Source organism: Metapseudomonas boanensis (assembly GCF_042232855.1).
GTDB classification, from domain to species: domain Bacteria; phylum Pseudomonadota; class Gammaproteobacteria; order Pseudomonadales; family Pseudomonadaceae; genus Metapseudomonas; species Metapseudomonas boanensis.
On the sequence record NZ_CP113889.1, the window covers coordinates 3,919,266 to 4,033,178 of the forward strand.

Below are 113,913 nucleotides of genomic sequence, written 5' to 3' on the forward strand. Positions count from 1 at the left end.
ACCTGCTCGGTCGGGCCTTCGGGATTGCTCGTCTGCGCGGGATAGGTAGCCATCAGGGGAATGAGCACGAACTGCTGGGGCAAAGCCGACCGCTACGCGATCTGCGCAAACAACTCGGACGTCTTGGCCCGGTTGACAAGCCTGTGTTGATCGTAGGCGAGAGCGGCACCGGCAAGGAGTTGGTGGCGCGCACCCTGCATCGGATGTCTCGACGGGTCGCAGGCCCCTTCATTGGCTTCAACTGCGGTGTGTTTGCTGAGCCTGAAACCTGCGCTGTGCTGTTCGGGTATCAAGGCAAGCTCGAGTCTGCCAATGGGGGCTCGCTCTTTCTCGAAGCCATCCATGAGCTGCCGCTAGAGCTGCAGAAGCGCCTCCTGGAGTGCCTGCGCAACAAAGTGCTGTACCACGCCGATGGTGGCGTGCTGCCCTTGGATATACGGTTACTGGCCTCGACCAGCGAGGATCTGATGAGTTGTGAGCAGCGGGGGACCTTCGACCCAGGACTGCGACAATGGCTGGAGTCCAGTCGGCTGCTGGTGACCCCGCTGCGCAAACGGCAGGGGGACATTGCCCTGCTTGCGACCTATTTTGTGGAGCTCTATAGCGTCGAGGCGGGGCGTCGAGCCAGTCATTTCAGTGAAGAAGCCCTGGCGGCGATGGCGCGGCACCGTTGGCCGGGCAATGTGCGCGAACTGGCCAGCCGGGTGCGGCGTGGCTATGCGCTGGCAGAGAGCGGCACCATCGAGCCGGAGGACCTCGGTCTGCAGCACTCGGCCGGCGATGGCGTCCACCTCAGCACCTTGGAAGACTACAAGCGGCGAGCAGAGTACCAGGCCCTGTGTGATGCCCTGGCGCATTACAGCAACAACCTCAGCCATGCGGCACGGGCGTTGGGGGTGTCGCGTCCGACCTTTTATCGACTGTTGCACAAGCATCAGTTGTTGTAAGGGAGGGAGAGGCGGCACACCTCGCCCCCGGAGGCTCACATCCCGTTGGTGAACGCGGGGATGCTCATGTCGATCGCCTCACGCACAGGTTTGAGCGCGACGGCGTAGCGGGCCAGAATGTCCAGGCCGTAGTCCAGGCGGGCGCGGATGCGTTGGTCGTCTTCGCTGATCGCGTCGGCACCGTTCAGTACCTTCTCTACGCCGCGAACGATCAGGTGCTCCGGCAGGTAGCAGAGGCGGCAGTTCTTGTAGCTGGAGGCCCGCAGTTCGGCAATCGGGTAGCTGCCGCCGATTCCGGAGGAAACACCCACCAGCAGACCCGGTTTGTGACCCAACTCGGCCTTGCTCGCATAGATGAAGAAATTCTTGATGGCCGGGCAGGCCATGCCGTTCCATTCGGGGGCGATGATGACGACGGCATCAGCCGCTTGCAGCAGCTGCTTGTACTCGGCCCAGGGGCCCGTGTCGTCGGCCGGCCACAAGGGCAGTGGTCCCTGGCCAAGGTCGATGACAGTGCAGGAGCTGGGACTAGCCAGGTCGAGATCGAGCAGACGTTCGCGGGTGAAACGGGCAACCTTGCCCGACTGGCTGTTGTCGCGGCTGGAGCCAGCGACCAGGACAATATTCAGCATCTTGGAGTTTCCTTGCTAAGACGGTGGGCAGGCTAGCTGGGGCGGGGCGGTGGGGCAAGTATGTTGATCCCACGGCGCCGACCTTCCCTCGCCCCTGACCCCTCTCCCAGGGGTAGAGGGGGCGGGGGCGAGGGAGCTGGTCATTGGCTCGGCTTTCCAGGCGTCGCGAATGATTTCGCTCCCGCCGGGATTACACCCGGAACTGATCCATCAGCCCCTGCTGGTGGTTGGCCAGGCGGTTCAGCGCCTGGCTCACCTGTGCCGATTCCTCGGCCTGGCCGGAGAGCGATTCGGTGACGTCGCGGATCGCCGCCACGTTGCGATTGATCTCCTCGGCCACGGCGCTCTGCTCTTCGGCGGCGCTGGCGATCTGCAGGTTCATGTCGGTGATCACAGTCACCGCCTCGCCGATGCGCTGCAGCGCGGCCACCGCCTGTTCCACCTGCTCGACGCTGCCCTGGGCCTGGCGGTGGCTGCTGTGCATCGAACCCACGACTTCGCGGGTGCCGTGCTGCAGGCCTTCGATTACCTGGCGGATCTCCTCCACTGAGTCCTGGGTGCGCTTGGCCAGGTTGCGCACCTCATCGGCCACCACCGCGAAGCCGCGTCCGGCCTCGCCAGCGCGGGCGGCTTCGATGGCGGCGTTGAGCGCTAGCAGGTTGGTCTGCTCGGCGATGGCTCGGATCACTTCCAGCACCGAGCCGATCTGCTCGCTGCTGGTTGCCAGATTCTGCACCTCGTCCATCGCCGCGCTCATTTCGCTGGCCAGTTGCTCGATGGCGCTGGTGGTCCTGCCGATCACGCCGAGGCCCTCGCGGGTGGCGTGGTCGGCACCTCGGGCGGCTTCCGCGGCTTGGGCGGCGCTGCGGGCAACGTCCTGGGCGGTGGCACTCATCTCGTTGGACGCGGTGGCCACCTGGTCCACTTCGCGGTATTGCTGCTGCATCCCGGAGCTGGTCTGACTGGCAATGGCGGCGGATTGGTCGGCGGTACCGCGGGCGTCCTGCACCGTGCGTTTCACATCTGCGATCACCGGTTGCAGCTTGTCGAGGAAGCGGTTGAACCAGCCAGCCAGTTCGCCCAATTCGTCCTGGCGGACATAGTCGAGGCGGCGGGTCAGGTCGCCTTCGCCGGTGGCGATGTCTTTTAACATGGCAGCGACCTTGAGGATAGGCCGGGTCACGCCGCGCGCGGTCAGCCCGATCAGCAGCAGGCCAGCGATGGCAGCCACCAGGCCAAGCAGCAGGCTGACCAGGTTTCCAGCGTGGTTCTGCTGGTTGAGTTGGCTCTTCAACTCCAGGGCAGGCCCGAGCAGCACTTGCTCCGGTACTTCGAGCAGGACGCTCCAGGGCACGGCTGTGGGGATGGGTTTGAAGGGGTGCATCACGCGCAGCATGCCAGCGTCATGGAGTTCGGCACTCTTGCCCGCGGAGAGGTGCGTGCCCAGTTCGCTGGCGTGCTGGCCAAAGGCTTTGTCCAGCTTGGCGCTGAGCAGGCTGGCATCGCGGCTGTGACCGGCGAGCAGGCCCGCTGGGCTGATGATGCTGACATGACCGCTGCCATCGAATAGCTCCTTGTTACCGGCAAGGCTGAGCTGTTGCAGGCTGGTGAGGCTGATATCCAGTCCCATGACGCCGACCACCTTGCCGTTCAAGTGGAGCGGGAAGGCAATACTGGTCATTAGCGTCTGCTGGCCGCTGACGTTGTCGAAATAGGGGTCGAGCACGCAGGCGTCGCCGGTCTTGAGCGGGCAGGTGTACCAGGTGTTGTAGGGGGATCCGCTGGCGCCGATGCTGGTGTCGGCCAGCATCTCTTCGGTGATCGCCTCCGATTCCAGCTTGCCGGGGCTGGGTTGGGCCCAGTACAGGGCGAAGCGGCCCTTGTCGTTACTGCCCAGCTCGGCTTGGTCGACGAAGAGTTCGTCCTTACCGTCGAGGGCGTTGGGTTCGAACACCAGATATAGGCCAAGGATATCCGGGTTGGCTTCCAGGCTGGTGCGAACCTGACGGCTAAGGTCTTCGCGCAGGTCGAAGGCGTCGAGAAAGCGCTTTTCTGCCTGCTCCTTCAGGAACAGCACCTGCCTTGAGAACCCCTTGCCGTATTGATAGTTGTCCATGAAGTAGCGCTGGACGCGCATGGCCTGCAACTCGGCGCGGGCCTGCAAGCGGAGACGGGCGCTGTTGTCGAGCATCTGGCTGCTGGCAGCGTTGACCAGATCGGCACTGCGCTTGGACTGGAATATCGAGACACCGACCAGCAGCGTCACGATAGCGAGCAGGCAAAGACCGGCAAGCAGAGTGATCTTCCACTGGATGGACAGGCGACTGAACGGCATGGGGGTTCCTTATTGTTCGTCGGACTTCTAGCCCGCTATCGGCGAGCCCCCGGGTTTCTTGACCCGATCAGGGGCGTTTCCGACAACAGGCTCCGCACGGAATGCACGGAGGCGCAATTTGCAGGCAAGAATTATGCACAGTCCGCTCAATATTCCGCACGGATTTTGACAGGCCCTGTCTCTTTCGGCAGAGTACGCCCCCTTTTTTTGCAGCAAGGCCACGGCTGGTGTGGCGTACAGCCTCAGGAGGCGGAATGAACGCGGTAGTTGCGGCGGTGGGGATCATGCTGATTCTCAGCTTGTGCCGAGTGCATGTGGTGGTGGCGCTGATCGTCGGCGCATTGACGGGGGGGCTGGTGGGAGGGCTCGGTATCGAGGGTTCACTGGCAGCCTTCAACAAAGGACTTGGCGGCGGCGCTACCGTGGCGCTTTCGTACGCGTTGCTGGGGGCTTTTGCAGTCGCCATCGCCCGCTCCGGTCTGGCGCATGCGCTTGCCGATAAGGCTTTGGCACTGGTCGGACGGCAGGAGGTCAATGGCAGTGGCGCCCTGAAATGGGTGTTGGTTGCGCTGTTGCTGTGCGTGGCGGTGTCGTCGCAGAACATCCTGCCGATCCACATTGCCTTCATCCCGCTGCTGGTCCCGCCGTTGCTCTATGTGCTTACCCGGCTGCAGATCGATCGCAGGCTGATCGCCTGCGTGATCACCTTCGGCCTGATCACGCCTTATATGTTCCTGCCGGTGGGTTTCGGCAACATTTTCCTCAACGAGATCCTGCTGGGCAATGTGACGAAAAGTGGCGCAGACGTTACCGGTGTGAATGTCACCGAGGCCATGTTGATACCGGCTGCCGGGATGGTCGTCGGCCTGCTGATTGCGGTGTTCGTCAGCTACCGCAAGAAGCGCGTTTATGACTTGGAGAAGATCGCCCAGGCCGAACAAGTGCGCGTCAGCTACAACGCGTTGAGTCTGGTAGTAGCTGGTGTGGCGATCCTGGCTGCGTTCGTCGTGCAGTTGTGGCTGGACTCGATGATCATCGGTGCGCTACTCGGCTTCGTGATCTTCTCGGTGTCTGGCGTGGTGCGCTGGAGGGAGGCCGATGACCTGTTCACCGAGGGCATGAAGATGATGGCCATGATTGGTTTCATCATGATCGCCGCAGCCGGCTTTGCCGAGGTGATGCGCGAGACCGGACAGGTCCGGACACTAGTGGAAGCTTCTGCAGGGTGGATCGGTCACAGCAAGGCGATTGGAGCGCTGCTGATGTTGCTGGTGGGCCTGCTGGTGACCATGGGCATCGGCTCCTCCTTTTCCACAGTGCCGATCATCGCCGCGATTTTTGTACCGCTATGTCTTCAGCTGGGTTTCAGCCCGTTGGCCATCGTCAGCATTGTTGGCACCGCCGGCGCCCTGGGCGATGCAGGTTCGCCAGCCTCTGACTCGACCCTGGGGCCAACCTCGGGCCTGAACGTTGACGGTCAACACAACCATATCTGGGACACCGTGGTACCCACCTTTCTGCATTACAACCTGCCGCTGCTGGCCTTCGGCTGGGGGGCTGCCATGGTTCTCTAAGCCCCGGAACTCGTGGAGTTCACTTGAGTAACGCGACCTTCGCACTGCGTAAGCTTCGAGCGGGGTTGTCGATAGATCGGTAACCCGCTCTGCAGCATATGCATCGCTACATGCATATCGCACGGGGTGCGGTGCAAGCGAGATATTACGCTTGCGCCCAAGGGGGTCTGGCCAGCCGTGATCAGGTCATTGCCGACCAGGCCAACCGGTTGGCACTCAACGCCGCCAGCGAAGCTGGTCTGCCACGGTGCTGAGACGGCTGCCAGTCTTTCGCGGCCGGCGGCGGGCCGGATGGTGCGACGGTTCAGGGCCTGAGGTCCGGCATTTTCGCTTACTCCCCTGGGCGCTCTCTCTTTCATGGATAGGGCGGGGGAAGGTAGGGGAGTCTTTCTACCGCAATAACCCCTTTCAACTCCCACAAAAAACCCGGCACAAGGCCGGGTTCTTTGGTTCTGGCAGTTGGCTCAGTTAGCCAGGGCCACCAGGCCGGAGTGCTGCACCAGATCCAGCAGAGGCTGCGGGTAGACGCCGAGGAAGAAGGCCAGCAGAGCCACGAACAGCAGCATGATGCCGCCGGCGCGCTGGGCCCAGTGCATGTCGGCATCGTGACGGCGCAGGTTCGGCTCGACCAGGAACAACGTGACCATGACGCGCAGGTAGTAGAACACGCCGATCGCGCTGCCCAGGACCATGGCGCCGAGCAGCCACCAGAGACCGGACTCGACGCCCGCGGCGATCACGAAGAACTTGCCGATGAAGCCAGCAGTCAGCGGAATACCGGCCAGCGACAACATCATCACGGTCATTACGGCGGTCAGGTACGGGCGGCGCCAGAACAGGCCGCGGTACTCGTACAGCGCATCGCAATCACGACCGCTGTAAGGCGTGGACATCAGGGTCACCACGCCGAAGGCGCCGAGGCTGGTCAGGACGTAGGTGGCCAGGTAAACGCCGATGGCTTCCACGGCCAGGCCCTTGCTCGCGATCAGCGCCACCAGCAGGTAGCCGAAGTGGGCGATCGAGGAGTAGCCGAGCAGACGCTTGATGTTGTTCTGCACCAGGGCCAGCAGGTTACCGAACAGGATCGATGCGATAGCAATGACGGTCAGCAGTTCGTTCAGCCAGCCGCCGGCGGTAGCCGGGGAAAGCTGGTACAGGCGCAGCAGTACGGCGAACACTGCAACCTTGCTGGCGGTGGCGAGGAAGGCCGCAACAGGTGCCGGGGCACCTTCGTACACATCCGGAGTCCAGAGATGGAAGGGCACCAGGGACAGTTTGAAGGCGAGGCCGACCAGCATCATGCCGATGCCCAGTTGCGACAGCACGCTCGGCGCGCTGGTGGCCGCCAGGTGGGTGCCGATGCCGCTGAAGCTCATGCTGCCGGCATCCGCGTACAGCAGCGCCATGCCGAACAACAGGAAGGCAGAGCCTGCAGCCGAGAGCACCATGTACTTGATGCCGGCTTCCAGCGAGCGCCGATTGAAGAAGGCATACGCCACCAGACCGTAGACCGGCACCGAGAGAAGTTCCAGGCCGATGAACAGGCCGACCAGGTTCTGCGCGGTGACCAGTACCAGGCCGCCGGCGGCGGCCAGTAGGATCAGCAGGTACATTTCCTCGCGGTTGCCCGGATAACCCTTGCCCGACTCACCGCCCAGATAGGCGTGGGTCAGCGTGACGCAGGCGAGGGTAGCCGCCAGCACCAGGGCCATGTAGTAGCAGCCGAAGGTGTCGACCATCAGCAGCGGGGTGACTTCCATCGGGACGACCTTGAGGGTCGGCAGGATGGACAGCAGGGCCAGGTTGAGACCGATGACCGAGAGGCCGAAGGTCCAGGAGTGGTGGCGCTTCCAGGCGATGGCCAGCATGACCACGACGATCGTGGCGCAGGTGACCAGCAGCGGCAGCAGGGCGATGAAGTGTTGAGTCGTGAATTCCATAACCTGGTTACCGGGCAACGAGTTGATTGACGGCGGAATCCAACCACTGATGCACGCCATGCATGCTCGCAGCGGAGGTATCCAGCACCGGTTGCGGGTAAACGCCGAGCAGGATCAGCAGACCGGCAAGACCCAGGACCATGATCAGCTCGCGGGAACGCAGACCTTCGTAGACGGCCTCGCTCTTTGCCGGGCCGAAGTAGGCGCGGTGGATCATGATCAGCGAATAGACCGAGCCGAATACCAGGCCGGTGGCGGCCAGGACGCTGATCCAGGGAATGTTCTTGAAGGCGCCGACCAGGATCAGGAACTCACCGACGAAGTTGCCGGTGCCGGGCAGGCCCAGCGCGGCGGCGGCGAAGAACAGGCTGACGCCGGGCAGATACGGCATACGGGCCCAGATGCCACCCATCTCACGCATGTCGCGAGTGTGCAGGCGCTCGTAGAGCTGGCCGCACAGGATAAAGAGTGCAGCAGCAGAAAGGCCGTGGGCGATCATCTGCACCACCGCGCCCTGCATGGCAATCTGGCTGCCAGAGTAGATGGCGATCAGAACAAAGCCCATGTGCGAGACGCTGGAGTAGGCCACCAAGCGCTTGATGTCGGTCTGGGCGAAGGACAGCAGCGCACCGTAGACGATGGCGAACACGCCGAGCCAGTGGGCAATCGGTGCGAATTCGGCCGAAGCATTGGGGAACAGCGGCAGGGCGAAGCGGATCATGCCGTAGGCCGCCGTCTTCAGCAGAATGCCTGCCAGGTCAACGGAACCGGCGGTCGGTGCCTGGGCGTGTGCGTCCGGCAGCCAGGAGTGCACCGGCACTACCGGGAACTTCACCGCGAAGGCGGCGAAGAAGCCGAGCATCAGCAGGTATTCGGTACCGGGCGCCAGCTCGGCCTTCAGCAGGTCGGCGTAGTTGAACGTCAGTACGCCGGTGTTGCTGTAGTTCACGAGCACCAGGGCGAGGATCGCCACCAGCATGATCAGGCCGCTGGCCTGGGTGAAGATGAAGAACTTGGTGGCGGCGGTGATGCGGGTCTTGCCCTTGCTGCCGCTGTGACCCCAGAGCGCGATGAGGAAGTACATCGGCACCAGCATCATTTCCCAGAAGAAGAAGAACAGGAACAGGTCGATGGCGAGGAACACGCCGACCACACCGCCAAGGATCCACATCAGGTTGAGGTGGAAGAAGCCCACACGGTTCTGGATCTCGCGCCAGGAGCAAAGCACGGACAGCACGCCGAGCAGGCCGGTGAGGACGATCATCAGGATCGACAGGCCGTCCAGGGCCAGGTGGATGGTGACGCCGAAACGCTCGATCCACTGCACCTTGAACTCCTCCGCCCACACCGGATCAGTGCCGGGGGCCGGGGCCAGGGTGAAGTCGCCGGTCGCCCACAGCCAGAGGCCGAGGCCGAACAGCAGGGACATGGTCAGCAGCGCGATCCAGCGGGGCAGGGTGGAGCTGAAACGCTCGCCTTGCCAGCAGAGCAGGCCGCCGATGAAGGGAATCAGGATTAGCCAGGGCAGAATCATGACGGGCTCAATTCCTTAAGAAGATTCAGGTCAGCAGCACGGCGCCGAGCACGAGCACGGCCCCGCCGACTATGGATACGGCGTACCAGCGCAGCTGGCCGGTCTGGCTACGGCTGAGCGCGCTGTTACCACTACGCACCACACGCGGGATCAGCCCGATGCTGCCGTCGATTGGGTCGCGGCCGAGCAGGCGGCAAACCAGCAGGTACGGTTTGACGAACAGCAGGTCATAGAGCCAGTCGAAGCCCCAGGCGGCGAACCACCAGGCACCGAGGAAGCGGCCCGGCGCGCTCTGGGCGACGGCGCTGACGAAGCGGCGCTTGCCGAGGAAGAGCAGGGCCGCCAGCAGGATACCCGCCAGGGCGATGGCGCCCGAAGCAATCTCCAGGCTGTGCTTCGCTTCGCCCCCGGCATGGCCGACGCTTTCCGGCAGCACACCGGCGAGCGGCGGGGTGATCAGAGCACCGATGAAGGTGGAGAGCACCAGCAGCACCACCAGCGGCAGGCTATGGGCGATGCCGTGGCCGGCATGGGCTTCGGTCTTGGCCTCGCCATGGAAGGCGATGAAGATCAGGCGGAAGGTGTAGATCGAAGTCAGGAAGGCACCGGCCAGACCCGCGTACAGCAGCCACTGATGGCCGCTGGCGAAGGCTTCCCAGAGAATCTCGTCCTTGGAGTAGAAACCGGCGGTCACCAGCGGCAGGGCGGCCAGAGCGGCACCACCGACGATGAAGCAGGCGTAGGCCAGCGGCAGTTTCTTCCACAGGCCGCCCATCTTGAAGATGTTCTGCTCGTGGTGGCAGGCGTTGATCACCGCACCGGAAGCGAGGAACAGCAGGGCCTTGAAAAAGGCGTGGGTCATCAGGTGGAAGATCGCTGCGTCCCATGCGCCCACGCCGAGGGCGAGGAACATGTAGCCGATCTGGCTCATGGTGGAGTAGGCGAGGATGCGCTTGATGTCGGTCTGCACCAGAGCAGCGAAGCCAGCCAGGACCAAGGTCACGCCGCCGACGATGCCGACCAGTTCGAGGATCTCCGGGGTCAGCAGGAACAGGCCGTGGGTACGGGCGATCAGGTAGACGCCCGCGGTCACCATGGTGGCCGCGTGGATCAGCGCGGAAACCGGAGTCGGACCGGCCATGGCGTCGGCCAGCCAGGTCTGCAGCGGCAGCTGGGCGGACTTGCCCACGGCGCCGCCAAGCAGCATCAGGGTGGCGACCCAGAGCCAGGTGTCCCCGGCAGCGTACTTCTGCGGGGCCAGCACCATCAGCTCCTGGATGTTCAGGGTGCCGAGGTTGGCGAACAGGATGAACAGGCCGATGGCCATGAACACGTCGCCGACGCGGGTGACGATGAAGGCCTTCAGAGCGGCGTTGCCATTGGGTACGTGCTTGAAGTAGAAGCCGATCAGCAGGTACGAGCACAGCCCCACGCCTTCCCAACCGAAGTAGAGGAACAGCAGGTTATCGCCCAGCACCAGGAACAGCATGCTGGCGATGAACAGGTTGGTGTAGGCGAAAAAGCGCGAATAGCCCTCTTCCCCACGCATGTACCAGGAGGCGAACAGGTGGATCAGGAAGCCGACACCGGTCACCACGCCGAGCATGGTCAGGGACAGACCGTCCAGATAGAGGGTGAAGCTGGGCGCGAAGCCCGCCACGCTCATCCACTGCCACAACGTCTGGGTGTAGACGCCGCCTTCCGGCGGAGCAACGTTGAACTGCCAGATGATCCAGGCGGCAACCAGGGCGGAGAGCCCGACCGAGCCGACACCGATGATGGCGGAGGTGTTTTCGGAGAAACGCCCGCGGGAGAAGGCCAGGATGAACCAGCCGAGCAGCGGGAACAGGCAAGTGAGGAATAGAAGGTTCATCCGCGCATCTCGCTGGCAGCGTCGATATCGAGGGTATGGAAGCGGCGGTACAGCTGCAGCAGGATCGCCAGGCCGATACTGGCCTCGGCGGCTGCCAGGCTGATCACCAGCACGAACATGATCTGGCCGTCCGGCTGAGCCCAGCGGGCGCCTGCGACCACGAAGGCCAGGGCGGCCGAGTTCATCATGACTTCCAGGCTCATGAGCACGAACAGGATGTTGCGGCGCACCATCAGGCCCGTGAGGCCCAGGCAGAAGAGAATGCCGGCCACCGCCAGGCCATGTTCCAGGGGGATTGCGTTCATGGCGTTATTCCTTAGCTTCGTGGCGGCCGAGGTGGAAGGCGGCGACCAGGGCTGCCAGGAGCAGCATGGAGGCCAGTTCCACGGCCAGCAGGTACGGGCCGAAGAGGCTGATGCCGACTGCCTTGGCGTCCACGGTGGTGTGGCCGATGGCGGCGCCGCTGGCATTGCCGAACAGCACATAGAGCAGTTCGGCCAGCAGGATCAGGGAGAGCAGGGCAGGGCCGGTCCAGATGCCAGGCTTGAGCCATTTCTTCTCCTGTTCGGCAATCGCCGGCCCAAGGTTCAGCATCATCACCACGAAGACGAACAGCACCATGATGGCGCCGGCGTAGACGATGATTTCCAGGGCACCCGCGAACGGCGCGCCAAGGGCGAAGAAGCACATCGACACTGCCAGCAGCGAGACGATGAGGTAGAGCAGTGCATGCACAGGGTTGGTGTTGGTGATCACCCGCAGGGTGGAGACCACCGCCGCGCCGGCAGCGAAATAGAAAGCGAATTCCACGCGCGTCTCCTTAGGGCAGCAGGCTCTTCACGTTGATCGGCTCGGCTTCGTTTTGCGCGGCGCCTTTCGGCTTGCCGGCAATGGCCATGCCTGCCACGCGATAGAAGTTGTAGTCAGGGTATTTGCCAGGGCCGGAGATCAGCAGGTCTTCCTTCTCGTACACCAGGTCCTGGCGCTTGAACTCGCCCATCTCGAAATCCGGGGTCAGCTGGATTGCGGTGGTAGGGCAGGCCTCTTCACACAGGCCGCAGAAGATGCAGCGTGAGAAGTTGATGCGGAAGAACTCGGGGTACCAGCGGCCATCTTCAGTTTCGGCCTTCTGCAGCGAGATGCAGCCAACCGGGCAGGCTACCGCACAGAGGTTGCAGGCAACGCAGCGCTCCTCGCCATCGGGATCACGGGTGAGGACGATGCGGCCGCGATAACGCGGCGGCAGGTACACCGGCTCTTCCGGGTACTGCAGCGTGTCACGCTTGCGGAAGGCATGGCCGAAGATCATCACCAGGCTTCGCAGCTGGGTGTAGGTGCCATGCAGGACGTGGATGATTTCTTTGATCATGGTGTTTCTCCTTACTGGGCCGAGGCCAGCACGAGCGCGCCGGTCACCAGCAGGTTGATCAGGGTCAGCGGCAGGCAGACCTTCCAGCTGAAAGCCATCACCTGGTCATAGCGTGGGCGCGGGATGGAGGCGCGCAGCAGGATGAACAGCATGATGAAGAAGGCGGTCTTGAGTGCGAACCAGATGAAGGGGATCTGCGGCAGGATGCCGAACGGGCCATGCCAGCCACCGAAGAACAGGGTCACAAGCAGCGCGGAGATCAGCACGATGCCGATGTACTCGCCGACGAAGAACATGCCCCATTTCATACCGGCGTATTCGATGTGGTAGCCGTCGGCCAGTTCCTGTTCCGCTTCTGGCTGGTCGAACGGGTGACGGTGCGTCACGGCCACGCCGGCGATGAAGAAGGTACAGAAGCCGAAGAACTGCGGAATGATGAACCACAGGTGCTGTGCCTGGTACTCAACGATATCGCGCATGTTGAAGGAGCCGACCTGGGCCACGATGCCCATCAGCGACAGGGCCAGGAACACCTCGTAGGAGATGGTCTGGGCCGAGGCGCGTAGGCTGCCGAGCAGGGCGAACTTGTTGTTGCTCGCCCAGCCGGCGAAGAGCACCGCATATACAGTGATACCGGCCATGGCGAAGAAGAACAGGATGCCGATGTTCAGGTCGGCCACACCCCAGGTGGGGGTGACCGGGATCACTGCGAACGCGACCAGCAGGGCGCTCATGGCGATGATGGGCGCCAGAGTGAAGATCAGCTTGTCGGCGAATGGCGGGGTCCAGTCTTCCTTGAAGAACATCTTGATCATGTCCGCGCCCAGTTGGAAGGCACCGAAAGGGCCTACCCGGTTCGGACCGTAGCGATCCTGCCAGAGCCCCAGCAGGCGACGTTCCACCCAGGAGAGCAGGGCACCGCTAACCACCACGGCCAGCAGGATGACGATGGCCTTGACGACGGCGATGACGATATCGATCAGTTCGGGCGTCAGCCAGCTCATTGCGCGACCTCCTGTACGGCAGTGACGACAGCTCCGGCGATGGTGGCCGGGATGCCCGGCAGACCGGCCGGCAGACCGATCAGGCCAATACCTAACTCTTCCTTGACCTGCAGCGGCAGGCGCAGGGCCTGGCCGTTGATGGTCAGGCTGAGCAGGGCACCGTCATTGACGCCAAGGCGATCGGCCTCGTCTTTCGCCAGGGCCACGTAAGGCTGCGGAATGCGCTCCTGCACCGGGGCGGCGCGGGAACTGGTCTCCTCGCTGCCGAACAGGTGGTGCAGCGGCACGGCCTGCCAAGTGCCCTGAGCCGGATTGAAGGCGGCGTTGACGCTGAACCACGGCAGGGGCTGACCTTTCGCTTCGATCAGGCGCACGCCCGGGTCACCGGCGCGCAGGTGGCCGCCGACTTCGTCCTGAAACTTGTTCCAGGCCTGCGGCGAGTTCCAGCCCGGTGACCAGGCGAAGGGGATCTGCTGACGGGGCTCGACACTGCCGGCGTAGCCTTCCATGGAGAAGGCGAAAGCCGAGTCCTTGTCCTGCGGCTGACGCGGCTCGTGCACGCTGATATTGGCGCGCATGGCAGTGCGGCCACTATAGCGGTGCGGTTCACGGGCTAGCTTCATGCCCTTGATGCGGAACGAGGCGCTCGGCGCGGCATCGCGGATGGCAGCCAGCAGCGGGCTGCTGTCGGCACAGGCGGCGGTGACGTGGTCGAGCTGCGTCCAGTCCACGGCCTTGCCCAGCAGGTCGCTGTGCAGCGCGTGCAGCCAGCGCCACCCTTCGCGGACGAGGATGTTGGCATCGTAGTAGACCGGATCGAAGACCTGGAAGAAGCGCTGGGCGCGGCCTTCCATGCTGACCAGGGTGCCGTCGCCTTCGGCGAAGCTGGCAGCCGGCAGGACCAGATGAGCACGCTCGGTGGTGGCGGTCTGCTGGTGGTCGGCAACGATGACGACCTTGGCGGCGGCCAGGGCGGCGTCCACCTTGGCTGCGTCGGCGCGGCGGTAGAGATCGTTCTCCAGAACGACAACGGCGTCGGCCTTGCCGGACGTCAGGGCTTCCAGCGCGGCGTCAACGGATTCGCCGCCGAACAGGGCCAGGCCCATGCTGTTGGCTTCCGGTACCACCAGGCTCAGGGAGCCATTCTTCTCGCGGTTCTTCAGCGCACTGGCAATGTTTGCGGCGGCTTCGATCAGCGCCTTGCTACCCAGGGAAGCACCGGAAATGACCAGCGGACGCTTGGCCGCGAGCAGGGCCTCGGCGATTCGTTTGACCAGTTCGGCGGCCTCGCTTTCCAGGCCGTCCACGGCCGGCGCGCTCGGGTCGATGGCGTGGGCCACGGCGAAACCGATACGGGCCAGATCGGCTGGCGCGGCGTGGACGCTCTCGGCAGCCACGTCATCCAGGCGGGTGCTGGCGACGCTGGCAATGAACAGCGGGTTCAGCGCGTCCTGGGCGACGTTCTGCACGGCGGCCATGTGCCAATCCTGGATCTTCATCGAGGCGGCGATGTCAGTGGCCTTGCCCTTGACGGCTTGGCGCAGCGCGAGGGCCATGCGGGCAGCAGTCTGGGTCAGGTCTTCGCCGAGGACGAAGATTGCGTCATGCTTCTCGACGTCACGCAGGGTGGGGACCGGCAGCGGGCCGTCCTGCAGGATGCCGCGGATCAGGCGCAGGTTTTCCAGCTCATGGGCAGCGATGCCGGAGTAATAATTCTCGGCGCCGACCAGTTCACGCAGGGCGAAGTTGCTTTCCAGGCTGGCGCGCGGCGAACCGATGCCGATCACGCGCTTGCCCTTGAGCAGTTCGGCGGCCTTGTCGAGCGCGCCGTCGAGCGAGAGCTTCTGGCTGCCCAGCAGCGGATGGCGTGGGCGGTCTTCGCGGTTGACGTAGCCATAGCCGAAACGGCCACGGTCACAGAGGAAGTACTGGTTTACCGAGCCATTGAAGCGGTTCTCGATGCGACGGATCTCGCCATAGCGCTCGCCGGGGCTGACGTTGCAGCCGCTGGAGCATCCGTGGCAGATGCTCGGGGAGAACTGCATGTCCCACTTGCGGTTGTAGCGCTCGGAGTGGGTCTTGTCGGTAAACACACCGGTCGGGCAGACCTCGACCAGGTTGCCGGAGAATTCGCTCTCCAGCACACCATCTTCGACGCGGCCGAAGTAGACGTTGTCGTGGGCGCCGTAGACGCCGAGGTCGGTGCCGCCCGCGTAGTCCTTGTAGTAGCGCACGCAGCGGTAACAGGCGATACAGCGGTTCATCTCGTGGGCGATGAACGGGCCGAGTTCCTGGTTCTGGTGGGTACGCTTGGTGAAGCGGTAGCGACGGGCATTGTGGCCGGTCATCACCGTCATGTCCTGCAGGTGGCAGTGGCCGCCTTCCTCGCACACCGGGCAGTCGTGCGGGTGGTTGGTCATCAGCCATTCGACGACGCTGGCGCGGAACTGCTTGGCCTCTTCGTCGTCAATGGAAATCCAGGTGTTATCGGTGGCAGGGGTCATGCAGGACATGACGAGGCGGCCGCGTTTGTCGTTCTCGTCGGTGTACTGCTTGACCGCGCATTGGCGGCAGGCGCCGACGCTACCGAGCGCCGGGTGCCAGCAGAAGTAGGGGATGTCGAGTCCGAGGGAGAGACAGGCCTGCAGGAGGTTGTCTGCACCATCGACTTCGAGCGTCTTGCCGTCTACGTGGATAGTGGCCATGGTTCAGTCTTCATCTGCCCGTTTGACCGGGCTTGGCTAATGGAATCAGCGTGCGCACGGGGCCGGGTAGCGGCCGCCGCTGCGCGAATTCTTCTTGGAGCCTGCTCACGATCTGCTGCGAGTCGGCTAAAGGGTGTTGAAAACGGCCTCGGATGCTCATTTACCAGTCGTAAACTCCGCTTCCTCGACCATCTGCGCCACCCTTGATCTCTAGCTCGCGAAATCGTGAGCAGACTCTTAGGCGCCGACGGGGATCGGTCGCGCTGCTGGGATCTGGCGGGTGATACCTGCTTCGAACTCCGGACGGAAATACTTCATCGCACTGCCCAGTGGCTCTACGGCGCCCGGTGCGTGCGCGCAGAAGGTTTTGCCTGGGCCGAGGAAGCTGACGAGCTGTTCGAGTGTCTCCAGGTCTCCGGGCTGACCTTCGCCGCGCTCCAGGGCACGCAGGAGCTTGACGCTCCACGGCAGGCCGTCACGGCATGGGGTACACCAGCCGCAGGACTCGCGGGCGAAGAACTCTTCCATGTTGCGCAGCAGGGAAACCATGTTGATGCTGTCGTCCACGGCCAGGGCCAGGCCGGTACCCATACGGGTGCCGACCTTGGCAATACCGGCGGCATACATGGGGGCATCCAGGTGCTCGGGGAGCAGGAAGCCGGTGCCGGCACCGCCCGGCTGCCATGCTTTGAGTTTGAAGCCGTCGCGCATGCCGCCGGCATAGTCCTCGAAGAGTTCGCGAGCCGGTATGCCGAAGGGCAGTTCCCAGAGGCCGGGATTCTTCACCTTGCCGGAGAAACCCATGAGCTTGGTGCCCATGTCTTCGCTGCCCGGGAGCGCCAGGGACTTGTACCACTCGACGCCGTTAGCGACGATTGCCGGCACGTTGCACAGGGTCTCGACGTTGTTGACACAGGTGGGCTTGCCCCAGACGCCGACAGCAGCGGGGAAGGGGGGCTTGGAGCGTGGATTGGCGCGGCGGCCTTCTAGCGAGTTGATCAGTGCGGTCTCTTCGCCGCAGATGTAGCGGCCGGCGCCAGTGTGCACGAACAACTCGAAGTCGAAGCCCGAGCCCAGGATGTTCTTGCCGAGCAGGCCGGCGGCCTTGGCTTCGTCGATGGCGCGGTTGAGGTTGCGCGCCGCGTCGACGTACTCGCCGCGCAGGAAGATGTAACCGCGATAGGCCTTGAGGGCGCGGGCGCTGATCAGCATGCCTTCCACCAGCAGGTGGGGCAACTGCTCCATCAGCATGCGGTCCTTCCAGGTGTTGGGTTCCATTTCATCCGCGTTGCACAGCAGGTAGCGGATGTTCATGGATTCGTCGGCCGGCATCAGGCCCCACTTCACGCCAGTGGGGAAGCCCGCACCGCCGCGGCCCTTGAGCCCGGAGTCCTTGACCTGCTGCACGATATCGGCTTGGGCCATTTCGGTCAGGGCCTTGCGTGCAGCGGCGTAGCCGTTCTTCTGCTGGTATTCGTCAAGCCATACCGGTTGCGCGTCTTCGCGCAGGCGCCAGGTCAGCGGATGGGTTTGTTCACTGCGCGCGATGCGGTTGGCCGGGCCGATGGAGGTCAGGGTCTTCATTTATAGGCCTCCAGCAGCTGGGCAACGCCGTTGGGTTGGACGTCGCCGAAGGTGTCGTCGTCGATCATCACCGCCGGGGCCTTGTCGCAGTTGCCCAGGCAGCAGACCGGCAGCAGGGTGAAACGGTTGTCGGCGGTGGTCTGGCCGAGGCCGATGCCAAGTTGCTTCTGCATTTCGGCAACCACGGATTCATGGCCGCCGACGTAGCAGGTCATGCTGTCGCAGACGCGGATCACATGCCGGCCGACCGGCTGACGGAATATCTGACTATAGAAGGTGGCCACACCTTCGACGTCGCTGGCGGGGATGCCGAGGATCTCGCCGATGGCATCGGCGGCGCCGTCAGGGACCCAGCCGCGCTCTTTCTGGACGATCTTCAGGGCTTCGATGGACGCCGCGCGCGGGTCCTCGTAGTGGTGCATTTCATGCTCGATGGCCGAGCGCTCGGTTTCGCTGAGGACGAAACGGTCGGTCTTGATAAGGGTGTTCATGTCAGCGGTCCACGTCAGCCATAACGAAGTCGATACTGCCCAGGTAGGCGATCAGGTCTGCCACCATGCTGCCGCGGATCACTGAAGGGATCTGCTGCAGATGGGGGAAGCTGGGCGTCCGGATCCGGGTGCGGTAGCTCATGGTGCTGCCGTCGCTGGTCAGGTAGTAGCTATTGATACCCTTGGTCGCTTCGATCATCTGGAAGGCTTCGTTGGCCGGCATGACCGGACCCCAGGAAACCTGCAGGAAGTGGGTGATCAGGGTTTCGATATGCTGCAGCGTGCGCTCTTTCGGTGGCGGCGTGGTCAGCGGGTGGTCCGCCTTGTACGGGCCTTCCGGCATGTTCTTCAGGCACTGGTCGATGATGCGGATACTCTGGCGCATCTCTTCCACACGAACCATGCAACGGTCGTAGGCGTCGCCGTTATGGGCCAGCGGTACTTCGAACTCGAAGTTCTCGTAGCCGGAATAGGGGCGTGCCTTGCGTAGGTCGAAGTCGCAGCCAGTGGAGCGCAGGCCAGCACCGGTAACGCCCCATTCCAGGGCTTCCTTGGTGTTGTACTGGGCAACACCAACTGTGCGGCCACGCAGGATGCTGTTTTTCAGGGCGGCCTTTTCATATTCGTCGAGACGCTTGGGCAGCCACTCTACGAACTCTTTGACCAGACCATCCCAGCCGCGTGGCAGGTCGTGGGCGACGCCGCCGATGCGGTACCAGGCCGGGTGCAGGCGGAAGCCGGTAACGGCTTCGATCACCTTGTAGGCGCGCTGGCGGTCGGTGAAGGTGAAGAACACCGGGGTCATTGCGCCGACGTCCTGGATGTAGGTGCCCAGGAACAGCAGGTGACTGGTGATCCGGAAAAACTCGGCCATCATCACGCGGATGAAGTCGACGCGTTGCGGCACCTTGATGCCCGCGAGCTTCTCCACGGCCAGCACGTAGGGGAGGTTGTTCATCACCCCGCCCAGGTAGTCGATGCGGTCGGTGTAGGGGATGAAGCTGTGCCAGGACTGGCGCTCGGCCATCTTCTCGGCACCACGGTGGTGGTAGCCGACTTCCGGTACGCAGTCGACGATCTCTTCACCATCGAGTTGCAGGATGATGCGGAAAGCCCCGTGGGCAGACGGGTGGTTCGGGCCGAGGTTGAGGAACATGTAGTCCTCGTTCTCGCCGTGGCGCTTCATGCCCCAGTCTTCTGGGCGGAAACGCGCGGCCTCTTCTTCCAGTTGGTGTTTGGCCAGGGTCAGGCTGAACGGATCGAATTCGGTGGCGCGCGCCGGGTAGTCCTTGCGCAGCGGATGACCTTCCCAGGTGTTGGGCATCATGATCCGGGAGAGGTGCGGATGCCCGGTGAAGGTGATGCCGTACATGTCCCAGACTTCCCGCTCGTACCAGTTGGCGTTGGGCCAGATACCAGTGGCGGTGGGCAGGTTGAGGTCGCCCTCGGACAAGGCAACCTTGATCATCACGTCACTATTACGCTCCAGCGACATCAGGTGGTAGAACACCGTGAAGTCGGCGTCCGGCAGGCCGCGACGCTGGGTGCGCAGGCGCTCGTCAACGCCATGCAGGTCGTACAGCATGACGAAGGGGCGCGGCAGGTTGCGCAGGAACTTGAGGACGTCGATCAGCTTGTCACGGCCGACCCAGATAACCGGCATGCCGGTACGGGTGCTCTGCACGGTGAAGTTTTCGGCGCCAAAGCGGGAGTTGAGCTCTACGACGACTTCTTGGTCGTCAGCCTTGTAAGGCGGAATAGACAGAACGGTGTCTGCGGTCATGGTCTCGGTCGCTATCAGTCAACGTAAAGAATGAGCCTGGGGTCTTCGGGTAGAAAACCAGGCTCAGACTTCGTCGGGGCTGCGCAGGTTGGTAACCTGAATACGTTGTTCGCGGCGCTGTTCCCGCTGCGAGGGCATGTCGGCACGATAGATGCCTTGGTCCCCCACGACCCAGGATAGCGGGCGACGCTCCTGGCCGATGGATTCCTGGAGCAGCATCAAGCCTTGCAGGAATGCCTCGGGGCGGGGCGGGCAGCCGGGAATATAGACGTCCACGGGGAGGAACTTGTCCACGCCCTGAACGACCGAATAGATGTCGTACATGCCACCAGAGTTCGCGCACGATCCCATGGATATGACCCACTTGGGCTCCAGCATCTGCTCATAAAGGCGCTGGATGACGGGCGCCATCTTGATGAAGCAGGTGCCGGCAATGACCATGAAGTCCGCCTGGCGCGGCGATGCACGAATGACTTCCGCGCCGAAGCGAGCGATGTCGTGCGGCGCAGTGAAAGCGGTGGTCATCTCCACGTAGCAGCAGGAGAGGCCGAAGTTATAGGGCCACAGGGAGTTCTTGCGACCCCAGTTGACTGCGCCGTTGAGAACATCCTCGAGCTTGCCGAGGAAGATGTTCTTGTGAACCTGATCTTCTAGCAGCGGGTCGGAAACGGTCTCCCGTTGGCCGATCGGATACTCCTCGTAGGTTGCATCCGGATCGATCCGAGTAAGTTTGTATTGCATCGCCAAAGCCTCATTGTTTTAGCTTCGCCTGCCGCTTGCGACGACCTTCGGGAGCCCAATCGAGCGCCCCGATGCGCCAAAGGTAGACAAGACCCGCCAACAGAATTGCTATGAAAATGGTTGCTTCGATGAAGCCGGCCCAGCCGCTTTCGCGCACTGAAACAGCCCAAGCAAAGAGGAAGAGGGCTTCGACGTCGAAGATCACGAAGAGCATCGCGACCAGATAGAATTTGGCGGAGAGCCGCAGGCGGGCTGTGCCGGTTGGGAGCATGCCGGACTCAAACGGGTCATTCTTGCTGCGCCCAACGGCCTTGCTGCCCAGCAGGCTGGACACTCCGATCATGAAAGCGCAGAGGCCGACGACCCCAAGCAGGAAAATTGCAAAACCCCAGTTGTGGGACATGATGGCAGCAGCTTCCGACATGCCGGAACTCCCTGGACAAGGAACGGCGTTCACTCGTGTTGAAAGGGTTAATGCCGAGATCTGATCATGCCCCGGCAATCTATTCCGGCAATTTTATGCCTGACCGGGTGTGCAAGTAAATTTTTCAGGCCAAAAATTTCCCAGGCGAGCCTGTTTTGGGGGCTTCTACTAGCCTGTAGCCCTTGAGTGGTGCGGGTTTCAGCTTTTCATTAGGCCTTTGTCGGATTGCGTCCTTATGTCGCATCCTGAGGTGTCGCTGCTGGGCAAATGATAAGCAGTCGCAGTGGCTTGGTGCTTAAATAATCACATTGTCGAAAGTACGACAGTTAAGTACGAAATCTCCGGCTTTAATTAGTCAGCGCCAGGAAAGTTGGTGCCGGGCGAGACTTTCATATTTGCGACAGTTTCTAATGTTTCCTTGGCATTTGGGCCAATGAGCACACAAAGGGGCCGGCCCTGAAAGGCCGGCCCGGGGTGATCAGAGGAGTCGTCGACCGTCGTCGCGTGTGATGATCACAGTGGAGGAGCGAGGGCGTTTGCCTGGGCCGTCGGGCCAGGTGCTGAGGAGGTTGGTCGCCGTCGATCCCTCACCCGGGTGCTGGATATTGATGAACAGAGTCTTGAAGTCCGGGGTTGCCGTGATGCCGGTCACTTCGGCACCAAGGGGGCCGACCAGGAAGCGTTTGACCTCGCCGCTGCGCGGGTCAGCGACGAGCATCTGGTTGTTGCCGAAGGGGCCGCTGCTGAGCTGGCTGCCGCTCATGTCGGTCTGGATCCACAGGCGTCCTTCGTCGTCGAACCAGAGGCCGTCTGGGCTGGCGAGGATATTCTGCTCGCTTAGTGGCTGACCCTTGGGGCCGCGGCTGTCGCCGTCGGGGCCGGCGAGCAGGAAAATGTTCCAGTCGAAGCGAAGGCCAGCGTGGTCGCGACTGTTTTCGCGCCAGCGGATGATGTGGCCGTAGGCGTTGGCGATGCGTGGGTTGGCAGCGTCCGCCGTGGTGCGCGCAGTGTTGTTGGTGAGGGTGAAATAGACCTCGCCGTTATCAGGGTTCACCGCGCCCCATTCCGGGCGGTCCATGCGCGTAGCTCCGACGATGTCGGCGGCCAGGCGGGTGTTGATCAGCACTTCGCCCTGGTTGGCGAAGGTGACTCCAGCGGTCGCGCAGGCGCTGCGGAAGCGGCGGTCGTTAATGTCCAGGGGCAGCCAGTCGCCGCTGCCATCGGCATTGAAGCGCGCGACGTAGAGGGTGCCTTCGTCGAGCAGTCGGCCATCGCTGTTGCCGGGACGGTACTTGTCGCGGCTAACGTACTTGTAGATGTACTCGTTCTGCGAATCGTCGCCGGAGTAGCAGACCACCGGGCGGCCACCTTGGACCGGGGCGAATATCAGACCTTCGTGGGCGAAGCGGCCAAGGGCCGTGCGTTTTACCGGGGTCGAGCTTGGGTCGAACGGGTCGATCTCGACGATCCAGCCGAAATGGTTGGGTTCATTGCGGTAGTCACCTTGGGCATCTGTGGTTTTGCGGGTCGCGTCGAAGCGCTCGAACTCGTCGCCCGGTAATGTTTCCCAGCCGAAGCGGCTACTGGTGCGCAGGCCGTAGCGTTTGAGTTCGCGGGGCAGGTCCGAATCGCGGCTGGCGAAGTAGCCGGCCCAGTTCTCCTCGCAGGTGAGGTAGGTGCCCCAGGGCGTGAAACCGTTGGAGCAGTTGTTCTGGGTGCCACGGGTGGCGGTGCCGTTCGGGCTGTAGCGGGTCTGCAGGAGCGGGTTGCCTCGCGCCGGACCGCGGATTTCCATCGGCGTGGCTGCGGTGATGCGGCGATTGCGCGGGCTCGGCACTATTTCCCATTCACCGCGTACGTTGCGTCGGATTTCGACGACCGAAACGCCATGGCCATTTATTTCCTTCCGGACTTCTTCGGCACTGGCACGCTTGCCGTTCACCAGGGTTGGACCGTTGGGGTGAATCAGAGGCGCGTCGATGTACTCGTGGTTGAGAACCAGTAGGCCATGGTCCGAGCTCTTCCCTGAGCCACGACGTGCGTCGATGGGGAAATAGTGCATGCCATCGTGGTGCATGCCAATCTGCTCGGCCTGGTCCTGGGCGCTGTTGCTGGCGTCATCGAGGAACGCCGGATAACGGCCGGTTATCGGGGTGCCCCATGGGATGAAGGGCGTGGCCTTGTAGCCCGGAGGGACACTTATGACATCTGTGCGGCTGGTCGGAATGGCGTCGAACGGCAGGCGCGAACGCAGTTTGAAGGGCTGCCCCTTCGCCTGGGGCTCTGCCGCGAGGGCCTCGCCGGGAATGGCGGCGCCAAGGAAGGCGAGGGTGCCGAGAGCGGCGCCGCCGGCTAGCAGTTGTCGGCGGTTGAGGCCGCCGATCAGATCGCTGATGTGAGGGTTGTTCGAGTTGTTGCTCGGAACTTCATCGCCGCTGCCAAAAAGCACGGCGTTGTCATTGTGCTGGTTCAAGGCGGAGTCTCCATACAGGCGAATCGACGGAGCCCTGACGCTATAGGGGCAATGCGACGAGAAAATTACAGGGAGATCGGGATTTCGCTGCGGTAACGGGGTAGTTCAGTTGCTGGCCAGTGCGGCTGGATCCTGGCGGATGGCGAAGATCATGGCGCCGCCGGAAAGTTGCTCGATGACCTGGTCGCGATCCTGGCGGGCGAGCACCAGGCAGCCGTGGCTGCGTCCGGGCAGGCCGTGGCGGCGAATGAAAGTTTCTTCCATGTAGGTGTTCGCGTGGATCACGATGGCGCGCTCTTCGGCCTGGCTATTGCTTGGGCTCAGGCCGACGAGTCGCATAGAGCGGCCGTGCCCGGGTTCGTCGCTGTCGAACACCTGGGCTGTGCGATACAGGCCGAGTGACGAGGCGCGGCTGCCCGAGTCATTCGAGAAGTGGTCGGCCAGGCCGTCGTGGTCGGGGTCCGAGCCCTTGCCGTGGGCAACCCGGTAACTACCCAGCAGGGCATGAGTACGACGATCAAAAAGGTAGAAGCGCGGGAGTATGGAAGGGCGGCCGTAGTCGACGACGGCGAAGTGGTCATGCCGGCTTCCCTTCAGTTGCTCCAGGATGCCACTGAGTTCGGGGCGGGCGATCAGCAGTTCCAGGTCTGCCGCGTGTAAGGCGGGTGCGGCCAGGATCAGCAGAAGGAGAAAGATTCTCGGCACGGCGATCTCGCTCAGGATTTTTCAGCGAGATTTAAAGCATTGGCAGCGGCTGCGCAAGCAGCGGCAAGTGCAGGTAGGTGCAGGATCGTAGGATGGGTTGGCCGATTCCCTGCGTGAGGTGCAGAGGGGTATCGCTGCGCTTGATCCATCTGCAGTCTCAAAATAGAAAACCCCAGTGCGAGCACTGGGGTTCCTTGATTCACCATGTCCGACTGGTTCGTGGTCAGTCGGCGGCAGCTCCTTAGTGGAACTGGTTCATGGTGTTGTCTTTACCGCTGGCCTTCAGAGCAGCTTCGCCAGCGAAGTACTCTTTGTGGTTGTCGCCGATGTCGGAGCCAGCCATGTTCTGGTGCTTGACGCAGGCGATGCCCTGGCGCAGTTCCTGACGCTGAACGCCTTTCACGTAGGCCAGCATGCCTTGGTCGGCGAAGTAGCCCTTGGCCAGGTTGTCGGTGGACAGCGCGGCAGTGTGATAGGTCGGCAGAGTGATCAGGTGGTGGAAGATGCCGGCGTGGGCCGAACCGTCGCGCTGGAAGGTGCGAATCTTCTCGTCGGCGATCTGGGCCAGTTCGGTCTCGTCGTATTCTACGCTCATCAGCTTGGTGCGATCGTAGGCCGACACATCCTTGCCTTCGGCAACCATGGCGTCGAACACCTGCTGGCGGAAGTTCAGGGTCCAGTTGAAGGATGGGCTGTTGTTGTACACCAGCTTGGCGTTCGGAATGACCTGGCGGATGCGGTCAACCATGCCTTTGATCTGGCCAACGTGCGGCTTCTCGGTCTCGATCCACAGCAGGTCGGCACCATTCTGCAGCGAGGTGATGCAGTCCAGGACGCAGCGGTCTTCGCCGGTGCCCTTGCGGAACTGGAACAGGTTGGAAGCCAGGCGCTTGGGACGCAGCAGCTTGCCGCCGCGGTTGATCACCACGTCGCCATTGTTCAGGTCGGCAGCGGAGACTTCTTCGCAGTCCAGGAAGGAGTTGTACTGGTCGCCCAGGTCGCCCGGTTGCTTGGTGACGGCGATCTGCTTGGTCAGGCCGGCGCCCAGGGAGTCGGTACGGGCAACGATCACGCCGTCGTCAACACCCAGCTCGAGGAAGGCGTAGCGAACCGCGTTGATCTTGGCCAGGAAGTCTTCGTGCGGGACGGTTACTTTGCCGTCTTGGTGGCCGCACTGCTTCTCGTCGGAAACCTGGTTCTCGATCTGGATGCAGCAGGCACCGGCTTCGATCATTTTCTTGGCCAGCAGGTAGGTCGCTTCCGGGTTACCGAAGCCGGCGTCGATGTCGGCGATGATCGGTACTACATGGGTTTCGTAATTGTCGATCTGGGCCTGGATCTCATCCTGCTTGGCTTTGTCGCCTTCAGCGCGGGCAGTGTCCAGGGCGGTGAAGAGCAGGTCCAGTTCGCGGGCATCGGCTTGGCGCAGGAAGGTGTACAGCTCTTCGATCAGGCCGGAAACGGCGGTTTTTTCGTGCATCGACTGGTCCGGCAGCGGGCCGAACTCGGAGCGCAGGGCGGCGACCATCCAGCCGGACAGGTAGAGGTAGCGCTTGTTGGTGGTCTTCAGGTGCTTCTTGATGGAGATCAGCTTCTGCTGACCGATGAAGCCGTGCCAGCAGCCCAGGGACTGGGTGTAGACGGAGGAGTCGGCGTCGTATTCGGCCATGTCTTTGCGCATGATGGCAGCCGTGTACTTGGCGATATCCAGACCGGTCTTGAAGCGGTTCTGGGCGCGCATGCGAGCGACGGATTCCGGGTTGATAGCGCTCCAGCTGTTGCCGTTCACTTCTTTCAGTGCGGCAATGGCCTTGATGTCGTTTTGATAAGCGGACATGGTCAATCCTTCAAAGTGTATATGTGGTTGAGCACCGACTTACCCACTCAAAAACCTGCGTTCTGAAGGTTATTGCGGGTTGCTCACCGCAGCGCGTCGAAGGATCGGCTGATACGAGGATGTGTCTGAGGAGGGGTGACGAATTGAACAGTCTGCTCGATCGATGGGTGGTTTTGCGCTCGCTTCGCCATTTGCCGGCTCGTGGTTGCCTGCAGACGATTGTCGGGCACTGCCTTCGATCTTGCGGATGTTACTGACGCTTCCCCGTCCCTCAGGACAACTTCGTTCCAGTCGCAACCTCGTCGCACTGCCTTATGGGCTGTTACAACACGGATCGGCTCGGCTGGTTGGCTGGGAGCGCGATCCGGAGGCCCTATTCAGGGCCCCTGGCTAGCGGGAGCGAGGCCATCATGCTATGCAAAAAAGTGTTCGTCAAACGTTTTGTAGTGTTTTTTTATGGCTACTACATAAGACTTTCGGATGAGACTGGGCGGTCGAAAAGCGCTTGCCTGGTCAGGCCGCATCAGCTCGACCTCAAGGCCTTTGTGGGGGAGAAACAGGCAGCAGGTCGTCACGATCGGGGCGGCCTGCTGATGGCGCGAGCTGGATCAGGTTGAGCGGTCACTCGACGACATCGACCTTAACTCGCATCGTCATGTCCTCGCGGCCCTGGGTACTGTTGCGGCGCAGGAAGCCTTGCTGATCGACCTGGCTGTCTTCGCTGACGGCGCCAATGGTGATCCACTCGCCCAGCCGGCCGCTGACTCGGCTGTCTGTACTGTGTACGTCGATGACGCCAGGCTGGCTGCTGTTCAGGCGATCGCGGTTGCTGCTGATGCTGATGTGCACCAGTTCGCCGCTGAGGCTGGCGGTGACGTAGAAGCCGCGGGTGACGTTACGGTACTCGGTGTTGCTGTAGACCTCGCCGTAAGGTCCGGAGCTGGTCGTGGTAATGGGGACGCTTTGGCCGACCTGGATAAGCGCAGGGTAGCCCTCGGTAGTTTGCACCTGCTGTAGGCCGGCTCCCCGGCTGTTGGTGCTACGTCGGATGATACGGACCTGGTCGCCGCCATGGACTTCGCCCTGGCCGGAATGGACCTCGACACTGCCGGCGCTGATGGAGCCATTCACCGCATAGCCCCGATCGTTCTGGGAGCTGCTGTCGTTGGTGTCGACGCTGATCAGAAGGCGCTTGGGCTGGGTGTCGAGTTGGTCGAGGAGGGTGCGCAGTTCGGCAATCTTGGCCGGGGAAGCATTGACGATCAACTGGTTGCCATAGGCGTTTGCGCGCCCTTCGTTGCCAAGCACGGATTGCGCCATGGGCAACAGCTCATCCGCGCTGCGGTACTTCAGTGCAATCAGCTCGGTTGCGGCCTGTACGGACAGGCAAAGCAGCACGAGCACGGCAGCTAGTATGGCGCGAGGCGTCATAGGAGAAAACTCTGCAAGTTCGGATCGCTGATGCTGAGGTCCCAGGCCTGGTCGAATCGTATCTGCTGCAGGCGAGTCCGTCCGGGGTCGTTATACAGGGTGTAACCGGCGAACTGGCCGGGCTCGGGCCGTAGGAGCAGTCCGCGGTCGTCGGCCAGCAGGTAGGCCCGTTCTTCGGAAGGATGGTTGGGATTCAGCCGGCGGATATGAAGGTTGCTCGAGAGTCGGCGGCTCAGATGGAGCAGCCTGTGTCCTTCCTTCGTGGCGCGGCTGGGGTCGCGTACGAGGATGCGCATCTGGTTCTTCGGATCGGCCAGCAGGAATCGCGTGCAGGCGTCTTGGATGCTGCTGTTGTGGTACAGCCAGGGCTCGAGATCGGGGGTATACAGGCATAGGCTCCGGCGGGCTTGCTGCAGCAGCGCCAGGGCGTGGGCGCGAGCTTGTTCAGGGCTGCTGAATCGCTCCATTGCCTGGTGTTCGCCGAGGACGTGGGGGGCCGGTTCCCAGCCCTGGGAGTCAGGCTGGCTCGGGGAGGGGTTGTAGACAGTGAAGCGCCCCGACGACTGGAATTCGATGGACGCTGATTCGACGTCGTTTTCTGCAGTTTCCGGGGCGTTCTTCTTCATTTCGACCTCTAGTCGCTTTCCCGCAGCATGTCTACGTGGGGGATGCCGGCTTCCAGGAATTCGCTGCTGACGATCTTGAAGCCGTGGCGTTCGTAGAATGCCGTTGCGTGGACCTGTGCCGTGAGCATCTGGCGCTTCAGTCCTCGGCGTTCCGCTTCGGCAATTGCCGCTTGCAGCAGCCTGTCGCCCACTCTCAATCCGCGCCAGTCCTTGAGCACCGACACCCGGCCGATATGACCATCCGTCAGCAGGCGCGCAGTGCCGATAGCATAGTCTCGCTCGAAGGCGAGGAAGTGGACGGCATCAGCATCTTCGCCATCCCATTCCAGTTCGGGGGCTACGGACTGCTCGGCAATGAATACAGCTTCGCGGATACGTCGCAGATCTGCATTGTCCTTCTGCCAGTCGGCAATGCGGACATGTATTTCACTCATCGGCAAACTCCAGACTTCCTTGCTTGATCAGTTCCCACAAAAGCTTACGCCCCTCGTCATCCGCCAGCCATTGGCCGAGATTCTCAAGATGCAGGGCTTCTGCGGCACAGATCAGCTTGAGCAGCTCGCGCAAGCTGCCCGGCAGCAGACGGCTCTGGCCGCTGGCGAACAGCACCAGGTCTTCATCCACTTCGGACCATGCCAGGCGCGCGCTCGGGTTGCGAACCAATACGGCCCCGCCCTCGATGGCGTCGAGGAAGTCCTCCTCTGCCACTTCGGCTCCAGCGACCAGCTCGGGATAGCGGGGCTCGGTCATGAACTGGCCGAACCAGGTCAGCAGCAGTCGTTCGTCACCCATATGCTCCTGGAGTAGAGCTTTGAGGCGATCCAGGGCGTCATGCTGAATCTGGTGGGGGTCGCTGGCCGGCAGGGTCCCGGCATCGCTGTAGCGCTCTTCGTCCGGCAGGAACTGGGCGAGGAAGTCGGTGAAGTGGGTCAGTACCTCTGCTGCACTGGGGGCGCGGAAACCGACCGAGTAGGTCATGCAGTCGTCTTCGGCAATGCCGTAGTGAGCCAAACGTGGCGGCAGGTAGAGCATGTCGCCGGGCTCGAGGACCCACTCGTCGGTCTCCTGGAAGTCAGCGAGGATGCGTAGGTCTGCATGGGGCAGTAGGGGGCTTTCGGCGTCGCACATCTGACCGAGCTTCCAACGCCGGCGACCATGTCCCTGGAGCAGGAAAACGTCGTAGTTGTCGAAGTGCGGGCCCACACCGCCGCCTGGTGTGGCGAAGCTGATCATGACATCGTCGATGCGCCAGCTTGACAGGAAGCGAAAGTGCTCGAGCAGGTTGGCGACGTCCGGGACGAATTGGTCAACTGCCTGGACCAGCAGGGTCCAGTCGCGCTCCGGCAGGTTTTGGTAGGTGTCTTCTGCGAAAGGGCCGCGGCGCAGCTCCCAGGGGCGCTCGCCGTGTTCGAGGACCAGGCGGGACTCCACTTCTTCTTCCAGGGAAAGGCCAGCCAGTTCGTCCGGCGAGATCGGGCTTTCGAAATCGGGCAGCGCCTGGCGGATCAGCAGCGGTTTGCGCTGCCAGTAATCGCGCAGGAATTCGCGCGCGGTCAGGCCGCCCAGGAGTTGAAGAGGAATATCAGGATTCATATCTAAGCCCTTGAAATAAAAACGCCCGGCGCAGCCGGGCGTGCACGGGTGCAAATTCGATCAGATGCGCTTGGCCTGGGCTACGGCATTGCCGATGTAGCCTGCTGGGGTCAGTTTGCGCAGCTCGGCCTTCGCCTCGGCCGGAATGGCCAGATCGTCGATGAAAGTCTGCAGGGCTTCGGGACTGATGCCCTTGCCACGGGTCAGTTCCTTGAGCTTCTCATAGGGGTTTTCGACCCCGTAGCGACGCATGACGGTTTGCACCGGCTCGGCCAGAACTTCCCAGCAGGCGTCCAGGTCTTCCGCAATACGTTGAGCATTTAGCTCCAGCTTGCTGATGCCTTTGAGGGAAGCTTCGTACGCGATGACGCTGTGGGCGAAGCCGACGCCCAGGTTGCGCAGTACGGTGGAATCGGTCAGGTCGCGCTGCCAGCGGGAGATCGGCAGTTTGCTGGCCAGGTGCTGGAACAGTGCATTGGCGATGCCCAGGTTGCCTTCGGAGTTCTCGAAGTCGATCGGGTTGACCTTGTGCGGCATGGTCGAGGAGCCGATCTCGCCGGCAATGGTCTTCTGCTTGAAGTAGCCGAGGGAGATATAGCCCCAGACGTCGCGGTCGAAGTCGATGAGGATCGTGTTGAAGCGGGCGATGGCGTCGAACAGCTCGGCGATGTAGTCGTGCGGCTCGATCTGGGTGGTGTAGGGGTTGAACGCCAGACCCAGGTCGCCTTCGATGAATTCGCGGGCATTGGCTTCCCAGTCCACCTTCGGGTAGGCCGAGAGATGCGCGTTGTAGTTGCCGACGGCGCCGTTGATCTTGCCCAGCAGCGGCACGGCCGCCACTTGGGCGATCTGGCGCTCCAGGCGGTAGACGACGTTGGCCATTTCCTTGCCGAGGGTGGTCGGCGAGGCCGGCTGGCCGTGGGTGCGGGAGAGCATGGGGACGTCGGCGAAGCGCACGGCCAGGTCGCGGATAGCGTCGGCAACCTGACGCATGAGTGGCAGGATCACCTGGTCACGGCCTTCGCGCAGCATCAGGGCGTGGGACAGGTTGTTGATGTCCTCGCTGGTGCAGGCGAAGTGAATGAACTCGCTGACTTTGGCCAGTTCCGGCAGCTTGGCAGCCTGTTCCTTGAGCAGGTATTCGACTGCTTTGACGTCGTGGTTGGTGGTGCGCTCGATTTCCTTGATGCGCTCGGCATGCTCCAGTTGAAAGTCTTCTGCCAGCTGATTCAGCAGAGCATTGGCTTCGGCGGAGAAGGGCGCGACTTCCGGAATGCCAGCGTGGGCGGCGAGGCGTTGCAGCCAGCGAACCTCCACCTGGACACGGCAACGGATCAGACCGTATTCACTGAAGATCGGGCGCAGGGCGCTGGTTTTGCCGGCGTAGCGGCCGTCTACGGGGGAAACCGCGGTGAGCGACGAAAGCTGCATGAGGGCGTTCTCGGACATCGGTCAACGAAAAGGGGCGCACATCATACATGGATTTGATCCTGCCCGCCGCTACCGCGCGATGGCCGTTCGGCGCGAAGTTGGTCGGGCGGCCCGGCCAGTGCTGCCGGACTACGGTTCAGCTGCGCAGCAGGGGGTAGAGTTCGCGGAGTAGCTTCCGGCGACTGAAGAGCAATTGCCAGCGGTTGCCACCGAGCTGACGCCAAAGGCGCGCGGCACGTATGCCAGTCAGCAGCAGGGCGCGAATTTTCGCTGCATTGCTGGGTTGTTGCAGGTGACGCATGTCGCCATGCACCTGAATCCGCTGCCGGAAGGTGCTCAAGGTATCTTGATAGAGGCCGGCGCATGAGGCGATGACGTTGTCGTGGATCAGGCCGAAGTGCTGCACTTGCTGCTGGATCTGGTCCAGGCGGGTGCCGATGGTGTCCAGCATGTCGTCGCGCTTGGCCAGTTGGCGTTCCAGGGTGAGTAGGGCAAGGGCATAGCGGAGTGGTTCGCGCTGCAGGCTGGCGGGTTCGCGCTCGAGAGCGCTTGCCAGGGCCTTGTAGCCGTCGCGCAGGTTGAGGTCGTCGCCGCCGTAGACTTCAAGGGTCGACTTGGGGTCGCGTACCAGCAAGCTACCGAGCATACAGCCCAGTGGTGGCTCGCTGATCTGGCCTGTCTTGGCAATTCGGTCGACCAGGGACGCGGCTTCGAAAACCGCACCCAGCGCTATCAGTTGTTCCTGCGTCTGGTTCATGGGCGCTGGACTCCGTCGTCCCAGGGGTCGGCAGCTTCGATCACGCCGCCGCCGAGACAGACTTCACCATCGTAGAACACCACGGATTGGCCCGGTGTTACGGCACGTTGCGGCTTGTCGAATGTGGCGCGATAGCCGTTAGCGGTTTTCTCCAGGGTGCAAGGTTGGTCGCTCTGGCGATAGCGCACCTTGGCCTTGAGGGCGCGGGGCTGGTCGAGGTCGATCGAGTTGACCCAGTAGATCTCGGAGGCGTGCAGCGAACGCGAGAACAGCCAGGGATGTTCGTTACCTTGGCCAACGACCAGGACGTTGCGCTTGAGGTCTTTGGCGAGCACATACCAGGGGTCATCACTGGCGTCCTTCATTCCGCCGATGCCCAGGCCCTGGCGCTGGCCGATGGTGTGGTACATCAGGCCGTGGTGGCGGCCGATGACATCGCCCTCGACGGTCTCGATGTTGCCCGGCTGCGCCGGCAAGTACTGCTTGAGGAAGTCGGTGAAGCGCCGCTCGCCGATGAAGCAAATACCAGTGGAGTCTTTCTTCTTGGCCGTGGCCAGGCCGTACCTCTCGGCGATTGCACGCACTTGCGGCTTTTCCAGTTCTCCCACCGGGAACAGGGTGCGGGCAATCTGTTCACCGCCCACCGCATGCAGGAAGTAGCTCTGGTCCTTGTTCGGGTCCAGGCCCTTGAGCAGTTCGGTGTGGCCGTCGAGGTCGCGGCGGCGGACGTAGTGGCCGGTCGCGATCAGGTCGGCGCCCAGGGACAGTGCATAATCGAGGAAGGCTTTGAACTTGATCTCTCGGTTGCAGAGGATGTCCGGATTTGGGGTGCGTCCGGCCTTGTATTCGGCGAGGAAGTGCTCGAACACGTTGTCCCAGTATTCGGCTGCGAAGTTCGCGGTGTGCAGCTTGATACCAATGCGGTCGCAGACGGCCTGGGCATCAGCCAGGTCCACCTTTGCGGTGCAGTATTCAGTGCCGTCGTCCTCGTCCCAGTTCTTCATGAACAGGCCTTCCACCTGGTAGCCCTGCTCGAGGAGCAGGAGGGCGGAAACCGAGGAATCGACGCCGCCGGACATGCCGACTATGACGCGGGTATTGGCTGGATCACGCATGGGAATCTGCATTGGCTGGTGAGCAAAAGCGGAATTCTAACAGCGCAAGGGGTGGTCAGGCGACGCGGATCAGGCTGAGGGGGAAACGTTCGCTTTTCAGGTAGTCGTCGATACAGCGCGCTACCAGGTGACTGCGCCAGTGCGCCGACTGGGCCTCCAGTTCTTCGCGCGTCAGCCAGCGTGCGCCGATGATGCCGTCGTCCAGTGCGCGCGTGGGGTGATGGCGGAGGGGGCGGGCGGCGAAGCAGACGCGCTGGTAAGTCACGCCGTTGCTGGGGGCGGTATAGAGGTAGATACCGGTTACGCCAGTGAGCTCGACTTCCCAGCCGGTTTCTTCAAGGGTTTCGCGCAGGGCGGCTTCGAGCAGAGTCTCGTCGGGCTCGAGATGGCCGGCGGGCTGATTGAGGACGTTGCGGCCGTCGGCACGCTCTTCCACCAGCAGGAAGCGGCCTTGGTCTTCGACGATGGTTGCGACGGTGATGTGGGGTTGCCAGCTCATCAGGGGGCTCCTGCAAAAATCGACATGATATGGCGTTGTCGACTCCAAAAAGAAACCCCGGGCCTTGGCCCGGGGTTTCCTGCTACGACGTGTGGCGATCAGGCCAGGCTGTCGACTGCGGTGTTGAAAGTGGTGCTGGGACGCATCACCTGGCTGGTCAGCTCCGGATTCGAGCGGTAGTAGCCGCCGATGTCCACTGGCTTGCCTTGGGCACCGTTCAGCTCGGCGACAATCACCGCTTCCCGCTCGGTCAGGGTCTTGGCCAGCGGAGCGAAGTGGGCCTTCAGCTCGGCATCTTCGTCCTGAGCGGCCAGGGCCTGGGCCCAGTACAGCGCCAAGTAGAAGTGGCTACCGCGGTTGTCCAGCTCACCAACCTTGCGCGACGGCGACTTGTTGTTGTCGAGCAGTTTGCCGGTGGCTTCGTCCAGGGTTTTGCCCAGCAGCTTGGCCTTGGCGTTGCCGGTCTTGATGCCGGTCTCTTCCAGGGATACCGCCAGAGCCAGGAATTCGCCGAGGGAGTCCCAGCGCAGGTAGTTCTCTTCCACCAGCTGCTGCACGTGTTTCGGTGCCGAACCGCCGGCGCCGGTTTCGTACATGCCGCCGCCTGCCATCAATGGAACGATGGAGAGCATCTTGGCCGACGTGCCCAGCTCCATGATCGGGAACAGGTCAGTCAGGTAGTCACGCAGCACGTTGCCGGTCACCGAGATGGTGTCCAGGCCACGGATCTGGCGCTCCATGCTGGTGCGGATGGCTTCGTTGTAACCTTTGATGCTGATGTCCAGGCCGGTCAGGTCGTGGTCCTGCAGGTAGGTCTCGACCTTCTTCTGCAGTTCACGGTCGTGGGCGCGTTCCGGGTCCAGCCAGAAGATCGCCGGCGTGTTGGACTGGCGGGCGCGGGTGACGGCCAGCTTGACCCAGTCGCGGATCGGCGCGTCCTTGGTCTGGCAGGCGCGCCAGATATCGCCGGCTTCCACTTCGTGTTGCATCAGCACGGTGCCATCGGCCAGGACCACACGCATGCTGCCGTCGGCAGTCATTTCGAAGGTCTTGTCGTGGGAACCGTATTCTTCGGCCTTCTGCGCCATCAGGCCAACGTTCGGCACGGTGCCCATGGTGGTCGGGTCAAAGGCGCCGTTGGTCTTGCAGAAGTTGATCATCTCCTGGTAGATGCGGGCATAGGTGCTTTCCGGCATCACTGCCTTGGTGTCTTTCTGCTTGCCGTCCTTGCCCCACATCTGGCCGGAGTTGCGGATCATGGCGGGCATCGAGGCGTCGACGATTACGTCGCTCGGGATGTGCAGGTTGGTGATGCCCTTTACGGAATCGACCATGGCCATTTCCGGACGGTGGCTGTACACCTCGTGGATATCGTGGAGGATTTCTTCCTGCTGGGAAGCCGGCAGGGTCTTGATCTTGTCGTAGACGCTGCTGATACCGTTGTTCGGGTTGACGCCCAGTTCCTTGAACAGCTCGCCGTATTTGTCGAACACGTCCTTGTAATAGACGCTGACGGCGTGGCCGAAGACGATCGGGTGGGACACCTTCATCATGGTCGCCTTGACGTGCAGGGACCACATCACACCGCTTTCCTTGCAGTCCTGCAGGGTCTTCTCGAAGAAGTCGCGCAGTTTGCGGCAGCTCATGAACATGCTGTCGAAGACTTCGCCCTCTTGCAGGCTCAGCTGCTTCTTCACCTCGACCTTGCCGTCCTTGCCGACGAACTCGATGCGGACGTCACCGGCCTTGTCCATGGTGATGGACTGCTCGCTGGAGAAGAAGTCGCCGCCGCGCATGTAGTCGGCGTGAGAGCGCGAGGACATGCTCCACTTGCCCATGGAGTGCGGGTGCTTGCGGGCGTAGGCCTTGACCGCGGCCGGGGCGCGGCGATCGGAGTTGCCTTCGCGCAGGACCGGGTTGACAGCGCTGCCCAGGATCTTGGCGTAGCGTGCGCGGACGTCCTTTTCTTCGTCGGTCTGCGGATCTTCCGGGAAATCAGGCACGCCATAGCCTTTGGCCTGCAGCTCGGCGATGGCGCCTTTGAGTTGCGGAACGGAGGCGCTGATGTTCGGGAGCTTGATGATATTGGCATCTGGCGAAGTTGCCAGATCCGCCAGGTAGGCCAGATCGTCTTCGATGCGCTTTTCGGTTTCAAGCTTGTCAGCGAAGGTGGCGAGGATGCGTCCTGCAAGAGAAATGTCGCGGGTTTCGACGTCGATGCCCGCCGAGGCGGCGAAGGCTTTGACGATGGGGAGGAGCGAGTAGGTGGCGAGCGCTGGGGCTTCGTCGGTGAAGGTGTAGGTAATCTTCGGACGATTAGACATTAACGTTTAACTCTCTTCTTTTCTGGGCGCGCACAGAGTCTCGAAGCGTGTTGGTAGACGCATCCGCTCAACGTCGACTTTGAGCTGAACTCGAGAATTGCCGCGGGGGTATTGGAGCGCCAGTAGAGCGTTGCACGACCGCGCCCTGGTGGTGGCTTGGCCGCTGCGAGGGGAGTCAGTCTGGTCCCAGGCTGCTCGAACCTCGATGACTGTTAAGTCACGTCGCGTAGTATATCACCCCATTCGATAGGGTGACGCTAGCGCTCGATTTCGACTAAGGAACATGTAGTTTCGGGCGGCCCAACTGGGGTACGCTTTCGAGCTGCAAGAGGGTTCAACCACAACACGGAGCTCAGCATGGGATACCAAAAGATCCAGGTGCCGGCAGTCGGTGACAAAATCACCGTCAATGCGGACATGTCCTTGAACGTACCGAACAACCCGATCATCCCCTTCATTGAAGGCGACGGCATTGGCGTCGACATCAGCCCGGTCATGATCAAAGTGGTGGATGCTGCCGTTGCCAAGGCATACGCCGGGGCTCGCAAGATTTCCTGGATGGAAGTCTATGCCGGTGAAAAGGCCACTCAGGTCTACGACCAGGACACCTGGCTGCCGAAAGAGACCCTGGAAGCTGTCCGTGATTACGTCGTGTCCATCAAAGGCCCGCTGACCACTCCGGTCGGTGGTGGCATTCGCTCCCTGAACGTTGCCCTGCGCCAGGAGCTGGATCTGTACGTTTGCCTGCGCCCTGTGCGTTGGTTCGAAGGCGTTCCGAGCCCGGTGAAGAAGCCAGGCGACGTCGACATGGTGATCTTCCGCGAGAACTCCGAAGACATCTATGCAGGCGTGGAGTGGAAAGCCGGCACCCCTGAGGCAGAGAAAGTCATCAAGTTCCTCACCGAGGAAATGGGCGTCAAGAAAATCCGCTTTACCGAGAACTGCGGCATCGGCATCAAGCCGGTTTCCCTGGAAGGCACCAAGCGCCTGGTTCGCAAGGCCCTGCAATACGCCGTGGACAACGATCGCAGCTCCGTGACCATCGTCCACAAAGGCAACATCATGAAGTTCACCGAAGGTGCCTTCAAAGAGTGGGGCTACGAAGTAGCGCGTGACGAGTTTGGCGCCGAACTGCTGGACGGTGGCCCGTGGATGCAGTTCAAGAACCCGAGCACCGGCAAGAGCATCGTGGTCAAGGATGCTATCGCCGACGCCATGCTGCAGCAGATCCTGCTACGTCCGGCCGAATACGACGTTATCGCGACCCTGAACCTGAATGGTGACTACCTGTCCGACGCTCTGGCGGCTGAAGTAGGTGGTATTGGTATCGCTCCCGGCGCCAACCTTTCCGACACCGTTGCCATGTTCGAAGCCACTCACGGCACTGCGCCGAAGTACGCTGGCCAGGACAAGGTCAACCCGGGTTCGGTAATCCTCTCTGCTGAGATGATGCTGCGCCACATGGGGTGGGGCGAAGCTGCCGACCTGATCATCAAGGGCACCAACGGAGCCATCGCTGCGAAGACCGTGACCTACGACTTCGAGCGTCTGATGGAGGGTGCCAAGCTGCTGTCCTGCTCGCAGTTCGGCGACGCCATCATCGCTCACATGTGAGTCCGGGGCGAAAACAAAAAGGCCGGTCATCTGACCGGCCTTTTTTATGCCTAAATATTACTGGGCTCAAACTTCAATCGTGCTGCCCTGTGGGAGGCTGGCAGTTGCGGGGGCTTCGGAGTCTGTCGTGACCGGCCGGATATTTACGGCGTGCAGCCCTTTCGGGCCCTGGATGATATCGAAGCTTACCGGCTGGCCAGCTTTCAACGTTTTGTAACCATCCATCTGGATGGCCGAATAATGGGCGAACAGGTCCTCATCTCGGCCTTCGGCGAGGATGAATCCGTAGCCTTTGGCGTTGTTGAACCACTTGACCTTACCGCTAAGCATGCTGACATCCCTCTGCAAAGGACTCCATCACTGGAGTATCATCCACTTCGACCCCGCACCAATGGCACGTAAAGCTGCAAGGCGCGGAACCCCTCATACCCGAAAGCGGGTATTTAGTGGTTGTAACACCGTTTTGCCGTTAGTCAAGCTATTGCCGATACCCGCTGAGAGGCGGATCAAAGTCTTTCCAACGGCCTCTTTCATTCAATCAATGACCTTTATTTCCAGCATGCATGCAAGCAGCCAGATTCGACTAACATTCAATCAGGACGGTCCGCAGCATCATGAGGACGACTCCACCGGCCTGGCGGTGCAGGAGGCCAAGCCGGCCCTGCAGGCACCACCCATGTATAAGGTGGTGATGTTTAACGATGACTACACCCCTATGGATTTCGTGGTCGAGGTGCTCGAAGTGTTCTTCGGTCTGAACCGGGAGCTGGCCACCAAGATCATGCTGACTGTGCATACGGAGGGACGGGCAGTTTGTGGTGTGTTCACGCGCGACATCGCCGAAACCAAGGCCATGCAAGTCAATCAATATGCGAGAGAGAGCCAGCATCCGCTGCTCTGTGAGATCGAGAAGGACGGTTAACGCCGACCGCTTGGGTATGAGGTGAAGCCATGTTAAACCGCGAGCTCGAAGTCACCCTCAATCTGGCCTTCAAGGAGGCACGCGCCAAGCGTCACGAATTCATGACGGTCGAGCACTTGCTGCTCGCCCTGCTGGATAATGAAGCGGCCGCTGCAGTGTTGCGCGCCTGCGGCGCTAATATGGACAAGTTGCGGCATGACCTGCAGGAATTCATCGACTCCACCACACCGCTGATACCGCAGCACGATGAAGATCGCGAAACGCAGCCGACGCTGGGCTTTCAGCGGGTGCTTCAGCGCGCGGTGTTCCATGTGCAGAGTTCCGGAAAGCGTGAAGTGACTGGCGCCAACGTGCTTGTTGCGATCTTCAGTGAGCAGGAAAGCCAGGCGGTTTTCCTGTTGAAGCAACAAAGCGTTGCGCGTATCGATGTCGTGAACTACATCGCTCATGGCATTTCCAAGGTGCCAGGCCATGGTGAGCAGCACGACAATGAGCAGGAAATGCAGGACGATGAGGGGGGCGAATCCTCTGCTTCCGGCCATCCTCTGGATGCGTACGCCAGCAATCTGAACGATTTGGCGCGCCTGGGGCGTATCGATCCGCTGGTGGGGCGTGAGCCGGAGGTGGAGCGCGTGGCGCAGATCCTGGCGCGGCGTCGCAAGAACAATCCCTTGCTGGTTGGCGAGGCGGGCGTCGGAAAGACCGCCATCGCCGAAGGCCTTGCCAAGCGCATCGTCGACAACCAGGTGCCTGATCTGCTGGCCGACAGTGTGGTGTATTCCCTGGACCTCGGCGCTCTGCTGGCAGGCACCAAGTACCGTGGTGATTTCGAGAAGCGCTTCAAGGCACTGCTCAATGAGCTGCGCAAGCGTCCTCATGCCATTCTCTTTATCGACGAGATCCATACCATCATCGGTGCCGGTGCCGCCTCTGGCGGAGTGATGGATGCGTCCAACCTGCTCAAACCGTTGCTGTCGTCCGGCGAGATTCGCTGCATTGGCTCGACCACCTTCCAGGAGTTCCGCGGGATCTTCGAGAAGGATCGTGCTCTGGCGCGGCGTTTCCAGAAGGTGGACGTGACGGAGCCTTCGGTCGAGGACACCGTAGGAATCCTCAAGGGCCTCAAGGCGCGTTTCGAACAGCATCACCATATCGAATACAGTGATGAGGCTCTGCGTGCTGCGGCTGAATTGGCGGCCCGCTATATCAACGATCGCCACATGCCGGACAAGGCCATTGATGTGATCGATGAGGCGGGGGCGTATCAGCGCCTGCAGCCTGAAGAGAAGCGCGCGAAGCGGATCGAGGTTGCCCAGGTAGAAGACATCGTCGCGAAAATCGCGCGAATTCCACCTAAGCACGTCACCAGCTCTGATAAGGAGCTGCTGCGTAATTTGGAGCGTGACCTCAAGTTGACGGTTTTCGGTCAGGATGCGGCAATCGACTCGCTCTCCACTGCCATCAAGCTATCTCGGGCAGGGCTGAAGGCTCCCGACAAGCCGGTAGGTTCCTTCTTGTTCGCTGGGCCGACGGGTGTCGGCAAGACCGAGGTGGCGCGTCAGCTGGCCAAGGCGATGGGTATCGAGTTGGTGCGCTTCGACATGTCGGAATACATGGAGCGTCACACCGTGTCGAGGTTGATCGGTGCACCTCCTGGCTACGTGGGCTTCGATCAGGGTGGCTTGCTCACCGAAGCCATTACCAAAACACCGCACTGCGTGTTGCTGCTCGATGAGATCGAAAAGGCGCATCCCGAGGTTTTCAACCTGCTCTTGCAGGTCATGGACCATGGCACCCTGACCGATAACAACGGCCGCAAGGCGGACTTCCGCAATGTGATCCTGATCATGACCACTAATGCGGGGGCTGAGACCGCCGCGCGTGCGTCAATTGGCTTCACCATGCAGGATCATTCGTCCGATGCCATGGAAGTCATCCGCAAGAGCTTCACGCCGGAGTTCCGCAACCGCCTGGACACTATCATCCAGTTTGGTCGTCTGAGCCATGAAGTGATCAAGAGCGTGGTGGACAAGTTCCTCACCGAGCTCCAGGCCCAGTTGGAAGACAAGCGTGTGCAACTGGTTGTCAGCGATGAGGCGCGTGGCTGGCTGGCTGAGCGTGGTTACGATGCGCAGATGGGCGCTCGCCCCATGGCTCGACTGATCCAGGACAAGATCAAGCGACCGTTGGCGGAGGAGATTCTTTTCGGCGAGTTGGCCGAGCATGGTGGAGTGGTGCACGTCGACGTCAAGGATAACGAGTTGTTCTTCGAGTTCGAGACGACGGTGGAGATGGCCTGAGACCAGGCCACAAAAAAAGCCCGGTTTGGCCGGGCTTTTTTATGACTGAGCGATCAGCGGGCGCGGTAGGTAATGCGGCCTTTGCTCAGGTCGTAGGGCGTCAGCTCGACACGAACCTTGTCGCCAGTCAGGATGCGGATGTAGTTCTTGCGCATCTTGCCGGAGATGTGCGCGGTGACGACGTGCCCATTTTCCAACTCCACACGGAACATGGTGTTGGGCAGGGTGTCGATGACAGTGCCTTCCATTTCGAAGCTGTCTTCTTTCGACATGCAGTAAAGCCCTCGGTATTCAATGATGGGCCCTGCCACGATTGGCGGCGGGCAAAAACGGCGTGCATTGTGCCCGAAAACAGCACTGCTCGCCAAGGGGCTCAGGTAAGGGCGACCCACCGCTGGTTAACGAAGAGCTCGATGGGGCGGTACTGGGTCTTGTAACTCATCTTACGGCAGTTTTTGATCCAGTAGCCGAGATAGACCGCCTGCAGTCCCAGTCGGGCGGTTTCGCCGATCTGCCAGAGGATGGCGTAGCGGCCCAGGCTTCGACGCTCTTCGTCCGGGTCATAGAAGGTGTAGACGGCGGAAAGGCCGTTGGGCAGAAGATCGGTGACAGCCAGGGCCATCAGTTGGTTGTTCAGTCGGAACTCATAAAAGCGCGAAAACGGCAGGTCGCGCACCAGGAAGGTGGAAAACTGGTCGCGGCTCGGTGGATACATGTCTCCATCGGCATGGCGTTGCTCGATGTAACGGACATAGAGCGCGTAATACTCCTCGCTGAAGACAGGTCTGGCGGCGGTGACGGTCAGGTCGCTGTTGCGCTTGAGGATGCGTTTTTGTTGGCGGTTAGGGATGAACTGATCAGCGGGAATGCGTGCGGGTACGCATGCATTGCAGCGCTGGCAGTGGGGGCGGTAGAGATGGTCGCCACTGCGGCGAAAGCCCATCTCCGAGAGCTCGGCATAGACATCTACATCCATGGGCTGGCTGGGGTCGAGGAACAGCGTAGTCGCCTGCTCCTCGGGCAGATAGCTGCAAGGATGCGGTTGAGTGGCATAAAACTTCAGGCGAGCCAGCTCGGTCATGATCAATCCCCGGGAAAACCCTTCAGCAAGTGTAAGCCAGCCTGCTGGGCTCGCCTAGGCAATCCAGTCCGCGCTATTGGGTTGGTCGAGGTAAAGCTGCAAGTTGCGGGAGAATGCTGCCCGACTGATGGTTCTGGCGCCGAAACTTTGTAGGTGCTGGGTCGGCATCTGGCAGTCGATCAGCGCAAAACCCCACTTGCCAAGGTGCTGGGCCAGCGTGGCGAAACCTACCTTCGACGCATTATCGATGCGGCTGAACATGGACTCGCCAAAGAACAGCTTGCCCATGGCAAGGCCGTAAAGGCCACCGACCAATTCGCCTTCGAGCCAGACTTCTACCGAGTGGGCGACCCCGATGCGATGCAATTCGATGTATGCGGCCTGCATCGCCGGCGTGATCCAGGTTCCATCGGCATAGCTGCGCGGGCCGGCGCAGCCGCGTATCACTCCGGCGAAGTCATGGTCGAAGGTGACCTGAAATCGTTGCTGGCGCATCAGTTTGGCGAGGCTGTGGGAGATGTGGATTTCGTTCGGTGGTAGCACGGTACGTGGGTCCGGCGACCACCATAGGATGGGCTGCCCCTCTTGATACCATGGAAAGCAACCATGGCGATAAGCTTGGATCAGGCGCTCGGAAGTGAGGTCGCCGCCAGCGGCAAGCAGCCCGTTGGGCTCGCGCAGGGCGCGTTCCAAGGGGGGGAATTCGAGAGATTCGCGTTGCAGCCAGGTGAGCATGGGGGAGGGCAGGGCGGGTCGGTGGCCCGCCACTGCGGAGCCTGTCAGTTGTCGTCGAGGAACTTTTCGGCGTCCAGGGCGGCCATGCAGCCCGAACCTGCCGAGGTGATGGCTTGGCGGTAGATGTGATCTGCTACGTCACCGGCAGCAAACACGCCCGGGATGCTCGTTGCCGTGGCGTTGCCTTCGGAGCCGCCCTTGACCAGCAAGTAACCGTCGCGCATTTCCAGTTGGCCGTGGAACAGGTCGGTGTTCGGCTTGTGGCCAATGGCGATGAACACGCCGGCCAGCGCCAATTCCTTGGTTGTACCGTCTACGGTGCTCTTCAGTCGGACGCCGGTCACGCCGCTGGCATCGCCCAGCACCTCGTCGAGGGTGTGGTTCCAATGCAGGCGGATGTTACCGTTTTCAGCCTTTTCGAACAGTTTGTCCTGAAGGATCTTCTCGGAGCGCAGCTTGTCGCGACGATGGATTAGATGGACTTCCTTGGCGATGTTTGCCAGGTAGAGTGCCTCCTCGACCGCGGTGTTGCCGCCGCCGATCACGCAGACCACCTGGTTGCGATAGAAGAAACCATCGCAGGTCGCGCAGGCGGAAACGCCTTTACCGGCAAAAGCCTCTTCGGATGGCAGGCCGAGGTATTGCGCTGATGCGCCAGTAGCGAGGATCAGGGCGTCGCAGCTATAGGTGCCGCTGTCGCCCTTCAGGACGAACGGGCGGGTCTGCAACTCTGCCGTATGGATGTGGTCGTAGACAATCTCTGTGTCGAAGCGCTCGGCATGCTTTTGCATACGCTCCATGAGTGCTGGACCTGTGAGTCCTTCGACGTCACCGGGCCAGTTGTCCACTTCAGTAGTGGTGGTCAATTGGCCGCCGGGCTGGATACCAGTAATCACGACAGGCTTGAGGTTGGCGCGCGCAGCATAGACGGCAGCGCTGTATCCAGCCGGGCCGGAGCCCAGAATGATCAATCGGGAATGCTTGACTTCGCTCATAAAAAGGCCTCATAAGTCTTTGTCACGAAAGAGAATGCATGCTCCAATTGAGCATCACACAAATCGTTGCCGGCTATGCTACACCGAAGCATGAGACAGCGGCAAAACGCTGCGGCCACTGCCCGGCGTGCGTGGCATCGCGCGGCCAAACCCGTACAATGGGCGGCAGTTGCGGCCGGCATGATGCCCTCACCGACTCTTGAACGCGCCCAGGGCGCAGGAAAAGACGCGTTTTGAAGAACTCCACGACCAGAGCCCAGACGCCCGTCTGGCGCCAGCAATTGCATTATCGCCTCAAGGAAGGTGCGTTGATCGCGCTGGGCGCACTGTGCCTCTACCTCTGGATGGCACTGCTGACCTACGACTCTTCCGACCCGGGCTGGACGCACACCAGCAACGTCGAGCAAGTGCAAAACGCGGCTGGACGCCTCGGGGCCTGGTTCGCAGACATCCTGTTCATGGCTCTGGGCTATTTCGCCTATGTGTTTCCGCTGCTCCTGGCCGTCAAGACGCTCCAGGTGTTCCAGCATCGCCACGAGCCGATCGACTGGAGCGGCTGGTTGTTCTCCTGGCGGCTCATAGGACTGGTTTTCCTGGTGCTTTCCGGGGCGGCGCTCGCGGATATCCATTTCCAGGATCATGCAGGGTTGCCAGCCTCGGCAGGTGGTGCGTTAGGCGAAAGCCTCAGCCACCTTGCGGTCGCGGCGCTCAATGTGCAGGGCAGCACATTGCTGTTTTTTGCCTTGTTCCTTTTTGGCCTGACCGTATTCACCGACTTGTCGTGGTTCAAGGTGATGGACCTCACGGGCAAGATTACCCTCGACCTCTTCGAGTTGATCCAGAGCGCGGTGAACCGCTGGTGGAGTGCCCGTGCCGAACGCAAGCAGCTGGTGGCGAAGTTGCGTGAGGTGGAAGATCGGGTTAGTGAGGTCGCAGCTCCGGTCATCGCGGACCGCCGCGAGCAGGCCAAGGTCAAGGAACGCTTGATCGAGCGAGAGGAGGCGCTGACCAAGCACATGACCGAGCGCGAGAAACGCCCGGCTCCTGTGATCGCTGCGCCGCCGCCGCCCAAGCCCACCGAGCCAAGCAAGCGGGTGCAGAAAGAAAAGCAGGCACCGCTGTTCATCGACTCGGCCGTGGAAGGCACTCTTCCGCCGATTTCCCTGCTGGATGTGGCTGAGAAAAAGCAGAAGAGCTACTCGCCCGAGTCCCTGGAGGCGATGTCCCGCCTGCTTGAAATCAAGCTGAAGGAGTTCGGCGTTGAGGTTCTGGTGGAGTCGGTCCATCCGGGACCGGTGATTACCCGCTTCGAGATCCAGCCGGCGGCCGGGGTCAAGGTCAGTCGCATTTCCAACCTGGCCAAGGACCTTGCGCGCTCACTGGCAGTTATCAGCGTGCGCGTGGTGGAAGTGATTCCTGGCAAGACCACAGTGGGGATCGAGATCCCCAATGAGGACCGCCAGATCGTGCGCTTCTCCGAAGTGCTGTCTTCGACCGAGTACGACGATGCCAAGTCCCCCGTCACTCTGGCCCTTGGTCATGATATTGGTGGTAAACCGATCATCACCGACCTGGCGAGAATGCCTCACCTGCTGGTGGCTGGTACGACCGGTTCTGGTAAGTCGGTTGGGGTCAACGCCATGATCCTGTCGATCCTGTTCAAGTCCACGCCCGAGCAGGCGCGGATGATCATGATCGACCCGAAGATGTTGGAACTCTCCATCTACGAAGGCATTCCGCACCTGCTTTGTCCGGTGGTCACTGACATGAAGGAGGCCGCCAACGCGCTGCGTTGGAGCGTGGCCGAGATGGAGCGGCGCTACAAGCTGATGGCCGCCATGGGGGTGCGAAACCTCGCCGGCTTCAACCGCAAGGTCAAGGATGCCGAAGAGGCGGGCACACCGCTCACCGATCCCCTTTACCGTCGCGAAAGCATGGACGACGAGGCGCCGTTGCTGAAGACGCTGCCGACCATCGTCGTTGTAGTCGACGAGTTCGCCGACATGATGATGATCGTCGGCAAGAAGGTTGAGGAGCTGATCGCGCGTATCGCCCAGAAGGCTCGTGCAGCCGGCATCCACTTGATCCTGGCGACCCAGCGCCCCTCCGTTGATGTGATCACGGGCCTGATCAAGGCCAACATCCCGACCCGGATGGCCTTCCAGGTTTCGAGCAAGATCGACTCGCGCACCATCCTTGACCAGGGTGGTGCCGAGCAGCTGTTGGGCCACGGCGACATGCTCTACCTGCCGCCGGGGACCGGCCTGCCGATTCGCGTGCATGGAGCCTTCGTGTCCGATGATGAGGTGCACCGCGTGGTTGAGGCCTGGAAGCTGCGCGGCGCTCCAGACTACATCGAGGATATTCTGGCTGGCGTGGAGGAGGGCGGTAGCGGCTTCTCCGGCAGCGGAGAAGGTGGCGAAGGCGGTAGTGAAGGCAGCGAGGACGACCCGCTGTATGACGAAGCTGTGCGCTTCGTGGTCGAAAGCCGTCGCGCTTCGATTTCTGCCGTGCAGCGCAAGCTGAAGATCGGCTACAACCGGGCCGCACGCATGATCGAGGCGATGGAGATGGCCGGCGTCGTGAGCGCCATGAACGGCAACGGTTCGCGCGAAGTTATCGCGCCAACTCCGATGCGCGATTGATTCGAAACCGATTTCTTGACGAGGATTTCCATGCGACTGATCCGCATGCTGCTGATAGCTGTACTGGGTCTTGGCGCCCTGCAGGTGCAGGCCGATGACAAGGTGGCCATCAGCCGCCTGACCGAAATGCTGAACAATGCACAGACCATTACCGGGCGTTTCTCCCAGCTGACTCTGGACGGCTCCGGGACCCAGCTTCAGGAAACTTCCGGCGAACTCTCACTCAAGCGTCCGGGCCTGTTCCGCTGGCACACCGACGCGCCGATGGAGCAGTTACTGGTTTCCAATGGTGAGAAGGTCTGGCTCTACGATCCTGATCTGGAACAGGTCACCATACAGGCCCTCGACCAGCGTTTGACCCACACTCCGGCGTTGCTGCTTTCTGGTGATGTCTCGAAGATCAGCGAGAACTTCGACATCACTCACAAAGAGGGCGGCGACGTGGTGGACTTCATCCTCAAGCCCAAGGCCAAGGACACACTGTTCGACACCCTTCGCCTTTCGTTCCGCAGCGGTGTGATCAATGACATGCAGCTGATCGACAGTGTCGGCCAGCGCACCAACATTCTGTTCCTCGGGATCAAGATGAATCAGGCGATCGACACTGCCCAGTTCAACTTCAAGGTCCCTGAGGGCGCCGACGTCATTCAGGAATAAGCTGCTTTGCCCATGGACCTGTTCCGCTCCGAACCTATCGCTCAGCCGCTGGCCGCGCGTTTGCGCGCGACCAGTCTGGACGAGTACGTCGGGCAGGAGCACCTGTTGGCTCCCGGTAAGCCGCTGCGCGAGGCGCTGGAACAGGGGGCGCTTCACTCGATGATTTTCTGGGGGCCTCCAGGTGTCGGCAAAACCACCCTGGCCAAGCTCCTGGCGCAGGTTACCGATGCGCATTTCGAGACCATTTCCGCAGTGCTCTCCGGCGTCAAGGAAATACGCCAATCGGTGGAGATGGCCAAGCAGCAGGCAGCTCAGTACGGCCGCCGCACCATTCTCTTCGTTGACGAAGTCCATCGATTCAACAAGTCGCAGCAGGATGCGTTCCTGCCGTACGTCGAAGATGGCACGCTTATCTTCATCGGCGCCACGACCGAGAATCCTTCGTTCGAGCTGAACAACGCATTGTTGTCCCGGGCCCGCGTCTATGTGCTCAAAAGCCTGGATGAGCCTGCCCTGCGTAAGCTGGTGGCGCGCGCGCTCAGCGAGGACAAGGGGCTCGGCAAGCGGCGCCTCAGATTGCCTGAAGAGAGCTTTGGCATCCTCATGGCGGCTGCTGATGGTGATGGTCGTCGACTGCTCAACCTGTTGGAGAATGCCGCGGACCTGGCCGAGGACGGCGGCGAGATGGGTGTCGAGCTGCTCCAGAACCTTCTGGGTGACAGCCGGCGTCGATTCGACAAGGGCGGTGAAGCGTTTTACGACCAGATTTCGGCTCTGCACAAATCGGTTCGGGGCTCTGACCCAGATGCGGCGCTCTACTGGTTTGCGCGAATGCTCGATGGTGGATGCGACCCACTGTATATCGCCCGCCGGGTGGTGCGCATGGCCAGTGAGGATATCGGTAACGCTGACCCACGGGCCCTGAGCCTGTGCCTGTCTGCCTGGGATGTCCAGGAACGCCTGGGTAGTCCCGAGGGAGAGCTTGCAGTGGCCCAAGCCATCGTTTACTTGGCCTGCGCACCCAAAAGCAATGCCGTATACATGGCTTTCAAGGCTGCAATGCGCGACGCTGCAGAGAACGGTTCGCAGGAAGTCCCGCTGCACCTGCGCAATGCGCCGACCCGGTTGATGAAGGAGCTTGGCTATGGCGAAGAGTATCGCTATGCCCACGATGAGCCCGAGGCCTATGCAGCCGGTGAGGATTACTTCCCCGAACACCTGGAACCACGTCGTTACTATCAGCCCGTGCCGCGAGGCCTGGAGCTGAAAATTCGTGACAAGTTGCAACACCTGGATGCGCTGGATCGGGCCAGCCCGTGGCAAAGGAGAAAGCCTTGACCGGGCTCATCCTCGCAGTTGCTGCCGGTGGCGTAGCCGGAACCCTGTTGCGTTTTGCCGCCGGCAATCTCATCGCAGCCTACTGGCCACGCTACTTCTACGCCGGTACCCTTGCCGTCAATATCGTCGGCTGCTTTCTGATCGGTTACCTCTATGGGTTGTTCCTGGTGCGCCCGGACGTGCCTGTGGAGGTCCGCTCCGGGCTCATGGTCGGATTCCTGGGTGGCCTGACGACTTTTTCATCCTTTTCCCTCGATACGCTGCGTTTGCTGGAAAGCAGCCAGATGCCGTTGGCACTGAGCTACGTGACGCTGAGCGTATTGGGCGGCCTGCTCGCCACCTGGGCGGGCTTGATACTGACGAAACTCTGATAGACGAGAACCTGACATGCTCGATGCCAAACTGGTCCGTACCCAGACTCGGGAAATCGCGGAACGCCTCGCCACCCGTGGCTTTGAACTGGATGTAACGCGCCTGGAAACGTTGGAGAACCAGCGCAAGGCCGTGCAGACTCGCACTGAACAGCTGCAGGCTGAGCGCAATGCCCGTTCCAAGTCCATCGGTCAGGCCAAGCAGCGCGGCGAAGACATTGCACCGCTGCTGGCCGACGTGGATCGCATGGGCACCGAGTTGGACGAGGGCAAGCGTGAGCTGGAGAACATCCAGGCCGAGCTGGACAACTTGCTGCTGAACATCCCGAACCTGCCGCACGAGTCGGTGCCGGTTGGCGAAGATGAAGGCGCGAACGTCGAGGTTCGTCGCTGGGGCACTCCGCGCAGTTTCGACTTCGAAATCAAAGACCATGTGAGCCTGGGCGAGCAGCACGGCTGGCTGGACTTCGAGACCGCTGCCAAGCTCTCTGGCGCTCGCTTTGCCTTGTTGCGCGGCCCTATCGCCCGCCTGCATCGTGCCCTGGCGCAGTTCATGATCAACCTGCACACCGCCGAGCATGGCTACGAAGAGGCTTACACCCCCTACCTGGTGCAGGCGCCTGCGTTGCAGGGTACAGGCCAGCTGCCGAAGTTCGAGGAGGACCTTTTCAAGATCTCCCGCGAAAACGAAGCCGATTTCTACCTGATTCCCACGGCGGAAGTCTCGCTTACCAACATCGTGGCCGGTGAAATCCTTGAGGCCAAGCAACTGCCGCTGAAGTTCGTTGCGCATACCCCGTGCTTCCGCAGCGAAGCTGGTGCGTCTGGCCGTGATACTCGCGGAATGATCCGCCAACACCAGTTCGACAAGGTCGAGATGGTGCAGATCGTCGAGCCGTCGAAGTCCTATGAAGCGCTGGAAAGCCTGACCGGTAACGCCGAGCGCGTACTGCAGTTGCTTGAGCTGCCTTACCGCGTGCTGGCCTTGTGCACGGGTGACATGGGCTTCGGTGCTACCAAGACCTATGACCTGGAGGTCTGGGTGCCGAGCCAGGACAAGTACCGCGAGATTTCGTCTTGCTCCAACTGCGGTGACTTCCAGGCGCGCCGCATGCAGGCGCGCTACCGCAATCCGGAAACCGGCAAGCCGGAGCTGGTGCATACCCTGAATGGCTCGGGCTTGGCAGTTGGCCGGACCCTGGTGGCGGTGCTGGAAAACTATCAGCAAGCAGACGGCAGCATCCGTGTGCCGGAAGCGCTTAAACCCTACATGGGCGGCATCGAAGTCATCGGCTGAGTGCCAAGTCCCCACATTGTGTGGGGCTGATGGAAAGGATCTCTGCCCGCGTTGCGACCTGGTTGCCCGCGGGCGGTCATCGTTGAACTCGCCCTAAACCTGTTAACGCAAGAAGGCCTGTCTATGGATTTCCTACCGCTGTTCCACAATCTTCAGGGGCGCCAGGTGCTTGTGGTCGGTGGTGGCGAGGTCGCGCTTCGCAAAGCGCGGCTGTTGGTTGATGCGGGAGCCCGATTGCAAGTGGTGGCGCCTGAACTTGACGAGCAGCTCGTGGAGATGGCCGTTGCAAGTGGCGGTCAATGTCACCAGCGTGGCTACGATGTAGTAGACCTCGATGGCTGCGGCCTGGCTATAGCGGCAAGCGATGACGAGGCCTTGAATGCACAGGTCTCGGTCCACGCCCAGGCGCGTGGTATTCCAGTCAACGTGGTGGATGCGCCGAGGCTCTGCAGCGTGATTTTCCCGGCCATCGTCGACCGCTCCCCACTGATCGTGGCGGTATCCAGCGCGGGCGACGCGCCGGTGCTCGCCCGACTGATCCGGGCCAAGATCGAGACCTGGATTCCCGCCACTTATGGTCAGCTCGCCGGGTTGGCAAAGAAGTTCCGGGACCAGGTAAAGGCATTGCTCCCGAATGTGCAGCAGCGCCGGGTGTTCTGGGAGGAGGTGTTCCAGGGGCCCATTGCGGATCGGATGCTATCTGGCCAGGCGACAGAGGCCGAACGCTTGCTCGCCGAGAAAGTAGCCGGCGGAGCGCCAAAAGCGCTAGGCGAGGTCTATCTGGTTGGCGCTGGCCCAGGGGATCCCGATCTGCTCACGTTCCGCGCACTGCGTCTGATGCAGCAAGCTGACGTGGTGCTCTATGACCGCTTGGTCGCGGCGCCAATAATCGAGCTCTGCCGGCGTGATGCGGAGCGGATCTACGTCGGCAAGCGCCGCGCTGATCATGCAGTCCCTCAGGACGAGATCAACCGGCTTTTGATTGAACAGGCGAAGCTCGGCAAGCGCGTGCTTCGCCTTAAGGGCGGTGACCCGTTCATTTTCGGCCGTGGCGGCGAAGAAATCGAAGAGCTGGCGGCCAATGGCATTCCTTTCCAGGTGGTCCCGGGGATTACGGCGGCGTCTGGTTGCTCGGCCTATGCTGGGATACCACTGACCCATCGAGACTATGCCCAGTCCGTTCGCTTTGTCACCGGACACCTGAAGGATGGCAGTTGCGATCTGCCATGGGCCGATCTCACTGCCCCGGGCCAGACGCTGGTGTTCTACATGGGGCTGGTCGGGTTGCCGATGATCTGTGAGCAGCTGGTCAAGCATGGACGCTCGGTGGATACGCCCGCCGCACTCGTCCAGCAGGGCACCACCAGCAAACAGCGAGTCTTCACCGGCACCTTGGCCAACCTGCCGAAGCTGGTGGCTGAGCATGAGGTCCACGCCCCGACCCTGGTGATTGTCGGCGAAGTGGTGAGATTACGCGACAAGCTGGCCTGGTTCGAGGGCGCTCAGGGCAATGCCCGAGCTTGACTCAGCGCCGGTTGCACTCTGCGCCCTGGCGGCAGATGATCGCGATCATGCGGAGCCTCGAAAGTCTGTGCAGGCCCCAAAGGGATCACGCCGGTTGGGTTGATGGTGCGATGGCTCGCGTAGTAGTGGCCTTTGATATGGGTGAAATCCACCGTCTCTGCCACGCCTGGCCATTGGTACAGCTCTCGCAGCCAACCTGATAGGTTGCGATAGTCAGCGATCCGCTTCAGGTTGCACTTGAAGTGGCCGTGATATACAGCGTCGAAGCGGATCAGGGTAGTGAACAGTCGCCAGTCTGCTTCAGTGAGGCGCTCGCCTGCCAAGTAGCGTCGACGTTCCAATAGGGCGTCCAAATAGTCGAGCTCCTCGAACAGTGTCTGGAATGCCTCGGCATAGGCCGTTTGTGTCGTGGCGAAGCCAGCGCGGTAGACACCGTTGTTCACTGCCGGGTAGATCCGCTCGTTCAGGGCATCGATCTCGCCCCGAATTGACTCGGGGTAGAAATCCAACCGGTTGCCAGTGAGGTGGTCGAAGGCACCGTTGAACATGCGGATGATTTCAGATGACTCGTTGCTGACGATACGACCCGACTGTTTGTCCCAAAGCAAAGGCACCGTGACACGGCCGCTGTACTCGGGGCTATCCAGGGTGTAGCGCTGGTGGAGGAAATCAAGTCCGTCCAGCTTGTCGCCCGTTGAGCCGAAGGCCTGGTCGAAGGTCCAGCCATTTTCCAGCATCAGCCAGCTGACGACTGAGACATCAATGAGTGACTCCAGGCCTTTGAGTTTGCGGAATATCAGGGTTCGATGGGCCCAGGGGCAGGCCAGTGATACATAGAGGTGGTAACGACCAGCTTCGGCCGGAAATCCGCCAACACCCGAAGGTCCAGGTTCACCGTGAGGGGTTATCCAGTTACGCCGCCGGGCGCTTTCTCGCTGGAAGCGTCCATCCTTGGCGGTGTCGTACCACTTGTCATGCCATTTACCGTCAACGAGCAGGCCCATGAGCTGTCTCCGAAATTGTGTTCGGTCTCAGTCTATCGGGCGCTGCTCGATAAAAAAGCGCAAATAACCGGGCTTAACTATCGATCAGACTGATCTCTTGCGGATATCCCAGCGACGCTGGGCTTCCTCGAAGGCCTGTTCGCGTTCGTAGCCTAGGCCGCGCAGGGCAAGCGCCATGGTGGAGATGACAGCAAGGCGGCCGTAATGGTCTTCGGCCTCACCATTCCATACGGTTACTAATTGCGCGGCGTCCAAGCGCTCTGGTTTGACGTGACGTTGGGGGGAGAGTGCCGGCCATTCCTCATCCCAGGCCTTGCCAGTGGTGGTGCCGTAAAGGTGGCACGTACCGTCGGGATTGACCTCGATCTCGCCGCCTTCGCCCTTGATGACAATGGCGTGGTCACCTAGCAGTTGGCTAGCTTCGCGATGGACCGCCTGGTAGCCAGGGTGGAAGATGCTCTGCAGCCCGCAGCGAGCCTGGAGCGGATTGAGGATGCGCGCCAATGAGTGAATCGGTGAGCGTAGCCCGAGGGTGTTGCGCAGGTCGATCATCCGCTGAAACTGGGGCGCCCAGGCGCTGAGTGGTATGAAGGCCAGTCGACGTTCGTCCAGGGCTTCGGCGACCTCCGTCCAGTCCATGCACAGTGGTATATCCAGCAAGTCCAGCAACTGCTCGCTGTAGAGGCGCCCTGCGGTGTGGGCTCCGCCGCCGTGGAGCAGGATGCGAACTCCGGAATCAGCCAAAGCCCTCGCGGCGAGCAGGTACCAGGGCAGGTGGCGTTTCTTGCCGGCGTAGGTGGGCCAATCGAGGTCCACGGCAATTTCGGGTGCTGGGTTGCGTTGGCGGAAGGCTTCAGTGAAGCCGGCCAGTTCCTCCGCATTTTCTTCCTTGTGCCGCAACAACATCAGGAAGGCGCCGAGCTGCGTATCTTCGACCGCGCCATCGAGCAGCATGCCCATGGATTCGCGGGCTTCTTCGCGGGTCATGTTGCGGGCGCCGCGCTTGCCCTTGCCGAGGATGCGCACGAATTGGGCGAAGGGATGTTCTGGAGGAGTGACGAGGTTCATAGGCAATTGGTCGGTTTCGGCAGGCCGGCGAGCTTGGCGGCAAGCTTGGCCGGGGCGCCCTTGAAGAGGCGGTTTAGGTGGAGGCTGTTGCCCTTTTCCGGGCCGAGCTTTTGCGCGACGTACTTCACCAGCGGGCGGTTGGCCGGCGAGAGCTGGAACTCCGCATAGAACCTGCGCAATAGCTCGATGATCTCCCAATGCTCCGGCTGCAGCTCCAGCTCTTCTCGTTCAGCCAAAGCTCTGGCGACAGCTGGGTTCCAGTCCCCGAGTTCCTGCAGGTAACCGTCCTTGTCCAGCGCGATGCTGTGGCCGTCGATCAATAGTTCGTTCATAGCCAGCTGTTGACCTTGTCGTAGTGGCAGCAGAGGTCGACGAAGGCGGGGTAATCCAGAACTTGCAGGCGTGTCGGCAGGTCCCGGATGGCGCGTGCTTCGAGGTCTTCAGCCAATGCATACAAGGCAATCAGGTCGGGCATCAGCTCCAGGGCCTGGCGGGGGGGGCTGCCAGGCTGCAGGGCATAGACGGCATCGCCGGTAAGCAGCAGAGCATCCTGTGGCCCCAGCAGGCGCAGGCAGCTGCCTAGTCGACCGTCAGTGAACGGGGAGTGAGAAAGTATGTGCAGGGTGGCCATCAGAGTGTGATCACCTGGTCGTAGCGGTCGATAAGGGCGGTGAGTGCACTGTCGTCCAGCACCTCCACCGCAAGGTTCAAGGTGGCCGCGTCGAGTCCACGCTCTTGCAGGCTCTGTGCCGATACGTAGAGCGACTCTACACCGAAAAGCGGCAGCGCCTGGAGGTTGGCGGTAAGGTCTTTCTGCTGCAGGGAGCCCGGCTTTTGGCTCGCCACCAGCTGGAAGACGCCATCATCGAGGAACAGCATGCCCAGCGGCAGGTCGAAGGCGCCGCCGGCCAGGGCGATGTCCAGGGTCTCGCGAGCGCCAGGCCCGGTCCAGGGGGCCTGGCGGGTAATGATCAGCATCGACTTCATTTCAATTGCCCCCGAAACAGACCAGGCGGTCCGCCAGTTGCGCTGCCTCGTGCAACTGGCCGAGGCCGGACAACTCCCAGCCCTCGGCCAGATTGGCGGCGGGTCTGTCGTAGCGTTGCGCCTCTTCGGAGTTGAGCACGCCCCGACGGAGCGCTGCGGCAATGCAGACGATGCCATCGAGTCGGTGCTCGCGGACGAAACGGCTCCACTCCGAGGAAAAGTCCAGCTCGTCCTGTGATGAAACCACGTTCGCCGACGCGCTGTGCACGCCATCCTGGTAGAAGAACAGGCGCACGATTTCGTGACCTCCCTCCAGCGCTGCCTGGGCAAAGCGCAGGGCGCGCCGGGAGGAGGGCGCGTGGGGTGGAGCGAAGAGGGCAATGGCGAATTTCATGGACGCTTCGAAACTAGGATTGGGAACGAATGGAATGATACGGCAGACGTTGCCATTTGCCGTTGCAGAGACAGAAAAAAGCCCGCCGAGGCGGGCTTTTCTGCTTGCGCTGTCGATCAGTCGTCGCTGCTGAACACACCGATCAGCTGCAACAGACTGATGAACAGGTTGTAGATCGACACATACAGACTGATGGTGGCCATGATGTAGTTGCGCTCGCCACCGTGGATGATCGCGCTGGTCTGGAACAGGATGCAGACCGAGGAGAAGACCACGAAGCCTGCGCTGATCGCCAGCTGTAAGCCGCTGATGTTGAAGAACAGGCTCACCAGCGTTGCACCAATCAGGACGAAGAAGCCCGCGGTTATGAATCCACCCAGGAAACTCATGTCCTTGCGGGTGGTCAGCACATAGGCGGACAGGCCGAAGAACACCAGCGCTGTCATGGCAAATGCGGAGCTGACGACCTCGCCACCATTGGGCATGCCCAGGTACATGTTGAGGATTGGGCCAAGGGTGTAACCCATGAAACCGGTCAGGGCGAAGGTCGAAACCAGACCCCAGGCGGAATCACGCAGCTTAACCGTCAGGAAGAACAGGCCGTAGAAACCGATCAGCACCACGAAGATGCTTGGGTACGGTACGCGCATCTGTTGAGCGACGTAGGCAACCAGACCGCTGAACGCGAGCGTCAGGGCCAGAAGGCCGTAGGTATTGCGCAGGACGCGGCTGACCTCCAGCTGTTCGGCCTGGGCCTGGTTGAGGGCGTAGTTCTGTTGATTCATCGCGACACTCCCGAAATTGGATTTCCGTGACCTCAGTCAGGGAATGAGCATAACAGAGAGCCTTGCATGTTGAATTGCAAGAGTTTGACAGCGTGTTGCGTTCCGGTACTATGGCGGCCCGCGCAAGCGGAGGTTTCAAGGCAGCGATGTTGAGAACCTCTGTACGACGCATTTGGAAGCGTGGCCGAGTGGTTTAAGGCAGCGGTCTTGAAAACCGCCGACGGGCAACTGTCCTAGAGTTCGAATCTCTACGCTTCCGCCATATTTTAGCGTCAAAAGCCCCGTAAATCGGGGCTTTTGCGTTTCTGGGCTGCTGGTAGCCATCTCGCTCCTCTGTCTGGCTCCTGATCATGTCGAAGCCTAACCACTTAACCGCTAGTTCGCTCAGTTCGCTCAGTACGCCAGTGCGGCGCATCGCTTCGACCACCTCCTTCAGTCGGCCGGCAAATTCCGCTCGCCGGGTTCGATTACCGCTGCCTGGGGTGCCCCGTACAACGGTTTGCCGACAACTTTGACCGCCGCCCCCTGTTTGGCAGATCCATGATCATCTGCAGGTAATTGATAACAGCGTTCATCTCCTCGCCACGCCACCTGACAGCTTGAGATACGTCTACTTAACGGATTTCAGGTCAGCCGACAGGCGAGCCAAAACGCCGACGACTGATGATTTACATTTTGATACAAATGCATTTAAGTCGTGTTATTGACGTTTTGCGGCGCTAATCCAACGAGCAAACGCTCAATTGGCCGAAATTATCACTGGTGCAGCTGTTCCCAGAAGCGCCGAATACGGTGCCATCTCCAGTGCTGAGCGGCAGCTAGTGGAGATAGTCATGAAACGCCTTGAGAGCGAGCACGCGACGAATCGCCTGGAGGATTCGAACGGGAGGGAGGACAGAAGGACATTCTTGAAACTGACGGCAGCGACGATGGCGGCGCCGCTACTCTTGAATGGTCGACAGGCTCGCGCGGTGACCGTGCCCATCATTCCGCCCAGTCCGCCCACGGTGCCTTGGGCTCATGAGCTGCCCAAACAGGTGAGTCCTGCCCCACACGTTGCAGCACTCAATCCGGCACCAACTGAGACGGCAAATATTGCAGCCGGCGAGGCGGGGCGTAATCCGCATCAACGTTGGGCTCAGTTCGCCCCCTATGCGGAGTATTACGAGATCAACGCAACTGAGCGGACCGATTGGGTGTACAGCCCTTCCTATCCGCCACAGCGGATCTGGGGTTATCAGTCGACAATCCCGGATACGACCATGCCCAGTGCGACCTTTCACGGTCACTACGGGCTCCCCATCCTGTGCCGCATCTACAACAAGTTGCCGCAGAATCACGTGGGTTTCGGCACTCCTGAGATCTCTACGCACTTGCACAACTTGCATACCGGATCAGAGAGCGATGGCTTTCCCGGCGACTATTACAGCCCCAACAAGGCTGGACCGACGCTGACTGCCAAAGGAAAGTTCAAGGATCATCTGTATTCGAATGTGTGTGCGGGCTTCGAGGCGCGGCAGGACCTGAAGGGGGACTACAGGGAGGCCTTGGGCACGCTCTTTTATCATGACCATACCCTGGACTTCACAGCGCCCAATTTGTATCTCGGGTTGGCGGGGTTCTACCTCCTGTTCGACGATTTGGATTCTGGTAACGAGGCTGATCCGAGCCCTACTGCGCTTCGCTTGCCGAGTCATCCCTACGACTATCCCTTGAACTTCAATGATCGGCGCTTCGATGCATCCGGCAAGCTGTACTACGACCAGGTAAATCCCGAGGGCGTGCTCGGAGACAAGGTGCTGGTCAATGGTCGCATCGAGCCCGTGCTACGAGTGGCTGCCAGGCGCTATCGTTTCCGCTTGCTGAATACCGGACCGAGTCGCTTCTATGAGCTCTTCCTGGTTTCGCCGAGTGACGTGGTTCAGAAGTTCACCCATATCGGTAACGACGGCAACCTCTTCCCAGCACCGCTGTTAAACCAAACCAGCATCCGCCTGGGCGTTGCCGAGCGTGCCGACATCGTGGTCGACTTCTCCCGCTATCTGATCGGGACCCAGCTCTACCTGGTCAATCGGCTGCGCCAAGAGGAGACCAGGGGGCCGAAGGATGTGAAGGAACCCGGCGTCCGTGTTCTGAAAATCATCGTCGACCGTTACCCGCCGTCCCAGGATCTCAGTCGGGTCCCGAGCGTGTTGCGCCCGTTGCCGCCTATTTCCCAGGCCGAAATCGACTCTGCCCATGTCAGGCGGTGGATCTTTGAAAGAACAAATGGGATGTGGGCGATCAATGGCAAGTTCGTCGACGTAACCAACCCACGAGCACAGATCCCCAAGGGGGCCAACGAGATCTGGGAGCTGGTCAATCCCGAGGATGGCTGGTCGCATCCGATTCACATTCACTTCGAAGAGGGTCGAATCCTCAGCAAGACGATCAAGGGTGTAAACGTGCCGTTAACGCCCCATGACCAGGGGCGCAAGGACGTTTACGTCCTTGAGCCTTTCGCGACGCTACGGGTGTTCCTCCGGTTCCGTGACTACAAGGGCAAGTACGTCATGCACTGCCACAACCTGATCCACGAAGACCACGCCATGATGCTGCGGTGGGACATCGTCTAGAGCGTATCGCGGAGCTTTCCCATTAAGCGGGAGGAAACATCATGAATACGCGGAGAAATCTATTGGTAGGACTGGGGAGTTCAGCCGCCGTTCTTGCGGGTTGGGCAGCGATGCAGGGCGGTACGGAGGAGAGCGGGAGCGATTCGGTTGTCATGCGAGGTGGTGAGGTGTTTCCGAACGTCATACTGGTCACCCATGAAGGGCGAAAGGTGAGGTTTTACGACGACCTGATTCGCGGCAAGGTGGTCGCCTTCAACATGATGTACACGGAGTGTTCGGGCAAATGTCCGACCATGACGGCCAATCTGCTCCGGCTTCAGCAACTGTTGGGCGATCGTGCTGGGCGCAGTGTCTTTATGTACTCCATTACCTTGCAGCCGCTGATGGACACCGCTGAGGTACTTCGGGCTTACGTTGAGAAGCACCGTATCGGTGTAGGTTGGCAGTTCCTGACCGGTGAGCCGGAAGCTGTTGAGGCGGTGCGTTTCAGCCTGGGCTTCTATGACATCAATCCGGAAGTGGATCGCAACTTGAGCAGTCATACCGGGTTGGTCAGGGTGGGAAATGACAACCTTGAGCGATGGACCATGGCGCCGGCTCTGACTGAGCCCATGCACATACTGTCGACGCTCAATCACGTTGATCCGTCTGAAATACTGACAGTTTGATCCGACGGGGAGATCGGCCCGTTCTGTGCTGTGACGGGCCGGTCGTTGTTATGGCTGGTTTGTCGGGGCGGCGTCTGGCGGGGTTGCTCGCGCTTATGATGAAAAAATGCTCTTATAATCGTCGATAATTCGGCATCAGGAACAATTTTTCAGGAATGATGCAGGGTGCCTTGTTCGATATTTTGACGCTTGTGGATTGACGGGCAAGCAATGGGCTCTAGGTGTAACTCGTGTCATTTGCTAATGTGGCGAACATTCAAACAAGCTTGCTGCCACTGCGGCGCGCGATGCACTGAAGAGGTGTCGCTTGATAAGGGTACTGGTGGTCGATGACCACGATCTGGTGAGAACGGGGATAACTCGCATGCTGGCCGATGTAGACGGCTTGCAGGTGGTGGGCCAGGCCGAAAGCGGCGAAGAAGCGATCAAGAAGGCGCGTGAACTCAAGCCGGATGTAGTGCTGATGGACGTCAAGATGCCTGGGATTGGCGGTCTGGAAGCCACCCGAAAACTCCTGCGTAGCCACACAGACCTGAAAGTCGTGGCGGTGACGGCCTGTGAAGAAGATCCCTTCCCGACGCGTCTCCTTCAGGCCGGCGCCGCGGGCTACCTGACAAAGGGTGCCGGGCTGGACGAAATGATCCAGGCGATCCGCCAGGTATTCGCCGGTCAACGCTTCATCAGCCCGCAAATCGCCCAGCAGCTCGCCCTGAAGTCGTTCCAGCCGCAAGCCGGGAGCTCGCCTTTTGATCTGCTCTCGGAGCGAGAAATCCAGATTGCCCTGATGATTGCCAACTGCCAGAAGGTCCAGAGCATCTCCGACAAACTTTGCTTGTCGCCCAAGACGGTGAATACCTACCGCTATCGCATCTTCGACAAGCTGTCGATTTCAAGCGATGTGGAGCTGGCCTTGTTGGCGGTGCGGCACGGCATGGTTGATGCCGTCAGTTAAGATGTCCGAATCATTTGATGCCAGCGCATTTCTTGCCGCATGCAGCGGTCGTCCGGGGGTTTACCGGATGCTCGATGCAAGCGGCAAGTTGCTTTATGTAGGCAAGGCAAAAAACCTCAAGAAGCGCCTCTCCAGCTATTTCCGCAAGTCCGGGCTCGCGCCGAAGACAGCTGCACTGGTGGCTCGGATCGAACAAGTCGAAACGACCATCACCGCCAACGAAACCGAGGCGCTGCTGCTGGAGCAGACGCTGATCAAGGAATGGCGGCCGCCCTACAACATCCTGCTACGGGACGATAAGTCCTATCCCTATGTGTTTCTGAGCGATGGCGAATTTCCGCGACTGAGCATTCATCGTGGCGCCAAGAAGTCGAAGGGGCGCTATTTCGGGCCGTATCCTAGCGCTGGCGCCATACGGGAAAGCCTGGGCTTGCTACAGAAAGCATTTCTGGTTCGCCAGTGTGAGGACAGCTACTACAAGAACCGCACCCGGCCTTGTCTGCAGTATCAGATCAAACGTTGCAAGGCCCCCTGTGTCGGTCTGGTCGAGCCAAATGAGTATGCAGAAGATGTTCGACACTCAGTGATGTTCCTCGAGGGGCGCAGCAATGCCCTGGCCCAGGAGCTGTCCAGTGGAATGGAGCAGGCAGCTCAGCGACTGGACTTCGAGCGGGCAGCCGAGCTGCGTGACCAGGTAGCCCTGCTGCGACGGGTCCAGGATCAGCAGAGCATGGAGGGCGGCAATGGCGATATTGATGTCGTGGCAGCGATCGCCACGGCGGGGGGGGCTTGCGTCCATCTGATCAGTGTTCGAGGCGGCCGGGTTCTGGGCAGCAAGAATTTCTTCCCCCAGGTAGCCATCGAAGAAGAGGCGGGCGATGTGCTTGTCGCCTTCTTGGCCCAGTACTACCTGAGCAACCATGAGCGCGACTTGCCTGGCGAGTTGATCGTCAATGCCGTTCATGAAGACGTTCCGACGCTGATTGCTGCCCTCGCCGAGCTGAAGGGGCGGGAGGTCGTGATCAGCCATCGCGTAAGAGGCACCCGTGCACGTTGGCAGCAACTTGCGGTTACCAATGCCGAACAGGCATTGACTGCTCGTCTGGCCAATCGCCAGCACCTGGCTGCGCGTTTCGATGGCCTGGCCGAGGCACTGAGCCTGGACGAGACGCCTCAGCGCCTGGAGTGTTACGACATCAGCCACTCCAGCGGTGAAGCCACAGTTGCCTCCTGCGTGGTATTCGGCCCGGAAGGGCCGCTCAAGTCGGACTACCGGCGTTACAACATCGAGGGCGTAACTGCTGGCGACGACTACGCAGCCATGCACCAGGCCTTGTCCCGCCGCTTCAGCAAGTTGAAGGAAGGGGAGGGCAAGCTGCCCGACATTCTGCTGGTGGATGGCGGCAAGGGCCAGATGGCCATGGCGCGTGAAGTGCTTCAGGAGTTGGCCGTCCCCGAGCTGATTTTGCTGGGCGTGGCAAAGGGCGTTACCCGCAAGCCAGGCTTCGAGACGCTTTACCTCAATGATGCTACCCATGAGTTCACCTTGCCGGCTGACTCGCCCGCGCTGCATTTGATCCAGCAGATCCGTGACGAGGCGCATCGATTTGCCATCACCGGCCACCGCGCGCGGCGTGGAAAGGCCAGGCGTACTTCGAGTCTGGAGGAGGTGGCGGGGGTCGGGCCGAAGCGGCGTCGAGAGCTTCTCAAGCATTTTGGCGGGCTGCAGGAGCTGACTCGTGCGAGCGTCGAGGAAATCGCTAAAGCGCCGGGTATCAGCAAAAAGCTGGCCGAGTCGATTTATGCGGCCTTGCACAGCGAGTAGAATGCGGCCTTCCTTCGGAATCAGCCGTAACGATGAATATTCCTAATCTGCTCACCGTTCTACGCGTCCTGCTCATACCTGTCTTCATCCTGCTGTTCTATCTGCCGTTCTCTTGGAGCTACCTGGCAGCTAGTGCGGTATTCGCAATCGCCGCCGTGACGGATTGGTTCGACGGTTACTTGGCTCGTCGTTGGCAGCAGAGCACCCCCTTTGGTGCTTTCCTCGATCCGGTCGCGGACAAGTTGATGGTGGCGGTGGCCCTTGTGCTACTGGTGGAAGAGCACCACACGCTGTGGCTGACTCTGCCTGCAGCGATCATCATCGGTCGGGAAATCGTGGTTTCGGCCCTGCGTGAGTGGATGGCCGAACTTGGCGCGCGGGCACATGTAGCGGTTTCCAACTTGGGTAAATGGAAGACCGCGGCACAGATGGCAGCCCTCGTGATTTTGCTAGGCAACCCACCGCAGTTCACCATGTGGGTCCTGGGTGGTTACTTGCTGCTTATCCTGGCGGCCGCTCTGACCCTCTGGTCCATGCTGCAGTATCTCCTGGCTGCCTGGCCGCACCTCAGTACTGACCCGGAGGGAAAATAAAACTTTTTTGAATCAAGGGGTTGACGGGCAGGTACGATCCTATAGAATGGCGCCCGTCACCAAGACAAAGCGGGAATAGCTCAGTTGGTAGAGCACGACCTTGCCAAGGTCGGGGTCGCGAGTTCGAGTCTCGTTTCCCGCTCCAGATTGTAAAGTTGACGCCGCCAAAAGCGGCGTCTTCGTTTAAGGCCGGATGGCAGAGTGGTCATGCAGCGGATTGCAAATCCGTGTACGCCGGTTCGATTCCGACTTCGGCCTCCATCTAAAAAGCCCTGTAGATCAAACATCTACGGGGCTTTTTTCTGCCTGCGAAAAATGTGGTTTCCGCAACTTTCGCAGGCCATTTCCGCAACTCCCCGTCATTTCGTGGGTTCGACGATCTCGCCCACGCGCCGGTAGACCGTCTTCGTGATCTGCTCCTTGGAGTGCCGAAGCAGGCGACTGGCTCGACCCAGGTCGTCAATCTCGCTGGCAGCTTTCGGGCGGATGTCGCGGAACTGGAATTGCCTGATCCGTTCGGCCAGGCCTAGGTCGCAATCTGCCTCTGCCTTCTTGGCGGCTTCGGTGCGTGCCTCATCCCAGCGGTTCCTCAGCATCGGGTAGCTCATGCGCAGGCCGTTTCCATTGGTGATCAGGTAGGAGCCACGAATGCCGTTCAAGGCCCGGCGCTCCAAGAGTTCATCAATGAACGTGCCGAGCCCCCCTTGCGCCCAACCCCCCCTCATATACCCCCGCTCACAAAGCATTCATTTCAGCAATATCACGCACCACCTGATCTGCAGAACGGTCGAACATCGCCTGCTCCTGTGCATCCAGAGACAACTCGATCACCCGCACAACCCCCTCCGCTGCCAGCACACAGGGGACACCCATGGCAATACCTGTTCGCCCGTACTCGCCCTCGAGAATCGCGACCGCCGGCAAAATGCGGTTCCGTCCATTGGCGATAGCATCCACCATCTGTGCAATTGCTACGCCCGGAGCATCGCAGGCGCTCCCCAGCTTCTTCAAACCCAGAATCTCGCCGCCACCCTGACGTGTGCGCTCCACAATCCGCTCTATCTGCTGACTGGACAGGAAGTGAGACAGCGGCACCGAACCGACCGCACAGTATCGCATCAGCGGCACCATGCTATCGCCATGCCCTCCCAGCACCAGCGCCGTGATATCCCGAGCAGAAAACCCTGTCTCCTCGGCAATGAAACACTTCATGCGCGCTGTATCCAAAACCCCCGCCTGCCCGAACACCCTGTCGCGTCCCAGCCCGCTGAGACACCAAGCCCGATAGGTCAGCACGTCGACCGGGTTCGACACCACCAACACCGTCGCCGCCGGAGCATGACGATTAATATCCAGCATGATGCTATCGAGAATTGGTAGATTGATACTCAATACGTCCTGGCGCGACTGACCAGGCTTGCGGGGCACACCCGCCGTAATCACCACCAGGTCAGAATCCTGAAGCAACTCGGCATTGGACCCGCCGTAAACCCTGGTATCAGAACCTGACTCAACTGCCGCCTGCCAGACGTCCAGCGCCTTGCCCTGTGCCAACTCACCCTGCACATCAATCAACATCAACTCACGACAGAACTCTTCCCGGGCGATGATCTGAGCCGCCGCCTCACCCACCATGCCGACACCCACAATTGATAGCTTGTTCACCTCACACCTCCCCGCGGCGCGCGCCGCCAGCAACACGCCCACCTTTGCAGAAAAGTATTACCCGCTAATGCAAAAAGACCACTCGAAGGTGGCCGAAGCCGTCGCTGATGGGCAGTCCTGGCCCCAGGACATCTCTCCTGCCGACGTTTGCTGGGCAAGTCAGAGTTCGAAAATGGCCTGGCGTAAAGCCGGTCGAAAAAGGGACAGATCTATTTTTCCTACTCCAATGTTCCCTATCGGCCGCTTTCTGCCAGTCGCTTTCTCGGCGGTCCCTGGCCATGTAAGCAGTGCTTAGTGGGAACGAAAATGGGGGGGCACGCGGGACGCAATCTCGCAAACTATTCCCAGTCGTCTGGTCGCTTGTCTTTGCTGGGGGCATTGTTGCTCATGCGCTTCACGTCCGGAGCCGGCACCGTTTCTGGTGGTTTGCTGGGGCCCCTGGGGTTTCGGTTCGGGCGTGCGGACATTCGGGTCTGTGCTCATGGCGTGATCCTCCAGTTGATCGGCTCGATCAAGTTGGGCCGGTCGTTGCGCACATTGCCGACGTCCTTACTGACGGGGAACCACTCGAAGACCTCCGACAGCTCACCTTGCTGCAGGATCATTTCCTCGGCGCGCTCCTTGGGCGTGGCCGGATCCAGCCATTCCTGGGCGAGATCCGGAGCGAACACCACCGGCCGGCGGTCGTGGATGTCGACCATGCCACCCTGGCTGTCCGCAGTGATGATTACGAAGCCGTCATGCTCGCTGGGCTCATGGCCGCCACCCGGGTACTGACCGATGCTCGCGCAGAAGCTCGGCGCGCCATCCTGTCTGCGGATGAAGTAGGGCTGTTTCTTCGGCCCGCCCTCGTTCACCCATTCGAACCAGCCATCGATAGGGCAGAGCGCACGGTGCGGCCAGATGGTACGGAAGAAGGGGCCATGCGCGACCTTCTCAGCGCGGGCATTGGTCGGTGCCGGCTTGTCGGTCGCCCAGTGCGGGCGCCAACCCCAGCGCACCCGCTGGGCTACCAGGTCATCACCCTCGACATTCAGCAGCCGCGCTTGCGCTGTCGGCGGCAGGTTGTACCGGGGCGGGGCTTCCTCCGCCTCTGGATATGGGCTCGGCCAGCCGGTCAGCAGATCGACGATCTCACGGAAGGGGCCGAATTGGGCGATGCGGCCGCACATGACCCTTTCCTCTCCAGGGTTGGAGGGGAAAGGGTAGCCCAGAAACGACGAAGCCCGCACAGGGCGGGCTTTGTCGATGGGGCTGATCCTTCAGCTGGCGGTCATTCTAGATTCGGCTGATGACGGTTTTGTGATGATGACACACTAGCCCTTGGCCTGATCGAATTCGCCTGCGGCCCACTTCTGCGCTCGCCCGTGGGGAGGAGCTCAGTCACGCCAGGCGTGAGAAGCTATTCAGGCCGATAGCTCCAGAGAGAGCCGACGACTCCGCAGTTCCTTTCGATGGAGCCGAGCGCTTCCAGCGCATCGAAATCCTTCGAGCGCCATCCATCAATGTTGGCGTGGATGAGCGCGCGACAGTTTGCTGGGAGTCCGAGGCTCCCGTAACGCGGCGATCCGTTCGGATCCCGGTCGAGGTGCAGTTTCCATCCTGCTGTAAACGAGACCGCGGCGACGATGGCCGTCCATACCAATAGGCCTAGTTTCTTCTTCACGATGTTCCTTTGAGTCCGCGGTTGGGGTGGGAAGGGCAGATGCGGAAAGCCCCGCTCGGAGGCGGGGCCTCTGTATCAGGAGTCTCTAATCAGCCCCCGGTTCAATGTCGATCACGTCGATGAGGCGACTGATTGTGTAGAGCGCTATGCGCCCGCCGTGGGCAGTCTGAGTAAATAGATCCACCAGGTAGGCCTTGCGGAAGGGATTCTCGTGGTCGAGCGCCATCTGCTGCTTCAGGCTCTCATCGGCAAAGCGTACGTTAACCGCATGGTCGGCAAGGTCGTCAACGCGCTCCTTGTCACCGGATTTCGCATTCAGCTTTCTGTTCGCTTGGTCCCAGTAGAAAAGTACTCCTTTGTGCGGGACGCCCTGAGCCACTTCGCTGATGGTATCCAGCCGACTCTTGGCCAAGCCAAGGATGGTTCTGGCCTGAGGCTCGCTAAGCGAGACATTGATGTTGAATGTTCCGCCGCTGATCGTCCCTATGTTCATCTGCGCCCCGTTGTCGTGAATGGTGGGTTTCACGATGTTGGAAATATTCTTGAGCGTTTTCCTCTCGTCGGCAATTTCAGGTCGATCGCCTTTGGAAAGCATCCAGTCGAACAGAGCTTTCAAGTAGGTCGCGTAGTCGCCGACACTCTTCAGTACGTCAAGTAGTGGCGGGGTTCCGGCTAGAAATGGGGCAATGTCTGAAATAAGGCTGCCATTGCTCACGGACGCCATGTTCATCCTGAACGCGGCTTTTTCGTTTTTCGCGACGTGCAGAGCGATGAACTCCTCGAACTCGTCCGCAACAGCCATCAAGCCCTGGGCGTAAGCTTCGGTTGTCACCGGCCTGACGTTCTTGATCTCGTACCTGAGAAGCTCTACTGCCTCATCCATGTTCGCGCCTCACTGCCCCGCAATCTCCCGATACCGCCGCTAGCCGGTCATCAGTGTTCTAACGAACGGATCCAGGTCAGGTTCGCCCTCGGCGCTCCTGACCTGGCCTACGAATATCCACTCATCTCCATCCCATGTGATCAGTTGGCTTTTGGGCCTGACCGTATTGAAGACTACTCGATAGCCGTGCTGCTCTTCGCGAACGACAACGCAGCGCTCGAAGGCGACAAGGGCCCACTCCCTGGGCTGGAGGGTAGGATGAACTGGCATCGTCAGTTCTCCGTGATTTCCCGGTATCGCCTCTGGTACTCCTCGTAGCTCAGGCCCTGTTGCTGCTGGAGCATCTGGAGTTGGTTATGCTGCCATTGGGTCTGGCCGAGCGGAGGGTTGCCAAGCGTTGCTGGCGCCATGACTTGCGGCTTGAGAGTGGCCCCGGCCTTGGTGGGCAGGTCGTACATGGCGCCTGTGGCCGGATCGATGATCAGCATGCCGAGCACGCCGCCTATTAGGAGGTTGCCCCAGTACCAGCCATCAATGCCCGAGTTGACCACGAACTGCTCGTCGGCATACCCGGGCTTGCTGAACTTGACGGTATACATCTCGCCGTCGAAGTAGCCAGCGCTTGAAGCGAGCTTGACGGTGGCCGGCGTGGTGCCGTTGTAGACAACGTTGTCGTCTTCGTCACGGATCTCGATGCTGGCGCCCGATGGCGCGCTGGTGACCTGGACGGGGTAGGTTTCCTCGCTGAAGATGCTGGCGCAGCCAGTGGTCATCAGGGCAATCGATGCTGCGAGCAGAGTGGTGCGCATGGCGACCTCCTTGTCTTGATGTTGGATTGCCATCATAGCCAGCGCTCGCCTTGGCTGGCTATGGGCCGTCCGACAACTTTAAGGCGTTCCGCCTACAGCTTCTTTCCGCTCCACACGTAGAGCACCCTGGCGTGGATAGTCACTTCTGCGACGGACACGGTGCGGTCTTTGTGCTTGGGGTTGTCCGAGATCAGGTCGAAGTGATCGGCGTCTGCTTTCGGCAGGCGCTTGATATAGAGGTGTTCGTCCCAGGTCAGGACGTAGACCCCGTCGCCAGCGAACTCGGTTACGCCGCGGTCGACGATCACCGGATCCTTGTCGTTGATCGTCCCCTCGATCGACTGGCCCCAGCCGGTGATGATCGAGAGGTTCGCGGGGGAGGTGTACTCCAAGCCCAGCCTTTCCAATTGCATTCCGCTGACCACCACGTTGCGGAAGAACTCGGCATAGTCGGCCGGTACCATCACATGCGGTGCATTTTTCCAAGCCATGATCTGCCCTTGCCATCTAGCAGGGATTGTCATTGAGCTACGGTATACCGCTCGTCGTCCCTTGGTGTTACTGCTTGGTTGATGCAAGCGTCCGCTGGGCTATCGAACGCTGCTCGCCTGGAGGCAGAGTTGGAGAAGTGTGCTGCCCAGGTATTGGACTGTATCCAGAAGCAGAAAGAGGGGCTGCGATGATCATTCTCGTCGGAGCAAATCAACGATCACCGCTGTTGTCGCTACCATTAGGCCCACCAGGAAGCCACCAACGGCAGCCTGGATGACTTCAGTGTGTGAGTTGTTTTGCAGCCAACCAATGAAGCCGACGAACAAGGCGATGTTCAGTGGGTAGACTCCAAGCGGCCTCAGCATTCCCTGCCAATCAGGTGATCCCTTGGTTCGTTCTGGCAGTTCCGTGCCTGAGCGTGGCTGCCTGGAAGCCGGGAACTTGCATGAAGGACAGATCAATGCGTCGGCTGGAGTTTGCGCCTCGCAGTGTTCGCAGTACATGCTGATTCTCCTACTAACGCCCAATCTCGAGTAAGACTGCATGGATGAATTAGCCTGATCGAAAAGGCTTCGCCAAAAGGAGAAGACCAGCGGGCTGAAACTCGATATGAGGGGGGCAGGAGGGAGCTGGGGGCATCTGATTTAGGGCGAAAATCGTTTCCGCATCGAAAAGGCAGGCCCGCGCCGTTGCTGGCTTGCAGGCTGGTCATAATCTGATTGTTACGGAAACGAAATTCGCGTAAGCTGTTGAAATTGCGTGGCTTTATGGTCGGAATGCAAATCCGTGTACGCCGGTTCGATTCCGACTTCGGCCTCCATCATAGAAAAGCCCCGTAGATCTTTGATTTACGGGGCTTTTTCTTAAGCTTTGATACTTGGCCTCACGTTCTTGCGACAAGAGGGGGGACTGTTTATAGTCCCGCCTTCGATCGGCGCCCCCAATGGGGTGACCGTTATCTGCCCTGGCAGAGCAGCGCTACCGCCCGGATGGCGAAATTGGTAGACGCAAGGGACTTAAAATCCCTCGCTGGTAACAGCGTGCCGGTTCGACCCCGGCTCCGGGCACCAATAAAATCAAAGGCTTACCGTTTTTGCGGTAAGCCTTTTTTGTTGGGCGATGGCATTTCGTGTCTGTTACGTGTCTGTTAGAGGCGGGACACAAGCGGACGTGGGGCGACACAGGGGTATCGCCCCTAGAGGGGCTACACTTGCAGCGTCGCCGTATCCACGGGGTGCCCTTGCATGGAACCCATCACCGGGTCATCGAATGTCACGCTCGATCCAGTCAGAAATGCCCCAGCGACCCCGCCCCATACCTATCTCGGTGTAGCGGAGAGCATGATCCCCGGCGTCAAGGTACTGGCCGACGCTCCCCCCGCCTGTGCTCCCGCTCTTGCTCTAGTTGCTGCACACGTCTTGGAATGTTTGCTGAAAGCCTACCTGTCCAGAGACGGATCAGATGATGGGCTCAAAACACTCAAGGAAAATGCCATACGTCATAACCTTGAAAAGCTCTGGGCGATGGCTCATTCGCAGGGACTCCAGATTTCGGAGCAGCCCCCGGATTGGGTCGTTACGCTCAGCAGACTGCACAAAAACCCGTACTAACTTCGTTACTCGACTGATGTTCACGGGATCGTTTCGCCAGGAGCCGAACCCATGGCATCTCAATTGCTGGCTTTGTTCCCGTTGGTGCAGGCAAATGGGCGTCTAACCGGCACCAAGTTGTTCGCTTCGGGCCAAAACCCACCCGTTGAACCTAGTCGTTAGAATTCAGCGGTCGATCCCTTAGAATATTCATTGATGGAACAGCTAAGCCACTTTTAAAGGAGCGACTCTTGAGTTCATTTCAGAAAACACGCGCAATGAATCTTATTGGTGCAGTAGGCTTTGCAATTATGGGCGCTGCACTCTTCCTCAATAAGCTGGGCGGGCAATCAGTTGGCTTGCTCGCGATCATCGCTGCCGTGTATGCACTACTGATCTGGATTGCCATTGGTACTGCGAGAGCAGTGTCGATGTCCGGCAGCTACAAACTGCAACGGCAAATGCTGTGGCTCAATTGGGGGCTAATCAGCTTTTACGGATGCGGGGTGGCATTAACGGTATTGGCAACCATTGGATCGATAGATGTTATGAAACGAATGGTGCTAGCAATGACACCTGGAATTCTGATCTTCGTTCTCCTGGGGTTTATAAATATCCGTGATCTTCGCACCAAATTGAGTGAACTCCAGTCATGACCTACGAGAGTGCGCTATCTGAATCACGTAAAGAGGCAGCGATTATTTCACAGCGCCTGCACGGTCTTCGCCTGAAGTCTGATGCTCGATCAAAAACCGCTGCTGCTTGTTTCGCTATCGCACAACAACATCACTCTTCAATATTGATCCTGCTATCGAACCGACCTGCCCTTGAAGCTACCGCAATGGCGCTGCTACGACTTTTATTGGAGGCTACATTGCGCGGCCTTTGGGTTTCCCGTTGCGCAACGGATGAGCAGGTAGACCGAATTGCAACCGGGGCAAAGAGACAGGTCGACATGGCGAGTGTCATCACTGAACTCGGGAAACTATTCAATCTCAAATCGGCCCGTAGCATTCTTTACGATAAGGCCTACCATGTCCTGTCTGCATATACCCATACCTACGAGCAGCAAGTACAACGCTGGATATGTACGAATGATATCGAGCCAAATTACCAACCCGATGAAATAGTGTGCTTACTGGAAAGAGCAACAGACGCGATGCGACTTGCAGCTGAAGGAGTGAGGGCGATCACAGTCATGGATAAAGACAAGCCCTAAAACGTCATCCCAGGTCTATAAATGTCTGCTTTGGCTCCAGCGCGCCCGGTCACCTGATGGCCTACCCTCGCCGACTCCCCGTCATCCAGTAGGAAGCGCTCATCGAGTAGAGCGCCTCGGGCCTGAGCCGGGTCTAGTGGAGCAAGACAGGTTCGAATTCTCCTCACCCATCAGACTAAAAGGCAGTCCAGCGGACTTCCGGACAGATATTCATCGGCCCAGGCAAGGCGGCCGGCTGGTTAGGCTCCATACACTTCACTACGAGTAAATCGCGCACAACAATAAACGCGAGAAGTAGTGATGAACCTATATCAGCCTGACCTCATTACCCAGCACAGTGGCCATATCGGAGCTCGCCAGACCCGTGTCGAGGACGCTGCATTGCTGCGTGGCCTGGGTTGCTATGCCGACGATGCTGCCACCCCGCCCGGTACTCTGCATGCCGCCATTGTCCGTTCACCTCATCCCCATGCGCGCATCACGGCCGTGGACTTCTCCAAAGCGCTGCTGATGAAAGGCGTGCACGGCGTACTCATTGGTGAGGACGTCAGGCGTTGGGCCTTGCCATTCCCGGTCGGCGTGCGCCAGCCGATGGAGCATTGGTGCATCGCCGTGGACAAGGTGCGCTACGTCGGTGAGCCGGTGGCGGTAGTGATCGCCGAGAGCCGTTACCTGGCCGAAGACGCCCTGGAAGGCGTACGTGTCGACTATGAGCTGCTGCCGCCGATCATCGACCCAGAGGCCGCCACCACCGAACAGGCGCCGGTGCTGCATGAGGCAGTCGGCAGCAACGTGGTCAACGAGCGGCATTTCCGCTACGGGGAACCGGAACAGGCCTTCGAGCAAGCGCCGCACCGGGTATCGTTGAAGGTGCGCTTTCCGCGCAGCTCCTGCACCCCCATCGAATGTTACGTGGTGCTTGCCCAGTACGGGCGCGCCACCGGCATCTACGATGTGCTGGCTAACTTCCAGGGACCCTATGCGCTGCACACGGTGATGGCCCGCGCGCTCAACGTGCCGAGCAACCGCCTGCGTCTGCGCACGCCGAAAGACTCCGGCGGCAGCTTCGGTATCAAACAGGGCGTGTTTCCCTACGTGGTAATGATGGGACTGGCGGCACGCAAGGTCGGAGCCCCGGTGAAATGGGTCGAAGACCGCCTCGAGCATCTGCAAGGCGCTTCCTCTGCGACCAATCGGGTCACCGAAATCGAGGCGGCGGTGCAGGCAGACGGTCGCATCACCGCCCTGCGTTATGACCAGATCGACGACTGCGGCGCCTACTTGCGCGCACCGGAGCCGGCCACCTTCTACCGCATGCACGGCAACCTCACGGGTGCCTATGCGATTCGTAATCTGCTGGTGCGCAACCGCGTGGTGCTGACCAACAAGACCCCCACCGGCCTCAACCGAGGCTTCGGCGGCCCGCAGGTGTACTTCGCCCTAGAACGTCTGTTGCAGCATATCGCCGTGCAGTTGGATCTCGATCCGCTGGAGGTGATCCGCCGCAACCTGGTACCGGCCGACGCCTTCCCCTACCGTGCCGCGGCCGGCGCTCTGCTGGATTCCGGCAATTACCAGGCCGGCATCGATTTGGCGATCAAGGACGGCGGTCTCGACGAGTTGTTGCGCCGCCGCGACCAGGCGCGCGGCGAAGGCCGGCTGTACGGCATCGGCTATGCCGCGGTGATCGAGCCGTCGATCTCCAACATGGGCTACATCACCACTGCGATGACTCCCGAGGAACGGCGCAAGGCCGGGCCGAAGAACGGTGCGGTGAGCACGGCGACCATCAACGTCGGCCCGCTCGGTGACGTCAGCGTGCACGTCTCTTCGACGCCCCAGGGCCAGGGGCACCAGACCGCGGTGGCTCAGGTAGTCGCCGATGTGCTCGGCGTGGCGCTGGAGTCGATCGTGGTCAACGTCGAACTGGACACCCAGAAGGATGCGTGGTCGATCGCCTCGGGCAACTATTCCAGCCGCTTCGCCGGCGCGGTGGCCGGGGTGGTCTACCAGGCTGCGCTGAAGGTGCGCGATCGCCTCGCCGCGATCGCCGCCGCGCAACTGCAAGCCAAACCGGAAGACATCCGCTTCGCCGACGGCAAGATCTTCGTCGCTAACGGTGGTCCTTCTGCACCCTTTCACCGCATCGCCGGCGCCACCCACTGGACGCCTGGCCTGCTCCCGCAAGGCGAGCCGGGTGGCCTGCGCGAGACCGCATTCTGGAGCCCGCCGCAGCTCATGGCGCCAGACGACTGCGATCTCATCAACAGCTCGCTGTGCTACGGCTTCGTCTTTGACATCTGTGGCCTGGAGATCGACCGCGTCACCGGCGAGATTCACATTGACCGCTACGTGACGTGCCACGATGCCGGCCGCTTGCTCAATCCCGCGCTGGTCGACGGGCAGATCCGCGGCGGTTTTACCCAGGGGCTTGGCGCGGCACTGATGGAGGAGTTCGCCTATGGCGAGGACGGCAGCTTCCTCTCTGGAACCTTCGCCGACTACCTGGTGCCCACTGCACCGGAAGTGATCGAGCCCGTGATCCTGCATCTGGAAACACCGTCGCCGTTCACCCTCCTGGGGGCCAAGGGCGTCGGCGAGGGCAACAACATGAGCACTCCGGTATGCATTGCCAACGCCGTGGCCGATGCCCTCGGCCGCGCCGACATCCGCCTCCCGCTGACACCTTCGAAGGTGCGCACGCTGATCGGCATCGACGAGCCGCCGCGGCCGGCCGGCATGCAGCAGGACGACGGTTTCGCCACAGAGCCGGCCGGTGGTTCGGCCCTGCGCGCCAACGATGCGGTGGTGATCCCGGCCCCGCCACAGCAGGTGTTCGACACCCTGCTCGACCCGGCCACCCTGGCGGCGATCATCCCCGGCTGCCATGCCCTCGAACTGCAGGGCGAGAATCGCTACCGCGCGGACGTCACCGTCGGCGTCGGCATGATCCGCGCACGCTTCGAGGCCAAGGTCGCCTTGAGCGAATTGGACCCACCGCATTCGTTGCGCCTGTCCGGCTCCGGCACCAGTTCCATGGGCTCGGCCGAGGGCCACGCCAGGGTGCGTTTCGTCGCCTTGGAGAACGGTCACACGCGCCTGGAATATCAATACCAGGTCGCAGTCAGCGGCAAGGTCGCCGCGGTCGGCAGCCGCATGATGCAAGGGGCCTCGAAAGTGATCATTGGGCAGATTTTCACCCGCCTGTCGCAGCGGGTTAGTGGCCAGGCGATCGCCGGTGGCTGGTGGGCGCGCCTGCGTGCGCTGTTCGCCAGGCTGTTCGGCAAGGGAGGTGCGCAATGAAACCGGCTGCCTTCGATTATGTCCGCGCCGAGAGCCGCCGCCAGGTCCTGGAGCTGCTCGCCGAGTATGGCCAGGAGGCGCGCATCATTGCCGGCGGGCAGTCGCTGATGGCGGTGCTGAACATGCGCCTGGCCCAGCCCAAACTGCTGATCGACATCAACCAGGTCGCCGACCTGGACTATATCGAGCTGCGCAAGGATCGTCTGGCGGTTGGCGCGGCGGTGCGCCAGGCGCAGTTGCTGGCGCGGTCGACGCTGGTCGACGAGGTGCCGCTGCTGGCTCTGGCGATGCCCTGGATCGGCCACTTCCAGACCCGCAACCGCGGCACAGTGTGCGGTTCGGTGGCCCACGCCGACCCCAGCGCCGAGCTGCCGCTGTGCCTGGTGACCTTAGGCGGCGAGATCGTCCTGGAGTCGAAGAAGGGCAGGCGCGTGGTCACGGCCGCCGAGTTTTTCCAGGGCATCCTCACCACCGACAAACGCGCCGGCGAACTGGTCGTCGAGGTGCGCTTCCCGCTCAAACGCGAGGGCATCAGCTACCGCTTCCAGGAAATCGCCATGCGCCACGGCGACTTCGCCATCGTCTCGCTGGCCGCCTGTGTCGGCGCCGACGAGGTGCGCCTGGGCGTCGGCGGGGTCGCCGATCGCCCGGTGGTGCGTAGCCTGCCGCGCGGCGCGGCGCTGGCGGATGCGCTCAACGAAACCGCCTGGTCGCTCGACGCCCAGGACGATGTGCACGCCAGCGCGGTCTACCGCCGGCAACTGATTCGCGAGCTGGGTCACCGGCTCATCGAAGGAGTCTGAACATGCGCGCAACCGCCGAACAACGTTTCCCCGTCCGTCTCGAACTCAATGGTCGCTCGCGCGAAGGCCTGGCCGAGCCGCGCACCCAGTTGTGCGATTTCCTGCGCCACGACCTCGGCGCCACAGGCGTCCATGTCGGCTGCGAACACGGCGTCTGCGGCGCCTGCACGGTGCTGGTGGACGGCGTCGCCATGCGCTCCTGCCTGATGCTCGCCGTGCAGGCCCACGAGCGGCGGATCGAGACAGTCGAATCGCTGGCCGACGACGATACGCTGAGCGACCTGCAACAGGCGTTCCGCCGTCATCACGCCCTGCAGTGCGGTTTCTGCACTGCGGGCATCCTCATGTCCTGCGTGGATTTCCTCGAGCGGCAGCCCGACCCGAGCGAGGCCGAAGTGCGCGACATGCTTTCTGGGCACCTGTGCCGCTGTACCGGTTACACCGGCATCGTCCAGGCGGTGCTGGAAGTGGCTGCCCAACGCCAAACGAACGAAGAGGTACAACAATAATGTTCGATCTCGGACGCAGCTTTCTCGCTGCCGTGGAACGCCGCCCGCTGGCCACTGCGGTCAGCGACGGCACAGTGAAAAAAACCTACGAACAGTGGTTCGCCGATATCCAGTGTGCCGCCCACGGCCTCGAGTCACTGGGGCTGGGCAGGGGGGATCGCCTGCTGGTGGCCATGCAGAACCGCTGGCAGATGGCGACCCTGCACTGGGCCTGCCAGTTCGCCGGCATCGTCATGACCCCGCTGAACTGGCGCTCGACTGCCGAGGAGTTGGCCTACTGCATCGAGGATGCGCAGATCCGCGCATTGGCCTACGACGACTCCACCGTTGCCGCGGTCGCTGCCTGCGCGGCCGCGATCGATCTGCCGCGGATCGCCGCGGGTGAGCGCGCCGCAGACGGCGACCTGAGCTTCGCCGAGCTGTGCGCAGAGGCGCCGACAGCGACCATCCTGCGCGCCACGCCCGAGGATTTCTCCCTGCTGCTCTATACCTCCGGCACCACCAGCAAGCCCAAGGGCGTACCGCGCCGGCATCGCGCGGAACGCGCCGCGGCGGTCGCCCATGTGGCGCAGAACCTCTATCGCCACGGCGAGTGCACCCTCGGCGTGATGCCGCTGTACCACACCATGGGCGTGCGCTCGCTGCTGGCCATGGCGCTGATCGACGGGCATTTCGTCTGTGTGCCGAAGTTCGACGTCGAGGCCACCCTGGAGGCTATCGAGCGGGAACAGGTCAGCAACCTGTACCTGGTGCCGACCCTCTATCACATGCTCATCGAGCACCCAGCCTTCTCCCGCGAACAGGTCGCCAGCGTGGAGAAAATCGGCTTCGCCGGCGCGCCAATGAGCGACGGGCTGATGCGCCGCGTCGAGCAGACGTTCCAGCCACAGTTGTTCGTTAACCACTACGGCAGCTCGGAGATCTATACCTTCACCATCGACCAGCAGGCCAGCCGCAAGCCTGGCTCCTCAGGGCGCAGCGCGCTGAACCAGCGGGTGCGGGTGGTGCCGATCGACGCCGAATCGGCACAGGTGCAAACCAAGCCCATGGAGGAGGGCCAGATCATCGCCGACCTGGCCAGTGACGAGGCGTTCGAAGGCTACTTGAACCGCCCCGAAGCCACGGCCAAGGCGCTGCGCGAAGGCTGGTATTTCACCGGTGACACCGGCTATTTCGATGAGGACGGCGACCTGTTTGTCACCGGGCGAGTGGACGACCTGATCATCACCGGCGGCGAGAACGTCAGTCCGGTGGAGATCGAGAACGTGCTCTCACTGCACCCCGCCGTCGAGGAAGTGGTGGTGGTCGGTTTACCGGACGAGCAGTGGGGCAAGATCATCGCTGCCTTCATCAAGCTGCGTGCCGAGGTCAGCGAAAGCGAACTGGATGCCCACTGCATCACCTCCGGCCTGGCCAAGTTCAAGCGGCCGCGGCGTTACCAGTTCACCGAGCAAATTCCCAAATCCCCCGTTGGCAAGGTGCTGCGCCGCGTCTTGCTGGCTCAGTACCAGGAACAGGCCCAAAAAGGCTGACCGCTCATTATCCCGAGGACATCTATCATGCAACTGCAAGCGATCCAGCAATTTCTCGAAACCCCGTTCGACGGCTTCCAGGTCGAGGTCGATGCGGCCCGTGAGCGCGCCGATATCATCCTCAACCGTGCGCCGCTGAACGTCATCTCCATGGGCCAGCGCGACCAGCTGCGCCAGGTCTTCGAAGCGCTTGACGCACATCCGCAGGTGCGCGTCATCGTGCTGCGCGCGGTGGGCGAGCACTTCTCCAGCGGCGGCGACATCAAGGGCTTCCTCGAGGCCTCGCCGGAGCACGTCTCCAAACTGGCCTGGAACGTCGCCGCACCGGCGCGCTGCGAGAAGCCGGTGATCGCCGTCAACCGTGGCTACACCTTCGGCGTTGGTTTCGAGCTGTCGCTGGCCTGCGATTTCCGTATCGCCTCGGAGACTACTCGCTACGCATTGCCCGAGCAGAATCTCGGGCAGATCCCCGGCTCCGGTGGCTCGGCGCGCCTGCAGAAGATCATCGGTGTGGCCCGCACCAAGCACATGGTCATGCGTGCCAAACGCATCAGCGGCGAACAGGCCTACGAGTGGGGTATCGCCACCGAGTGCGTGGCGGACGCCAGGCTGGAAAGCACGGTAGACGCGCTGGTCGATGAACTGCGGCGCTTCTCGCCGCTGGCCCAGCGCACGGCCAAGCGGTTGATCAACGACAACGAAGACGCGCCGCTGAGCGTGGCCATCGAGATGGAAGGCCACTGCTACAGCCGCCTGCGCAGCTCGTATGATTTCAAAGAAGGCGTCGAGGCGTTCCACAGCAAGCGGCCGGCGGTATTCCGCGGCGAGTGATCTTCCCGTCGGGGCTTGCCTGCGGCAGGCCTCGGCAGACAACGGCCATACCGCAGTACAATAACAATCGCGGAGAACGGGTCATGCCTGGCAATAAAGCGAACACTGTCTTTGCACCACCTTCCGACGCCTCATCGGGCTACTCACTCCGAGAGGCATTCAACCTCAAGTCGGTCAGCGCCGGGGTAGTAGCCGCGCTGTTCGGCTGTTCCGGGCCGGCGCTGATCGTCATCAGCGCCGCCGAAGCCGGCCATTTGAGCGATGGCCAGACGGTTGCCTGGCTATTCGCCATCTACGTCCTCGGCGGACTGATCAGCATCGGCATGGCGCTGCGCTACCGCCAGCCGATCTGCGGCGCTTATTCGATTCCTGGCGCGGCGATCTTGATCGCGGCACTTGGCGGTCTGGATTTTCGCCAGGCGGTCGGCGCTTTCATCATGAGCGGTGCGCTGGTCTTGCTGCTCGGCTTGAGCGGGGTGATCGGCAAGTTGATGCGCTGGCTGCCGATGCCCATCGTCATGGCGATGATCGCCGGGGCGATGATCCGCTTCGGCGTCGGCGCGGTAGATGCAGTCGGCAGCGCTCCGCTGATGGCCGGTCTGGCGGCGCTGACCTTCTTCCTGGTCATGCGCTTCGTCAAGGCGGTGCCGCCGGTCCTGGCTGCCGGGGTGGTGGGGTTCGCCGCGGCCTTGGCTCTGGGCCTGCTGAAGCCGGCAGAAGTGGATATCGCCTTCGTCATGCCGGCTTTCACCACGCCCATGTTCACCCTGGCTACCTTCTTCGCCATATCGGTGCCGCTGGCGGCGCTGGTAATCGGTGCCGAGAATGCCCAGGCCACCGGTGTGCTGATGGTCGAGGGCTACAAGCCACCGGTCAATGCGATGACCGTGGTGAGCGGCGTGGGCGGCATGGTGGCAGGGCTGTTGGGCGGGCATAACGCCAATATCGCCGGGCCAATGACGGCGATCTGCAGTTCCGAGCAGGCCGGCGACGATCCGCGTCAACGCTACGGGGCGACCCTGGTCAATGGCGTGCTGTTCGCCCTGTTTGGCGTATTCGCCGGTGTCGCCGTGCCGTTCATCCTCGCCTTGCCGCGTGAGTTGATCCTGGTGGTCGCCGGCCTGGCGATGATCGGCGTTTTGCTCAGCTCGTTGCAGCAGGCCTTCCACAAAGAGACCGGTTGCCAGATCGGTGCATTCGTCGCCCTGGTGGTGGCCATGAGCAAGTTCAGCCTGTTCGGTATCAGCGCGCCGTTCTGGGCGCTGGTGATCGGCGTGGCGGTGTCCTGGTTGCTCGGCGAGTTGCACCGTGAGCGGGCCGCCTAGAGTCGCGTTGCCGTCGGCCAGTAACGACAAACCGCGCACTTCTTAAACGCTGTACCTCTCAAGAGTTCCCACTGCCACACATGGACCTGCAAGAGGCCCGTGGGAACTCTTTCGCCTAAAAATCTAATAAGAAAGAGAGCTTACAACAATGGCCTTTCCCTTAACTCGCCCATGCCAACCCACCCATTGGCTGTTCTACACCGGTTTGCTGCTGGGGTTGCCGTTCCAGGTTTTGGCTGCCGAAAGCGATCTTTTCAAGGACGCCACGGCGACCCTGCAAGCACGCAATTACTACTTCAGTCGCGACTTCTCCGACATCGTCGGGCCGAACCAGCAGTCCAAGGCCGAGGAGTGGGCCCAGGGTTTCATCCTCAATGTCAAATCCGGCTACACTCCGGGCACCGTGGGCTTTGGCGTGGATGCTTTGGGCCTGCTGGGGATCAAGCTCGATAGCAGCACGGATCGGGTCAATACCGGCCTGCTGCCGGTGACCGACGAGGGCAGGGCGGCCGATGACTACAGCCGCCTGGGGGCGGCACTGAAGGTCAAATTGTCGAAGACCGAGCTGAAGATCGGCGAACAGCAGCTGATGCTGCCGGTGCTGTACTTCGGCGATATCCGCCTGCTGCCGCCGACCTACCAGGGCGCCAGTATCGTCTCCAGCGAGATCGCCGGCCTGACCCTGCAGGGCGGCCAGCTGCGCTCCACCAGCCTGCGCAACGAGGCCGGTGACGAGGAACTGGGCGCCATGCTCGGTTTCGTCCCGCTGCGCAATGCCGGCGGGCTGATCACCACGGACCGCTTCAACTATGCCGGCGCCGACTACGCCTTCAACGCCAACCGTACCTCGGTCGGTGCCTGGTATGCGCAGCTGGAAGACCTCTACAACCAGCACTTCTTCAGCCTCAAGCACAGCGAGCCGCTCGGTGACTGGGGGCTCGGCGCCAACCTGGGCTATTTCGGCTCGGCTGAGGACGGCGAGCAACTGGCGGGCGAGATCGACAACCAGGCCGTTTATTCCCTGCTCTCGGCTAAGCATGGCGGCCATACCGTCTATCTCGGCTATCAGGCCATGTTCGGCGATCACGGTCTGCCGCGGGTGTTCGCCAACGTCAGCCCACTGGGTAACGAGGTGCCAACCTTGACCTTCGACTCGGCTGACGAGCGTTCCTGGCAACTGCGCTACGACTACGACTTCGCCGCCATGGGCGTGCCGGGCCTTGTCGCCGGGGTGCGCTACCTGACTGGCGACAACGTCGACACCGGCCGCGGTTTCGAGGGCAAGGAGTGGGAGCGCGACCTGGACGTCGGCTACGTGGTGCAGAGCGGTTCGCTCAAAGGCCTGGGGGTGAGGGTGCGCAACGCCACCGCGCGGTCCAACTACCGCACCGACATCGATGAGAACCGTCTGATCCTTAGCTACACCCTGACGTTATTTTGAGCCCTTCCCGGTATCCCGGGTGTCAGACGAAAAGGCAAATCGGCGGACGTGAAGATCAATATTCCATGGGCTGGGCAAGGCGCGCGGTATCCGCGATCCATAGTCTGTCTGTACGGCGGCAGATTGATGAAGTGCTGCAACGAAAACACGCAGGCTTCACCGGGAGGTTTCCCGCACTAGCACATGCCCGGGTTAGTGCGGAACGGCCTGCAAGTCTGCTCGCTTCAATGCCGGGGCTTGGGTGATGTCATCGTTACGGGGTACTGGAATCATGCGCCATCTCGATCTACAGGTTGTCAGCCAGGCGCTCGAATGGGCTCGTGCCGGTCGTGCGTTGTGGTTCTGTACGGTACTCTCGACCTATGGCTCGGCACCGCGAGCGCCGGGGGCGGTGCTGGTCGCTAGCGGTGCTGGTGAGCATGTCGGCTCGCTCTCCGGCGGTTGTGTCGAGGAAGAGTTCCTCGCCAGCATGGCGCGTGGCGAGTTGCGCGAGCCGGCGCAGATTGTCCGCTACGGTGACAGCGCCGAGCAAAGCCGTCGCCTGCGCCTGCCGTGCGGTGGGGTGCTGGTGGTGCTGGTGGAGCACCGCGCGGCCAGCGGCGAGTGGGTCGAGCACCTGAAAGATCTGCAGGCGGCATTGCTCGGCCAGTATCGCCTAGTGCGTCATGTCGACCTTACCAGTGGTGCGCTGCGCCTGGAACCGGAAGCCAACCAGGGTAGCGAACGGGTGCAAGTCGTCGATGAAACGGTGCGCATTCATGTCGGCCCGGTCCTGCGCCTGATTCTCGCCGGGCTCTCGCCGGTGGCCGAGGCCTGCGCCGCTTTTGCCCGTGCCATCGGCTGTGAGGTGATCGCCTGTGATCCCCGTGAGGAGGTCGAGCACATCGTGCTCGACGGCGTGGAGATGCAGCGCGTGCTGCCCTCGTTGTTTATCGCTGCCGGAGGCTGCCACGCCGCCACCGCGGTGGTGGCGTTGACCCATGATCCGCGTATCGACGACCTGGCCCTGATGGAGGCGGTGCACACCCCGGCGTTCTACATTGGCGCCATGGGCTCACAGGCCACCTCGGCCAAGCGCGCCGAGCGGCTCAAGCGCGTTGGCGGCCTGTCCAACGAGCAGATCGCGCGCCTGCACATGCCCATCGGTCTGGATCTGGGCAGTAAGGCACCGGCGGAAATAGCCCTGGCAGTGATGGCGGATGTCCTGCGCGTATACCACGGTAGGGAGCGTCATGCCTTGTGATCAGGTCATTGCCCTGGCGCTGGCGCTATTCCTCGGCGATATGCCCTGGATCGGCGCTGCGACTCAGAGGTACTTGTGCGTCAAGGTGAATTGGTCAAATATTGCTCAGTCGCATAATCGACGCTATGCAGGACATTCGGGGTTGTTCGGCCGAGATTGCTGGCCAGCGCTGCGGGAAGTCGATGGCGATAGCGGTGCCCGTGAGCTCCTCCGTGAGAAAGAAGCGTCCTGCGTGATTGTCGACGTGGAGGATCCAGGTCTCCACCAGGATATTGATACGCCTGCCCACCTTCGGCTAACCGCCTCGGGATAAATCTTCTAAGACGGCGCAGATAGAACCAAGCGCTGCGGACAACGCTCATCCTGCGGATGAGGGAGAACAGCTTATGTCAGTCGCACAACGCGTATTTCATGGCAATTTCGGCCGAGTTGCCTTGTTGAACATGAATAAACCCTTAGTCATGCATACCCATTCGGAATGCCATGTGCTGGTGAAAGTGGCGGGTGACGACACCTTCTTCAACGTCCGTGGCCGTCAGGTGCCGCTGACCGACCGCAATGCTGTCTTGGTCAACGCCTGGGAACCGCATTATTTCGATTATCAGGCAGGTGCCGGCAATACCTTGATTCTGGCTCTGTATATCGAGCCGGCTTGGCTTGCCACCGCGCAACAGTCCCTAGCCTTGAGCAGTCGTCCAGACTTTTTTGCGCAATCCTCCATGGAACTGAGCACGCAAAACCGCAATCTGGCGGATCGTTTGATTGCTGAAATGCACAGCCCCGACCTGGTTCCGCAGGAGCGTATCGAGTTTTACTTGTTCGACTTCCTCATCCAGCTGATCGAAGACTCCTCGCAGTGGCGGCATCTCTGTCGGATGGGCGTTCGCACCGCCCATGAATACCGCGACGCGCGGGTGCGCAAAGGTACCGACTATTTGCTCAATCACTTGGATGACCTGGCGCCAATCGACAATGCGGCCAAATTCTGTGGACTGTCACGCGCGCACTTCTATTCCCTGTTTCGCAAGGACACCGGAATGACACCGAACCTGCTGCTCAACGCGGCGAGGATGCGGCGTGCCTTTTCCTGGCTCGACAGCGAGCGTAGTGGCACCCTGGGCTTGCTTTCCGAGTCATTGGGGTTCTCCGAGCAGGGGCATTTCACGCGCTTCTTCAAGCACCATATCGGCGCCTCGCCGAGCCAGTACCAGCGGGTAGTGGACAGTTACCTGCATTCCTGAGCCATAGATCGTTGGCTTTGAGTAGAAGGGACGGTTGCCGGAGCTGAGTGCACACGGTTATTGAATTGAAGCGTGTAGCTGCTGCCGGTCGTGGCCGGCCAGAGTTGACTCGAAACAACCGCTCGTGGTGTATGCGAACTTGTGGCAACTCAGTATTGATCTCATAGGCCACTCCAGGCTCACCCCCGCGAACTGGCGCAGGATGGTTGTCCCGTAAAGAGCTCCCTCCATCGCTGGGTCGCTGTAGCCGAACCAGTTTTGCATCAAATGCACTACCTCTGAGGCCCCAGGCAGCTCCGCATGGGGTCTCAGCGTGGGGGCGGCGGGGGGCGCCGAGGACTATCAGGATGAAAGTAGCTCGCGAAACATCCAGCACTGTACTGAACACGCTTGGGCCCAGGCCGAGCAAGTGGCCTGGAATCCCGATCACGGAGGTGAGAGCGTTCCTGGAGAAGCAAGGCCTCAGGTACTCAGTGGCCTTACAGGATGAGTGTCTAAGACGCTTCCAGCGTCAGAAATCCCCACCGCCGCCCCCATGTCTCGGTGGAGGTTTCTTGCACATTCGCGTGCCCGTCGAGAAGGGCTTTAGCCTGAACTTTTTTATTGAGAGCGGCGTGCATTTCGATCTTCTTTTTAATGGCGAGCACAACCTAGAGCAGTATCTGGTCCGCGTGCCCCACACGGGACCATGACTCCAAGCCACCGCATCATGGTTTTCTTGCAAATCAGGTCGCTCATAGCTGTTGCTCCATTGGCCGGAAGTCGGCGAAGTACTGAGTGATCTTCTCGCGGCAGGTCATGGCGCCAGGGCTGGCGCAGTGGCCCACGTGCTTGTGGGCGTCACGGAGCAGGGACTCGAGGGTGGCGATGCGGTTGGCGGCCAGCTGTGCTTCGATCTGACGCATGGCGGGGGATACGTCGAGGCTCATGGATTCCTTCCTTCGGACGATCGATGTCCGTATCAATAGGGTTTGTGTTGTTCGCGGTGGACCGCCCAGCGCAGGCTGTCTCGATCAACCTTCAGGTAGTCGGCGATCGACTGCCAGCCGAGGCCATGGCCGCGCATCTCAATGGCTGTCGCTACAGATTCCGCAGGGATCTTCCGGCGGTTGTTGCTCAGGCCGCCGAGCTCCAGGTTGCGTATCCAATCCTTCAGCAGCTTCCAGTCGCAGCCGAGGCCCAACGCGATGCGCTTCCAGGAGCAGTCGGACTGGCGCAGTTCATAGGCCATGACCAGCTCTGAAAGCGGCATGGAGAATTCAGACATGGCAAAGCCCTCCCTGGCGGTAACGCCAAGCTGAGTAGGTAGGGGACGGATCAGGACGCGGGTTGGTTCTGTGCGCGTTCGCGGGTGGCGCTGGCCCATTCGCCGCACTTGGAGCAGATCGGGGTGACGTGCTCCAGGCTGGGCTCCCATTCACTGGGGGTGACACTGCGCTCTTCGAAGGGGCATTCCGACACAGGGCGCATGCTGCGGCGGCAGATGGTCGGGGTCATCGCCTGTTCCTGCCTCCGCCGGCCTTCAGCGATGCGTCGTGGTTGGCCTGGCGGAACTCGCTGCAGATGACGACCGCATCGGCACCGTCTAGCCGGTGTACCGGCATGGTGTGAAAGGGAAGGGCGGAGCAGTCGTCGTCGCGCTTGGCGCAGGCGCTGCACCGGCAACCTTTGGGGTAGTAGTTGGTCATGGCGACCCTTTTGCCGTAATGGCGTTATGACATTGAGTGGTCTATTTGTTGGGTGTCCGGCATGGCGTCGGAAAGGAGAAAACGATGGATCGCAGCTACGTCTACCAGCAGTTCATCGGCAGGTACCCGGACGCAGAAGAACACGCCTTCGAGGTTGGCCACCGTCGTCTCTGCTCCGTCATGGTGGGATTGTTCTATGGCGTAGTGGAGGTTGTGTTTGTGGGGGTGTATCTCTCTGACGGCTGCTTCAAATCGGAGCATCTGTATTTCGAGAAAGATTTGTGTGAAGCGCTCGATGTCATTCGCATAGATCCAGAAGATGCCCTGCAGTTCGGCAAGCAGCGCGCTACGACTATGTGCCGTAGATGTGGTCATGCTTGATCCAGGTCGAGCGATGCCGGGCCAATGGTGCAGCTGACCAGTGGGATGGGGCGCCAAGGCTTACTTGCTCAGCGTGAAGTTTGTGCATGGAGGGAAGCAAAAGTGCTCGGCCGGTTGTCTGAGGTTCCGCTGGGCCAGGTGCTATTCGGAAAGCACGCTGACGCGCCGGCTTTCTCTTGGCATCTCGGAATCGAGGTTTTGGAATGAAGGTAGGACCGTTGCTGGGCATGTTTCTCGTACTTGCCGCTGTTGGCACCACTGCGGGGGATGCCCTGGCTGATCATCGGCGGGATCGAGGTGACGGCGATTGGGCTGACGAATACAGGGACGGTCCTTGCCGGGTCAGGGAGGTGTCCGATGATGGTTACTACAGGAAAGTGATCAAGTGTCCGCACGGCCGCGGCAAGACTTGGCGGCGTGGCGAATGGCACCGCGATTTCCGGGATGGTCCGTGCCGGGTGAGTATCGACGCCTCGCGCGAGGTGTACAGGAAAGAGGTGAGATGCAGAGGGCGTGATTACGATTGACGGGCTGCATCGGGCTTGTGACGTTCAGTTCAGGCTTCGGCGAACCAGGCTGTTCCCGGCTTCCCTCGCGGTAACCCCTCTCCCAGAGGGGGAGGGGCTTTTATGCCAAGGGCCGCAAGGCGGCCCTCAATGCCCATTACTCACTTGCCGTCAGAGCACTTGCCGCAGGAAGCTCTGCGCGCGCGGGTCTTGGGGCTGGGCGAAGAATTGCGCGGGCGGCGCGTCTTCCAGCAGCTTGCCGTGGTCGAAGAACAGCACGCGGTCGGCCACTTCACGGGCGAAGCCCATCTCGTGGGTGACGCAGACCATGGTCATGCCTTCCTGAGCCAGGGTCTTCATGACGTCGAGCACCTCGCCGACCATTTCCGGGTCCAACGCCGAAGTGGGCTCGTCGAACAGCATCACTTTCGGTTCCATGCACAGGGCTCGGGCGATGGCCACGCGCTGCTGCTGGCCGCCAGAGAGGCGCGAGGGGTACTCGTTGGCCTTCTGCGCGATGCCGACCTTGGCCAGCAGCGCGCGGGCCTTGTCCTCACGCTCGGCCTTGCCGCGCTTGCGCACCACCTTCTGGGCCAGGCAGAGGTTTTCCAGCACGGTCATGTGCGGGAATAGGTTGAAGTGTTGGAACACCATGCCCACCTCACGGCGGTAGGCGTTCACGTCGGTCTTCGGGTCGGCCAGGTCGACGCCGTCGATGATCACCGAGCCGGAGTCCAGCTCCTCCAGACCGTTCAGGCAGCGCAGGAAGGTGGACTTGCCGGAGCCGGATGGCCCCAGCACGACCAGCACTTCACCCCGGGCTACCGAGGTGCCAACGTTGTCCACCGCGCGGACCAGCTGGCCGCGGGCATTGAAGGTTTTTACCAGGTTATGGACTTCAATCACTTTGCGCGAGCCTCCGCTCCAGACGATTGGCGATTTGCGACAGGGGCAGGTTGATGAGCAAGTAGAGCGCGGCGACGCAGAACCAGATCTCGAAGGTCGAGAAGGATGTGGTGATTGCCTCGCGACCGCTTTTGGTCAGTTCGGTAATGGCGATCACCGAGACCAGCGAGGTGTCCTTGACCAGGCTGATGAACTGCCCGGCCAGTGGCGGCAGCACGCGCTTGAGCGCCTGCGGCAGGATCACGTGGCGCATCGACTGCCCGGCGGTGAGGCCCAGAGAGCGAGCGGCCTCGTTCTGCCCGCGGGCGATGGACTGCACGCCGGCGCGGATGATTTCGCCAACGTAGGCACCGGTGAACAGTGCCAGCGCCGCCACCCCGGCGAACTCGCGGGACAGGTTCAGCACCGTGCCGATGAAGAAGTAGAAAATGAAGATCTGCACCAGCAGCGGCGTGCCGCGCACCAATTCGACATAAACGGTGGACAGGTCACGCAGGGTCGGGTTTTTCGACAGGCGGCAGAGGCCGGTGAACAGGCCGATCATCAGGCCCAGAGCGCCGGATAGCACGGAAATCCACAGGGTGGTCCAGAGCCCCCAGAACAATGGCCCGGCGGCCCAGTGGCGGGTCACACCTACCACATCGCCCTCGGACACATCGTCGCCCTGTGAAACCTGAAGGCTGTCATGCGCAACCAACAGTACCTGCTTGGCTCCCTCATCCCCGACCAGTGTCACGCGGGCATTAGTGCCTTGTTTCTCGATCGCTTCGACCCGAGCGTAGCCGGCGGCACGCTGGGAGTCCTGGGCCTCGTAGGCGAAATACTGCGGTACGCGGTTCCAGCGCCACTCGTAGGACATCAGCGAGGTGGAATACCAGAGGCCGTAGGCCAGTGCGATCAGGATCAGACCTGTCAGAAGGTGCCATGGCAGCGGGCTGGTTCCTTGTGTACGTATCCCCGTGGTGCGTTTCGTGAGCGCTTGCCAAGGCAATTGGAGTCTTTTTTGCGTATTCATGGAGAGATCTCAGCCTCAGGCTTCAAGGTTGCAATCGGCTGGGACCTGATATTCATGCGGCCCCGCCGAGTGCCGTGCTTCTTATTCCATTTCCTTGAGCCAGTCCGTGCTCTTGAACCACTTGGCATGGATGCGCGCATAGCTGCCGTCTTCCTTGGCCTGGCGCAGGTAGTTATTGATCCAGTTGAGGCTGTCGTAATCAGCTTTCTTCAGGCCGAAGGCCAGGGGCTCGTAGGTGAAGGGCTCTTCGAGGAACACCAGCTTGCCGGCGCCGGCCTTGTTCACTGCGACCACGTTGTAGGGCGCGTCGTAGATGAAGGCATCGGCCTTGCCGTTGACCACGTCCATCACCGCTTCCTGCTCGTTCTCGAAGCCGTGGTACTGGGCCTTGGCGATCAGTTTCTTGGCGACCATTTCGCCGGTGGTGCCGACCTTCGAGGTGATGCGGTACTGGGCGTCGTTGAGGTCCTTGTAGGACTTGATCTTGCCTTGCAGCTCCTTGCGGATCAGCAGGGTCTGGCCGACCACGATGAAGGGCTCGGAGAAGTTGATGCGCAGGTTGCGCTCCTGGGTCAGGGTCATGCCGGAGCCGATCATGTCGAACTTGTCGGTCAGCAGCGCCGGAATGATGCCGTCGTAGCTGGTGGACACCAGCTCCAGCTTCACGCCCATCGACTTGGCCATGGCCTTCAGCAGGTCGACTTCGAAGCCGATGATCTCACCGCGCTTGTTGGTCATCTCGAAGGGCATGTAGGTGGGGTCCATGCCGACCCGCAGGGTGCCGCGCTTGACCGCATCGTCGATGGCGCCAGCGTGTGCCAGACCGGTGAGCGTGCAGGCTGAAAGCAAAAGCATCGAGAGGATTTTTCTCATGGGCATCTCTTCTTGTTGTACAGGCAGGGTATTTGTGTGGACACGTCATTAAATGACAGGACCTGTATATACAATGCAAGGCGCGGACCAACTCTGCGGGTCATGCTGAAACCCTTGCTCATACGGGGCGGCGGCGAATGCTGGTGGTAACTTCCTGGTGTTGGAAACCACAGCTTGCTACTTGGCGTTACTGCTGATGGGTATTTTTTTCTCGCTCGGCATATCTCCGCCCATGGATTGCTACCGCCCGGCAGAGGTGCCTGGTACGAATCGCTCGGCGTTCGGTGGCCTCAAGTGCCTTCAAGGCTTGAGACGGTGGCCTGCTTTAAAGAAAACAGTCTAATAATCGCCTGGCGAGGACGAGGGGGGTTGCTATCTTTAATTCAGTAGGTGGGTACGCAGACTGATGCGCAAGTGGATAGCAAGGAAACGTGGGGCGCGTTCCCAAGGGTACACGGTTAGAAAGATCTCCAAGATGAGACCCAGCCCTTACGCCGTGTGAAGCAGAAGAGGTCAAATCTTTTCTGTCAGAGTCCTGATAAACCTTGCAAGCCGGAGACCAGCGCCGGCCACCTACTAACAATGACCCAAAGCCCGCCGCGCGCGGGCTTTTCTTTGTCGGATGCCGGGCCATCATGATGTGAATTGATTGGCTCACGGGGCGTCGGCAAGTCACTCCCCGTCGTGTCATGGCGAGCGTCCCTGCCAGACGGAGCGGGTAGAGCTTCCGGCTAACCAACGAGGCAGGTAGCATGGCACTTCTGTCGGGCCTTTCATGCAAGATTGTATGTGGGGTCTGAAGCCGCAGTGCGGTTGCTCTGTAATATTGGTTGGGCAGTTCAGCCATGGAGGGACCTGAGTTACTCAGGGGAATGAGAGGAGTCGAATGGAATCGAAAGAACAGCAACTCGTGCGTTTGCTTAGCCTGGCAACGCGCAGTCTTACGCACCTCACTGCAGCAATGAGTGAGATGTCGTTCGAGATGATGCGCAGTGAGGACCCTGCTGTAAAAAGTGCAGGAAGCCGGATGATCGATCATCTGGCGGCCATTGGCGCAGGGCTCGACCAGCACTGGTCGATGCTCGCTGCTTACAGTGACAAGCCGCTTCCCTACGAAACCAACGAGGCTCTGGTCGAGGTCGAGCTCACGGATGTGGTGGCCTTGCCTTGAGCCGGCGCCCCGATCCTTTGCTGCCACCCTTGAGTTTTTCGCGCTTCTTGCCTCTGTCATCTGTATGCCACCGCCTGGTCATCTGGAATATCCGCAATATCTGGTCTAGATGCCAAAATTGGAGGTTTTGCGGTGCGCCTGAGCGTGATCGGTGCCAGGTATCGGGTGGGCGCGGTTCCGCCTGCCGAACTTCGAGCCAATCCGCGGTCTTATGCGCATGCCCGCGATCTTCCATGGACGTAACCTTTTCGAGCTGGCGTATGCGCTGGATGGGGTTTCAGCTATCGGGGCATTGAACGGCCCACAAGTGGGCATTGTAAGGCGTGTGCCGCGTGATTAGACTGCGCGCCAATTTGCCAACCCTTCAACATTTCAAGGTACGAAATGATCAAGAAATGCCTGTTCCCTGCTGCTGGTTACGGTACTCGCTTCCTGCCAGCAACCAAGGCGATGCCCAAGGAAATGCTGCCAGTGGTAAACAAACCACTGATCCAGTACGGCGTTGAAGAGGCCCTCGACGCTGGTCTCAATGAGATTTCCATCGTTACCGGTCGTGGCAAGCGTGCTCTCGAAGACCACTTCGACATCAGCTACGAGCTGGAACATCAGATTCGCGGTACCGACAAGGAGAAATACCTGGTCGGCATCCGTCGCCTGATCGACGAGTGCAGCTTCTCCTACACCCGTCAGGTCGAAATGAAGGGCCTGGGCCACGCCATCCTCAGCGGTCGCCCACTGATCGGTGATGAGCCGTTTGCCGTGGTGCTGGCCGATGACCTGTGCCTGAACCTCGGCGGCGATGGCGTACTGACCCAGATGGTGAAGCTGTACAACCAGTTCCGTTGCTCCATCGTCGCCATTCAGGAAGTGCCGCCGGAGGAAACCTCCAAGTACGGCGTGATCTCCGGCGAGATGATCCGTGACGACATCTACCGTGTGAACAGCATGGTCGAGAAGCCCAAGCCGGAAGATGCCCCGTCCAACCTGGCAATCATTGGTCGTTACATCCTCACTCCCGACATCTTCCAACTGATCGAGGAGACCGAGCCGGGCAAAGGCGGTGAAATCCAGATCACCGACGCGCTGATGAAGCAGGCCCAGGACGGTTGCGTATTGGCTTACAAATTCAAGGGCAAGCGCTTCGACTGCGGTGGTGCGGAAGGCTATATCGACGCCACCAACTACTGCTTCGAGAACCTCTACAAGACCGGCAAGGCTTACTGATCGATCTTGTCGATGAATGAAAGAGCCCCGCAATGCGGGGCTCTTTCATTTGAAGGGGCTGGGGTAATCGTCTTGCCCGCCATTGCTGCGAAAGCGTGTGGATGCGAACTCGTTCGTAAAGCAGGCCGCCGGTCTGCCCATCAACCTTTATTGGGGCTGCTGCCCGACTCCGCTCAGGGTATCGGTAATGCTTCCGAACCTGGACCCAGGGGCTGGCCGTAGCTGAACTCCACGTAGTTCCCGGCAGGATCACGCAGGCCGCAGTAATAGCCGACGGGGTACGGCTCGTCCCTAGGGGGCCAGATCAGGCAGCCGGCGGCTTCGGCCTGCGCAGCGATGGCGTCGACGCTCTCGCGGCTTTCAACGGCGAATCCGAAGTGGCTGTAGTCGTCTGTTGCCAGGTGCCGGTCCTGGCCGCCCGGCATGATCACCAGGATGAACTGGTGTTCCTTGCCCGGCTCGGCCATCCAGACAATCCTCGACCCTTTGCCGGCGCGCTCGTGGATGACCCGCATCCCGCAGAACGTCGCATAGAAGTCGATGCAGGGCTGCAGCTGTGGAACGTGCAGCGCGATATGGGTCAGGGTGGGGCGCATAGGCAGTCCTCCTTCGATGATCCAAGGATAGGCTCGGCAACTGGCCAGAGACAGATCTTCCGGTATGCTGGCAACCTGATTCTGGAGACTTTTCATGGCTTACGACTTCGACCTTTTCGTCATTGGTGCTGGTTCCGGCGGTGTTCGTGCTGCGCGATTCGCGGCCGGTTTTGGTGCCCGAGTGGCCGTCGCCGAGAGCCGCTATCTGGGCGGCACTTGCGTCAACGTCGGCTGTGTGCCGAAGAAGCTGCTGGTCTATGGCGCTCATTTCGCCGAAGACTTCGAGCAGGCCAAGGGATTCGGCTGGTCGCTGGCCGAGGCTGGTTTCGATTGGCCAACCCTGATCGCTAACAAGAACCGCGAAATCCATCGGCTCAATGGCATTTACCGAAATCTGCTGGTCAACAGCGGTGTCACTCTGCTGGAGGGCCATGCGCGCCTGGTCGATCCGCACACGGTAGAGGTCGATGGCCAGCGCTGCACTGCCCGTAACATCCTCATTGCCACCGGTGGCTGGCCGCAGATTCCCGACATCCCGGGGCGCGAGCATGCCATCAGTTCCAATGAAGCTTTCTTCCTCGAACGCTTGCCCAAGCGTGTGCTGGTAGTGGGTGGCGGCTATATCGCCGTCGAGTTCGCTTCGATTTTCCACGGTTTGGGTGCACAGACTTCATTGCTCTATCGCAAAGAGCTGTTCCTGCGTGGCTTCGATGATGCGGTGCGCCACCACCTGCGCGATGAGCTGGGCAAGAAGGGCCTCAACCTGCAATTCAACACCGACATCACCCATATCGAGAGGCAGCCCGACGGCAGCTTGCTGGTGACGCTCAAGGATGGCCGACACCTGGAAACCGATTGTGTGTTCTACGCCACGGGGCGCCGGCCCATGCTCGACAATCTGGGCCTGGAAAACACGAGTGTCGAACTGGACCCGCGCGGATTCATCAAGGTCGATGAGCAATATCAGACCACAGAGCCGTCGATCCTGGCATTGGGCGATGTGATCGGTCGCGTGCAGCTCACCCCGGTGGCCCTGGCGGAAGGGATGGCCGTTGCCCGTCGGTTGTTCAAGCCCGAGGAATATCGCCCGGTGGACTACGCCATGATTCCGACCGCCGTGTTCAGCCTTCCGAATATCGGCACGGTTGGCTTGACCGAGGACCAGGCACGCTCACAGGGCTACGAGGTGAAGGTTTTCGAAAGCCGCTTCCGGCCGATGAAGCTGACGCTCACCGAGTGCCAGGAGCGCACCCTGATGAAGCTGGTGGTGGATGTCGACAGCGACCGCGTTCTCGGTTGCCACATGGTTGGGCCGGAGGCCGGCGAGATCGTCCAGGGCTTGGCCGTTGCGCTCAAGGCAGGCGCCACCAAGCAGATCTTCGACGAGACCATTGGTGTGCATCCAACGGCAGCCGAAGAGTTCGTGACCATGCGTTCGCCAGTGGGGGCCTGAACAGAGCATGGGCCCGCTTTTTTATTTCTCCGACCTCTTCGGTGTGGCAGTCTTCGCCATCACTGGTGCGCTGATGGCCGGCCGGAAGTCCATGGACCTGTTCGGCGTGCTGGTCATTGCCATCATTACCGCGCTGGGTGGTGGCACCCTGCGCGATGTGATCCTCGGCAACCATCCGGTGAGCTGGATCCGTGACGACACCTACATCCTGATTGCGTCCCTGGCGGCGGTAGGTACCGTGCTGTGGGTGCGCCTGACTCGGCCCATCAATGAAACCGGGCTGCTGCTGGCGGATGCCTTCGGCTTGGCGGTGTTCACGGTCTATGGCACCGAAGTAGCCCTGCAGCACCACCTGCAACCAGGCACGGCGGTGATCATGGGGGTGATCACCGCGGTTGCGGGCGGGGTGATGCGCGACATCATCTGCAACGAGATTCCGCTGATCTTCCAGAAAGAGATCTACGCCATCGCCTGTATTGCCGGCTCGTTGGCCTTCATCGGCCTGCGTGAGCTGATCTTGCCCGCCTGGCTGGTAACCCTGCTGGCGATGTCGGTGGTGCTGCTGATCCGTCTGGCGGCAATTCACTGGCGGCTGTCGCTGCCGCGTTTTCATCTGTTGGACAGGGACTGAACCCATGCTGGAGCGAATCGATCATCTGGTGCTCACCGTGGAAGACATCCCGCGCACCGTGGATTTCTATCAGCGTGTGCTGGGCATGCGTCATGAAACCTTCGGCAATGGCCGCAGTGCGCTGGTGTTCGGCCAGCAGAAGTTCAACCTGCACCAGGCGGGCAGAGAGTTCGAACCCAAGGCCACACGCCCGGTACCCGGCGCAATCGATCTCTGCCTGATCACGCGCTGGCCGCTGGAGCGAGTGCTGGATCACCTGGCGGAGCAGGGTGTCGATGTCGAGGAGGGACCCGTAGCGCGTACCGGAGCTCTTGGACCTATCGAATCGGTGTATTTTCGTGATCCCGACGGCAACCTCATCGAGGTCGGCCGTTACTCGGACTGATTGCCCGGCTCGCTCTGAAACCAACCGTGTAGTCCAGACTTCAGTCCGGGCTAAGCGGCTGGTCACTGCCGTTTGCTCGCCTGGAGGGGCAGACTGGGCTCCGAGTTGGCATTCCGTATTCATCTACTAGAGTTTCGAGATACGACAACTTCCGCAGGTGTTGCGGCATGTTCGACGCCATACGGGCCTACGTAAGAGCAGTGGAGTGGTTCAATCGCCTGATTGGGCGGTTCGCCATGTACCTGATCTTCGTGATGCTGGGCGTACTGTTGTACTCCTCCGTCTCAAAGACGTTCTTCCAGCCCTCCATCTGGACCCTGGAAACCGCGCAGTTCCTGATGGTCGCCTACTTTCTGCTCGGTGGCGCCTATTCCATGCAGCTCGACGCCCATGTGCGCATGGACCTGCTTTACAGCCACCTGAAGCCCCGGACCCGGGCGATCCTCGATGCGCTGACCGTGGTCTTCCTCCTCTTCTACCTGGTGATGCTGTTATACGGCGGGGTCTCCTCAAGCCAGTACGCGCTCGAATACAAGGAAACCAGCTATTCCTCCTGGTCGCCGCAGATGGCGCCGATCAAGCTGATCATGACCTTTGGCATCCTGCTCATGCTGCTACAGGCCACCGCCACTTTCTTCCGGGACCTCGCCATCGCCCTCGGCAGGGAGCTGCCATGAGTTATGAGCTGATCGCCCTGCTCATGTTCAGCTCGATGATGTTGCTGCTCCTCACCGGCAAGCGGGTATTTGGTGCCATCGGATTCGTTGCGGCTGCCGCTTCGATGCTGCTCTGGGGGGACGGGGGATCGGAGATGGCCTTCAGCGCGGCCATGAAGCTGATGAAATGGTATCCGCTCCTGACCCTGCCGATGTTCGTCTTCATGGGCTACATGCTGTCGGAATCGCGCATCGCGGATGATCTCTACCGCATGTTCCACGTCTGGATGGGGCCTTTGCCTGGTGGGCTGGCCATCGGCACGATCCTGCTGATGGTCGTCATCGCTGCCATGAATGGCCTCAGCGTTGCCGGCATGGCCATTGGTGCCACCATCGCCATGCCTGAGCTGCTGCGACGAGGCTACGACAAGATCATGGTCACCGGCGTGATCCAGGCGGGCAGCACCCTGGGCATCCTCATTCCGCCCAGTGTGGTGCTGGTGCTCTACGGCATGATTGCGCGTCAACCTGTCGGTCAGCTCTGGCTCGCGGGTGTTTTCCCGGGTCTGATGATGGCCGCGATGTTCATCGTTTACATCGTGATTCGCTGCCGCCTGCAGCCGCAGCTGGGGCCTCCGCTGCCTCTGGAGGAGCGACAGCGGATCAGTTGGGGCGAGCGCTTTCGACTGCTTCGTGCCGGCTTGGTGCCGTTGTTCATATTCGGAACCATGACCGGCCTGTTCCTGCTCGGTTACACCAGCCTGGTGGAAAGTTCCGCCGTAGGGGCCTTGGCGGCCACCCTGGCGGCGCTGTTCCAGGGGCGCCTGACCGCCAAGGTGATGGAGGAAACCCTGCGCAAGACACTCGGCATCAGCTGCATGTTCATGTGGATCATCCTCGCCGCCCTGTGCTTTGGCGCCGTCTTCGACGGGCTGGGTGCGGTGAAGGCCATCGAAGGGCTCTTCGTACAGCAAATGGGCCTTGGCCCCTGGGAGATCCTTATCCTGATGCAGCTGTCGTTCATCCTGATGGGCATGTTCCTCGATGACACCGCGATGCTGGTGATCGTCGCCCCTCTATACGTGCCCCTGGTGGGGGCGCTGGGTTTCGACCTCATCTGGTATGGCGTGCTCTACACCATCACCTGCCAGATGGCCTACATGACGCCACCCTTCGGCTACAACCTGTTCCTCATGCGCGCGATGGCGCCACCCGAGGTCACGCTGAGAGACATCTACGTCTCGGTCACCCCCTTTGTGATCATCATGGCAATTGCCCTGGCCGTGGTGATGATCTTTCCGCAGATCGCCCTGTGGTTGCCCCAGTGGCACTACGGGCGTTGACCATGAAACTTCAGGACCGGCAGCACGTCAGGCGGCAGTTCCATGCGTGACAGTCAAGGTGAAACAGAGAGGGGCCATTTGCCGACCTGAGAAAACTGCTCCGCCGCGGGTGGGGCAGGGTTGTGCGGGTGCATCGCACCCCCATCCACACGCCTGGAGGTTAACCGCATGAGTACAAGACGCACGTTCCTCAAATCTGCCGCCGTTGCGACCAGCGCGGTCGGTGCTACGACCCTGGGCGCACCTTTCGTGCATGCCCAGTCGACCAAGAAGATCACCTGGCGCCTGCAGACTTATGCCGGGCCGGCGCTGGCCGAGCATGTAATCAAACCTTCCATCGATGCCTTCAACAAGGCCGCCAATGGCGAGATGGAAATCCAACTCTACTTCGCTGACCAACTGGTGCCCACTGGCGAGCTGTTCCGCGCCATGCAGAAGGGCACCATCGATGCGGTGCAGAGCGATGACGACTCCATCGCCGCACCCGTCGATGTGGCCGTGTTCGGGGGCTACTTCCCCTTCGCCACGCGTTACAGCCTGGATGTGCCGACGCTGTTCCACCAATGGGGCCTGAACAAGATCTGGGAAGAGGCCTATGCAGAGGTCAAGGGCGTTACCTGGCTGGGCGCAGGTTCCTGGGACCCCTGTAACTTCGCCACCGTCCAGCCTATCCGCAGTCTGGCGGACCTCAAGGGCAAGCGCGTCTTCACCTTCCCCACGGCGGGCAAGTTCCTCGCCCGGTTCGGCGTCATTCCAGTGACCCTGCCCTGGGAAGACGTTGAGGTTGCGGTCCAGACCGGAGAGCTGGACGGCATCGCCTGGTCGGGCATCACCGAGGACTACACCGTAGGCTGGGCTAACGTCACCAAGTACTTCCTCACCAACAACATCTCCGGTGCGTGGATCGGCTCCTACTTCGCCAACTCGGAAAAATGGGCGCAGGTGCCTGAGCACCTGAAGACCCTGTTCCGGCTCTGCATGGACAGCTCCCACTACTACCGCCAGCACTGGTACTGGGGTGGCGAGGCGAAGCTGCGGGTTGAGGGCACCAAGCTGCAGCTCACCTCGATTCCGGCCGAAGAATGGAAGACCGTGGAAGACGAAGCGCTGAAGTTCTGGGACGAGATCGCCAAGACCAGTCCTCGCTGCGCCAAGGTCATCGAGATATTCAAGCAATACAACGCGCTGATGACCAAGGCAGGCCCACCTTACCGCTACTGAAACCGGGCGCCACCGCCGGGCCTGATTGCCTGGTGGTGGCGTTGTCGTTTGCTGGATAGGGAGACACACCATGAGGACGCGATTGCACTGCATCTCACCCATTGATGGCTCGGTCTACGTCGAGCGGCCGTTGGCCTCGGCGGCGGAGATCGCCCGCGCCCTGGAGCGCGCTGAACGCGCCCAGCACGAATGGCGGAGGACGCCGTTGGCTGAGCGTGTCAGCGTTACCCGTCAGGCGCTGGACATCTTTGCCGGGCGTGAGGATCAGTTGGCCGAGGAGCTCTGCTGGATGATGGGCAGGCCGATTCGCTATGCGCCCGGGGAGATTCGCGGCTTTGTCGAACGCGCCAGCTACATGGCGGATATCGCCAGCGAGGCCCTGGCGGATATTCATTTACCTGAGAAGCCTGGCTTCACCCGGCTGATCCGTCGCGAGCCACTTGGCCTGGCGCTCGTGATCGCCCCCTGGAACTACCCCTACCTGACAGCCGTCAACGCCGTGGTTCCGGCACTCCTGGCCGGCAATGGCGTGTTGCTCAAACACTCGGCTCAGACGCCCCTGTGCGCCGAGCGCATGGTCGAGGCCTTTGTCGAGGCAGGGCTGCCGGAAGGGGTGTTCCAGTTCCTGCATCTGAGCCACGCGGACACCGAGTTGCTGATCCAGTCACCGGCCATTCACCACGTTGCCTTCACCGGTTCCGTGGCAGGAGGTGCCATGGTCGAACGCGCAGCCGCCGGCCGCTTCATCAGCACCGGCCTGGAGCTTGGCGGCAAGGACCCGGCCTACGTGCGTGCCGATGCCGATCTGGCCCAGGCTGTTGCAACTGCCATCGACGGCGCCTTCTTCAACTCCGGACAGTCTTGCTGCGGCATCGAGCGCATCTATGTGCACGCAGACCTCTTCGATGACTTTGTCGAGCAGTCGGTGGCGCTTGTGCGGCAATATCGGTTGGGCCGCTCGGATGACCCGGAAACCACCCTGGGCCCGCTGGTACGAGCCGATGTGGCGGACTTCGTCCGCGGACAGGTGGCCGAGGCGGTCGGGCAGGGCGCTCGTGCCCACATTGACCCTGCCGAGTTCGACCTGGACCGCGCCGGCAGTGCCTACCTCGCTCCTCAAGTGCTGACCGATGTGAACCACAGCATGCGGGTGATGACCGAAGAATCCTTCGGCCCCGTGGTGGGCATACAGAAAGTCCAGGATGACGAAGAGGCCCTGGCGCTGATGAACGACAGTCAGTATGGGCTGACCGCCGCCATCTTCAGCCGCGATGCCGAAGTCGCGATGGCACTGGCTGATCGCGTGGAAACCGGCACCGTTTTCCTCAACCGGTGCGACTATCTTGACCCGGCCCTGGCCTGGACCGGCATAAAGAAATCCGGACGGGGCTGCACCTTGTCGCGCGTGGGCTACGAGCACCTGACCCGCCCCAAGTCTTTCCACTTCAAGACCCAGTTGTGAGGTCCGCCATGGACATGACCCCGTTCCGCATGAACTGGAACTACCCTACCTCGATCCGCGTCGGTGCGGGCCGTATCGCCGATCTGGCCAGCGCCTGCCGAGAGCTTGGCATGAGTGCTCCGTTGCTTGTTACCGACCCGGGCCTGGCCAGTTTGCCCATGATCGAACAGTCCCTGCGCCTGTGCCGGGATGATGGGTTGAACGCTGGACTGTTCTTCCAGATCAAGGGCAACCCCACAGGGCCCAACGTGATGGATGGCGTGGTGGCGTTCAAGGCGGGTAGTCATGACGGCGTCATCGCCTTTGGTGGCGGCTCGGCACTGGACGCTGGCAAGGCCATCGCCTTGATGGTGGGGCAAAGCCGCCCGCTCTGGGACTTCGAAGACGTCGGCGACAATGCCAGCCGGGTGAATGTCGCCACCATGGCGCCGGTGGTAGCGGTGCCGACCACCGCTGGAACCGGTTCCGAAGTCGGGCGAGCGGCGGTGATCACCGATGATCAGGCCAAGGTCAAACGCATCATCTTCCATGCGCGGATGTTGCCGGCCGTGGTGATCCTCGACCCGGAGCTGACTCTCGGTCTGCCGCCCAGAATCACCGCCGCCACTGGAATGGACGCGCTGTCCCATAGCCTGGAAGCGTTCTGCTCGCCGCTCTATCACCCGCTGGCCGAGGGGATTGCCCTCGAAGGCATGCGTCTGGTTCGCCACTACCTGCCGCGTGCGACTGCCAACGGCAACGACGTCGAAGCGCGGCTGCAGATGCTGGTGGCCTCCAGCATGGGCGCTACGGCGTTCCAACGTGGCCTGGGCGCCATGCATGCATTGGCACACCCCCTGGGCGCCCTTTATGACGCCCACCACGGTCTGCTCAATGCTGTGCTCATGCCCTACGTGCTCCAGGCCAATCGCAGCCATATCGAGCCGCAGATGGAGCGCGTCGGGCGTTACCTCGACCTGCCGAAGGCAGGCTTCGACGGCGTGCTGGAATGGGTCCTGCAACTGCGCGGTGATCTGGGTATCCCGCACAGCCTGGGTGAGATCGGCATCGACGACCAGCAGGTCGAACGGGTCGGGCGCATGGCGGAGGTCGACCCATCCGCCGGCACCAACCCCGTCGCTTACAGCGCTGAGCAGTACAGTCGGCTGTTCGACAAGGCGCTACGCGGAGAACTTTGAGCCAGCTTCGTTTGCATTGACTAATCTGAAACATGCAGCGGTGAGGTTTCCCTGATCCGTGCCTGCGCGGGCCCTGGCCCGCTCCGGGGGCAATGCCCCGGCGTTCTTCCAACTCCCGCAGACCAGGCTCCTCACCGGTGCACACAGGTCGTGGCCGGCCTGTGCAGGAACCGAACCTGTTCAAGGGAGAGCGGACATGACCGAGTCATTCAAGGCCGTCGGCGGTTGTCGTTGCGACGAGAACCCCGTGCGCTATGAGTACACATCCCGCCCCGCGGAAGTGCATTACTGCCTGTGCACGGACTGCACCGACACCTGCGGTGGCGCGCTGGCGATCATCGCCGTGGTCGACAGGAGTTCGTTCAAAATCACCGCCAACGCCAACAAGCTGAAATGCTTCGACTCCAAGGCCACGTGCCACCGTTATTTCTGCTCGGAGTGTGGCTGTCACATGTACCTGCACGTCGACAGTTTCCCGGACTTCGAGCTGGTGCACATTCCCACTCTGGACCGCGAGTGCGACCCCGGCGGCAAACCGGATCGTTGGGTCTTCGTGCGTTCAAAACACCCGCTCCTGACCCTGCCGGACGATGGGTTGCCACGCCACCAGGGTTGGGCCAACAGCGGTGAGCCGGTAGCCTGACCGGACCAACAGGCGGATGGTCTCAAGGCTTTCCAGGCTGCGCAGCTAGAGATAGATTGCCCGGATTGCAACCCAGGACGGAGTGGCTGCGCCATGAAAAATCGCATCACGGACCTGCTCAGCATCGAGCATCCCATCATCCAGGCGCCGATGGTCGGCGTTTCGACGCCGAAACTGGCGGCGGCGGTGTCCAACGCTGGAGGGCTGGGGTCCATCGGTATTGGCGCCAGCACGCCGGCCCAGGCCCGTATCCTGATCACCGAGACGCGTGCACTGACCGCCCGACCGTTCAACGTCAATCTCTTCTGCCACCGCCCCGCGCAGGCCGATCCTTGCCGCGAGGCTGCGTGGCTGGAACACCTGCGACCACTGTTCGCAGAGTTCGACGCCGAGCCGCCAGGCGCCATCCGCGAAATTTACAAAAGCTTCCTCGCCGACCTGGAAATGCTCGACGTGCTGCTGGCGGAGCGGCCGGCAGTGGTCAGCTTTCACTTCGGCCTGCCGGAACAGGGTTGGATTGATGCACTGAAACGTGCCGGCATTCGCCTGCTGGCCAGTGCCACGACGCTCGAAGAGGCCGAGCAGGTGGAGCGCGCCGGCGTTGATGCAGTGGTTGCCCAAGGCATCGAGGCCGGCGGTCACCGCGGCGTGTTCGAACCGGAAAAGGGCGATGCCGGCATCGGTACCTTTGCGCTGGTGCGCCTGGTCGCACGGCATTCCCGCCTGCCAGTGATCGCTGCGGGCGGCATCATGGACGGGCAAGGCATTGCGGCTGCGTTGGCGCTGGGCGCCGAAGGGGCGCAGTTGGGTACGGCCTTCGTGTCGTGCCCGGAGTCGTCTGCCAACGCCGCCTACCGGCAAGCACTGAAAGGCGAGCGTGCTGCGCATACCCAGATCACGGCTGCCATCTCCGGCCGCCCGGCGCGCGGGCTGGTCAATCGCCTTTTCACGGACGTAGGCGCCGCCGGTGCGCCCACGCTGCCGGACTATCCGATCACCTATGACGTTGCCAAGGCCCTGCATGCGGCCGCCAGCGCCAAGGGCTGCAATGACTTCGCCGTGCAATGGGCCGGGCAGGGCGCCTCGCTAGCAAGGGAGATGCCAGCCGGGGAACTGGTGAAACTGTTGGTGAAAGAGATGCAAGGCAGTTAGCCACGTAAGTTGGACGGGGCGGCGCTCCCCAGAGCATCGCAAAGTCCAACCTACAGGTGACATTCTGGTTGATATTCTAGACGATCGGTCTAAAATCATTCGCCATGAACGAAACCCTGCAGAAGCCACGCCGTGGCCGGCCACCCAAGGTTACCCGCGAGTTTCCCGACACTCGCGCAGCGCTGGTGCGTTGCGGTATGGAAATCCTCACGGAACAAGGTTTCGTGGCCACCGGCATCGATGCGGTGGTCAAGCGTACTGGCGTGCCCAAGGGCTCCTTTTATCACTACTTCGCGAGCAAGGAAGCCTTTGGCCAAGCAGTGCTGGAAAGCTATGCCGGATACTTCGCGCACAAGCTGGACCGCTGCTTCCTGCAAAAGTCCGTTCCGCCGCTACAACGCTTGCGCAACTTCGTCGAGGATGCCAAATCCGGGATGATCCGCTACCAGTTCCGTCGCGGCTGCCTGGTCGGCAACCTCGGCCAGGAGGTGGCAGTATTGCCGGAAAGCTTCCCCGAGCGGCTGGAATCAACCTTGCGCAGTTGGGAGCAACGCCTGGCCACCTGCCTGCGCGATGCCCAGGGCGCGGGCGAGTTGGCGCCGGATGCCGATTGCGAAGGGCTGGCGGCGTTCTTCTGGATCGGCTGGGAGGGTGCCGTACAGCGTGCGCGGCTGGTACAGCGCTGCACGCCGCTGGATGTTTTCATCGAAGGTTATCTCGCCGGACTGCCCCGCTAGTTTTGTTCGGCCCATTTCTAGACGACTGGTCTAAAAGGAGCGATCCCCATGTTCGACGCAATCCTGATCGAGAAAGACGACGCGGGTTACCGCGCCCGCCGCACGCAACTGGATGAATCCCAACTGCCGGAAGGCGATGTGACCGTGCGCGTGGCCTACAGCACCCTGAACTACAAGGATGGCCTGGCGATTACCGGCAAGAGCCCGGTGGTGCGGCAGTTTCCCATGGTACCGGGCATCGATCTGGCGGGAACTGTGGAGGCTAGCAGCCACGCCGACTACAAGGTCGGCGACAGCGTATTGCTCAACGGCTGGGGCGTTGGCGAGACCCACTGGGGCGGTCTGGCGCAAAAGGCGCGGCTCAAGGGCGACTGGCTGATCCCGCTGCCCAAGGCCTTCAGTGCGCGCCAGGCGATGGCCATCGGCACCGCCGGCTACACTGCGATGCTCTGCCTGCTGGCGCTGGAGCGCCACGGCCTGAAACCCGGCCAGGGCGACGTGCTGGTGACCGGCGCCAACGGCGGCGTGGGCAGCTTCGCGATCACGTTGCTCGCCAGCCTCGGCTACCGCGTGGTTGCGTCCACCGGCCGTCCGGAAGAGTCGGATTACCTGAAGCGCCTAGGGGCTGCCGAGATCATCGACCGCAAGGAACTCTCCGAGCCTGGCCGCCCGCTGGGCAAGGAGCGCTGGGTTGCCGCCATCGATTCGGTGGGCAGCCACACCCTGGCCAACGTTTGTGCGGGTTTGTGCCAGGACGGCGCCGTGGCCGCCTGCGGCTTGGCCCAGGGAATGGACTTCCCGGCGACGGTCGCGCCGTTCATCCTGCGCGGCGTGAGCTTGCTGGGTATCAACAGCGTGACCCGACCACGCGCCGAACGCATCGAGGCCTGGGACCGACTGGCCCATGATCTGAACCTGGCACAGTTGGACACGATTACCCGCGAAATCGGCCTGGATGATGTGATCCAGGTGGCGGGCGAACTGCTCGAGGGCAAGGTGCGTGGCCGCGTGGTGGTCAAGGTCGACGCATAGTCTTGAGCGCGCCTGCGCTAACCGGCGTAGGCGCGTGTCAACTCGGCGATATCCAGCTTTTTCATCTGCAGCATGGCGGCGAAGGTGCGCTGCACCTTGGCGGGGTCCGGGTCCAGCAACATCGATACCAGCGTCCTGGGCACGACCTGCCAGGAGACGCCGTAGCGATCCTTCAACCAGCCGCACTGCTTGGCGTTCTCGTCGCCACCGGCCGATAGCCTTTCCCAGTAATGATCGACTTCCTCCTGCGTATTGCAGTTGACCTGGAAGGAGATGGCCTCGCTGAAGGTGAACACGGGGCCGCCATTGAGCGCGGTGAACGGCTGGCTGTCCAGTTCGAATCCCACGGTGAGAACCGAGCCCGGTTCCTTGCCGTGAATCTCGCGGCCTTCCTCTCCGTAATGGCTGATGGCGTTGATTGCCGAGTTGGGGAAGACGCCAATGTAGAAGCGCGCGGCCTCTTCGGCCTGGTCGTCGAACCACAGGCATGGGGTGATGGTGGTGATCCGTTGCGACATGCTGCACCTCCTGGTTGGGGTGGGTCCACGATAGTCGGTGGATTGCGGCCATACAGTGGTCGTTTATCGGGACCCTAAATCGACATTCAGGCAGCATCTGGCAATTCAACCGAGCCTTCAGAGGCACAAAACCGGTCTGAGCCAGTTTGAGCCTCTGTGGAGCGGACTGGGTGTTTGATGGCCAGGCGCATTGCCGAGCAAGCTTTGGATATCAGTTTGCCTTCCCAGGCGAGCCCCTTTTCCAGTCGGCGGATGGCCGCCCCCAAAAGCGAACCAGAGCGCTTGCCCGACATCCGGAACTCGGCGTCCCCCGCGCAGCCTCCATGACGCTCGACCCCACTGCAACGATTCCACTCGGCCTCCTTGGTGGGACGAAGTCGCCGCCCCACCACCTGTTCTCAGTTTCCGGCTGGTATGGGCGTCTGGAGTATTTTGGACTCGCCGACGCGCGTCACCCCTCTACCTCAGGGAGAGGGGCTAGTGGTGAGGGAAGTTTCCGGCGGCGCGAGGCCCAGCCAAGGCACTCACGCAAACTTGCCAATCCGGTTTACAGCCGTCCCCCCGAATTTTCGCGAAGAACCAAAAAAAGCCCTGCGGCCGGAGCACCAGCCGCAGGGCGAGATGGCCGGCCGTGGAGAGCCGGACCGGGAGGAGAGGGTCAGGCCTGGGGCTGCCAGCCGCCGCCGAGGGCCTTGTAGATGGCAACGATGCCGCGATACAGCTCGACTTCCGCCTGGGCCTGGGCATCTTCAGCGGCCAGGCGCTCACGCTCCGCATCCAGCAGCACGAGGAAATCCACCGTGCCTTCGCGGTAACGGGTGGCGGCCTGCTCGGCGGCGGCGCGGGTGGCTTCTGACTGACGTACCAGAGACACCAGCCGCTGCTGGCGCTTGCCGTAGTCGCTGAAGGCGTTCTCCGATTCTTCCAGAGCCAGCAGTACCTGCTGCTCGTAGCTGGCCAGCGCGCCTTCGGCGTCGGCTTCGGCACCACGCAGGCGGGCGCGCACGCTACCGAGGTCGAAGGCCGCCCAGGAAATGGTTGGTGCTACGGCCCAGGCTCGCGCAGCAGATGAACCGATCTGCGAGCCACGCCCGGCCGTGAAGCCAAGGAATCCGGACAGGCTCACCCTTGGAAAGAGGTCGGCAGTGGCCACACCCACATCGGCCGTGGCCGCTGCCAGTTGGCGCTCGGCGGAGTGCACGTCGGGACGGCGGCGCAGCAGTTCGGCCGGGTCGCCGATGGGCAGAGCCTTGGCGATCACCGGCAGCGGACGCGGCGAGAGGTCCACACTCAATTGTTCCGGGCGTTGACCGAGGAGGGTGGCAATGCGGTGCTTGGCGCGTGCTTCCTCAGCTTGCAGCTGTGGCAGGCTGGCTTCGGTGGCAGCAAGGCGGCCGTCGGCGCGCAGCACGTCAAGCTCGCTGCCGACGCCGGCGTCGCGCAGCTGCTCGGTGAGGCCGCGGGATTCCTGCTGGTTCTTCAGGTTTTCGCGGGCGATCCGTTCGCGCAATTGGGCGCCGCGCAGGTTGCCGTAGGCGTCTACCAGCTCGGCGATCAGGCTGACCTGTAACTGTTGCAGTTCCGCCTCGGCGACGCCGATCTCGGCGTCGCTGGCTTCGATCTGACGCTGGATGCGGCCGAACAGGTCCAACTCCCAGGCCATGTCCAGGCCCAGGTCATAGCGCTCGGCATTCACCCGCTCCTCGGTGACTCCGGGCTGCTGGCCCTTGCCGATCTCGGCGCTGGCGCTGCTGGTGACCACCGGTAGCTGGTCGTTGCCGACGTCGTCACGGATAGCGCGGGCGGCTTTGAGGCGGGCGAAGGCCACACGCAGTTCGCGGTTTTCCTTGAGCGACTGTTGCACCAACTGGTTCAGGGTCGGGTCGTCGAACTGCTGCCACCAGAGGCTCTCGAAGCGGGCACGGTCGTAGTTTCCAGTATCCGCCGAGGCGAGCCGCGCGGGCGCGCTCTGCGGGGCTTTGTAGTCCGGGCCCACGGCGCAGGCGCTGAGTGCCAGGGCCAGCAGGGCGGGGGCGAAGGCCTTGTTCATCATGCGTGTACATCCTTCAATTGCTGGGCCTTCGCGGCATTGCGTGCTTCGCGCTTCTCCACCATGCCGCGGATCAGGACATAGAACACCGGAGTCAGCAGCAGGCCGAAGAAGGTCACGCCGATCATCCCGGAGAACACTGCCACGCCCATGGCATGGCGCATTTCCGCACCAGCACCGGAGGAGTAGACCAGCGGCACCACGCCCATGATGAAGGCGATGGAAGTCATCAGGATCGGCCGTAGACGCAGGCGGCAGGCTTCCAGCACCGCCGAGACACGATCCAGGCCTTCTTCCTGCTTCTCCTTGGCAAATTCGACGATGAGGATGGCGTTCTTGCATGCCAGGCCCACCAGAACGATCAGGCCGATCTGGGTGAAAATGTTGTTGTCGCTGCCCGCCAGGATCACACCGGTGATGGCCGAGAGCAGAGTCATCGGCACGATCAGGATCACCGCCAGCGGCAGGCTCCAGCTTTCGTACTGGGCGGCCAGTACCAGGAAGGCCAGCAGCACGCACAGCGGGAAGACGAAGATTGCGGTGTTGCCGGCGAGAATCTGCTGGTAGGTCAGCTCGGTCCACTCGTAGGTCATGCCGTTTGGCAGCTCCTCCTTCAGCAGGCGCTCCATGGCGGCTTCGGCCTGGCCGGAGCTATAGCCCGGTGCGGCGGCGCCGTTGATTTCGGCAGTGATGAAGCCGTTGTAGTGCATTACCCGGTCGGGGCCGGAGCTGTTGCTGACCTTGACGAAGGTCGACAGCGGCACCATCTCGCCACGGTTGTTGCGCACCTTGAGCTGACCGATCTGCTCGGGGTCGAGGCGGAACTGCTGGTCGGCCTGGACGTTCACCTGATAGGTGCGGCCAAAGCGGTTGAAGTCGTTGGCATAGAGCGAACCCAGGTAGACCTGCATGGTGTCGAAGATGTCGCTGATCGCCACACCATGGGTCTTGGCCTTCTCGCGGTCGATATCGGCATCGATCTGCGGCACGTTTATCTGGTAGCTGGAGAACAGGCCGGCCAGTTCCGGCACATTCCGGCTCTGGGCAATGACGTTCTGTACCTGCTTGAACAGCTCCTCGTAGCCCAGGTCCCCACGGACCTCCACCTGCACGCGGAAGCCGCCGATGGTGCCAAGGCCCATCACAGGCGGCGGCGGGAAGATGGCAATGTAGGCATCCTGGATATCGGCAAACTTCGCGTTCAATGCCGCCGCAATGGCCGCGGCGGACTGGCTCGGATCCGTACGCTCATCGAAGGGTTTCAGCGGGGTGAACACGATCCCGCTGTTCGGGCTGTTGGTGAATCCGTTGATCGACAGGCCCGGGAAGGCTACCGAGTCAGCCACGCCGGGTTGTTCCAGTGCGATGGCGGACATCTTCTTGATGACTTCTTCGGTGCGGTCGAGGCTGGCAGCGTCCGGCAACTGGGCAAAGGCCACCAGGTACTGCTTGTCCTGTTGCGGTACGAAACCGCCCGGGGTGGTGGAGAAGCCCAGATAGGTCAGGCCCATCAGCCCGGCATAGACAAACAGCGCGACGGAGCTGCCACGCAGCACGCGTTTCACCGTACCGACGTAGCCATGGCTACCTCGATCGAACAGCCGGTTGAACGGACGGAACAGCCAGCCGCCGAGCAACTTGTCGAGCAGGCGCGAGAAGCGGTCCTTCGGCGCGTGGTGGTCTTTCAGCAGCACGGCGGCCAGGGCCGGCGACAGGGTCAGCGAGTTGAACGCCGAGATAATGGTGGAGATCGCGATGGTCAGCGCGAACTGCTGGTAGAACTGCCCGGTAAGGCCGGAAATGAAGGCGGTCGGCACAAACACGGCGCAGAGCACCAGGGCGGTCGCGATGATCGGCCCGGTCACCTCCTTCATGGCCTGCTTGGTGGCTTCCACCGGCGACTTGCCGAGACCGATGTTCCGCTCGACGTTCTCCACGACCACGATGGCGTCGTCCACCACGATGCCGATAGCCAGCACCAGGCCGAACAGCGACAGCGCGTTGAGTGAGAAACCGAACATGTGCATCACCGCGAAGGTGCCAATCAGCGAAACCGGCACGGCGGCCAGCGGGATGATCGAAGCCCGCCAGGTCTGCAGGAACAGGATCACTACCAGTACCACGAGCACGATGGCTTCGAGCAGGGTGTGTACCACCGCCTCGATGGAACCGCGCACGAAGATGGTCGGGTCATAGACGATCTGATAGTCGACGCCCTCGGGGAAGCCTTTCTTCAGCTCCTCCATGCGATTGCGCACCTTGTCGGAGATGTCGATGGCGTTGGAGCCCGGCAGCTGGAAGATCGGAATGGCCACGGCCGGCTGGTTGTTCAGCAGGGAGCGCAGGGCGTACTGGCTGGAACCCAGTTCGATGCGGGCGATGTCCTTCAGGCGGGTGATTTCACCGTCTTCGCCGGCACGGATGATGATGTTCTCGAACTCTTCCTCGGTGACCAGGCGGCCCTGAGTATTGATCGACAGCTGGAAATCCGTGGCGCCGGGTGCGGGAGGAGCACCGAGGGAGCCGGCGGCGACCTGGCGATTCTGTTCGCGGATGGCGGTGACCACGTCGGTCGCGGTGAGGTTGCGCGAGGCAACCTTGTTCGGGTCGAGCCATACGCGCAGGGAATAGTTGCCCATGCCGAACAGCTGCACGTCGCCCACGCCGTCCAGTCGCGCCAGCTCGTCCTTGACGTTGAGGACGGCATAGTTGGACAGGTAGAGCATGTCGTAGCGCTTATCCGGCGAGGTCAGGTGAACCACCATGGTCAGGGTGGGCGAGGCCTTGTCGACGGTCACACCGAGCCGCTGCACTTCAGTCGGCAGGGTGGGCATGGTCCGGGTGACGCGGTTCTGCACCTGCACCTGGGCCGTGTCCAGGTTGGTGCCGAGAGCGAAGGTGATGGTCAGCGTCATCTTGCCGTCGGCGGTGGCCTGGGAGGACATGTAGAGCATGTTCTCTACGCCGGTGATGGCCTGCTCCAAGGGCGCAGCAACGGTCTCACCGATCACCTTGGGGTTGGCTCCGGGGAAGTTGGCGCGGACCACCACGGTGGGCGGCACCACTTCCGGGTACTCGCTGATCGGCAGCTGGAACAGCGAGATGGCCCCGCCGATCAGGATGATCAGCGAGAGCACGGCGGCGAAGATCGGCCGCTGGATGAAGAATTGCGAGAAGTTCATCGATCTGGCCTCTTAACCGCGCGATGCCGGGATCGGCTGCGCATTCTTGACGGCGACTTGCGGTGCCTTGTGCCCGGCCACAGCTTCACGCTGGCGCGCCAAGGCCGCCAGGGTGTCTGCGTCGGCCATCGGCACGCCCTGCGGTTCCACTGGCATGCCGGGGCGGGCGCGCTGCAGGCCGTTGACCACGATCTTCTCGCCCTTGGCCAGGCCGTTGCGGACGATGCGCAGGCCTTCCAGCTTCGGGCCGAGCTCGATGGCGCGGTAGGCAACCTTGTTGTCATTGCCCAGCACCAGCACGAACTTCTTGCCGAGGTCGGTGCCGACGGCCACGTCCTTGATCAGAGTGGCGGAGTAAGTTTCGCTGCCCACCAGTTTGAGGCGCGCATAGAGGCCGGGGGTGAAACGGCCATCCCGGTTGTCGAACACGGCACGGCCACGGATGGTGCCGGTGCGCGGGTTGACCTGGTTGTCGAGGAAGTCCAGCTGGCCCAGGTGCGGGTTGCCATCCTCGCTGGACAGGCCCATGTACACCGGGCTGGCGGCGCGAGTGTCGGCACCGGCCTTGCGGGCCAGTTCAACGTACTTGAGGAAGGTGCGCTCGTCGGCATCGAAATAGGCGTAGACCTTATCGGTGGAGACCACCGAGGTCAGCAGCGATTGGCCGGCGTTGACGAGGTTGCCCTCGGTGATCTCGGCGCGGCTGACACGGCCGTCGATGGGCGCGGTGACGCGGGTGAAGCTGAGGTTGAGCCTAGCGTTGTCCAGTTGGGCCTGGATGGCGGCGACGGCGGCCTGGGCTTCCTGCGCGGCGCTGGCGCGGGCATCGGCCAGTTCGGCGGAGATGGCGTTGCTCTGGCGCAGGCGCTCGCCGCGACGGGCTTCGTTGACGGCGCGGGTCTGCCCGGCGCGGGCTTGTTGCAGCTGGGCTTCCAGTCGCTTGACCTCGGCCTCGAAGGGGCGAGGGTCGATCTGGAACAGCAGGTCGCCCTTCTTCACCAGACTGCCTTCATCGAAGGCGACGCGGTCAATGTAGCCGGACACGCGCGGGCGTATCTCGACGGATTCCGGCGCCTCCAGGCGGCCGGTGAACTCGTCCCATTCGTTGAGCGGCTGTTCGATCACTTCGGCAACGCTGACCTTGGGGGCCGCGGTCGAAAGGTTGGCTTCCGGTGCCTTGCCGCACGCCACCAGCACCACCGCCGCCGCCAGGGTCAGGGGGTAACGCCAGAATTTATTGTGTGATGCTTCCATGAGACAGCTCCGCCAATTGCTTTTCTGAATGGGCGGAGTCTGCGGCGGGGCTCTACATGAGACGAATCGAACGGCCTAAAGGTGAATATCATCAGGAGTGATGTAAGCGATATTGGCCGAGCTGAAGTAATGGCTGGTCAGCACAGGAGGCTGGGCCCATGCTTTTGCGTGGGTAAACGAGGATGTTGACGATATGCAACGAATTTCCCGGTTTGGTGTGGTGGAAGGCCTGGATGCCGAGCGACGCCTGCTCGATCAGGTCCAGCGTGGGGAAGTGGGCTGCGGGTTGCTGTTCTGGCGGCCGGTCGAAGTCGCGCTGGTGATGCCACAGCGGATGAGCCGGCATGCAGGGTTCGACGAGGCCCAGGCGCGCTGTGCGGCATTGGGCTGGCCGGTTGCACTGCGTGACACGGGAGGCGAACCGGTCCCGCAGTCGCCCGCCGTGCTGAACGTGGCACTCGCCTATGCGCTGCCACCGAGGGAAGCCGAGCTTACGCGAATCGAAAGGGCGTACCTGCGGCTGTGCCAGCCGATGCTGGACTGGCTGACTCAACTGGGGCTGGATGCCGGGTTGGGGGAGGTGGATGGTGCCTTCTGCGACGGCCGATACAACGTCAACATCGAACAGCGCAAGCTGGTCGGTACCGCCCAACGCTGGCGCCGCCGACGTGAGGACGGCTGCCACGTGGTGCTGGCCCACGGTGCCGTGCTGATGGAGAACCAGCGCGAGTCGATGGTAGGCGTGGTGAATGCTTTTTACGAGACGTGCGGCCTGCCAGACCGCTGCCGTGCCACGAGTCATATCGCGCTGGATGAGCGGATTGCCGATACTTGGACAGTGGTCGACAGGCTGTGGGATGGCTATCGAGTGGCGTTGGCCGAAGCGGGGCTGGCGCTGGAATGAGGGGTGCGAGCCCCAGGCTCGAAAGTTTCGAGAATGCGCTTGACTATAAAATGAGAAGCATTATTATTTGCATCACTGGCTTCGCGGCCAGCTGGATAAACTGACAGGCCCAGTTTGGACTCATCAGATTATCTCCTCATCAGGCTAATCACGGTTTTTGACCCGGCTACGCGCCGGGTCTTTTTTTTTTTTTGTGCGCCCGGTTGTTTTGTGGGGCATGGCGCGGATGCATCACTTTCCCTTAGCTGAGAGGGCTGAGGAGGTGTTTGGACACCGCGCAGGGCTTGGCTTCCCTCATCCGAACGCAGCCCGCCCCGACCCCTCTCTTTAGGGGCGAGGGGAGAAAGCGGATGACCGGCCGTCTGCGCGGACCTGCTCCCTCTCCCTCTGGGAGAGGGCTGGGGTGAGGGAAGTTGGACGGAACTGCGGTCTTTCATCTGCAGGGCTGAGCCAGTCCCCGCAGGTGAACGTGAACAGCGACACCCACCCGATATCCCAAGGCGCATTACCCGATCAATGCCCCTTGGCCTTCCGGATGCGCAAGAAGATGCCGCCGAGGATCAGCGCGGCCACCGGCGCCAGGACGAGCATGGCGGTCCTGGCCGAAATGTCCACGCCAACGCCATGCAGGCCTTCATAGAACAGCTTGAACAGGCTCAGAAGGTAATAGCTGATGGCGATGATCGAGAGGCCCTCGACCGCTTTCTGGATCTTGATCTGTGTATCGGCGCGCGCATTCAGGCTGCGGAGGATCTCCGAGTTCTGCTCCTCCACTTCCACCTGCACCCGCGCCTGCAGCAGGTCGCCCAGGTTGGCCACGCTCTGGCTTAGCCGCACGAGGCGCTGGTCGGTGGCGGCGCAATAACGCACGGTGGGCTTGAAGCGCCGCTCGATGAATACCCCCAGCCGCTGGCAGTCGCCGACATGGGCTTCGCGCAGCTCGGTAATCCGCTCGAACACGATCTGCGAATAGGCCTCGGTGGCGCTGAAACGTTTACGAGTACGCGCTGTGCTGCGGACGATGCGCGCGGAGAGCGAGGCGATGTCGGCAGACAGCGCCTTGGCGCTGCTGGTACCTTCGGCGTTGCGGTCGGAGAGGGCCGCCAGCTCCTTGTCGTATTCCTTGAGCTGCAGGCTCACGGCTTGGGCCACCGGCAGCGTCAGCGAGGCCATCATTCGGTAGGTCTCGATTTCCAGCAGCCGGCGGATCATTCGTCCCAGGCGATACGCATTGAGCCGGCGGTTGACCAGCAGGATGCGGTTGATGCCGTCCTCGGTCAGGCGGAAGTCGGACCAGGCGATGGCATCGCCGCCACCCAACGTCGAACCGGACGGATCCTTGAAGCCGTAGTGGGCGTGATCGCCGGTCCAGTCCTGCTCGGATTCCACCAGCACCTGGTCGGCGTTGATCAGCAGGTGCCTGTGGTCGGCGACCAACTGGCCGAGTGCTTCTGGCAGGGGTGGCCAGGGTTCGTCGCCAGAAGCCTTGGGCACCACCAAGGTGAGGGTGAAGAACTCGGTGTGGCGTTCCCATTTCAGGGTGTTTTCGCCGAGGCGGAGCAGGCCTTGCGAACCATTGCTGGCGAGTGAGGCGTCGGCGGCCTGATTCAGTCGGTCGACCAGGGCATCGCAGACGTCATCGGCATCGGCGAAGGCAAAATGATAGACATGCGCCGGATCACGAAAGTAGATCGACGGCCGCGAATGCAGTTCGTTGTGCAGGGCTTTGCGAAGTGGGTGCATGAAAACTTCTGCAGGCTGGGAGGTTGTTTTTCTGGATGACGCAAACTCCCGGGTAGGCAGTCACAGGTTCCGACCGATTTCGCGGTGGTGTGCCGCCGGCCAGTTGGGGCGGGTAGCCCCTCAGGCCGACGGCGACGGGATTGGCAGACGGGCTGCCGGTGAGACGCGCCCATGTCTTGTGAACTTCAGGCGCGGAACTGCTTCATCAGGTCTTGCTGATGGTTGGCCAGCTCGTTGAGGCGGTGACTGACCTCGGCCGACCGTCCGGCCTGGCCGGAAAGCGACTCGGTCACATCGCGGATCGCCTCGACGTTTCGGTTGATTTCTTCTGCGACGCTGCTTTGCTCTTCCGCGGCACTGGCAATTTGCAGATTCATCTCGGTAATCAGATTGACGGCCTCGCCAATGCGCTGCAGCGCGTCCACGGCCTGCTGCACTTGGACGACGTTTTCCTGGGCCAGACCATGGCTGCTGTGCATGGCGTGGCTCACATCCTGGGTGCCGGATTGGAGGTCGTCGATGACCTGGCGGATTTCCTCTACCGAGTCCTGGGTGCGCCGGGCCAAGCTGCGCACTTCGTCGGCCACCACGGCGAAACCACGACCGGCATCCCCGGCACGCGCCGCCTCGATGGCTGCATTGAGTGCCAGCAGGTTGGTCTGCCCGGCGATCGCGCAGATCACTTCCAGCACTGAGCCGATCTGTTCGCTGCTCTGGGCCAGCGCCTGGAGTTGCTGCATGGCCTGGTTCATGTCACGGGCCAGGGCCTGGATGGCCTCGGTGGTGCGGGTAATCACGCCCAGCCCCTCGCGGCTGGCCAGGTCGGCATTGCGGGCAGCATCGGCAGCTTGTGCAGCGCTTTGTGCCGAGGCGTTGGCGGTGGCGGACATCTCATGCAGGGCAGTGGCCACCTGGTCGATTTCACGGAACTGCTGCTGCATGCCTTCGCTGGTCTGCTGTGCAATGAGCGCGGACTGATCGGCGGTTTGCCGGGCATCGCGCACGGTGCCCTGGACCTTGGCAATGACCGGTTGCAGCTTGTCCAGAAAGCGATTGAAGGCGAGGGCGAGCCGGCCCAGTTCGTCGCAGCGCGGATAATCCAGGCGTCGGGTCAGGTCGCCTTCGCCCTCGGCGATGTCCTCTAGCATGGCCGCCAGGCGCAGCACCGGGCGGGTGACGCCGCGTGCCGCCAGCCAGATCAGGGCGATTCCGAGCAATGCAGCCAGCAAGCCAAGGGTGAACTCCAGAGCCGAGTTTTGCAGGTGCTCGTGGTCCAGTTGATCCTTCAGTTTCTGAGCCGGCGCGAGCAATACCTGCTGCGGCACCCTCAGCAGCACACTCCAGGGCTTGGCGCCGTCGAT

Annotated in this window: 105 protein-coding genes, 4 tRNA genes and 4 pseudogenes (2 of these 113 running past the window's edge); 48 read left to right on the top strand and 65 right to left on the bottom strand. The window is 61.5% G+C overall.

The window, feature by feature from the left end; genetic code table 11:
- On the top strand, positions 1-947 hold the 3' portion of the coding sequence (locus tag OXH74_RS18315) for a sigma-54-dependent transcriptional regulator (protein WP_375741644.1). Its footprint begins 328 nt before the window's first position; the window shows 947 of its 1,275 coding nt (coding positions 329-1,275); its start codon lies off the left edge, out of view; its stop codon occupies positions 945-947.
- A gap of 35 nt (positions 948-982) precedes the next feature.
- Here the strand turns inward: OXH74_RS18315 and OXH74_RS18320 are convergent, their stop codons facing one another.
- The 3 genes and pseudogenes from OXH74_RS18320 to OXH74_RS18330 form a co-directional block, all read right to left on the bottom strand.
- Positions 983-1,579, bottom strand: a complete 597-nt coding sequence (locus OXH74_RS18320; protein ID WP_375738239.1) for an NADPH-dependent FMN reductase — start codon at positions 1,577-1,579, stop codon at positions 983-985.
- Positions 1,580-1,769: 190 nt separating this feature from the next.
- Complete coding sequence (locus OXH74_RS18325; protein WP_375741645.1) at positions 1,770-2,525, bottom strand: methyl-accepting chemotaxis protein; 756 nt, start codon at positions 2,523-2,525, stop codon at positions 1,770-1,772.
- 102 nt (positions 2,526-2,627) lie between these two features.
- Positions 2,628-3,914: pseudogene (locus tag OXH74_RS18330) on the bottom strand (HAMP domain-containing protein); the annotation flags it as partial.
- A gap of 254 nt (positions 3,915-4,168) precedes the next feature.
- On the opposite strand from OXH74_RS18330, the gene OXH74_RS18335 reads away from it, so the two are divergent.
- Positions 4,169-5,488 (top strand): Na+/H+ antiporter family protein, encoded by a 1,320-nt coding sequence (locus tag OXH74_RS18335; protein ID WP_375738240.1) that lies wholly within the window; start codon positions 4,169-4,171, stop codon positions 5,486-5,488.
- 464 nt (positions 5,489-5,952) lie between these two features.
- Here the strand turns inward: OXH74_RS18335 and nuoN are convergent, their stop codons facing one another.
- The 25 genes from nuoN to OXH74_RS18460 form a co-directional block, all read right to left on the bottom strand.
- Positions 5,953-7,428 carry an NADH-quinone oxidoreductase subunit NuoN gene (gene nuoN / locus OXH74_RS18340; RefSeq protein WP_375738241.1) on the bottom strand — a complete coding sequence of 492 codons (1,476 nt, stop codon included), beginning with the start codon at positions 7,426-7,428 and terminating at the stop codon, positions 5,953-5,955.
- A 7-nt stretch (positions 7,429-7,435) separates the two neighbouring features.
- Positions 7,436-8,962, bottom strand: coding sequence for an NADH-quinone oxidoreductase subunit M (nuoM, locus tag OXH74_RS18345; RefSeq protein WP_215369758.1), 1,527 nt, complete (start codon positions 8,960-8,962; stop codon positions 7,436-7,438).
- Between the two features lie 25 nt (positions 8,963-8,987).
- Positions 8,988-10,835, bottom strand: a complete 1,848-nt coding sequence (gene nuoL / locus OXH74_RS18350) for an NADH-quinone oxidoreductase subunit L (RefSeq protein WP_375738242.1) — start codon at positions 10,833-10,835, stop codon at positions 8,988-8,990.
- Entirely contained in the window at positions 10,832-11,140 is a 309-nt protein-coding gene (gene nuoK / locus OXH74_RS18355) for an NADH-quinone oxidoreductase subunit NuoK (RefSeq protein WP_215369762.1), read from the bottom strand. Before nuoK ends, nuoL begins: the two co-directional genes overlap by 4 nt.
- Before the next feature lie 4 nt (positions 11,141-11,144).
- Positions 11,145-11,645, bottom strand: coding sequence for an NADH-quinone oxidoreductase subunit J (gene nuoJ / locus OXH74_RS18360; protein WP_215369764.1), 501 nt, complete (start codon positions 11,643-11,645; stop codon positions 11,145-11,147).
- Positions 11,646-11,655: 10 nt separating this feature from the next.
- Positions 11,656-12,204 carry an NADH-quinone oxidoreductase subunit NuoI gene (gene nuoI / locus OXH74_RS18365; RefSeq protein WP_375738243.1) on the bottom strand — a complete coding sequence of 183 codons (549 nt, stop codon included), beginning with the start codon at positions 12,202-12,204 and terminating at the stop codon, positions 11,656-11,658.
- 11 nt (positions 12,205-12,215) lie between these two features.
- The gene (nuoH, locus tag OXH74_RS18370) at positions 12,216-13,208 is read right to left on the bottom strand and encodes an NADH-quinone oxidoreductase subunit NuoH (RefSeq protein ID WP_215369768.1); all 993 of its coding nucleotides are present in this window, start codon (positions 13,206-13,208) and stop codon (positions 12,216-12,218) included.
- Entirely contained in the window at positions 13,205-15,913 is a 2,709-nt protein-coding gene (nuoG, locus tag OXH74_RS18375) for an NADH-quinone oxidoreductase subunit NuoG (protein ID WP_375738244.1), read from the bottom strand. The genes nuoH and nuoG overlap by 4 nt, the downstream gene beginning before the upstream one ends.
- A 237-nt stretch (positions 15,914-16,150) precedes the next feature.
- On the bottom strand, positions 16,151-17,497 hold the full coding sequence (gene nuoF, locus OXH74_RS18380; protein ID WP_375738245.1) for an NADH-quinone oxidoreductase subunit NuoF: 1,347 nt from the start codon (positions 17,495-17,497) through the stop codon (positions 16,151-16,153).
- On the bottom strand, positions 17,494-17,988 hold the full coding sequence (gene nuoE / locus OXH74_RS18385) for an NADH-quinone oxidoreductase subunit NuoE (RefSeq protein ID WP_215369775.1): 495 nt from the start codon (positions 17,986-17,988) through the stop codon (positions 17,494-17,496). Before nuoE ends, nuoF begins: the two co-directional genes overlap by 4 nt.
- A 1-nt stretch (position 17,989) precedes the next feature.
- Complete coding sequence (gene nuoC, locus OXH74_RS18390) at positions 17,990-19,771, bottom strand: NADH-quinone oxidoreductase subunit C/D (RefSeq protein ID WP_375738246.1); 1,782 nt, start codon at positions 19,769-19,771, stop codon at positions 17,990-17,992.
- 63 nt (positions 19,772-19,834) lie between these two features.
- On the bottom strand, positions 19,835-20,512 hold the full coding sequence (locus tag OXH74_RS18395; RefSeq protein ID WP_215369780.1) for an NADH-quinone oxidoreductase subunit B family protein: 678 nt from the start codon (positions 20,510-20,512) through the stop codon (positions 19,835-19,837).
- 10 nt (positions 20,513-20,522) lie between these two features.
- A complete protein-coding gene (locus tag OXH74_RS18400; protein WP_375738247.1) occupies positions 20,523-20,936 on the bottom strand; it encodes an NADH-quinone oxidoreductase subunit A in 414 nt (137 codons plus the stop codon).
- A 478-nt stretch (positions 20,937-21,414) separates the two neighbouring features.
- Positions 21,415-23,409, bottom strand: coding sequence for a PhoX family phosphatase (locus tag OXH74_RS18405; RefSeq protein WP_375738248.1), 1,995 nt, complete (start codon positions 23,407-23,409; stop codon positions 21,415-21,417).
- A 105-nt stretch (positions 23,410-23,514) separates the two neighbouring features.
- Positions 23,515-24,114, bottom strand: a complete 600-nt coding sequence (locus OXH74_RS18410; protein WP_375738249.1) for a murein L,D-transpeptidase catalytic domain-containing protein — start codon at positions 24,112-24,114, stop codon at positions 23,515-23,517.
- A gap of 241 nt (positions 24,115-24,355) precedes the next feature.
- The gene (locus OXH74_RS18415; RefSeq protein WP_375738250.1) at positions 24,356-25,951 is read right to left on the bottom strand and encodes an isocitrate lyase; all 1,596 of its coding nucleotides are present in this window, start codon (positions 25,949-25,951) and stop codon (positions 24,356-24,358) included.
- A 621-nt stretch (positions 25,952-26,572) separates the two neighbouring features.
- The gene (locus OXH74_RS18420; RefSeq protein WP_375738251.1) at positions 26,573-27,382 is read right to left on the bottom strand and encodes a secretin N-terminal domain-containing protein; all 810 of its coding nucleotides are present in this window, start codon (positions 27,380-27,382) and stop codon (positions 26,573-26,575) included.
- Positions 27,379-28,008 carry a histone acetyltransferase HPA2 gene (locus OXH74_RS18425; RefSeq protein ID WP_375738252.1) on the bottom strand — a complete coding sequence of 210 codons (630 nt, stop codon included), beginning with the start codon at positions 28,006-28,008 and terminating at the stop codon, positions 27,379-27,381. The genes OXH74_RS18420 and OXH74_RS18425 overlap by 4 nt, the downstream gene beginning before the upstream one ends.
- A gap of 8 nt (positions 28,009-28,016) precedes the next feature.
- Positions 28,017-28,442, bottom strand: a complete 426-nt coding sequence (locus tag OXH74_RS18430; RefSeq protein WP_215369794.1) for a GNAT family N-acetyltransferase — start codon at positions 28,440-28,442, stop codon at positions 28,017-28,019.
- On the bottom strand, positions 28,435-29,601 hold the full coding sequence (locus OXH74_RS18435; protein WP_375738253.1) for a JmjC domain-containing protein: 1,167 nt from the start codon (positions 29,599-29,601) through the stop codon (positions 28,435-28,437). The genes OXH74_RS18430 and OXH74_RS18435 overlap by 8 nt, the downstream gene beginning before the upstream one ends.
- Before the next feature lie 60 nt (positions 29,602-29,661).
- Positions 29,662-31,032, bottom strand: a complete 1,371-nt coding sequence (gene purB, locus OXH74_RS18440; protein ID WP_375738254.1) for an adenylosuccinate lyase — start codon at positions 31,030-31,032, stop codon at positions 29,662-29,664.
- A 136-nt stretch (positions 31,033-31,168) separates the two neighbouring features.
- The gene (hflD, locus tag OXH74_RS18445; RefSeq protein ID WP_375738255.1) at positions 31,169-31,789 is read right to left on the bottom strand and encodes a high frequency lysogenization protein HflD; all 621 of its coding nucleotides are present in this window, start codon (positions 31,787-31,789) and stop codon (positions 31,169-31,171) included.
- On the bottom strand, positions 31,786-32,904 hold the full coding sequence (mnmA, locus tag OXH74_RS18450; protein WP_375738256.1) for a tRNA 2-thiouridine(34) synthase MnmA: 1,119 nt from the start codon (positions 32,902-32,904) through the stop codon (positions 31,786-31,788). The genes hflD and mnmA overlap by 4 nt, the downstream gene beginning before the upstream one ends.
- A 55-nt stretch (positions 32,905-32,959) precedes the next feature.
- Positions 32,960-33,403, bottom strand: a complete 444-nt coding sequence (locus OXH74_RS18455; protein ID WP_375738257.1) for an NUDIX hydrolase — start codon at positions 33,401-33,403, stop codon at positions 32,960-32,962.
- 98 nt (positions 33,404-33,501) lie between these two features.
- On the bottom strand, positions 33,502-35,727 hold the full coding sequence (locus OXH74_RS18460; protein ID WP_375738258.1) for an NADP-dependent isocitrate dehydrogenase: 2,226 nt from the start codon (positions 35,725-35,727) through the stop codon (positions 33,502-33,504).
- A gap of 357 nt (positions 35,728-36,084) precedes the next feature.
- On the opposite strand from OXH74_RS18460, the gene icd reads away from it, so the two are divergent.
- A complete protein-coding gene (icd, locus tag OXH74_RS18465) occupies positions 36,085-37,341 on the top strand; it encodes an NADP-dependent isocitrate dehydrogenase (RefSeq protein ID WP_375738259.1) in 1,257 nt (418 codons plus the stop codon).
- A 66-nt stretch (positions 37,342-37,407) separates the two neighbouring features.
- Here the strand turns inward: icd and cspD are convergent, their stop codons facing one another.
- A complete protein-coding gene (cspD, locus tag OXH74_RS18470) occupies positions 37,408-37,671 on the bottom strand; it encodes a cold shock domain-containing protein CspD (protein WP_375738260.1) in 264 nt (87 codons plus the stop codon).
- Between the two features lie 229 nt (positions 37,672-37,900).
- Here cspD and clpS point away from each other — a divergent pair, with 229 nt between their 5' ends.
- Entirely contained in the window at positions 37,901-38,263 is a 363-nt protein-coding gene (gene clpS, locus OXH74_RS18475) for an ATP-dependent Clp protease adapter ClpS (protein WP_069086497.1), read from the top strand.
- Positions 38,264-38,292: 29 nt separating this feature from the next.
- Positions 38,293-40,563: an ATP-dependent Clp protease ATP-binding subunit ClpA gene (gene clpA, locus OXH74_RS18480; protein ID WP_375738261.1), complete on the top strand. Its 2,271-nt coding sequence runs from the start codon at positions 38,293-38,295 to the stop codon at positions 40,561-40,563.
- Positions 40,564-40,616: 53 nt separating this feature from the next.
- Here clpA and infA read toward each other — a convergent pair whose 3' ends face one another.
- The 4 genes from infA to trxB form a co-directional block, all read right to left on the bottom strand.
- The gene (gene infA / locus OXH74_RS18485) at positions 40,617-40,835 is read right to left on the bottom strand and encodes a translation initiation factor IF-1 (RefSeq protein ID WP_016492441.1); all 219 of its coding nucleotides are present in this window, start codon (positions 40,833-40,835) and stop codon (positions 40,617-40,619) included.
- Between the two features lie 101 nt (positions 40,836-40,936).
- Positions 40,937-41,644, bottom strand: a complete 708-nt coding sequence (locus tag OXH74_RS18490) for an arginyltransferase (protein ID WP_375738262.1) — start codon at positions 41,642-41,644, stop codon at positions 40,937-40,939.
- Positions 41,645-41,698: 54 nt separating this feature from the next.
- Positions 41,699-42,379 (bottom strand): leucyl/phenylalanyl-tRNA--protein transferase, encoded by a 681-nt coding sequence (gene aat / locus OXH74_RS18495; protein WP_375738263.1) that lies wholly within the window; start codon positions 42,377-42,379, stop codon positions 41,699-41,701.
- A gap of 44 nt (positions 42,380-42,423) precedes the next feature.
- Positions 42,424-43,374, bottom strand: a complete 951-nt coding sequence (trxB, locus tag OXH74_RS18500) for a thioredoxin-disulfide reductase (RefSeq protein WP_375738264.1) — start codon at positions 43,372-43,374, stop codon at positions 42,424-42,426.
- Positions 43,375-43,607: 233 nt separating this feature from the next.
- On the opposite strand from trxB, the gene ftsK reads away from it, so the two are divergent.
- The 6 genes from ftsK (at position 43,608) to cysG (ending at position 51,206) form a co-directional block, all read left to right on the top strand.
- Positions 43,608-46,019 carry a DNA translocase FtsK gene (gene ftsK, locus OXH74_RS18505; protein WP_375738265.1) on the top strand — a complete coding sequence of 804 codons (2,412 nt, stop codon included), beginning with the start codon at positions 43,608-43,610 and terminating at the stop codon, positions 46,017-46,019.
- Positions 46,020-46,049: 30 nt separating this feature from the next.
- Positions 46,050-46,676 carry an outer membrane lipoprotein chaperone LolA gene (lolA, locus tag OXH74_RS18510; RefSeq protein ID WP_375738266.1) on the top strand — a complete coding sequence of 209 codons (627 nt, stop codon included), beginning with the start codon at positions 46,050-46,052 and terminating at the stop codon, positions 46,674-46,676.
- 12 nt (positions 46,677-46,688) lie between these two features.
- A complete protein-coding gene (locus tag OXH74_RS18515) occupies positions 46,689-48,014 on the top strand; it encodes a replication-associated recombination protein A (RefSeq protein WP_375738267.1) in 1,326 nt (441 codons plus the stop codon).
- Positions 48,011-48,385, top strand: a complete 375-nt coding sequence (gene crcB / locus OXH74_RS18520; protein ID WP_375738268.1) for a fluoride efflux transporter CrcB — start codon at positions 48,011-48,013, stop codon at positions 48,383-48,385. The genes OXH74_RS18515 and crcB overlap by 4 nt, the downstream gene beginning before the upstream one ends.
- A 16-nt stretch (positions 48,386-48,401) precedes the next feature.
- Positions 48,402-49,682: a serine--tRNA ligase gene (serS, locus tag OXH74_RS18525; protein ID WP_375738269.1), complete on the top strand. Its 1,281-nt coding sequence runs from the start codon at positions 48,402-48,404 to the stop codon at positions 49,680-49,682.
- A gap of 123 nt (positions 49,683-49,805) precedes the next feature.
- On the top strand, positions 49,806-51,206 hold the full coding sequence (cysG, locus tag OXH74_RS18530) for a siroheme synthase CysG (protein ID WP_375738270.1): 1,401 nt from the start codon (positions 49,806-49,808) through the stop codon (positions 51,204-51,206).
- Here the strand turns inward: cysG and OXH74_RS18535 are convergent.
- The 7 genes from OXH74_RS18535 to OXH74_RS18565 form a co-directional block, all read right to left on the bottom strand.
- On the bottom strand, positions 51,185-52,210 hold the full coding sequence (locus OXH74_RS18535) for a glutathione S-transferase family protein (protein WP_375738271.1): 1,026 nt from the start codon (positions 52,208-52,210) through the stop codon (positions 51,185-51,187). The two genes, cysG and OXH74_RS18535, sit on opposite strands and share 22 nt — an antisense overlap.
- Before the next feature lie 84 nt (positions 52,211-52,294).
- On the bottom strand, positions 52,295-53,278 hold the full coding sequence (locus tag OXH74_RS18540) for a glycosyl transferase family protein (RefSeq protein ID WP_375738272.1): 984 nt from the start codon (positions 53,276-53,278) through the stop codon (positions 52,295-52,297).
- Complete coding sequence (locus tag OXH74_RS18545) at positions 53,275-53,610, bottom strand: TusE/DsrC/DsvC family sulfur relay protein (protein WP_375738273.1); 336 nt, start codon at positions 53,608-53,610, stop codon at positions 53,275-53,277. Before OXH74_RS18545 ends, OXH74_RS18540 begins: the two co-directional genes overlap by 4 nt.
- On the bottom strand, positions 53,607-53,909 hold the full coding sequence (gene tusB / locus OXH74_RS18550) for a sulfurtransferase complex subunit TusB (protein ID WP_375738274.1): 303 nt from the start codon (positions 53,907-53,909) through the stop codon (positions 53,607-53,609). The genes OXH74_RS18545 and tusB overlap by 4 nt, the downstream gene beginning before the upstream one ends.
- Positions 53,909-54,265 (bottom strand): sulfurtransferase complex subunit TusC, encoded by a 357-nt coding sequence (gene tusC / locus OXH74_RS18555; RefSeq protein WP_375738275.1) that lies wholly within the window; start codon positions 54,263-54,265, stop codon positions 53,909-53,911. Before tusC ends, tusB begins: the two co-directional genes overlap by 1 nt.
- Position 54,266: 1 nt before the next feature.
- Complete coding sequence (gene tusD, locus OXH74_RS18560) at positions 54,267-54,659, bottom strand: sulfurtransferase complex subunit TusD (RefSeq protein ID WP_375738276.1); 393 nt, start codon at positions 54,657-54,659, stop codon at positions 54,267-54,269.
- A gap of 116 nt (positions 54,660-54,775) precedes the next feature.
- Positions 54,776-55,444, bottom strand: coding sequence for a Bax inhibitor-1/YccA family protein (locus tag OXH74_RS18565; RefSeq protein ID WP_215369851.1), 669 nt, complete (start codon positions 55,442-55,444; stop codon positions 54,776-54,778).
- 174 nt (positions 55,445-55,618) lie between these two features.
- Here OXH74_RS18565 and OXH74_RS18570 point away from each other — a divergent pair.
- The 8 genes from OXH74_RS18570 to OXH74_RS18605 all read left to right on the top strand — a co-directional run bounded on the left by OXH74_RS18570 (position 55,619) and on the right by OXH74_RS18605 (position 62,358).
- Positions 55,619-55,706: transfer RNA gene (locus OXH74_RS18570), tRNA-Ser, on the top strand.
- A gap of 571 nt (positions 55,707-56,277) precedes the next feature.
- Entirely contained in the window at positions 56,278-58,059 is a 1,782-nt protein-coding gene (locus tag OXH74_RS18575; protein WP_375738277.1) for a multicopper oxidase family protein, read from the top strand.
- 41 nt (positions 58,060-58,100) lie between these two features.
- A complete protein-coding gene (locus tag OXH74_RS18580) occupies positions 58,101-58,727 on the top strand; it encodes an SCO family protein (protein ID WP_375738278.1) in 627 nt (208 codons plus the stop codon).
- Positions 58,728-59,034: 307 nt separating this feature from the next.
- Entirely contained in the window at positions 59,035-59,679 is a 645-nt protein-coding gene (gene uvrY / locus OXH74_RS18585; protein WP_375738279.1) for a UvrY/SirA/GacA family response regulator transcription factor, read from the top strand.
- Between the two features lies 1 nt (position 59,680).
- Positions 59,681-61,504, top strand: coding sequence for an excinuclease ABC subunit UvrC (uvrC, locus tag OXH74_RS18590; RefSeq protein WP_375738280.1), 1,824 nt, complete (start codon positions 59,681-59,683; stop codon positions 61,502-61,504).
- 32 nt (positions 61,505-61,536) lie between these two features.
- The gene (gene pgsA, locus OXH74_RS18595; protein WP_375738281.1) at positions 61,537-62,097 is read left to right on the top strand and encodes a CDP-diacylglycerol--glycerol-3-phosphate 3-phosphatidyltransferase; all 561 of its coding nucleotides are present in this window, start codon (positions 61,537-61,539) and stop codon (positions 62,095-62,097) included.
- 69 nt (positions 62,098-62,166) lie between these two features.
- Positions 62,167-62,242: transfer RNA gene (locus OXH74_RS18600), tRNA-Gly, on the top strand.
- Positions 62,243-62,284: 42 nt separating this feature from the next.
- Positions 62,285-62,358: transfer RNA gene (locus tag OXH74_RS18605), tRNA-Cys, on the top strand.
- A 98-nt stretch (positions 62,359-62,456) separates the two neighbouring features.
- Here OXH74_RS18605 and OXH74_RS18610 read toward each other — a convergent pair.
- From OXH74_RS18610 to OXH74_RS18645, 8 genes and pseudogenes are all read right to left on the bottom strand, one after another.
- Positions 62,457-62,798, bottom strand: a pseudogene (locus OXH74_RS18610) (integrase); the annotation flags it as partial.
- Positions 62,799-62,832: 34 nt separating this feature from the next.
- The gene (locus OXH74_RS18615) at positions 62,833-63,762 is read right to left on the bottom strand and encodes a malate dehydrogenase (protein WP_375738282.1); all 930 of its coding nucleotides are present in this window, start codon (positions 63,760-63,762) and stop codon (positions 62,833-62,835) included.
- A gap of 479 nt (positions 63,763-64,241) precedes the next feature.
- The gene (locus OXH74_RS18620; RefSeq protein WP_375738283.1) at positions 64,242-64,934 is read right to left on the bottom strand and encodes an SOS response-associated peptidase; all 693 of its coding nucleotides are present in this window, start codon (positions 64,932-64,934) and stop codon (positions 64,242-64,244) included.
- 230 nt (positions 64,935-65,164) lie between these two features.
- Positions 65,165-65,428 (bottom strand): hypothetical protein, encoded by a 264-nt coding sequence (locus OXH74_RS18625; RefSeq protein WP_375738284.1) that lies wholly within the window; start codon positions 65,426-65,428, stop codon positions 65,165-65,167.
- An 85-nt stretch (positions 65,429-65,513) separates the two neighbouring features.
- Positions 65,514-66,311: a hypothetical protein gene (locus OXH74_RS18630; protein WP_375738285.1), complete on the bottom strand. Its 798-nt coding sequence runs from the start codon at positions 66,309-66,311 to the stop codon at positions 65,514-65,516.
- Between the two features lie 272 nt (positions 66,312-66,583).
- Positions 66,584-67,120, bottom strand: a complete 537-nt coding sequence (locus OXH74_RS18635) for a hypothetical protein (RefSeq protein ID WP_375738286.1) — start codon at positions 67,118-67,120, stop codon at positions 66,584-66,586.
- Between the two features lie 92 nt (positions 67,121-67,212).
- A complete protein-coding gene (locus OXH74_RS18640; RefSeq protein WP_375738287.1) occupies positions 67,213-67,611 on the bottom strand; it encodes a helix-turn-helix transcriptional regulator in 399 nt (132 codons plus the stop codon).
- A gap of 192 nt (positions 67,612-67,803) precedes the next feature.
- Entirely contained in the window at positions 67,804-68,115 is a 312-nt protein-coding gene (locus tag OXH74_RS18645) for a hypothetical protein (protein ID WP_375738288.1), read from the bottom strand.
- 480 nt (positions 68,116-68,595) lie between these two features.
- Here OXH74_RS18645 and OXH74_RS18650 point away from each other — a divergent pair.
- From OXH74_RS18650 to OXH74_RS18715, 14 genes are all read left to right on the top strand, one after another.
- Positions 68,596-68,682 (top strand) — tRNA-Leu (locus tag OXH74_RS18650).
- 174 nt (positions 68,683-68,856) lie between these two features.
- On the top strand, positions 68,857-69,222 hold the full coding sequence (locus OXH74_RS18655; RefSeq protein WP_375738289.1) for a hypothetical protein: 366 nt from the start codon (positions 68,857-68,859) through the stop codon (positions 69,220-69,222).
- Between the two features lie 230 nt (positions 69,223-69,452).
- On the top strand, positions 69,453-69,857 hold the full coding sequence (locus tag OXH74_RS18660) for a hypothetical protein (RefSeq protein ID WP_375738290.1): 405 nt from the start codon (positions 69,453-69,455) through the stop codon (positions 69,855-69,857).
- Entirely contained in the window at positions 69,854-70,420 is a 567-nt protein-coding gene (locus OXH74_RS18665; protein WP_375738291.1) for a DUF6988 family protein, read from the top strand. Before OXH74_RS18660 ends, OXH74_RS18665 begins: the two co-directional genes overlap by 4 nt.
- Positions 70,421-70,720: 300 nt before the next feature.
- Entirely contained in the window at positions 70,721-73,723 is a 3,003-nt protein-coding gene (locus OXH74_RS18670; protein ID WP_375738292.1) for a molybdopterin cofactor-binding domain-containing protein, read from the top strand.
- A complete protein-coding gene (locus tag OXH74_RS18675; RefSeq protein WP_375738293.1) occupies positions 73,720-74,526 on the top strand; it encodes an FAD binding domain-containing protein in 807 nt (268 codons plus the stop codon). Before OXH74_RS18670 ends, OXH74_RS18675 begins: the two co-directional genes overlap by 4 nt.
- 2 nt (positions 74,527-74,528) lie before the next feature.
- On the top strand, positions 74,529-75,035 hold the full coding sequence (locus OXH74_RS18680; RefSeq protein ID WP_375738294.1) for a (2Fe-2S)-binding protein: 507 nt from the start codon (positions 74,529-74,531) through the stop codon (positions 75,033-75,035).
- A complete protein-coding gene (locus OXH74_RS18685) occupies positions 75,035-76,567 on the top strand; it encodes an AMP-binding protein (RefSeq protein WP_375738295.1) in 1,533 nt (510 codons plus the stop codon). The genes OXH74_RS18680 and OXH74_RS18685 overlap by 1 nt, the downstream gene beginning before the upstream one ends.
- A gap of 27 nt (positions 76,568-76,594) precedes the next feature.
- Positions 76,595-77,398 carry an enoyl-CoA hydratase/isomerase family protein gene (locus OXH74_RS18690; RefSeq protein ID WP_375738296.1) on the top strand — a complete coding sequence of 268 codons (804 nt, stop codon included), beginning with the start codon at positions 76,595-76,597 and terminating at the stop codon, positions 77,396-77,398.
- Positions 77,399-77,481: 83 nt separating this feature from the next.
- Positions 77,482-78,723 (top strand): benzoate/H(+) symporter BenE family transporter, encoded by a 1,242-nt coding sequence (locus tag OXH74_RS18695; RefSeq protein WP_375738297.1) that lies wholly within the window; start codon positions 77,482-77,484, stop codon positions 78,721-78,723.
- Positions 78,724-78,871: 148 nt separating this feature from the next.
- Positions 78,872-80,164 carry an OprD family porin gene (locus OXH74_RS18700; RefSeq protein WP_375738298.1) on the top strand — a complete coding sequence of 431 codons (1,293 nt, stop codon included), beginning with the start codon at positions 78,872-78,874 and terminating at the stop codon, positions 80,162-80,164.
- A 271-nt stretch (positions 80,165-80,435) separates the two neighbouring features.
- A complete protein-coding gene (locus tag OXH74_RS18705; RefSeq protein ID WP_375738299.1) occupies positions 80,436-81,407 on the top strand; it encodes an XdhC family protein in 972 nt (323 codons plus the stop codon).
- Positions 81,397-81,720: an NTP transferase domain-containing protein gene (locus tag OXH74_RS18710; RefSeq protein WP_375738300.1), complete on the top strand. Its 324-nt coding sequence runs from the start codon at positions 81,397-81,399 to the stop codon at positions 81,718-81,720. Before OXH74_RS18705 ends, OXH74_RS18710 begins: the two co-directional genes overlap by 11 nt.
- Positions 81,721-81,793: 73 nt before the next feature.
- Complete coding sequence (locus tag OXH74_RS18715; protein ID WP_375738301.1) at positions 81,794-82,648, top strand: AraC family transcriptional regulator; 855 nt, start codon at positions 81,794-81,796, stop codon at positions 82,646-82,648.
- Between the two features lie 171 nt (positions 82,649-82,819).
- On the opposite strand, the pseudogene OXH74_RS18720 reads toward OXH74_RS18715, so the two are convergent.
- The 9 genes and pseudogenes from OXH74_RS18720 to OXH74_RS18760 form a co-directional block, all read right to left on the bottom strand.
- Positions 82,820-82,921, bottom strand: a pseudogene (locus OXH74_RS18720) (IS5/IS1182 family transposase); the annotation flags it as partial.
- Between the two features lie 461 nt (positions 82,922-83,382).
- A complete protein-coding gene (locus tag OXH74_RS18725) occupies positions 83,383-83,577 on the bottom strand; it encodes a hypothetical protein (RefSeq protein ID WP_375738302.1) in 195 nt (64 codons plus the stop codon).
- A 32-nt stretch (positions 83,578-83,609) separates the two neighbouring features.
- Positions 83,610-83,915: a hypothetical protein gene (locus tag OXH74_RS18730; protein WP_375738303.1), complete on the bottom strand. Its 306-nt coding sequence runs from the start codon at positions 83,913-83,915 to the stop codon at positions 83,610-83,612.
- A gap of 50 nt (positions 83,916-83,965) precedes the next feature.
- Positions 83,966-84,145, bottom strand: coding sequence for a hypothetical protein (locus tag OXH74_RS18735; RefSeq protein ID WP_375738304.1), 180 nt, complete (start codon positions 84,143-84,145; stop codon positions 83,966-83,968).
- Positions 84,142-84,336: a hypothetical protein gene (locus tag OXH74_RS18740; RefSeq protein WP_375738305.1), complete on the bottom strand. Its 195-nt coding sequence runs from the start codon at positions 84,334-84,336 to the stop codon at positions 84,142-84,144. The genes OXH74_RS18735 and OXH74_RS18740 overlap by 4 nt, the downstream gene beginning before the upstream one ends.
- 24 nt (positions 84,337-84,360) lie before the next feature.
- Positions 84,361-84,711 (bottom strand): hypothetical protein, encoded by a 351-nt coding sequence (locus tag OXH74_RS18745; RefSeq protein ID WP_375738306.1) that lies wholly within the window; start codon positions 84,709-84,711, stop codon positions 84,361-84,363.
- A 683-nt stretch (positions 84,712-85,394) separates the two neighbouring features.
- Complete coding sequence (locus tag OXH74_RS18750) at positions 85,395-86,129, bottom strand: amino acid ABC transporter ATP-binding protein (RefSeq protein WP_375738307.1); 735 nt, start codon at positions 86,127-86,129, stop codon at positions 85,395-85,397.
- Positions 86,122-87,144: an amino acid ABC transporter permease gene (locus tag OXH74_RS18755; RefSeq protein WP_375738308.1), complete on the bottom strand. Its 1,023-nt coding sequence runs from the start codon at positions 87,142-87,144 to the stop codon at positions 86,122-86,124. The genes OXH74_RS18750 and OXH74_RS18755 overlap by 8 nt, the downstream gene beginning before the upstream one ends.
- Positions 87,145-87,225: 81 nt before the next feature.
- Positions 87,226-88,017, bottom strand: a complete 792-nt coding sequence (locus OXH74_RS18760; RefSeq protein ID WP_375738309.1) for a transporter substrate-binding domain-containing protein — start codon at positions 88,015-88,017, stop codon at positions 87,226-87,228.
- An 886-nt stretch (positions 88,018-88,903) separates the two neighbouring features.
- Between OXH74_RS18760 and OXH74_RS18765 the strand changes: the two genes are divergently transcribed.
- On the top strand, positions 88,904-89,188 hold the full coding sequence (locus tag OXH74_RS18765; RefSeq protein WP_375738310.1) for a hypothetical protein: 285 nt from the start codon (positions 88,904-88,906) through the stop codon (positions 89,186-89,188).
- Positions 89,189-89,572: 384 nt separating this feature from the next.
- Positions 89,573-90,412, top strand: coding sequence for a UTP--glucose-1-phosphate uridylyltransferase GalU (galU, locus tag OXH74_RS18770; protein ID WP_215369890.1), 840 nt, complete (start codon positions 89,573-89,575; stop codon positions 90,410-90,412).
- 173 nt (positions 90,413-90,585) lie between these two features.
- Here galU and OXH74_RS18775 read toward each other — a convergent pair whose 3' ends face one another.
- Positions 90,586-91,008, bottom strand: a complete 423-nt coding sequence (locus OXH74_RS18775; RefSeq protein WP_375738311.1) for a VOC family protein — start codon at positions 91,006-91,008, stop codon at positions 90,586-90,588.
- 94 nt (positions 91,009-91,102) lie between these two features.
- Between OXH74_RS18775 and gorA the strand changes: the two genes are divergently transcribed.
- The 12 genes from gorA (at position 91,103) to OXH74_RS18835 (ending at position 102,901) form a co-directional block, all read left to right on the top strand.
- On the top strand, positions 91,103-92,461 hold the full coding sequence (gene gorA, locus OXH74_RS18780; RefSeq protein ID WP_375738312.1) for a glutathione-disulfide reductase: 1,359 nt from the start codon (positions 91,103-91,105) through the stop codon (positions 92,459-92,461).
- A gap of 7 nt (positions 92,462-92,468) precedes the next feature.
- On the top strand, positions 92,469-93,092 hold the full coding sequence (locus tag OXH74_RS18785) for a trimeric intracellular cation channel family protein (RefSeq protein WP_215369897.1): 624 nt from the start codon (positions 92,469-92,471) through the stop codon (positions 93,090-93,092).
- Positions 93,093-93,096: 4 nt separating this feature from the next.
- A complete protein-coding gene (locus OXH74_RS18790; protein WP_375738313.1) occupies positions 93,097-93,477 on the top strand; it encodes a VOC family protein in 381 nt (126 codons plus the stop codon).
- A gap of 167 nt (positions 93,478-93,644) precedes the next feature.
- The gene (locus tag OXH74_RS18795; RefSeq protein WP_375738314.1) at positions 93,645-94,154 is read left to right on the top strand and encodes a TRAP transporter small permease subunit; all 510 of its coding nucleotides are present in this window, start codon (positions 93,645-93,647) and stop codon (positions 94,152-94,154) included.
- Positions 94,151-95,476 carry a TRAP transporter large permease subunit gene (locus OXH74_RS18800; RefSeq protein ID WP_375738315.1) on the top strand — a complete coding sequence of 442 codons (1,326 nt, stop codon included), beginning with the start codon at positions 94,151-94,153 and terminating at the stop codon, positions 95,474-95,476. Before OXH74_RS18795 ends, OXH74_RS18800 begins: the two co-directional genes overlap by 4 nt.
- Positions 95,477-95,644: 168 nt before the next feature.
- Complete coding sequence (locus tag OXH74_RS18805; protein ID WP_215369906.1) at positions 95,645-96,697, top strand: TRAP transporter substrate-binding protein; 1,053 nt, start codon at positions 95,645-95,647, stop codon at positions 96,695-96,697.
- A gap of 70 nt (positions 96,698-96,767) precedes the next feature.
- On the top strand, positions 96,768-98,159 hold the full coding sequence (locus tag OXH74_RS18810; RefSeq protein ID WP_375738316.1) for an aldehyde dehydrogenase family protein: 1,392 nt from the start codon (positions 96,768-96,770) through the stop codon (positions 98,157-98,159).
- Between the two features lie 8 nt (positions 98,160-98,167).
- Positions 98,168-99,337, top strand: a complete 1,170-nt coding sequence (locus tag OXH74_RS18815) for an iron-containing alcohol dehydrogenase (RefSeq protein WP_375738317.1) — start codon at positions 98,168-98,170, stop codon at positions 99,335-99,337.
- Positions 99,338-99,533: 196 nt separating this feature from the next.
- Positions 99,534-99,980, top strand: a complete 447-nt coding sequence (locus tag OXH74_RS18820; protein WP_375738318.1) for a GFA family protein — start codon at positions 99,534-99,536, stop codon at positions 99,978-99,980.
- A gap of 93 nt (positions 99,981-100,073) precedes the next feature.
- Positions 100,074-101,132 (top strand): NAD(P)H-dependent flavin oxidoreductase, encoded by a 1,059-nt coding sequence (locus OXH74_RS18825; RefSeq protein ID WP_375738319.1) that lies wholly within the window; start codon positions 100,074-100,076, stop codon positions 101,130-101,132.
- A 104-nt stretch (positions 101,133-101,236) separates the two neighbouring features.
- Positions 101,237-101,869 (top strand): TetR/AcrR family transcriptional regulator, encoded by a 633-nt coding sequence (locus OXH74_RS18830; RefSeq protein ID WP_375738320.1) that lies wholly within the window; start codon positions 101,237-101,239, stop codon positions 101,867-101,869.
- Positions 101,870-101,917: 48 nt separating this feature from the next.
- Positions 101,918-102,901, top strand: coding sequence for an MDR family oxidoreductase (locus tag OXH74_RS18835; RefSeq protein ID WP_375738321.1), 984 nt, complete (start codon positions 101,918-101,920; stop codon positions 102,899-102,901).
- Between the two features lie 17 nt (positions 102,902-102,918).
- On the opposite strand, the gene OXH74_RS18840 is transcribed toward OXH74_RS18835, so the two are convergent.
- From OXH74_RS18840 to mexE, 4 genes are all read right to left on the bottom strand, one after another.
- Positions 102,919-103,419, bottom strand: coding sequence for a VOC family protein (locus OXH74_RS18840; protein ID WP_375738322.1), 501 nt, complete (start codon positions 103,417-103,419; stop codon positions 102,919-102,921).
- Positions 103,420-104,077: 658 nt separating this feature from the next.
- Complete coding sequence (locus OXH74_RS18845) at positions 104,078-105,472, bottom strand: efflux transporter outer membrane subunit (protein ID WP_375738323.1); 1,395 nt, start codon at positions 105,470-105,472, stop codon at positions 104,078-104,080.
- Positions 105,469-108,651 carry an efflux RND transporter permease subunit gene (locus OXH74_RS18850; RefSeq protein ID WP_375738324.1) on the bottom strand — a complete coding sequence of 1,061 codons (3,183 nt, stop codon included), beginning with the start codon at positions 108,649-108,651 and terminating at the stop codon, positions 105,469-105,471. The genes OXH74_RS18845 and OXH74_RS18850 overlap by 4 nt, the downstream gene beginning before the upstream one ends.
- Before the next feature lie 12 nt (positions 108,652-108,663).
- Positions 108,664-109,905: a multidrug efflux RND transporter periplasmic adaptor subunit MexE gene (gene mexE, locus OXH74_RS18855; RefSeq protein WP_375738325.1), complete on the bottom strand. Its 1,242-nt coding sequence runs from the start codon at positions 109,903-109,905 to the stop codon at positions 108,664-108,666.
- Between the two features lie 193 nt (positions 109,906-110,098).
- Here mexE and OXH74_RS18860 point away from each other — a divergent pair, with 193 nt between their 5' ends.
- Positions 110,099-110,809 carry a biotin/lipoate A/B protein ligase family protein gene (locus OXH74_RS18860; protein ID WP_375738326.1) on the top strand — a complete coding sequence of 237 codons (711 nt, stop codon included), beginning with the start codon at positions 110,099-110,101 and terminating at the stop codon, positions 110,807-110,809.
- Positions 110,810-111,322: 513 nt separating this feature from the next.
- Here the strand turns inward: OXH74_RS18860 and OXH74_RS18865 are convergent.
- From OXH74_RS18865 to OXH74_RS18875, 3 genes and pseudogenes are all read right to left on the bottom strand, one after another.
- On the bottom strand, positions 111,323-112,552 hold the full coding sequence (locus OXH74_RS18865) for a DUF3422 domain-containing protein (RefSeq protein ID WP_375738327.1): 1,230 nt from the start codon (positions 112,550-112,552) through the stop codon (positions 111,323-111,325).
- Between the two features lie 185 nt (positions 112,553-112,737).
- Positions 112,738-113,493 (bottom strand): methyl-accepting chemotaxis protein, encoded by a 756-nt coding sequence (locus OXH74_RS18870; protein WP_375741646.1) that lies wholly within the window; start codon positions 113,491-113,493, stop codon positions 112,738-112,740.
- Between the two features lie 102 nt (positions 113,494-113,595).
- Positions 113,596-113,913 (bottom strand): annotated as a pseudogene (locus OXH74_RS18875) (HAMP domain-containing protein); its annotated part runs 969 nt beyond the window's last position; the annotation flags it as partial.

Bases quoted from the DNA above. Each gene is read 5' to 3' on its own strand.
- OXH74_RS18320 (WP_375738239.1), bottom strand. From the start codon at position 1,579: ATGCTGAATATTGTCCTGGTCGCTGGCTCCAGCCGCGACAACAGCCAG.
- OXH74_RS18325 (WP_375741645.1), bottom strand. From the start codon at position 2,525: ATGCAGCAGCAATACCGCGAAGTGGACCAGGTGGCCACCGCGTCCAAC.
- OXH74_RS18335 (WP_375738240.1), top strand. From the start codon at position 4,169: ATGAACGCGGTAGTTGCGGCGGTGGGGATCATGCTGATTCTCAGCTTG.
- nuoN (WP_375738241.1), bottom strand. From the start codon at position 7,428: ATGGAATTCACGACTCAACACTTCATCGCCCTGCTGCCGCTGCTGGTC.
- nuoM (WP_215369758.1), bottom strand. From the start codon at position 8,962: ATGATTCTGCCCTGGCTAATCCTGATTCCCTTCATCGGCGGCCTGCTC.
- nuoL (WP_375738242.1), bottom strand. From the start codon at position 10,835: ATGAACCTTCTATTCCTCACTTGCCTGTTCCCGCTGCTCGGCTGGTTC.
- nuoK (WP_215369762.1), bottom strand. From the start codon at position 11,140: ATGAACGCAATCCCCCTGGAACATGGCCTGGCGGTGGCCGGCATTCTC.
- nuoI (WP_375738243.1), bottom strand. From the start codon at position 12,204: ATGATCAAAGAAATCATCCACGTCCTGCATGGCACCTACACCCAGCTG.
- nuoH (WP_215369768.1), bottom strand. From the start codon at position 13,208: ATGAGCTGGCTGACGCCCGAACTGATCGATATCGTCATCGCCGTCGTC.
- nuoG (WP_375738244.1), bottom strand. From the start codon at position 15,913: ATGGCCACTATCCACGTAGACGGCAAGACGCTCGAAGTCGATGGTGCA.
- nuoF (WP_375738245.1), bottom strand. From the start codon at position 17,497: ATGAAGACCCTGACCTCCATCGGCCCGGCCAACCGCATCGCGCGCAGT.
- nuoE (WP_215369775.1), bottom strand. From the start codon at position 17,988: ATGAACACCCTTATCAAGACCGACCGTTTCGTCCTCAGCGAAACCGAG.
- nuoC (WP_375738246.1), bottom strand. From the start codon at position 19,771: ATGACCGCAGACACCGTTCTGTCTATTCCGCCTTACAAGGCTGACGAC.
- OXH74_RS18395 (WP_215369780.1), bottom strand. From the start codon at position 20,512: ATGCAATACAAACTTACTCGGATCGATCCGGATGCAACCTACGAGGAG.
- OXH74_RS18400 (WP_375738247.1), bottom strand. From the start codon at position 20,936: ATGTCGGAAGCTGCTGCCATCATGTCCCACAACTGGGGTTTTGCAATT.
- OXH74_RS18415 (WP_375738250.1), bottom strand. From the start codon at position 25,951: ATGTCCGCTTATCAAAACGACATCAAGGCCATTGCCGCACTGAAAGAA.
- OXH74_RS18420 (WP_375738251.1), bottom strand. From the start codon at position 27,382: ATGACGCCTCGCGCCATACTAGCTGCCGTGCTCGTGCTGCTTTGCCTG.
- OXH74_RS18425 (WP_375738252.1), bottom strand. From the start codon at position 28,008: ATGAAGAAGAACGCCCCGGAAACTGCAGAAAACGACGTCGAATCAGCG.
- OXH74_RS18430 (WP_215369794.1), bottom strand. From the start codon at position 28,442: ATGAGTGAAATACATGTCCGCATTGCCGACTGGCAGAAGGACAATGCA.
- OXH74_RS18435 (WP_375738253.1), bottom strand. From the start codon at position 29,601: ATGAATCCTGATATTCCTCTTCAACTCCTGGGCGGCCTGACCGCGCGC.
- purB (WP_375738254.1), bottom strand. From the start codon at position 31,032: ATGCAGCTTTCGTCGCTCACCGCGGTTTCCCCCGTAGACGGCCGCTAC.
- hflD (WP_375738255.1), bottom strand. From the start codon at position 31,789: ATGAACCAGACGCAGGAACAACTGATAGCGCTGGGTGCGGTTTTCGAA.
- mnmA (WP_375738256.1), bottom strand. From the start codon at position 32,904: ATGCGTGATCCAGCCAATACCCGCGTCATAGTCGGCATGTCCGGCGGC.
- OXH74_RS18455 (WP_375738257.1), bottom strand. From the start codon at position 33,403: ATGAGCTGGCAACCCCACATCACCGTCGCAACCATCGTCGAAGACCAA.
- OXH74_RS18460 (WP_375738258.1), bottom strand. From the start codon at position 35,727: ATGTCTAATCGTCCGAAGATTACCTACACCTTCACCGACGAAGCCCCA.
- icd (WP_375738259.1), top strand. From the start codon at position 36,085: ATGGGATACCAAAAGATCCAGGTGCCGGCAGTCGGTGACAAAATCACC.
- cspD (WP_375738260.1), bottom strand. From the start codon at position 37,671: ATGCTTAGCGGTAAGGTCAAGTGGTTCAACAACGCCAAAGGCTACGGA.
- clpS (WP_069086497.1), top strand. From the start codon at position 37,901: ATGCATGCAAGCAGCCAGATTCGACTAACATTCAATCAGGACGGTCCG.
- clpA (WP_375738261.1), top strand. From the start codon at position 38,293: ATGTTAAACCGCGAGCTCGAAGTCACCCTCAATCTGGCCTTCAAGGAG.
- infA (WP_016492441.1), bottom strand. From the start codon at position 40,835: ATGTCGAAAGAAGACAGCTTCGAAATGGAAGGCACTGTCATCGACACC.
- OXH74_RS18490 (WP_375738262.1), bottom strand. From the start codon at position 41,644: ATGACCGAGCTGGCTCGCCTGAAGTTTTATGCCACTCAACCGCATCCT.
- aat (WP_375738263.1), bottom strand. From the start codon at position 42,379: ATGCTCACCTGGCTGCAACGCGAATCTCTCGAATTCCCCCCCTTGGAA.
- trxB (WP_375738264.1), bottom strand. From the start codon at position 43,374: ATGAGCGAAGTCAAGCATTCCCGATTGATCATTCTGGGCTCCGGCCCG.
- lolA (WP_375738266.1), top strand. From the start codon at position 46,050: ATGCGACTGATCCGCATGCTGCTGATAGCTGTACTGGGTCTTGGCGCC.
- OXH74_RS18515 (WP_375738267.1), top strand. From the start codon at position 46,689: ATGGACCTGTTCCGCTCCGAACCTATCGCTCAGCCGCTGGCCGCGCGT.
- serS (WP_375738269.1), top strand. From the start codon at position 48,402: ATGCTCGATGCCAAACTGGTCCGTACCCAGACTCGGGAAATCGCGGAA.
- cysG (WP_375738270.1), top strand. From the start codon at position 49,806: ATGGATTTCCTACCGCTGTTCCACAATCTTCAGGGGCGCCAGGTGCTT.
- OXH74_RS18535 (WP_375738271.1), bottom strand. From the start codon at position 52,210: ATGGGCCTGCTCGTTGACGGTAAATGGCATGACAAGTGGTACGACACC.
- OXH74_RS18540 (WP_375738272.1), bottom strand. From the start codon at position 53,278: ATGAACCTCGTCACTCCTCCAGAACATCCCTTCGCCCAATTCGTGCGC.
- OXH74_RS18545 (WP_375738273.1), bottom strand. From the start codon at position 53,610: ATGAACGAACTATTGATCGACGGCCACAGCATCGCGCTGGACAAGGAC.
- tusB (WP_375738274.1), bottom strand. From the start codon at position 53,909: ATGGCCACCCTGCACATACTTTCTCACTCCCCGTTCACTGACGGTCGA.
- tusC (WP_375738275.1), bottom strand. From the start codon at position 54,265: ATGAAGTCGATGCTGATCATTACCCGCCAGGCCCCCTGGACCGGGCCT.
- tusD (WP_375738276.1), bottom strand. From the start codon at position 54,659: ATGAAATTCGCCATTGCCCTCTTCGCTCCACCCCACGCGCCCTCCTCC.
- OXH74_RS18565 (WP_215369851.1), bottom strand. From the start codon at position 55,444: ATGAATCAACAGAACTACGCCCTCAACCAGGCCCAGGCCGAACAGCTG.
- OXH74_RS18575 (WP_375738277.1), top strand. From the start codon at position 56,278: ATGAAACGCCTTGAGAGCGAGCACGCGACGAATCGCCTGGAGGATTCG.
- OXH74_RS18580 (WP_375738278.1), top strand. From the start codon at position 58,101: ATGAATACGCGGAGAAATCTATTGGTAGGACTGGGGAGTTCAGCCGCC.
- uvrC (WP_375738280.1), top strand. From the start codon at position 59,681: ATGTCCGAATCATTTGATGCCAGCGCATTTCTTGCCGCATGCAGCGGT.
- pgsA (WP_375738281.1), top strand. From the start codon at position 61,537: ATGAATATTCCTAATCTGCTCACCGTTCTACGCGTCCTGCTCATACCT.
- OXH74_RS18620 (WP_375738283.1), bottom strand. From the start codon at position 64,934: ATGTGCGGCCGCATCGCCCAATTCGGCCCCTTCCGTGAGATCGTCGAT.
- OXH74_RS18630 (WP_375738285.1), bottom strand. From the start codon at position 66,311: ATGGATGAGGCAGTAGAGCTTCTCAGGTACGAGATCAAGAACGTCAGG.
- OXH74_RS18635 (WP_375738286.1), bottom strand. From the start codon at position 67,120: ATGCGCACCACTCTGCTCGCAGCATCGATTGCCCTGATGACCACTGGC.
- OXH74_RS18640 (WP_375738287.1), bottom strand. From the start codon at position 67,611: ATGGCTTGGAAAAATGCACCGCATGTGATGGTACCGGCCGACTATGCC.
- OXH74_RS18645 (WP_375738288.1), bottom strand. From the start codon at position 68,115: ATGTACTGCGAACACTGCGAGGCGCAAACTCCAGCCGACGCATTGATC.
- OXH74_RS18655 (WP_375738289.1), top strand. From the start codon at position 68,857: ATGGAACCCATCACCGGGTCATCGAATGTCACGCTCGATCCAGTCAGA.
- OXH74_RS18665 (WP_375738291.1), top strand. From the start codon at position 69,854: ATGACCTACGAGAGTGCGCTATCTGAATCACGTAAAGAGGCAGCGATT.
- OXH74_RS18670 (WP_375738292.1), top strand. From the start codon at position 70,721: ATGAACCTATATCAGCCTGACCTCATTACCCAGCACAGTGGCCATATC.
- OXH74_RS18675 (WP_375738293.1), top strand. From the start codon at position 73,720: ATGAAACCGGCTGCCTTCGATTATGTCCGCGCCGAGAGCCGCCGCCAG.
- OXH74_RS18680 (WP_375738294.1), top strand. From the start codon at position 74,529: ATGCGCGCAACCGCCGAACAACGTTTCCCCGTCCGTCTCGAACTCAAT.
- OXH74_RS18685 (WP_375738295.1), top strand. From the start codon at position 75,035: ATGTTCGATCTCGGACGCAGCTTTCTCGCTGCCGTGGAACGCCGCCCG.
- OXH74_RS18690 (WP_375738296.1), top strand. From the start codon at position 76,595: ATGCAACTGCAAGCGATCCAGCAATTTCTCGAAACCCCGTTCGACGGC.
- OXH74_RS18695 (WP_375738297.1), top strand. From the start codon at position 77,482: ATGCCTGGCAATAAAGCGAACACTGTCTTTGCACCACCTTCCGACGCC.
- OXH74_RS18700 (WP_375738298.1), top strand. From the start codon at position 78,872: ATGGCCTTTCCCTTAACTCGCCCATGCCAACCCACCCATTGGCTGTTC.
- OXH74_RS18705 (WP_375738299.1), top strand. From the start codon at position 80,436: ATGCGCCATCTCGATCTACAGGTTGTCAGCCAGGCGCTCGAATGGGCT.
- OXH74_RS18710 (WP_375738300.1), top strand. From the start codon at position 81,397: ATGCCTTGTGATCAGGTCATTGCCCTGGCGCTGGCGCTATTCCTCGGC.
- OXH74_RS18715 (WP_375738301.1), top strand. From the start codon at position 81,794: ATGTCAGTCGCACAACGCGTATTTCATGGCAATTTCGGCCGAGTTGCC.
- OXH74_RS18725 (WP_375738302.1), bottom strand. From the start codon at position 83,577: ATGAGCCTCGACGTATCCCCCGCCATGCGTCAGATCGAAGCACAGCTG.
- OXH74_RS18730 (WP_375738303.1), bottom strand. From the start codon at position 83,915: ATGTCTGAATTCTCCATGCCGCTTTCAGAGCTGGTCATGGCCTATGAA.
- OXH74_RS18735 (WP_375738304.1), bottom strand. From the start codon at position 84,145: ATGACCCCGACCATCTGCCGCCGCAGCATGCGCCCTGTGTCGGAATGC.
- OXH74_RS18740 (WP_375738305.1), bottom strand. From the start codon at position 84,336: ATGACCAACTACTACCCCAAAGGTTGCCGGTGCAGCGCCTGCGCCAAG.
- OXH74_RS18745 (WP_375738306.1), bottom strand. From the start codon at position 84,711: ATGACCACATCTACGGCACATAGTCGTAGCGCGCTGCTTGCCGAACTG.
- OXH74_RS18755 (WP_375738308.1), bottom strand. From the start codon at position 87,144: ATGAATACGCAAAAAAGACTCCAATTGCCTTGGCAAGCGCTCACGAAA.
- OXH74_RS18760 (WP_375738309.1), bottom strand. From the start codon at position 88,017: ATGAGAAAAATCCTCTCGATGCTTTTGCTTTCAGCCTGCACGCTCACC.
- OXH74_RS18765 (WP_375738310.1), top strand. From the start codon at position 88,904: ATGGAATCGAAAGAACAGCAACTCGTGCGTTTGCTTAGCCTGGCAACG.
- galU (WP_215369890.1), top strand. From the start codon at position 89,573: ATGATCAAGAAATGCCTGTTCCCTGCTGCTGGTTACGGTACTCGCTTC.
- OXH74_RS18775 (WP_375738311.1), bottom strand. From the start codon at position 91,008: ATGCGCCCCACCCTGACCCATATCGCGCTGCACGTTCCACAGCTGCAG.
- gorA (WP_375738312.1), top strand. From the start codon at position 91,103: ATGGCTTACGACTTCGACCTTTTCGTCATTGGTGCTGGTTCCGGCGGT.
- OXH74_RS18785 (WP_215369897.1), top strand. From the start codon at position 92,469: ATGGGCCCGCTTTTTTATTTCTCCGACCTCTTCGGTGTGGCAGTCTTC.
- OXH74_RS18790 (WP_375738313.1), top strand. From the start codon at position 93,097: ATGCTGGAGCGAATCGATCATCTGGTGCTCACCGTGGAAGACATCCCG.
- OXH74_RS18795 (WP_375738314.1), top strand. From the start codon at position 93,645: ATGTTCGACGCCATACGGGCCTACGTAAGAGCAGTGGAGTGGTTCAAT.
- OXH74_RS18800 (WP_375738315.1), top strand. From the start codon at position 94,151: ATGAGTTATGAGCTGATCGCCCTGCTCATGTTCAGCTCGATGATGTTG.
- OXH74_RS18805 (WP_215369906.1), top strand. From the start codon at position 95,645: ATGAGTACAAGACGCACGTTCCTCAAATCTGCCGCCGTTGCGACCAGC.
- OXH74_RS18810 (WP_375738316.1), top strand. From the start codon at position 96,768: ATGAGGACGCGATTGCACTGCATCTCACCCATTGATGGCTCGGTCTAC.
- OXH74_RS18815 (WP_375738317.1), top strand. From the start codon at position 98,168: ATGGACATGACCCCGTTCCGCATGAACTGGAACTACCCTACCTCGATC.
- OXH74_RS18820 (WP_375738318.1), top strand. From the start codon at position 99,534: ATGACCGAGTCATTCAAGGCCGTCGGCGGTTGTCGTTGCGACGAGAAC.
- OXH74_RS18825 (WP_375738319.1), top strand. From the start codon at position 100,074: ATGAAAAATCGCATCACGGACCTGCTCAGCATCGAGCATCCCATCATC.
- OXH74_RS18830 (WP_375738320.1), top strand. From the start codon at position 101,237: ATGAACGAAACCCTGCAGAAGCCACGCCGTGGCCGGCCACCCAAGGTT.
- OXH74_RS18835 (WP_375738321.1), top strand. From the start codon at position 101,918: ATGTTCGACGCAATCCTGATCGAGAAAGACGACGCGGGTTACCGCGCC.
- OXH74_RS18840 (WP_375738322.1), bottom strand. From the start codon at position 103,419: ATGTCGCAACGGATCACCACCATCACCCCATGCCTGTGGTTCGACGAC.
- OXH74_RS18845 (WP_375738323.1), bottom strand. From the start codon at position 105,472: ATGATGAACAAGGCCTTCGCCCCCGCCCTGCTGGCCCTGGCACTCAGC.
- OXH74_RS18850 (WP_375738324.1), bottom strand. From the start codon at position 108,651: ATGAACTTCTCGCAATTCTTCATCCAGCGGCCGATCTTCGCCGCCGTG.
- mexE (WP_375738325.1), bottom strand. From the start codon at position 109,905: ATGGAAGCATCACACAATAAATTCTGGCGTTACCCCCTGACCCTGGCG.
- OXH74_RS18860 (WP_375738326.1), top strand. From the start codon at position 110,099: ATGCAACGAATTTCCCGGTTTGGTGTGGTGGAAGGCCTGGATGCCGAG.
- OXH74_RS18865 (WP_375738327.1), bottom strand. From the start codon at position 112,552: ATGCACCCACTTCGCAAAGCCCTGCACAACGAACTGCATTCGCGGCCG.
- OXH74_RS18870 (WP_375741646.1), bottom strand. From the start codon at position 113,493: ATGCAGCAGCAGTTCCGTGAAATCGACCAGGTGGCCACTGCCCTGCAT.